103 protein-coding genes, 6 tRNA genes, 1 other RNA gene, 1 pseudogene and 1 riboswitch (1 of these 112 cut by a window edge) are annotated in these 113,114 nt (G+C 63.8%); of the genes and pseudogenes, 64 read left to right on the forward strand and 47 right to left on the reverse strand.

The window, feature by feature from the left end; all coding sequences use genetic code 11:
* Positions 1-449, forward strand: the 3' portion of a protein-coding gene (locus tag ACSVHC_RS19365) for an oxidoreductase (protein WP_437770573.1). Its footprint begins 385 nt before the window's first position; 449 of the gene's 834 nt are visible here — the last part of the coding sequence; the start codon falls outside the window, past its left edge; its stop codon occupies positions 447-449.
* On the opposite strand, the gene epsC is transcribed toward ACSVHC_RS19365, so the two are convergent.
* From epsC to msrA, 3 genes are all read right to left on the reverse strand, one after another.
* Positions 446-1,030: a serine O-acetyltransferase EpsC gene (gene epsC / locus ACSVHC_RS19370; RefSeq protein WP_059387763.1), complete on the reverse strand. Its 585-nt coding sequence runs from the start codon at positions 1,028-1,030 to the stop codon at positions 446-448. The two genes, ACSVHC_RS19365 and epsC, sit on opposite strands and share 4 nt — an antisense overlap.
* Positions 1,031-1,080: 50 nt before the next feature.
* Complete coding sequence (gene cysK / locus ACSVHC_RS19375; protein WP_234749924.1) at positions 1,081-2,016, reverse strand: cysteine synthase A; 936 nt, start codon at positions 2,014-2,016, stop codon at positions 1,081-1,083.
* Between the two features lie 75 nt (positions 2,017-2,091).
* Positions 2,092-2,616, reverse strand: coding sequence for a peptide-methionine (S)-S-oxide reductase MsrA (gene msrA / locus ACSVHC_RS19380; RefSeq protein ID WP_437770572.1), 525 nt, complete (start codon positions 2,614-2,616; stop codon positions 2,092-2,094).
* A gap of 146 nt (positions 2,617-2,762) precedes the next feature.
* Here msrA and ACSVHC_RS19385 point away from each other — a divergent pair, with 146 nt between their 5' ends.
* Positions 2,763-3,680, forward strand: coding sequence for a Nif3-like dinuclear metal center hexameric protein (locus ACSVHC_RS19385; protein WP_437770571.1), 918 nt, complete (start codon positions 2,763-2,765; stop codon positions 3,678-3,680).
* A 123-nt stretch (positions 3,681-3,803) separates the two neighbouring features.
* On the forward strand, positions 3,804-4,541 hold the full coding sequence (locus ACSVHC_RS19390) for a zinc ribbon domain-containing protein (protein ID WP_437770570.1): 738 nt from the start codon (positions 3,804-3,806) through the stop codon (positions 4,539-4,541).
* Positions 4,542-4,612: 71 nt separating this feature from the next.
* Here ACSVHC_RS19390 and ACSVHC_RS19395 read toward each other — a convergent pair whose 3' ends face one another.
* Entirely contained in the window at positions 4,613-5,377 is a 765-nt protein-coding gene (locus ACSVHC_RS19395) for a YaaA family protein (RefSeq protein WP_437770569.1), read from the reverse strand.
* A gap of 105 nt (positions 5,378-5,482) precedes the next feature.
* Between ACSVHC_RS19395 and rnpB the strand changes: the two genes are divergently transcribed.
* The 4 genes from rnpB (at position 5,483) to ACSVHC_RS19415 (ending at position 8,842) form a co-directional block, all read left to right on the forward strand.
* Positions 5,483-5,874: RNase P RNA component class A (gene rnpB / locus ACSVHC_RS19400), an RNA gene on the forward strand.
* A 245-nt stretch (positions 5,875-6,119) separates the two neighbouring features.
* Positions 6,120-7,616, forward strand: coding sequence for a glyceraldehyde-3-phosphate dehydrogenase (locus ACSVHC_RS19405; protein ID WP_439181224.1), 1,497 nt, complete (start codon positions 6,120-6,122; stop codon positions 7,614-7,616).
* A gap of 86 nt (positions 7,617-7,702) precedes the next feature.
* Entirely contained in the window at positions 7,703-7,912 is a 210-nt protein-coding gene (locus tag ACSVHC_RS19410) for a hypothetical protein (protein WP_236811458.1), read from the forward strand.
* A gap of 132 nt (positions 7,913-8,044) precedes the next feature.
* On the forward strand, positions 8,045-8,842 hold the full coding sequence (locus ACSVHC_RS19415) for an HNH endonuclease family protein (protein ID WP_437770568.1): 798 nt from the start codon (positions 8,045-8,047) through the stop codon (positions 8,840-8,842).
* Positions 8,843-8,867: 25 nt separating this feature from the next.
* Here ACSVHC_RS19415 and ACSVHC_RS19420 read toward each other — a convergent pair whose 3' ends face one another.
* The 4 genes from ACSVHC_RS19420 to orn all read right to left on the reverse strand — a co-directional run bounded on the left by ACSVHC_RS19420 (position 8,868) and on the right by orn (position 11,249).
* Positions 8,868-9,719, reverse strand: coding sequence for an acyltransferase domain-containing protein (locus ACSVHC_RS19420; RefSeq protein ID WP_437770567.1), 852 nt, complete (start codon positions 9,717-9,719; stop codon positions 8,868-8,870).
* Between the two features lie 3 nt (positions 9,720-9,722).
* On the reverse strand, positions 9,723-10,295 hold the full coding sequence (gene def, locus ACSVHC_RS19425; protein ID WP_437770566.1) for a peptide deformylase: 573 nt from the start codon (positions 10,293-10,295) through the stop codon (positions 9,723-9,725).
* Positions 10,296-10,419: 124 nt separating this feature from the next.
* Positions 10,420-10,492: transfer RNA gene (locus ACSVHC_RS19430), tRNA-His, on the reverse strand.
* 130 nt (positions 10,493-10,622) lie between these two features.
* Positions 10,623-11,249, reverse strand: a complete 627-nt coding sequence (gene orn, locus ACSVHC_RS19435; protein WP_345450388.1) for an oligoribonuclease — start codon at positions 11,247-11,249, stop codon at positions 10,623-10,625.
* A 151-nt stretch (positions 11,250-11,400) separates the two neighbouring features.
* Here orn and mptB (ACSVHC_RS19440) point away from each other — a divergent pair, with 151 nt between their 5' ends.
* Positions 11,401-13,026 carry a polyprenol phosphomannose-dependent alpha 1,6 mannosyltransferase MptB gene (gene mptB, locus ACSVHC_RS19440; RefSeq protein WP_437774043.1) on the forward strand — a complete coding sequence of 542 codons (1,626 nt, stop codon included), beginning with the start codon at positions 11,401-11,403 and terminating at the stop codon, positions 13,024-13,026.
* Here the strand turns inward: mptB (ACSVHC_RS19440) and ACSVHC_RS19445 are convergent.
* Positions 13,010-14,263 (reverse strand): glycosyltransferase 87 family protein, encoded by a 1,254-nt coding sequence (locus tag ACSVHC_RS19445; RefSeq protein WP_437770565.1) that lies wholly within the window; start codon positions 14,261-14,263, stop codon positions 13,010-13,012. The genes mptB (ACSVHC_RS19440) and ACSVHC_RS19445 overlap by 17 nt on opposite strands.
* 34 nt (positions 14,264-14,297) lie before the next feature.
* Positions 14,298-15,611, reverse strand: coding sequence for a glycosyltransferase 87 family protein (locus tag ACSVHC_RS19450; RefSeq protein ID WP_439181403.1), 1,314 nt, complete (start codon positions 15,609-15,611; stop codon positions 14,298-14,300).
* 291 nt (positions 15,612-15,902) lie between these two features.
* Between ACSVHC_RS19450 and mptB (ACSVHC_RS19455) the strand changes: the two genes are divergently transcribed.
* The gene (gene mptB / locus ACSVHC_RS19455) at positions 15,903-17,525 is read left to right on the forward strand and encodes a polyprenol phosphomannose-dependent alpha 1,6 mannosyltransferase MptB (protein ID WP_437770564.1); all 1,623 of its coding nucleotides are present in this window, start codon (positions 15,903-15,905) and stop codon (positions 17,523-17,525) included.
* A gap of 5 nt (positions 17,526-17,530) precedes the next feature.
* Here the strand turns inward: mptB (ACSVHC_RS19455) and ACSVHC_RS19460 are convergent, their stop codons facing one another.
* Complete coding sequence (locus ACSVHC_RS19460; protein WP_437770563.1) at positions 17,531-18,208, reverse strand: DNA alkylation repair protein; 678 nt, start codon at positions 18,206-18,208, stop codon at positions 17,531-17,533.
* A 138-nt stretch (positions 18,209-18,346) separates the two neighbouring features.
* Here ACSVHC_RS19460 and map point away from each other — a divergent pair, with 138 nt between their 5' ends.
* A complete protein-coding gene (map, locus tag ACSVHC_RS19465; protein WP_437770562.1) occupies positions 18,347-19,114 on the forward strand; it encodes a type I methionyl aminopeptidase in 768 nt (255 codons plus the stop codon).
* Between the two features lie 32 nt (positions 19,115-19,146).
* Here the strand turns inward: map and ACSVHC_RS19470 are convergent, their stop codons facing one another.
* Together ACSVHC_RS19470 and ACSVHC_RS19475 are read right to left on the reverse strand one after the other, a co-directional pair.
* The gene (locus ACSVHC_RS19470) at positions 19,147-19,740 is read right to left on the reverse strand and encodes a GNAT family N-acetyltransferase (RefSeq protein WP_437770561.1); all 594 of its coding nucleotides are present in this window, start codon (positions 19,738-19,740) and stop codon (positions 19,147-19,149) included.
* 131 nt (positions 19,741-19,871) lie between these two features.
* Positions 19,872-19,944: transfer RNA gene (locus ACSVHC_RS19475), tRNA-Arg, on the reverse strand.
* A 218-nt stretch (positions 19,945-20,162) separates the two neighbouring features.
* Between ACSVHC_RS19475 and ACSVHC_RS19480 the strand changes: the two genes are divergently transcribed.
* Positions 20,163-20,729 carry a single-stranded DNA-binding protein gene (locus ACSVHC_RS19480; protein ID WP_437770560.1) on the forward strand — a complete coding sequence of 189 codons (567 nt, stop codon included), beginning with the start codon at positions 20,163-20,165 and terminating at the stop codon, positions 20,727-20,729.
* Here ACSVHC_RS19480 and ACSVHC_RS19485 read toward each other — a convergent pair.
* A complete protein-coding gene (locus ACSVHC_RS19485; protein ID WP_439181225.1) occupies positions 20,696-21,127 on the reverse strand; it encodes a hypothetical protein in 432 nt (143 codons plus the stop codon). The genes ACSVHC_RS19480 and ACSVHC_RS19485 overlap by 34 nt on opposite strands.
* A 19-nt stretch (positions 21,128-21,146) precedes the next feature.
* On the opposite strand from ACSVHC_RS19485, the gene ACSVHC_RS19490 reads away from it, so the two are divergent.
* Positions 21,147-21,416: a DUF6993 domain-containing protein gene (locus ACSVHC_RS19490; protein ID WP_437770558.1), complete on the forward strand. Its 270-nt coding sequence runs from the start codon at positions 21,147-21,149 to the stop codon at positions 21,414-21,416.
* 47 nt (positions 21,417-21,463) lie between these two features.
* Entirely contained in the window at positions 21,464-23,146 is a 1,683-nt protein-coding gene (gene ettA, locus ACSVHC_RS19495; RefSeq protein ID WP_344787633.1) for an energy-dependent translational throttle protein EttA, read from the forward strand.
* Positions 23,147-23,249: 103 nt separating this feature from the next.
* Here ettA and ACSVHC_RS19500 read toward each other — a convergent pair whose 3' ends face one another.
* Positions 23,250-24,158, reverse strand: a complete 909-nt coding sequence (locus ACSVHC_RS19500) for an acyl-CoA thioesterase (protein ID WP_437770557.1) — start codon at positions 24,156-24,158, stop codon at positions 23,250-23,252.
* Between the two features lie 63 nt (positions 24,159-24,221).
* On the opposite strand from ACSVHC_RS19500, the gene ACSVHC_RS19505 reads away from it, so the two are divergent.
* Positions 24,222-24,896: a hypothetical protein gene (locus tag ACSVHC_RS19505; protein ID WP_437770556.1), complete on the forward strand. Its 675-nt coding sequence runs from the start codon at positions 24,222-24,224 to the stop codon at positions 24,894-24,896.
* 88 nt (positions 24,897-24,984) lie between these two features.
* Here the strand turns inward: ACSVHC_RS19505 and ACSVHC_RS19510 are convergent, their stop codons facing one another.
* The 4 genes from ACSVHC_RS19510 to pepN form a co-directional block, all read right to left on the reverse strand.
* Complete coding sequence (locus tag ACSVHC_RS19510) at positions 24,985-25,458, reverse strand: globin (protein WP_437770555.1); 474 nt, start codon at positions 25,456-25,458, stop codon at positions 24,985-24,987.
* Position 25,459: 1 nt separating this feature from the next.
* Positions 25,460-26,185, reverse strand: a complete 726-nt coding sequence (locus ACSVHC_RS19515) for a mechanosensitive ion channel family protein (protein ID WP_437770554.1) — start codon at positions 26,183-26,185, stop codon at positions 25,460-25,462.
* A 147-nt stretch (positions 26,186-26,332) separates the two neighbouring features.
* A complete protein-coding gene (locus ACSVHC_RS19520; protein ID WP_437770553.1) occupies positions 26,333-26,812 on the reverse strand; it encodes an OsmC family protein in 480 nt (159 codons plus the stop codon).
* Positions 26,813-26,911: 99 nt separating this feature from the next.
* Entirely contained in the window at positions 26,912-29,473 is a 2,562-nt protein-coding gene (pepN, locus tag ACSVHC_RS19525) for an aminopeptidase N (RefSeq protein WP_439181226.1), read from the reverse strand.
* 137 nt (positions 29,474-29,610) lie between these two features.
* Here pepN and ACSVHC_RS19530 point away from each other — a divergent pair, with 137 nt between their 5' ends.
* From ACSVHC_RS19530 to ACSVHC_RS19540, 3 genes are all read left to right on the forward strand, one after another.
* On the forward strand, positions 29,611-30,612 hold the full coding sequence (locus ACSVHC_RS19530; RefSeq protein ID WP_437770551.1) for a hypothetical protein: 1,002 nt from the start codon (positions 29,611-29,613) through the stop codon (positions 30,610-30,612).
* Positions 30,613-30,748: 136 nt separating this feature from the next.
* On the forward strand, positions 30,749-31,231 hold the full coding sequence (locus tag ACSVHC_RS19535; protein WP_439181227.1) for a ribose-5-phosphate isomerase: 483 nt from the start codon (positions 30,749-30,751) through the stop codon (positions 31,229-31,231).
* Positions 31,231-32,133 (forward strand): Fpg/Nei family DNA glycosylase, encoded by a 903-nt coding sequence (locus ACSVHC_RS19540; protein ID WP_437770550.1) that lies wholly within the window; start codon positions 31,231-31,233, stop codon positions 32,131-32,133. Before ACSVHC_RS19535 ends, ACSVHC_RS19540 begins: the two co-directional genes overlap by 1 nt.
* A 69-nt stretch (positions 32,134-32,202) precedes the next feature.
* Here the strand turns inward: ACSVHC_RS19540 and ACSVHC_RS19545 are convergent.
* Positions 32,203-32,276: transfer RNA gene (locus ACSVHC_RS19545), tRNA-Gly, on the reverse strand.
* Positions 32,277-32,430: 154 nt separating this feature from the next.
* Between ACSVHC_RS19545 and ACSVHC_RS19550 the strand changes: the two genes are divergently transcribed.
* The 6 genes from ACSVHC_RS19550 (at position 32,431) to ACSVHC_RS19575 (ending at position 37,676) form a co-directional block, all read left to right on the forward strand.
* A tRNA-Pro gene (locus ACSVHC_RS19550) sits at positions 32,431-32,505 on the forward strand.
* 68 nt (positions 32,506-32,573) lie between these two features.
* Positions 32,574-33,956 carry a trigger factor gene (gene tig / locus ACSVHC_RS19555; protein WP_437770549.1) on the forward strand — a complete coding sequence of 461 codons (1,383 nt, stop codon included), beginning with the start codon at positions 32,574-32,576 and terminating at the stop codon, positions 33,954-33,956.
* 242 nt (positions 33,957-34,198) lie between these two features.
* A complete protein-coding gene (locus tag ACSVHC_RS19560) occupies positions 34,199-34,813 on the forward strand; it encodes an ATP-dependent Clp protease proteolytic subunit (RefSeq protein WP_345450506.1) in 615 nt (204 codons plus the stop codon).
* A gap of 37 nt (positions 34,814-34,850) precedes the next feature.
* Positions 34,851-35,510, forward strand: a complete 660-nt coding sequence (locus ACSVHC_RS19565; protein WP_234749864.1) for an ATP-dependent Clp protease proteolytic subunit — start codon at positions 34,851-34,853, stop codon at positions 35,508-35,510.
* Between the two features lie 184 nt (positions 35,511-35,694).
* Positions 35,695-36,981, forward strand: a complete 1,287-nt coding sequence (gene clpX, locus ACSVHC_RS19570; RefSeq protein WP_437770548.1) for an ATP-dependent Clp protease ATP-binding subunit ClpX — start codon at positions 35,695-35,697, stop codon at positions 36,979-36,981.
* 125 nt (positions 36,982-37,106) lie between these two features.
* Positions 37,107-37,676 carry a mycothiol-dependent nitroreductase Rv2466c family protein gene (locus ACSVHC_RS19575; RefSeq protein WP_437774040.1) on the forward strand — a complete coding sequence of 190 codons (570 nt, stop codon included), beginning with the start codon at positions 37,107-37,109 and terminating at the stop codon, positions 37,674-37,676.
* Positions 37,677-37,742: 66 nt separating this feature from the next.
* Here ACSVHC_RS19575 and ACSVHC_RS19580 read toward each other — a convergent pair whose 3' ends face one another.
* Both ACSVHC_RS19580 and valS read right to left on the reverse strand, forming a co-directional pair.
* A complete protein-coding gene (locus ACSVHC_RS19580) occupies positions 37,743-38,618 on the reverse strand; it encodes a DNA-formamidopyrimidine glycosylase family protein (protein WP_437770547.1) in 876 nt (291 codons plus the stop codon).
* 367 nt (positions 38,619-38,985) lie between these two features.
* Complete coding sequence (gene valS / locus ACSVHC_RS19585) at positions 38,986-41,664, reverse strand: valine--tRNA ligase (RefSeq protein WP_437770546.1); 2,679 nt, start codon at positions 41,662-41,664, stop codon at positions 38,986-38,988.
* Between the two features lie 63 nt (positions 41,665-41,727).
* Here valS and ACSVHC_RS19590 point away from each other — a divergent pair, with 63 nt between their 5' ends.
* The 7 genes from ACSVHC_RS19590 to ndk all read left to right on the forward strand — a co-directional run bounded on the left by ACSVHC_RS19590 (position 41,728) and on the right by ndk (position 49,492).
* Positions 41,728-42,105, forward strand: a complete 378-nt coding sequence (locus ACSVHC_RS19590) for a DUF488 domain-containing protein (protein WP_437770545.1) — start codon at positions 41,728-41,730, stop codon at positions 42,103-42,105.
* Positions 42,102-42,743, forward strand: coding sequence for a class I SAM-dependent methyltransferase (locus ACSVHC_RS19595; RefSeq protein WP_437770544.1), 642 nt, complete (start codon positions 42,102-42,104; stop codon positions 42,741-42,743). Before ACSVHC_RS19590 ends, ACSVHC_RS19595 begins: the two co-directional genes overlap by 4 nt.
* 9 nt (positions 42,744-42,752) lie before the next feature.
* Positions 42,753-43,511 carry an SDR family oxidoreductase gene (locus tag ACSVHC_RS19600; RefSeq protein ID WP_437770543.1) on the forward strand — a complete coding sequence of 253 codons (759 nt, stop codon included), beginning with the start codon at positions 42,753-42,755 and terminating at the stop codon, positions 43,509-43,511.
* Positions 43,512-43,842: 331 nt separating this feature from the next.
* Positions 43,843-47,199, forward strand: coding sequence for an isoleucine--tRNA ligase (ileS, locus tag ACSVHC_RS19605; RefSeq protein ID WP_437770542.1), 3,357 nt, complete (start codon positions 43,843-43,845; stop codon positions 47,197-47,199).
* A 3-nt stretch (positions 47,200-47,202) separates the two neighbouring features.
* Positions 47,203-48,564: a bifunctional folylpolyglutamate synthase/dihydrofolate synthase gene (locus tag ACSVHC_RS19610; protein WP_439181229.1), complete on the forward strand. Its 1,362-nt coding sequence runs from the start codon at positions 47,203-47,205 to the stop codon at positions 48,562-48,564.
* 2 nt (positions 48,565-48,566) lie between these two features.
* Positions 48,567-49,019: a DUF4233 domain-containing protein gene (locus ACSVHC_RS19615; protein WP_437770540.1), complete on the forward strand. Its 453-nt coding sequence runs from the start codon at positions 48,567-48,569 to the stop codon at positions 49,017-49,019.
* Positions 49,020-49,072: 53 nt separating this feature from the next.
* The gene (gene ndk / locus ACSVHC_RS19620; protein ID WP_345450441.1) at positions 49,073-49,492 is read left to right on the forward strand and encodes a nucleoside-diphosphate kinase; all 420 of its coding nucleotides are present in this window, start codon (positions 49,073-49,075) and stop codon (positions 49,490-49,492) included.
* A 77-nt stretch (positions 49,493-49,569) separates the two neighbouring features.
* Here ndk and ACSVHC_RS19625 read toward each other — a convergent pair whose 3' ends face one another.
* On the reverse strand, positions 49,570-50,250 hold the full coding sequence (locus tag ACSVHC_RS19625) for a vitamin K epoxide reductase family protein (RefSeq protein WP_437770539.1): 681 nt from the start codon (positions 50,248-50,250) through the stop codon (positions 49,570-49,572).
* A 469-nt stretch (positions 50,251-50,719) separates the two neighbouring features.
* Here ACSVHC_RS19625 and ACSVHC_RS19630 point away from each other — a divergent pair, with 469 nt between their 5' ends.
* The 14 genes from ACSVHC_RS19630 (at position 50,720) to glgP (ending at position 68,396) form a co-directional block, all read left to right on the forward strand.
* Complete coding sequence (locus tag ACSVHC_RS19630) at positions 50,720-53,851, forward strand: Rne/Rng family ribonuclease (RefSeq protein WP_437770538.1); 3,132 nt, start codon at positions 50,720-50,722, stop codon at positions 53,849-53,851.
* A gap of 146 nt (positions 53,852-53,997) precedes the next feature.
* Positions 53,998-54,094: riboswitch (TPP riboswitch) on the forward strand.
* Positions 54,086-55,606: a bifunctional hydroxymethylpyrimidine kinase/phosphomethylpyrimidine kinase gene (thiD, locus tag ACSVHC_RS19635; RefSeq protein ID WP_437770537.1), complete on the forward strand. Its 1,521-nt coding sequence runs from the start codon at positions 54,086-54,088 to the stop codon at positions 55,604-55,606. It overlaps the preceding riboswitch by 9 nt.
* Positions 55,607-56,027: 421 nt before the next feature.
* Complete coding sequence (gene rplU, locus ACSVHC_RS19640) at positions 56,028-56,336, forward strand: 50S ribosomal protein L21 (protein WP_028267456.1); 309 nt, start codon at positions 56,028-56,030, stop codon at positions 56,334-56,336.
* Positions 56,337-56,396: 60 nt separating this feature from the next.
* A complete protein-coding gene (rpmA, locus tag ACSVHC_RS19645) occupies positions 56,397-56,660 on the forward strand; it encodes a 50S ribosomal protein L27 (protein WP_003803426.1) in 264 nt (87 codons plus the stop codon).
* A 144-nt stretch (positions 56,661-56,804) separates the two neighbouring features.
* Positions 56,805-58,394 (forward strand): GTPase ObgE, encoded by a 1,590-nt coding sequence (gene obgE / locus ACSVHC_RS19650; RefSeq protein WP_437770536.1) that lies wholly within the window; start codon positions 56,805-56,807, stop codon positions 58,392-58,394.
* Positions 58,384-59,574 (forward strand): glutamate 5-kinase, encoded by a 1,191-nt coding sequence (proB, locus tag ACSVHC_RS19655; RefSeq protein ID WP_437770535.1) that lies wholly within the window; start codon positions 58,384-58,386, stop codon positions 59,572-59,574. The genes obgE and proB overlap by 11 nt, the downstream gene beginning before the upstream one ends.
* Complete coding sequence (locus ACSVHC_RS19660; RefSeq protein WP_437770534.1) at positions 59,571-60,941, forward strand: glutamate-5-semialdehyde dehydrogenase; 1,371 nt, start codon at positions 59,571-59,573, stop codon at positions 60,939-60,941. The genes proB and ACSVHC_RS19660 overlap by 4 nt, the downstream gene beginning before the upstream one ends.
* A 79-nt stretch (positions 60,942-61,020) precedes the next feature.
* Complete coding sequence (locus tag ACSVHC_RS19665) at positions 61,021-61,254, forward strand: hypothetical protein (RefSeq protein WP_437770533.1); 234 nt, start codon at positions 61,021-61,023, stop codon at positions 61,252-61,254.
* Between the two features lie 46 nt (positions 61,255-61,300).
* A complete protein-coding gene (nadD, locus tag ACSVHC_RS19670; protein WP_439181230.1) occupies positions 61,301-61,930 on the forward strand; it encodes a nicotinate-nucleotide adenylyltransferase in 630 nt (209 codons plus the stop codon).
* A 7-nt stretch (positions 61,931-61,937) separates the two neighbouring features.
* Positions 61,938-63,182: a hypothetical protein gene (locus tag ACSVHC_RS19675; protein WP_439181231.1), complete on the forward strand. Its 1,245-nt coding sequence runs from the start codon at positions 61,938-61,940 to the stop codon at positions 63,180-63,182.
* A 63-nt stretch (positions 63,183-63,245) separates the two neighbouring features.
* Positions 63,246-63,644 (forward strand): ribosome silencing factor, encoded by a 399-nt coding sequence (gene rsfS, locus ACSVHC_RS19680; protein WP_059389355.1) that lies wholly within the window; start codon positions 63,246-63,248, stop codon positions 63,642-63,644.
* A 142-nt stretch (positions 63,645-63,786) separates the two neighbouring features.
* Positions 63,787-63,862, forward strand: a tRNA-Ala gene (locus ACSVHC_RS19685).
* A 289-nt stretch (positions 63,863-64,151) separates the two neighbouring features.
* Positions 64,152-65,168, forward strand: coding sequence for a LacI family DNA-binding transcriptional regulator (locus ACSVHC_RS19690; protein WP_437770531.1), 1,017 nt, complete (start codon positions 64,152-64,154; stop codon positions 65,166-65,168).
* A gap of 621 nt (positions 65,169-65,789) precedes the next feature.
* Complete coding sequence (gene glgP, locus ACSVHC_RS19695) at positions 65,790-68,396, forward strand: alpha-glucan family phosphorylase (protein ID WP_439181232.1); 2,607 nt, start codon at positions 65,790-65,792, stop codon at positions 68,394-68,396.
* An 85-nt stretch (positions 68,397-68,481) separates the two neighbouring features.
* Here the strand turns inward: glgP and ACSVHC_RS19700 are convergent, their stop codons facing one another.
* Positions 68,482-69,267 (reverse strand): LacI family DNA-binding transcriptional regulator, encoded by a 786-nt coding sequence (locus ACSVHC_RS19700; protein ID WP_439181233.1) that lies wholly within the window; start codon positions 69,265-69,267, stop codon positions 68,482-68,484.
* Positions 69,268-69,512: 245 nt separating this feature from the next.
* Positions 69,513-69,665 (reverse strand): annotated as a pseudogene (locus ACSVHC_RS19705) (hypothetical protein); the annotation flags it as partial.
* Between the two features lie 116 nt (positions 69,666-69,781).
* Between ACSVHC_RS19705 and ACSVHC_RS19710 the strand changes: the two are divergent.
* Entirely contained in the window at positions 69,782-70,885 is a 1,104-nt protein-coding gene (locus tag ACSVHC_RS19710; RefSeq protein WP_437770528.1) for a Gfo/Idh/MocA family protein, read from the forward strand.
* Complete coding sequence (locus ACSVHC_RS19715; RefSeq protein WP_437770527.1) at positions 70,885-71,634, forward strand: ThuA domain-containing protein; 750 nt, start codon at positions 70,885-70,887, stop codon at positions 71,632-71,634. Before ACSVHC_RS19710 ends, ACSVHC_RS19715 begins: the two co-directional genes overlap by 1 nt.
* On the opposite strand, the gene ACSVHC_RS19720 is transcribed toward ACSVHC_RS19715, so the two are convergent.
* From ACSVHC_RS19720 to ACSVHC_RS19750, 7 genes are read right to left on the reverse strand one after another with little or no spacing between them, the layout of a single operon-like run.
* On the reverse strand, positions 71,627-75,058 hold the full coding sequence (locus ACSVHC_RS19720) for an error-prone DNA polymerase (protein WP_439181234.1): 3,432 nt from the start codon (positions 75,056-75,058) through the stop codon (positions 71,627-71,629). The genes ACSVHC_RS19715 and ACSVHC_RS19720 overlap by 8 nt on opposite strands.
* A gap of 35 nt (positions 75,059-75,093) precedes the next feature.
* A complete protein-coding gene (locus tag ACSVHC_RS19725) occupies positions 75,094-76,716 on the reverse strand; it encodes a DNA polymerase Y family protein (RefSeq protein ID WP_437770525.1) in 1,623 nt (540 codons plus the stop codon).
* The gene (locus ACSVHC_RS19730) at positions 76,713-77,369 is read right to left on the reverse strand and encodes a hypothetical protein (RefSeq protein ID WP_437770524.1); all 657 of its coding nucleotides are present in this window, start codon (positions 77,367-77,369) and stop codon (positions 76,713-76,715) included. The genes ACSVHC_RS19725 and ACSVHC_RS19730 overlap by 4 nt, the downstream gene beginning before the upstream one ends.
* Positions 77,370-77,400: 31 nt before the next feature.
* A complete protein-coding gene (locus ACSVHC_RS19735) occupies positions 77,401-79,143 on the reverse strand; it encodes an ABC transporter permease subunit (RefSeq protein ID WP_439181236.1) in 1,743 nt (580 codons plus the stop codon).
* Positions 79,143-80,669: an ABC transporter substrate-binding protein gene (locus ACSVHC_RS19740; protein WP_437770522.1), complete on the reverse strand. Its 1,527-nt coding sequence runs from the start codon at positions 80,667-80,669 to the stop codon at positions 79,143-79,145. The genes ACSVHC_RS19735 and ACSVHC_RS19740 overlap by 1 nt, the downstream gene beginning before the upstream one ends.
* A 34-nt stretch (positions 80,670-80,703) precedes the next feature.
* Positions 80,704-81,534: an ABC transporter ATP-binding protein gene (locus ACSVHC_RS19745; RefSeq protein WP_439181237.1), complete on the reverse strand. Its 831-nt coding sequence runs from the start codon at positions 81,532-81,534 to the stop codon at positions 80,704-80,706.
* Positions 81,531-82,358: an ATP-binding cassette domain-containing protein gene (locus ACSVHC_RS19750; RefSeq protein ID WP_437770520.1), complete on the reverse strand. Its 828-nt coding sequence runs from the start codon at positions 82,356-82,358 to the stop codon at positions 81,531-81,533. The genes ACSVHC_RS19745 and ACSVHC_RS19750 overlap by 4 nt, the downstream gene beginning before the upstream one ends.
* Before the next feature lie 134 nt (positions 82,359-82,492).
* Here ACSVHC_RS19750 and ACSVHC_RS19755 point away from each other — a divergent pair, with 134 nt between their 5' ends.
* Positions 82,493-83,284, forward strand: a complete 792-nt coding sequence (locus ACSVHC_RS19755; RefSeq protein ID WP_437770519.1) for an alpha/beta fold hydrolase — start codon at positions 82,493-82,495, stop codon at positions 83,282-83,284.
* A gap of 7 nt (positions 83,285-83,291) precedes the next feature.
* Here ACSVHC_RS19755 and ACSVHC_RS19760 read toward each other — a convergent pair whose 3' ends face one another.
* On the reverse strand, positions 83,292-84,137 hold the full coding sequence (locus tag ACSVHC_RS19760) for a phosphotransferase (RefSeq protein WP_437770518.1): 846 nt from the start codon (positions 84,135-84,137) through the stop codon (positions 83,292-83,294).
* A gap of 86 nt (positions 84,138-84,223) precedes the next feature.
* Here ACSVHC_RS19760 and ACSVHC_RS19765 point away from each other — a divergent pair, with 86 nt between their 5' ends.
* The 3 genes from ACSVHC_RS19765 to ACSVHC_RS19775 all read left to right on the forward strand — a co-directional run bounded on the left by ACSVHC_RS19765 (position 84,224) and on the right by ACSVHC_RS19775 (position 85,888).
* The gene (locus tag ACSVHC_RS19765; protein ID WP_439181238.1) at positions 84,224-84,826 is read left to right on the forward strand and encodes a cadmium resistance transporter; all 603 of its coding nucleotides are present in this window, start codon (positions 84,224-84,226) and stop codon (positions 84,824-84,826) included.
* Between the two features lie 121 nt (positions 84,827-84,947).
* Positions 84,948-85,469: a hypothetical protein gene (locus ACSVHC_RS19770; protein ID WP_437770516.1), complete on the forward strand. Its 522-nt coding sequence runs from the start codon at positions 84,948-84,950 to the stop codon at positions 85,467-85,469.
* Positions 85,470-85,516: 47 nt separating this feature from the next.
* Positions 85,517-85,888, forward strand: a complete 372-nt coding sequence (locus ACSVHC_RS19775; RefSeq protein WP_437770515.1) for a sec-independent translocase — start codon at positions 85,517-85,519, stop codon at positions 85,886-85,888.
* A 4-nt stretch (positions 85,889-85,892) separates the two neighbouring features.
* Here ACSVHC_RS19775 and ACSVHC_RS19780 read toward each other — a convergent pair whose 3' ends face one another.
* Complete coding sequence (locus ACSVHC_RS19780; protein WP_437770514.1) at positions 85,893-87,614, reverse strand: amidase; 1,722 nt, start codon at positions 87,612-87,614, stop codon at positions 85,893-85,895.
* Positions 87,611-88,657 (reverse strand): agmatine deiminase family protein, encoded by a 1,047-nt coding sequence (locus ACSVHC_RS19785; protein WP_437770513.1) that lies wholly within the window; start codon positions 88,655-88,657, stop codon positions 87,611-87,613. Before ACSVHC_RS19785 ends, ACSVHC_RS19780 begins: the two co-directional genes overlap by 4 nt.
* A gap of 83 nt (positions 88,658-88,740) precedes the next feature.
* On the opposite strand from ACSVHC_RS19785, the gene ACSVHC_RS19790 reads away from it, so the two are divergent.
* A complete protein-coding gene (locus tag ACSVHC_RS19790) occupies positions 88,741-89,406 on the forward strand; it encodes a TetR/AcrR family transcriptional regulator (RefSeq protein ID WP_439181239.1) in 666 nt (221 codons plus the stop codon).
* Here the strand turns inward: ACSVHC_RS19790 and ACSVHC_RS19795 are convergent.
* The 4 genes from ACSVHC_RS19795 to ACSVHC_RS19810 are packed head-to-tail and all read right to left on the reverse strand — an operon-like array spanning position 89,403 to position 93,243.
* Positions 89,403-90,242, reverse strand: a complete 840-nt coding sequence (locus tag ACSVHC_RS19795) for a ribokinase (protein WP_437770511.1) — start codon at positions 90,240-90,242, stop codon at positions 89,403-89,405. The two genes, ACSVHC_RS19790 and ACSVHC_RS19795, sit on opposite strands and share 4 nt — an antisense overlap.
* Positions 90,243-90,288: 46 nt before the next feature.
* Entirely contained in the window at positions 90,289-90,783 is a 495-nt protein-coding gene (locus tag ACSVHC_RS19800) for a nucleoside deaminase (protein ID WP_437770510.1), read from the reverse strand.
* Positions 90,784-90,794: 11 nt separating this feature from the next.
* Positions 90,795-91,772, reverse strand: a complete 978-nt coding sequence (locus tag ACSVHC_RS19805; protein WP_437770509.1) for a nucleoside hydrolase — start codon at positions 91,770-91,772, stop codon at positions 90,795-90,797.
* 37 nt (positions 91,773-91,809) lie between these two features.
* Entirely contained in the window at positions 91,810-93,243 is a 1,434-nt protein-coding gene (locus tag ACSVHC_RS19810) for an MFS transporter (RefSeq protein WP_439181240.1), read from the reverse strand.
* A 158-nt stretch (positions 93,244-93,401) separates the two neighbouring features.
* On the opposite strand from ACSVHC_RS19810, the gene ACSVHC_RS19815 reads away from it, so the two are divergent.
* Entirely contained in the window at positions 93,402-94,187 is a 786-nt protein-coding gene (locus ACSVHC_RS19815; protein ID WP_437770507.1) for a GntR family transcriptional regulator, read from the forward strand.
* A gap of 123 nt (positions 94,188-94,310) precedes the next feature.
* Here ACSVHC_RS19815 and ACSVHC_RS19820 read toward each other — a convergent pair whose 3' ends face one another.
* Both ACSVHC_RS19820 and ACSVHC_RS19825 read right to left on the reverse strand, forming a co-directional pair.
* The gene (locus tag ACSVHC_RS19820; RefSeq protein ID WP_437770506.1) at positions 94,311-95,090 is read right to left on the reverse strand and encodes an SDR family NAD(P)-dependent oxidoreductase; all 780 of its coding nucleotides are present in this window, start codon (positions 95,088-95,090) and stop codon (positions 94,311-94,313) included.
* Positions 95,091-95,180: 90 nt separating this feature from the next.
* The gene (locus ACSVHC_RS19825; RefSeq protein ID WP_437770505.1) at positions 95,181-95,798 is read right to left on the reverse strand and encodes a TetR family transcriptional regulator; all 618 of its coding nucleotides are present in this window, start codon (positions 95,796-95,798) and stop codon (positions 95,181-95,183) included.
* Positions 95,799-95,958: 160 nt separating this feature from the next.
* Between ACSVHC_RS19825 and ACSVHC_RS19830 the strand changes: the two genes are divergently transcribed.
* Positions 95,959-96,846 carry a ScbA/BarX family gamma-butyrolactone biosynthesis protein gene (locus ACSVHC_RS19830; RefSeq protein WP_439181404.1) on the forward strand — a complete coding sequence of 296 codons (888 nt, stop codon included), beginning with the start codon at positions 95,959-95,961 and terminating at the stop codon, positions 96,844-96,846.
* Position 96,847: 1 nt separating this feature from the next.
* Here the strand turns inward: ACSVHC_RS19830 and ACSVHC_RS19835 are convergent, their stop codons facing one another.
* Entirely contained in the window at positions 96,848-97,546 is a 699-nt protein-coding gene (locus ACSVHC_RS19835; RefSeq protein WP_437770503.1) for a ScbR family autoregulator-binding transcription factor, read from the reverse strand.
* Here ACSVHC_RS19835 and ACSVHC_RS19840 point away from each other — a divergent pair.
* Together ACSVHC_RS19840 and ACSVHC_RS19845 are read left to right on the forward strand one after the other, a co-directional pair.
* A complete protein-coding gene (locus tag ACSVHC_RS19840) occupies positions 97,537-98,487 on the forward strand; it encodes an NAD-dependent epimerase/dehydratase family protein (RefSeq protein ID WP_437770502.1) in 951 nt (316 codons plus the stop codon). The two genes, ACSVHC_RS19835 and ACSVHC_RS19840, sit on opposite strands and share 10 nt — an antisense overlap.
* Positions 98,488-98,720: 233 nt before the next feature.
* Positions 98,721-98,796, forward strand: a tRNA-Ala gene (locus ACSVHC_RS19845).
* 137 nt (positions 98,797-98,933) lie between these two features.
* On the opposite strand, the gene ACSVHC_RS19850 is transcribed toward ACSVHC_RS19845, so the two are convergent.
* On the reverse strand, positions 98,934-99,446 hold the full coding sequence (locus ACSVHC_RS19850) for a cupin domain-containing protein (protein ID WP_437770357.1): 513 nt from the start codon (positions 99,444-99,446) through the stop codon (positions 98,934-98,936).
* A 64-nt stretch (positions 99,447-99,510) separates the two neighbouring features.
* On the opposite strand from ACSVHC_RS19850, the gene ACSVHC_RS19855 reads away from it, so the two are divergent.
* Positions 99,511-100,656: a class I SAM-dependent methyltransferase gene (locus ACSVHC_RS19855; protein WP_439181241.1), complete on the forward strand. Its 1,146-nt coding sequence runs from the start codon at positions 99,511-99,513 to the stop codon at positions 100,654-100,656.
* A gap of 3 nt (positions 100,657-100,659) precedes the next feature.
* On the opposite strand, the gene ACSVHC_RS19860 is transcribed toward ACSVHC_RS19855, so the two are convergent.
* Entirely contained in the window at positions 100,660-101,547 is an 888-nt protein-coding gene (locus ACSVHC_RS19860) for an aminoglycoside phosphotransferase family protein (RefSeq protein WP_437770355.1), read from the reverse strand.
* A gap of 129 nt (positions 101,548-101,676) precedes the next feature.
* Between ACSVHC_RS19860 and ACSVHC_RS19865 the strand changes: the two genes are divergently transcribed.
* The 4 genes from ACSVHC_RS19865 to ACSVHC_RS19880 all read left to right on the forward strand — a co-directional run bounded on the left by ACSVHC_RS19865 (position 101,677) and on the right by ACSVHC_RS19880 (position 106,194).
* Positions 101,677-102,930, forward strand: a complete 1,254-nt coding sequence (locus ACSVHC_RS19865) for an ROK family protein (protein ID WP_437770354.1) — start codon at positions 101,677-101,679, stop codon at positions 102,928-102,930.
* 103 nt (positions 102,931-103,033) lie between these two features.
* Positions 103,034-104,389, forward strand: a complete 1,356-nt coding sequence (locus ACSVHC_RS19870) for an extracellular solute-binding protein (protein WP_437770353.1) — start codon at positions 103,034-103,036, stop codon at positions 104,387-104,389.
* A 3-nt stretch (positions 104,390-104,392) separates the two neighbouring features.
* Positions 104,393-105,319: a carbohydrate ABC transporter permease gene (locus tag ACSVHC_RS19875; protein ID WP_439181242.1), complete on the forward strand. Its 927-nt coding sequence runs from the start codon at positions 104,393-104,395 to the stop codon at positions 105,317-105,319.
* 47 nt (positions 105,320-105,366) lie between these two features.
* Entirely contained in the window at positions 105,367-106,194 is an 828-nt protein-coding gene (locus tag ACSVHC_RS19880) for a carbohydrate ABC transporter permease (RefSeq protein WP_437774033.1), read from the forward strand.
* A 32-nt stretch (positions 106,195-106,226) separates the two neighbouring features.
* Here ACSVHC_RS19880 and ACSVHC_RS19885 read toward each other — a convergent pair whose 3' ends face one another.
* Positions 106,227-106,430 carry a hypothetical protein gene (locus ACSVHC_RS19885; protein ID WP_113990700.1) on the reverse strand — a complete coding sequence of 68 codons (204 nt, stop codon included), beginning with the start codon at positions 106,428-106,430 and terminating at the stop codon, positions 106,227-106,229.
* A 449-nt stretch (positions 106,431-106,879) separates the two neighbouring features.
* Between ACSVHC_RS19885 and ACSVHC_RS19890 the strand changes: the two genes are divergently transcribed.
* Together ACSVHC_RS19890 and metE are read left to right on the forward strand one after the other, a co-directional pair.
* A complete protein-coding gene (locus ACSVHC_RS19890) occupies positions 106,880-107,848 on the forward strand; it encodes a methylenetetrahydrofolate reductase (RefSeq protein ID WP_345452188.1) in 969 nt (322 codons plus the stop codon).
* Between the two features lie 66 nt (positions 107,849-107,914).
* Positions 107,915-110,248: a 5-methyltetrahydropteroyltriglutamate--homocysteine S-methyltransferase gene (gene metE / locus ACSVHC_RS19895; protein ID WP_437770351.1), complete on the forward strand. Its 2,334-nt coding sequence runs from the start codon at positions 107,915-107,917 to the stop codon at positions 110,246-110,248.
* A 72-nt stretch (positions 110,249-110,320) separates the two neighbouring features.
* Here metE and ACSVHC_RS19900 read toward each other — a convergent pair whose 3' ends face one another.
* Together ACSVHC_RS19900 and ACSVHC_RS19905 are read right to left on the reverse strand one after the other, a co-directional pair.
* Positions 110,321-110,827: a DUF2004 domain-containing protein gene (locus ACSVHC_RS19900; RefSeq protein WP_236811282.1), complete on the reverse strand. Its 507-nt coding sequence runs from the start codon at positions 110,825-110,827 to the stop codon at positions 110,321-110,323.
* Positions 110,828-110,878: 51 nt separating this feature from the next.
* Positions 110,879-111,856 (reverse strand): LysR family transcriptional regulator, encoded by a 978-nt coding sequence (locus tag ACSVHC_RS19905; RefSeq protein WP_437770350.1) that lies wholly within the window; start codon positions 111,854-111,856, stop codon positions 110,879-110,881.
* 489 nt (positions 111,857-112,345) lie between these two features.
* Here ACSVHC_RS19905 and nrdH point away from each other — a divergent pair, with 489 nt between their 5' ends.
* Together nrdH and nrdI are read left to right on the forward strand one after the other, a co-directional pair.
* Positions 112,346-112,588, forward strand: a complete 243-nt coding sequence (gene nrdH / locus ACSVHC_RS19910) for a glutaredoxin-like protein NrdH (RefSeq protein WP_028267421.1) — start codon at positions 112,346-112,348, stop codon at positions 112,586-112,588.
* Between the two features lie 55 nt (positions 112,589-112,643).
* Positions 112,644-113,114 carry a class Ib ribonucleoside-diphosphate reductase assembly flavoprotein NrdI gene (nrdI, locus tag ACSVHC_RS19915; protein WP_437770349.1) on the forward strand — a complete coding sequence of 157 codons (471 nt, stop codon included), beginning with the start codon at positions 112,644-112,646 and terminating at the stop codon, positions 113,112-113,114.

A 113,114-nucleotide genomic window follows, 5' to 3' on the forward strand; every position in this document is an offset into this window, starting at 1 on the left:
TCAACGTGTCCTCGATAGGCGGCAAAATGTATGAGCCCTTGGGCGCTTGGTACCACGCGACAAAATTCGCCGTCGAGGGCCTCAGTGACTCCCTCCGCCTGGAACTGAAGCCCCATGGCATCGATGTGGCAATCATCGAGCCCGCGGGCACGGACACGGAATGGGGAACCATCGCGGGGGAGAGCCTGCTGACGGTCTCAGGACATGGACCGTATCGCGAGCAGGCCGGGATCGTGGCGGCCGCCCTGGCATCGACGTCGGGAACCGCTCTTTCGACGCACCCCCGTACCGTGGCGCGCGCCATAGTCCATGCGGCGACCTCGCGAAGGCCCAGGACCCGATACCCGGTGGGCAGGGGAGCCTGGACCATTCTGGCCATGCGGAGGGTGCTTCCCGACCGGGTCTTCGACACAGTTTTCTGGAACGCCTACAAACGCTTTTCCGGCTAGATCCGGTACTCGATGTAGTACTCGGCGGGATCGACAGCGGGTTTCGTTTCGCTCTTGGCATCACGGTGCCGCCACGTTGCCGGAACGCCGGTGATGATCGACTCAGGCGGTGCGTCCTTGACCACGACGGCGTTCGCGCCTATTGCGCTGTCGGCGCCTATGGTGATGGGACCAAGGACCTTGGCCCCGGCTCCGATGGTGACCCGATCTCCGATGGTGGGGTGGCGCTTGACCTTTGCCAAGGAACGGCCGCCCAACGTCACGCCGTGGTAGATCATCACGTCCTCGCCGATCTCGGCTGTCTCACCGATGACCACACCCATGCCGTGGTCAATGAAGAACCTGCGGCCGATGGTCGCGCCGGGGTGGATCTCGATGCCGGTCAGGAAGCGGGCAAGCTGCGAAATGAGCCGTGCGGGGAACCGCAGCTCGGGGTTTTGCCACAATTTGTGCGTCAGGCGATGCGCCCAGATGGCATGCAGGCCGGAGTAGGCAAAAAAGTTCTCAAAGGAGCCTCGGGCCGCCGGGTCGTGTGACCGGGCGGCCTCGAGGTCCTCCATAAGTCTTGCGAAGAAGCTCACAAAGACCTTTCTACAGGAAATGAAAGAAAGCGGTTGCGCGGGGTCCGCAATCAGCCGCGAATGTCGTCAAAAAGCACCGTGGAGATGTAACGTTCGCCGAAGTCGGGAACGATTGCCACGATGAGCTTGTCCTTGTTCTCCGGACGCTTCGCGAGCTCCAGCGCACCCCAGACGGCCGCGCCGGCCGAGATGCCGCCCAGGATGCCTTCCTTGGTGCCGAGGGCGCGTGCGGTGGCAACGGAGTCCTCGAGGGTTGCGTCGAGAACCTCGTCGTAGACGTTGGTGTCCAGGATTTCCGGGATGAAGTTCGCGCCAAGGCCCTGGATCTTGTGCGGGCCGGGGGCGCCGCCGTTCAGGATGGGGGAGTCCTTGGGCTCAACGGCCACGATCTGGATTTCGGGCTTGCGCTCCTTCAGGACCTGCCCAACGCCGGTGATGGTGCCGCCCGTGCCGACGCCGCCGACGAAGATGTCCACGCCACCGTCGGTGTCTGCCCAGATTTCCTCGGCCGTGGTGGTGCGGTGGATCTCCGGGTTTGCCTCGTTGGCGAACTGCTGGGCCCAGACAGAGTTCTCCGTGTTGGCCACGATTTCCTGGGCCTTCTCGACGGCGCCCCGCATGCCTTCCGAGCCGGGGGTCAGGACAATCTCAGCACCGTAGGCGCGCAGCATAACACGGCGCTCGGTGGACATGGTTTCCGGCATGGTCAGAATGACTTTGTAACCACGCGCTGCGCCGACCAAAGCCAGCGCGATGCCGGTGTTGCCGGAGGTTCCCTCGACGATGGTGCCGCCCGGCTTCAGCGCACCGGACTTCTCGGCGGCGTCGACGATCGCGACGCCGATACGGTCCTTGACGCTATTGGCGGGGTTGTAGAACTCGAGCTTCACGGCAACCGTGGCGTCCAAGCCTTCGGTGAGCCTGTTCAAGCGGACCAGGGGGGTTCCGCCGATCAGCTGGGTGACGTCGTCGTAGATCCGTGCCATGTAATCATGCCTATTCTCTGAATTCGCTGAAATAGCTACTGCTGAGGTCAGCCTAACGAGCGGTGCTACACGCTGCTACGCGCGGAGCCACGAAGAGTAATATTTCCGGGCCTTGGCGAGCTTCGGGTTAATGATCACCTGGCAATAGCCTTGTTCCGGGAACTTGGCGTAGTAGTCCTGGTGGATGGACTCCGCTTCGTAGAATTCCGGCAGCCTGCTGACCTCGGTCACAATCGGTTTGGACCACAGTTCCTGGTTCCGCAGGATGGCTTCCTCGAAGAGGATCTTTTCTTCCGTGGTGGTGTAGAACATCGAGGAACGGTACTGGGTTCCGACGTCGTAGCCCTGGCGGTTGAGCGTGGTGGGATCATGCAGAGCAAAGAACATGTCAAGGATGATGTCCGCCGGGACGATGTCCTCGTCGAAAGTCACGGCGACGACCTCCGCGTGGCCCGTCATTCCGGAGCAGACATCGTAATAGTCAGGGTTGCGGATGTGCCCGCCCGTGTAGCCGGAAACCACGGAACTGACGCCCTTGGTCTTCTGATAGACGGCGTCGAGGCACCAGAAGCAGCCTCCACCAAGTACAAAAGTTTTCATGATCTCTTCAATGGCTGGGAGTCCCGGATGATTCCCGCACAACCTTACGGGACTGTGACGGCGCAGACCCGGCCAGTGGCAACAATCTCGAACAGCCCGGTACCCGCAGGCGCGACTTGGCCGCCGGATGCGCAAGAATGTAATGCATGGAAGCTGTGAACACCGCGGTTGCAGATACAGGATCCGGCGAAGAACCGGAGAATGGTGCAGCCGGAACTCCAAGAGCCAGCACCCCTACGCTCGGTCAGGTCCTCTTGGCAGTGGAGGAGCTCTGGCCGGAATCGCTCGCCGAGGAATGGGACGAGGTAGGGCTCGTAGTCGGACGGCCCACCGCCACCGTCACCAAGGTCATGTTCGCTGTGGATCCGACCCTCGCCGCCATTGAAGAAGCCATCGAATGGGGCGCCGAGCTCCTCGTCACGCATCATCCTTTGCTGCTCAAGGGCGTCACCTCCGTTGCTGCAACCACCGCCAAAGGCCTCGCTGTCCACCGGCTCATTGAGTCAGGTACCGGGCTGCTGACCGTACACACGAACGGGGACTCCGCCGTCGGAGGCGTTTCCGATGTCCTGGCCGACGCGTTCGGGCTGGACAACGTTGTCCCGCTGGCTCCTGCGGCACACGGCTTGCCTGAAGAGGGGATCGGCCGGGTCGGCGACCTGCCCGAACTCATGACCTTGGGAGACTTCGCCGCGCGGGTATTCGAGATCCTGCCCTCAGTGGCTGGCGGCGTGCGGGTCGCCGGAGACAAGGATGGACTCGTGCGGCGTGTGGCCGTTTGCGGCGGAGCCGGAGACAGTCTCTTCGACGCCGTCCGCGCCAGCCAGGCGGACATCTACGTCACCGCGGATATGCGGCACCACCCTGCATCCGAGGCCCGCGAAGCTGCCGTTGATGGCAGGCCGTACCTCGTTGACGTGTCGCACTTCGCGAGCGAGTGGCTGTGGCTGCCCGCCGCGGCCGAAGCGCTCGGCAACGTGCTCGCGGACCAGGGTCACGACGTCGAGATCCGGGTGGCTTCCACCAACAGCGATCCGTGGGACTTCATTCTGACTCCCGGCTAAGCCTGGCGTGCAAGGGAGCGTAGCGAGGCAGGCGAGCACGCTAGGCGATAGAGTCGAGACAAACAGGCCCAAGGCCTGGCTTGGGCTGAATATCATCCCCGGCACGATCAAGCGGAGGTAAGCGTGGCCAAGGCAGCACCGGCGGAACAGTTGAAATTGCTCGAACTGCAGGGGTTGGATGCGAAGCTCAAATCCTTGGCGAACCGCCGTCGCACTTTGGAGACCGACCCCCGCATCACCGATCTCCAGGACGCCCTCAGCGTGGCCAACGGTGCGCTCGGAACCGCGAAACTTGCTGTCCACGACGCCGAAACAGAGCTACGCAGGTCAGAGGCAGACGTCGAGCAAGTGGCTAGCCGCATTGAGCGGGACGAAGCCAGGTTGAACAGCGGCACCGGACTTTCCAAGGATCTCGTTGCGCTGCAGAGCGATATCGCCTCGCTTAACAAGCGACGTTCGGACCTTGAAGACGTTGAGCTGGAAATCCTGGAACGCCTGGACGGACTCAGGGAGCGTCAAGCCGCGCAACAGCAGATCGTCGATGATATCCAGGGTTCCTTCTCCGGGATCCGTGCCGAGCTGGACACCGCGATCGCCGAGATTGTTGCCGAAGAGACGGATGTGCGCGCCCAGCGGGCCGGCTTCGCCGAAGGTCTCGACGCCGGGATGCTGGCTATCTACGAAAAGACCCTTGCCAAGCGCGGGGTGGGAGCCGCCAGGCTTTTCCACGGGAAGTCCGAAGGCTCGGGAATGACGCTCAGCCCCGGCGACCTTGCCGAGGTCAAAGCCGCGGCCGAAGACGAGATCGTGTTCTGCCCCGATTCCGGCTGCATCCTGGTGCGCTCCGCCGAGTGGAACTAACCATCTGTTCCCCACCCAACTGACTAGCAATTGTTGTCGTTTTCGCGGCTGAAAACGACAACAACTGCGAGTTAGTTGGGGAGGATGATGCTGAGGGTGTGCGGCTTGCGCTCCGTGGCTTCCGTCAACTCCGCAGTCCACAATTCCGAGGCTGCCTTGAGCAGCTGTTCGGGCGTGCCGGGCGCCTTGCCTCGACGGCTCAGCAGGTGCCGGGCCAATTCGCCGCGGGTGTGCTTGGCGAAGTGGCTGACGACGGTGCGTTTGCCATTGGACTCGGAAAAGACGTTGACGGCGACAGTCTGCGCCGGGGGCGGTGCCCAAGCCGCGGCGTAGGTGCTGGAGCGGCAGTCCACGAGCAGCTGGCCCTCCACCCGCGCGGCGAGGGCCTGCGTAAGCTGCGGCTTCCAGAACGACGCGAGGCGCCCGACGTCGGGCAGTGCCGTTCCCATGGACAAGCGGTAGGCCGGCACTTGGTCGCCGAAGCCGATGGCGCCCCACAGGGCGGACACCACGAGGACCGACTCCACCGCCTTGCGGCGCTGCGCCGGTGTGAGGGTCTTGAAGCCAAGCGCGTCGTAGAGAACACCGGAATACACCTGGTGGGCCGGGGCTGCGGGTTCTGCGTGGAGCCGCGTATTGCGTTCGACGTCGTCCTTCAAGGATGCGCCCACCCCCAGGAGTGCGAGGGCGTCCTCGTGCGCGCTGACCAGGCCGAGCGCGTCGAGCACTTTGGCCCGGTAGCTGTTGAGTTCCGGAAAGCTCAGGGACTCCCATTCGACGGCGGAGCCTTCGGCAGCGGGGGTCTTGCCTTCGGAAGGTGGCAACAGAATCAGCACCTGTCGATATTAGCGGTATTGCCGTCGCTGGTTGTCCAGGCAGATCGATTCGGCAGTGCTGTCTGAAAATGCGGGGGGCCCGACGCCGGTAGACTATAGGGCGGATGGGTTGACTAGGCGGCCGCGCGCCACGTGAGTGGCTCGAGGAACGTCCGGGCTCCACAGGGCAGGGTGGTGGGTAACGCCCACTCGGGGTAACCCGCAGGCCAGTGCCACAGAGAACAGACCGCCTGCGTCTGCTTGTGCCAGCACAGGCAGGCAGCAGGTAAGGGTGAAACGGTGGTGTAAGAGACCACCAGCTCCTTGGGTGACCAGGGAGGCTAGGTAAACCCCACCCGGAGCAAGGCCAGACAGGGCACGATCGAGGGCTGCTCGCCCGAGTGTCCGGGTAGGCCGCTGGAGGGCGTCGGCAACGGCGTTCGTAGATGGATGGTCGCCACTCCTTCGCCGGCAACGGCGGGGGAGGACAGAACCCGGCGTATCGGTCAACCCATCCCACAGCCTTGTGTGAGTGATTTCACGCATTCCGGGGGCCAAGGCGCCCCGTGCCAGACCTTAGAATGGACAGCGAACGTAGAAGTTCCACCGCCGGTTCTGCGTTCGCAGCCGGCGGTTTTTCTTTGCAACGTTCGAGGTGTCCGGGCAGACCGAAGTCCCGCCGATGCCAGTGCCGCAGGATTACTCCGGGCGGCCACCATCTACGTACGAGGACGTATGTAGCTGACCCTAGGAAGGTAGTTCTGTGAGCCAGTCATCAGATTCTTGTCTTGATACGTGGATGGGCCGCGAAGCGCTGGCCGAGGCCATGATTCCGGTGATCGGCCGGCTGTACCGTGAGAACAACGTGGTGACCAGCATCCACGGGCGCAGCCTCATCAACAAGTCGTCGATGAACATCCTGAAAGCCCACCGTTTTGCGCGCCGGATGAGCAAGGACGAACTCCTGCTCGAAGAAACCGCGCCGCTACTGAACACACTGGCCGAACTTGAACTCGGGGCCGCTGCGATCGACATCGCCCGCCTGAACGAGAAGTACAAGGCCGAAGCCCCCGGAACGCCCCTGGAAGACTTCCTCCGCGCCGAGCTTGCCGAGGTTGTCGGGCGCCGCGGCGCGGACGACCGGACCAGCACCGACGTCGTGCTCTACGGTTTCGGCCGCATCGGCCGCCTGCTGGCGCGCCTCCTGATCGAAAAGGCCGGCGGGGGCCACGGCCTGCGCCTGCGCGCGATCGTGGTCCGCAAGGGTGCCGAGAACGACCTTGTCAAGCGCGCAAGCCTGCTGCGGCGTGACTCGGTGCATGGTTCCTTCGAGGGCACCATCCGCGTGGACGAGGCCGCCAACACAATTACGGCCAACGGTGTCCAGGTCCAGGTCATCTACTCGGACAACCCCTCCACCGTGGACTACACGGCCTACGGGATCAAGGATGCCCTGGTGGTCGACAACACGGGCCGCTGGCGCGACGCCGAGGGCCTGTCCCAGCACCTGCAGAGCAAGGGTGTCGCGCGGGTGCTGCTCACGGCTCCGGGCAAGGGTGATCTGAAGAACATCGTCCACGGCATCAACCACTCCTCCATCGAGGACACGGACAAGATCGTAACCGCGGCTTCGTGCACCACGAACGCCATCACCCCGGTGCTCAAGGCACTCAACGACAAGTTCGGCGTCATCCACGGGCACGTGGAAACCGTGCACTCGTTCACGAACGACCAGAACCTGATCGACAACTTCCACAAGGGTGACCGCCGCGGCCGCTCGGCTGCCCTGAACATGGTCATCACCGAAACAGGTGCGGCCAAGGCCGTGGCGAAGGCTCTTCCGGAACTGCAGGGCAAGCTGACCGGCAACGCGATCCGCGTTCCCACCCCGGACGTGTCGATGGCCATCCTGAACCTGAACCTTGAAAAGGGAACCACGAAGGAGGAAGTCAACAACTACCTTCGCGAAATGTCCCTGCACTCGGAGCTGCGGAAGCAGATCGACTTCATCGACTCACCCGAGGTCGTCTCCACGGACTTCGTCGGCTCCCGCCGTGCGGGCATCGTGGACGGCCTGGCCACCATCGCCACCGACAAGCACCTCGTGGTCTACGTCTGGTACGACAACGAATTCGGTTACTCCTGCCAGGTAGTGCGCGTCATGGAAGAAATGGCCGGTGTGAACCCGCCATCGTTCCCGGCACGCGGCGTCGCTGTGAACCTTGAACCTAAGGCAACCTTGGAGCCAGCCGGCGTCTAGCCGGCTCCGGCCAACGCGAGGAAAGACACAGGGTATTCCCGGCTGATGCGCTGGTATCAGCCGGGAAACCTGACCAGAATGGACGCATGGAAAGCGAAAAGATTCTGGATCACGAAACAACCCTTGAACACGCACTGGACGTAGCGCGGGCCAACCTCAAGGAAGCCCAACGGCTGCTCGACGAAGCCAAGGCCGCACACGCGGCGGGGGATATCTCCGAGGACAGGGTCATCCAATTGGGGTCCCTTCTCGAGCTGGCGGCCGAAGACCTGAAACGCGTCACCAAGGAGCAGTAGGCCGCCCCTGCACCATGCGCTGTGATTGTTCCGACATTCTGACCTGTCCTCCACACTGTGGATATCAGCGTCGGCGAACAGCGCCTCGACTAGTCTCAAGGGACGTATTCCTGCCCGAAAGGACGCAATCCCTTGAGCGCCACCTGGGCCGCCTATCGACGCGCCCGCCGCCAGTCCCGGCAGGCCTGGGTGCTGCTGATTCTCATCCTCACCGGTGGACTCACGGGCATCGGGTGGTTCTTCACCAACGGCCAGTTCGCAGTTGGCCAGGACCCGATCAATGGACCAACGGAAGCTCCTGTCTTCGACGCGAACTGGATGAAGCCGGTGGAAGCTGTTCAGCCGGTACCGGCTGGTTCGGCCGCTGATGCCTTGGAGGCGCTTCCTGTGAAGGGGCGCGCAGCCAAGGACAACTACGACCGCAACGAATTCGGACAGGCCTGGCTCGACGTCGACCGGAACGGCTGCGATACCAGGAACGACATCCTGAGGCGGGATCTCTCGGCGGCGGAGTTCACGGCAGGCTCCAAATGCAGGATCGCGTCCGGGGAGCTGCGCGAGCCGTACACCGGCCAGGACATCCATTTCCGCAGGGGCTCCGAAAGCAGCTCGGCCGTCCAAATCGATCATGTGGTGGCTCTCGGGGATGCCTGGCAGAAGGGTGCCCCGCAGCTCACTGCCAAACAGCGCCAAAGCCTCGCCAACGACCCCCTCAACCTCATTGCCGTTGACGGTCCGGCCAACGTGAAGAAAGGCGCGGGCGACGCCGCGAGTTGGCTCCCTGCCAACAAGGGCTTTCGCTGCCATTACGTAGCCCGGCAGGTTTCGGTCAAAGCCGCGTACCGGCTCTGGGTCACGCAGGCGGAGAAAGACGCCATGAGGCGCGTCCTGGACTCGTGCCCCGGTCAGCGGACCATCAGGGCGTTGTAGCCGCCTGAGGGCGCGGGAGGCCGCGTCAGGCGTGGTTGCTCCCGGCCGGGGGAAGCACTAGGTGGCCGTGGCCGAGTTGCCAGGCCCCGCCGTCGTCGATCCTTTCCAACACCACCCGCTGAAGCGACGTCTCGCGGGGGAGCCGATCAAGGTTTTCCATGCCCCGCTGCCGGAAGGTGAAGTAGACAGCGTCGTCCGGAGCGTCTGAGCAGTGGTCAAGGGTGAATCGGCGGGCAAAAGCGGCGATGTTGCTGTGCGGCAGCTTCCGGACCAAGTAGGGATCCAGCATCCAGGAGTCGCAGCTCGCCACGGAGACCGCCTTGTCCGGGAAGTATCGGTCAAAGAACTCGCTGGCCTGGCTGAAGCTCGCGTCCACGAGGGTGGGTGAGAGGCCGCCATCCTCGGGGATGTGCACGCCCAGCACCCAGGAGTCGCCAGCGGCGGAAGGGCCTCCCGCATCACTGCGCACAAGGTGAAATTGCAAGCGGCCGATCCGGAAGATGTTTCCGGCCATGTGGAGGGTCAGCCATGCCCACGTGTCCAGGCCGAAGCGACCGTGGACCCGTCGGTTGATCCGAAGGTTCAGTCCTACATCGGCCAGGATCGCGGCGGAGGATTCCGGCGGGATGCCAAGGGAAAGATGATGGCGGTGGACTACCGGCGCGAAACGCAGGAGCGCCTCGATCCAGTCCGTTTCCGTGCAGTCATCCATGGTGGCAGATTTGCTTGGGAAGACCCCCAGACGGGCGTCAAGGCTGGCAAGGGCCCGTCGAGTGCCGTCTCCAGGAGGTGACTCCAGCAGCGAGGCACACCCAAAAGCGTCCTCGCCGTGGATGTCGAGAAGCTTGAACAATTCGTCTTGCGCTATGCCGGTCATCGGTCAGTGTCCGAAGGGATCCGGGTCAACACCCGGCATCCAACTCAGACCGGGAACTCCCCAGCCGTTCTTTTTAGCCTGCTTCATGGCCTTCTTGGCGTAGCGGTCAGCCAGCCGGTCCACATAGAGCTTGCCGTCGAGGTGGTCGAATTCGTGCTGCATGACCCTCGCGAACCAGCCCGTCGCCACGAAATCCACCGGGTTGCCGTAGCCGTCGAAGCCCTGGACACGGGCCCATTCGGCCCTCTGCAGGGGGTAGTGCTCCCCGGGGAATGACAGGCAGCCTTCGACGTCTTCCTCGGGATCGGGAAGGGCGCCGGGGATCTTGGAGAGGGTGAGGACAGGGTTCACCAGGACGCCCTCGTCCGGGGCGTCGTCCTCGTTCGCGTATTTGAAGATGAAGATCCGTTTGCCGACCCCCACCTGGGGTGCGGCCAGCCCGACGCCGTTGGCGGCTTCGTTGGTCTCGAACATGTCGGCAATCAAGGTGCGCAGCTCGTCATCGAACTTTTCCACCTCGCTCGCCCGGCGATGAAGCACGGGCTCGCCCCAGATGGTGACTGGCAGGACGGTCATGTCAGATGTTCCTCTGGTTCTCGGGCCTGGAATGGCCGAAATCGGCCGGGACAAAGCAAAGGCCGCACTGGATAACCAGTACGGCCTTTGGCTGCGATCGATAGACAACTACCGATCCCTTGAGGGTGAGCGACGGGGGTTGAACCCGCGACCTCCTGGACCACAACCAGGCGCTCTGCCAACTGAGCTACGCCCACCATGCGCCTTTTATGCTTTCGGAATGACCCGTTAGCTGCGAAGGCAACGACAAAAACTATACCCCGTCTTAGGGGGTGGTTTTGCCACTTTTGACCGTTTGGCTGAAATTTCCCGAAAAGGTGCCCCAGATCACGTGCTTGCCGGGGTCTCGGGTCCGGCGGCGATCTGCTTGGAAATCTTCTGCGCAGTGGCTGTATCGGGACCGGGAGCCGGAACGAACACGGCCTCGCGGTAGTAGCGCAGTTCGTCGATGGAGTCCTTGATGTCTCCGAGCGCGCGGTGGCCGCCATGTTTGGCGGGCGACTGGAAATACGCGCGGGGGAACCATCGGCGCGAGAGCTCCTTGATGGTGCTCACGTCGATGACCCGGTAGTGGAGGTGTTCAACGATGTTGGGCATGTCCCGGGCGAGGAACATCCGGTCGGTTCCGACTGAGTTGCCGCCCAGCGGTGCCTTTTTCGGATCGGGTACCCACTTCTCGATGTACTCCAGAACGATCGCTTCGGCTTCGTCCATGGTCTTGCCGTGCGGGAGCTCGTCCAGGAGTTTGGAGCGCGTATGCATGTCGCGGACGAAGTCATTCATCTGTTCAAGCGCGGCGTCTTCGGGTTTGATAACGACGTCGACGCCATCGCCCAGGATGTTCAGCTCCGAATCGGTGACCAAGGCCGCGACCTCGATCAGGGCGTCGTTTACCAGGTCGAGACCGGTCATCTCACAGTCGATCCAGACGATGCGTTCATTAGTAATAGGCACCCGTCCAGCCTACCGTTCGGTCGCGTGGGAAGGGTGGCGGGGCGCTTCATTCCGCTCCTAGGGCTTACCGTGGCTGGTAAACTGGGCCGTTGTCGAGCGGTTGTTGCCTGCATCGATGAGCTGGACCAATGTACGTAGGGACTGGAATATCATGACGGCAGGCGGAACGGGCGTGGGCACCTCAAATAGCCGGGATGAGGCAAAGGAACCCGCCGCGCCGTCGGAGAAGGCCGCCGCGAGTCTCTATTCCCCGGATGCCGCGCACATCGGCGCCGGCACCCCCGGCCAGATCAAGGCCTATGTGGCAATCTGGCAAGGGTTTTTTGGATCCCTGATGATCTTCGTCGGGTCGATCGGTGCCGGCTGGATCGCCAACGGATCGCCCATGTTCAGGCACCCTCTTGTCATCGCCCTGCGCACGGAGGGCTGGGGCGTGACGACCTCCACCATCTTGCTGACGGCAGGGGCCATGCTTTTGGTCAGGTCATGGTTGAGGCTCGGGCAAAGGCTCAAGGACTGGGGCCCCGGATCGCTCAGATCCGTGGTTGTCGCTGTTGCGGCGTGGGCGGCGCCCCTGATGTTTGCCGTTCCCATCTATTCGCGCGACGTGTACGCCTACACCGGCCAGGGCAGGCTGGTGCTGGAAGGCCAGAACCCCTACACTGCAGGCATTTCCTCGCTCAGCAACTGGTTTTCCCTGGGCGCCGATCCTGCCTGGGCTGAAGCCAAGACGCCGTACGGGCCCTATTTCCTGTGGCTTGCCAGATGGGTTGTGGGCATCACCGACGCCCAGCCCGATTTTTCCGTGTTGCTCTTCCGCGTGCTTGCGACAGTGGGAGTGCTGCTCTGCGTGGTGTATGTTCCCAGGCTCGCCGAACTGCACGGGATCAATCCCGGCCGAGCACTGTGGATCGCCGTCGCCAACCCCCTCTTTCTCATCAGCTTCGTCGCCAGCGCCCACAACGATGCCCTCATGGTGGGCCTGGCGGTCGCCGGAATGTACTTTGCGGCCACCGGGCGCCACATCACCGGGCTTCTGCTGGTCACGGCTTCCATCGGCATCAAGCCGATCACAGTACTTCTCTTGCCTTTCATAGGCCTCATGTGGGCGGGTCCGGCAGCGAGTTGGGCCCGCAAGTTCCTGTTCTGGGGCGCGACGGCGGGTATCAGCTTTGCCGTCCTGGCGGTGAGCGGAATTCCTTACAACCTTGGCTTTGGATGGGTCTGGGCTATCCTCGATCCGACGCCCGGCTACACGGGATACTCGCCTTCGGGCTTCCTGGGCCAGCAGGTCGAGGTGATCGCCAATCTCCTTGGCATGCCCGGATCCACGGTTGCCACGGGGCTCCGGACCCTCATGAAGTGGGCCGGAATCGGGCTGGTGGTGGTGCTGATGTTCCGCGGTGACTATTCACGGCTGGTGCGACGCGCGGCCCTGGCGTTTGCCGCCGTCGTCATGCTTTCTCCGATTATCCAGCCGTGGTACATCCTGTGGTTCATCCCGCTGCTCGCGGTCACGGGCATCAGGGACGACTGGCAGATCAAGTCGCTCTATGTCGCCGTCACGTTCTTCGTGGCCTTCGGCGCGCAGGACCAGATTTCGGTCCTGTCCTTCGTGGAACTGAACGTCAAGGTGTCCTCCCTCGCCTTCTTGGTGGCCGTGGGATTCACCGTCTACCTGATGGTGTTGGACGTTCACACGCGCAAACTGCTGATCCGCTCCAGCCCTGCGCAACTGCTCCGCAGGCTTGAGCAGCGGCTCAGGCGCTCCGGATAGCGGTTCTTGCGCCGGACTTGCGGCCCAGTTCCAAGGTCCGCTGCACGGACCACCAAAGCAGGACAACTAGAAGCACGTTCCGCGTGGTCAGCACTGTTGCCATCACGGGGTTGGCATGGATCAGCGGCGTGTAGAACAACGGGTAAATCACAAAAGTCGTCATGGCGATCCCCATCAGGAGGGCTGCAGGAACCCGCCAACGATTCCAATGGTGGGTCAGCCCGGCGATAATCACCGGCGCAAGCCAAATGATGAACTGCGGCGAACCCACCTTGTTGAACACGATGAACGCGGTGGTCATCATGAGGGCGCCCTCGAGAAACAACTCTTCAGGCTCGGCACCCCGCCGAAGCGCCCAAAGCAAAAGGGCAGAGCCTGCGACGGCGGCAAGAACCAAGAGCGGCTGCATCATGAACGCCGCCACATTGGCACCCGGTCCGTACACCTCGGTGGAATTGATGGCAACGTTGTCGGCGATTTTGGAACCGCCGACGTTGAGCACGCTCAACCAGACCCAAGGGGTTGAGAACGTGGCTTCGAGTTGCATGCCGCGCTCACCCTGGTTTGTCAGGAAGTCGAGGATATGCGGGAGGCCGCCCGAAAGATAGGCGCCCAGTGCGACGGCGGCAGTTACTACGGCGCCGCATGCGATGATCCGCAGCCTGCGGTGGCTCGCGATGATGATCGGTACCAAAACGGCGGCCGGCCAGACTTTGATCCACGTGGCGATGCTGAGGAGGATGCCCGCCGCCACGGGCCGCGTGGCGGCGTACAGCAACGCGACCAACACGATGGGTGCCGTGATGCCTTCCACGCGGGCAAAGCTGAGGTAGCCCATGAAAGCGGTGAAAAACAGCCACCACCAGGCAGGGGCAATCCCCGTTGTCCTGCGCGGGCCGCGGGTCAAGATGAACAAGCCGGCGGCATTGAGCGCAGTGATGATCAACGTCCACACCAGCAGGTAAGGACCCGGGCCCGCGATGTTGGCCAGGAAGATCGGAATCTGGGCGAGCACCGGGTAGACCCACGGGCTGATGGCTCCATGGAGATCCGCAGGGTTGTAGCCGGCCGTCGCCCACTGGCGGTACTGCTCAGTGTCGCTGAACGTGTTTCCGGACAGGAAGAAACTTGCCATCCAGCCGAGGAAGTACACATGTACGGCGGCGAAACCCCACCAAACGCTGGACGGACGGCCGAACCAGGCGACGGCGGCAGGCGGCAGGACGGCGTCGCGCACGCGGGCGAGCCGGTCAAAGAATCGAACGGAAATCTCAAGACTCCTTGGCAGCGGCGGCCGGTTCGTCGGCCGGGATCTTCTTGCCCAAAAGGTACAGGCGGCGTACAGACCAGCAGAGCAGAATCACCAGCAGGACATTGCGCAAGGTCAACACCAGTGCCATCCAAGGGTTGTTGTGGCTCAGTGCGTCATAGAAGAGGGGGTAGATGAAGTACGTGGCCACCCCAATGGCGATGAGCATCGCCGCGGGCACCCGCCATTCCTTCCAGCTGTGGGCAAGCCCGACGGCGACGGCAGGCGCGAGCCACACCATGAACTGGGGCGACCCGACCTTGTTGAACACGACGAAAGCAGTGGCCATGGTCAGGGAGCCAGCCAACAACAGTTCGGTGCGGTCCGCCCCGCCGGTTCGCTTGCCGTTGTGGAGTGCCCAGAAGGTCAGGGCAGCCACCAGGATCGCGGCCAGGGCGAGAAGGGGCTGCATAAGGAATGACATGAAGGCCGTGCCCGGTCCATCCACCTGCATCGAATTGATGTCGGCGTTCATGTACATCCTCGAGTCGCCAACATGGAGGACCGAGAGCCACAACCAAGGAGTAGTGAAGGTGGCTTCCAGCTGCATGCCGCGATCGCCTTGCTGGGTCAGGAAGTTGAGGAGCTTCGGCAGTTGACCTACGGCGGCCGTGAGGGCGATGACCAATACGCTGGTGAGAATTCCGGCGGCCACCACTTTGGTTCTCTGCTTGACCACAGTGAACAACGACAGCATGACAGCGGCGGGCCAAACCTTCATCCAGGTGGCAACGCTCAGGAGGGTCGAGGCAATGAAAGGGTGTGACACCCCGTACGCCAAGGCGATCAGCACGATCGGCGCGGTCAACCCATCCACGCGGGCGAATCCCAGGCAACCCATGATGAGGACGAAGACCAGCCACCACCATGCTGCCGGGATGGCTTCGCGGCGACGACCCCACGCTGTGAGCTTGCCGACAGCCAGGCCGTCGAGCACGGTGATCATGAGTACCCACAAAAAGAAGAATGGACCGGGACCTGCGATGCCTGCGATGGCCATTGGCACCAAGGCGAGAACGGGGTAGACCCAAGGACTTGGGCCGCCGCTGAGGTTCTCATCCCGGAACCCAGCAGACGTCCAGTCCCGGTAGATGAAAGTGTCACTGTAGGCCTCGCCGCGCAGGGAAATGACCAGCGCGAACACGAGGAAGATCAAGTGCACAACCCCGAAGAGCGCCAGCAGACCCTTGGGCGAGTTGAGCTTCGCTTCCCATGAAGAGGGAAGAACGCTAAGCCGGTACCGTGTGAGCGCGCTGAAGAATGAGTCCGTGGAAATGGGAGGATCCTTGTCAGGTAGTTATCGTCACAGGGTGCCGTAGGCCGCAGCGGCCGGAGCCGCCATACAATATTGGTTCCATTGAATTTCATGCGGAACCAGCGTGGCTGTGGTCTTCGGCATCAAACCAGAGCCCCGCCCATCTTATCTCAGGCCACTTTCTCGGGCAGACCCACGGTCTGCTTGGCCCCGGGAAGCCAAGGGCGGCGATGCTACAGTTGCAATAATCCATGGCAGCCGGCAGTGCCACTTTGGCCCGGATGCGGCAGGGAACCGGACAGGATTTTGTTGATGGTGACGTCGAAGTTTCGTGAGCGTGAGGTGGGGAGTTCGTTGGCTCATCCAGAGGCGCTTGGCGATTCCAACGCCCCGGTACACGGCACCCGGATAGCCAAAGCGGCGAGGACGGCGATCCTCCAAGGGTTCATCGGTTCGTTGCTCATGGTGGCAGGCTCGATCGGTGTCGGCTGGATGGCGACAACCAGCGGCTCCCTTATCCGTACGCCCCTCTTCATCATGGCCAGGACATCTCCGGTTGGAGTGATCTTCTGCACCGTGATGCTCTGCCTCGGCGCACTCCTGCTCCTGCGTTCTTGGCTGCGCATTGCCCAGCGGATCGGCGGATGGAACCCGTCCTCGCGTCCTGTGCTCCGGCGCGCATTGTGGATGTGGGCCATCCCGATGATGTTCAGTTTGCCGTTGTTCAGCAGGGACGCCTATGCCTACATCGGCCAGGGCCGGCTCATGGAGCAGGGACTGAACCCATATACCAACGGCATCTCGGCCCTGAGCAACTACTTTTCACTCGGACCAGACAAATTGTGGACGGAAGCGCCTACGCCTTACGGCCCGCTATGGCTCTGGATCGAACAGGGTGCCGTGTGGGTGAGCGCCGGTGTCCCCGAGCTTGCGCTGATTCCCTTCCGCCTGGCTGCCCTCGCCGGGGTGGTCCTGCTCGCTGTCTACGTTCCCCGTTTGGCTGCGCTCCACGGCGTGAACCCGGACCGGGCGCTCTGGCTTGGGGTCCTCAACCCGGTTCTCTTGATCAACTTCATCGCCAGCGCGCACAACGACTCGTTGATGTTGGGACTGGTTGTTGCCGGACTGTACTTCGCCTCGGTCAAACGACCCGTGCTTGGAATCGTGCTGATCACGGCCTCGATCGCCATCAAGCCGATTACTTTGATTGCCTTGCCTTTTGCGGGGCTGCTGTGGGCGGGTGCCCGTGCCGGCTGGGGCCGCAGAATGCTCTGCTGGACGGCGACCTTGGGCTTGTCCTTAGTCCTACTGGCCGCCGCAGGACTGGTGAACGGCCTGGGATTTGGCTGGCTCGGCGCCCTCCAGACTCCCGGCGCCGTCTGGATCTGGTATGCGCCAGTGGGTTTGCTGGCACATACGGCGGGATTCGTCGTCGGACTGTTCGGGGGGCCGGGCGTTCCCGTGACGGATATCATCCAAACCGTCGGAACGGCGGTCTCGGCGCTTGCTATCGTCTGGCTCGCCGTACGGACGCCCGGCCGCGGGATCGGTATGCCTGCGCCGATCGACGCCGAACCCGAGTTCAACAAGACCGTGCTTCGCCGGATGGCCTGGGCTTTCGCCGCCGTCGTCGTCTTGGCGCCCGTCATCCAGCCTTGGTACATGGTGTGGCTGCTCGTGTTCTTCACCGTGACGGGGATCGCGGACGGCGCCCAGCTCCGCACGGTCTTCTATTTGACGGCGTTCTTCACCCTTATCGCCCTGACAGACCAATTGAGCGTCTTCCAGTGGATCCCCATCGAGGTGGTGCGCGGAGTGGCCATCGCCATCGCGGTCTCCTTCATCGCCTACTTGGTGTTCTTTGACAAGAAGACCCACGTGCTGTTCCGCCCGCGTCGCGGGATTTTGAAGCTCAAGCTCAAACCGAAGTCCTGAGCCTTTCACCCAAGGTGTTTCATCGCTTCACGCAGGGATAACCGGCTCAGCATGGGCCGTCGGGTTTCCACGTAGCTCAGTACCCACTCAGGATCGGTCTTGGCGTACTCCCGCAGGGTCCAGCCGATTGCTTTCCTGATGAAGAACTCCTTGTCAGCCAGATTGGCGTCAAGCACCGTGGCGAGAAGCTCTTGGTCCGTGGCCGTCTTTGCCTTGAGCTGGGAGGTGATGGCTGCGCGGCGGATCCAGAAGTCCGGGTCGCTTGCCCATGTCCTCAAGAGCGGAGTCAGCGTGCTCCGGTGGTGTTGTAGAAGGGCGCAAATGCGGTCGGAAACGCCGTCAACGAAGTCCCACCATGCGCCGGTCCGGATGATTTCTTCATATAGGGGCAACATCTCCAGATCCGTGGCCACGGACTTGAGCGAGGTCAGATCGATGGCCGCGTAGCGTTCTTCCCGCCATGTAGCTTCCCGCCACATCAGCCGGACATCGTCACGAAGTTCGGCGGGGGACTCGAAGGGGAGTTCTTTCGCGGTCGCGAGGACGATCCGGCGGACTGCGGGGACCTTGACCCCGAGCGAAGGCATGGATGATTTCATGTACGACTGTGCCGCTTTCGCACGGTCCGGGTCTGCCTCTGCCTGGAGGCGTTCACGAATGATGGCGAGTCTTCGGTGTTCCATATCGCGACTTTAGGACACTCGTGGGCGGGTTCGGACACGCCTCCCCGGTTGACTGCGATGAAGAGGCCCCTAGAGTGGGTTGAAGAGTTCGTCCGGCGGCCGGTCCGGCCCCCTGTTCTTGATGCTTGGAGGCCTCTGATGTCCATGGTGAAGACGCCAGAAGAGATTGCGCTCATGCGCGAAGCCGGAAGGGTGGTTGCCAACACGCTTTCGGCAGTTCGCTCGCACGCCGGGGTTGGTGTGTCGCTCAAGGAACTGGACGAGGTTGCGGCCGCTTTCATGGAGGCCGCCGGAGCCAAGCCGGCGTTCCTGAATTACCGCCCGCGGTGGGCGTCCACGCCTTTTTCAGGGGTCATCTGCACGAGCGTCAACGATGCCGTGGTGCATGGCATCCCGGACGGATATGTGTTGCAGGACGGGGATCTGTTGAGCGTCGATTGCGGGGCATTCGTGGAGGGTTGGTGCGGGGACGCGGCAGTCAGCTTCATCGTGGGCACCGCGGATCCGGTGGACCAGGAGTTGATCGATGCCACGGACGCCGCCCTCGCCCGCGGAATCGACGCCGCCCGGATTGGAAACAAGATGGGCGACCTTGCGTACGCCATCGGCGGAGAAGCCAAGCGCAGCGGCTACGGGATCCTTGCCGATCACGGTGGGCACGGCATTGGCCGGACCATGCACGCCGAGCCGAGTGTGCCGAACATCGGACGGCCGGGCCGCGGGGTGAAGCTCGTGGAGGGCTTGGTGATTGCCATCGAGCCGATGTTGATCCTCGGTGGTAGTGACGACTACTACCACGACGACGACCAGTGGACCCTGCGCTCCGCCACCGGCCGCCGTGCGGCGCATAGCGAACACACCGTGGCGATCACCGCTGATGGACCGCTTGTCTTGACACTGCCTTAGCCGGGTTGCTTCTGAATGCGGAACCCCGGAAATCAGCGCCGCAGGCGCATGACCGCCCTACCGGGGACCGCCGTGGAAACTGTAGAGAAGCCAGCCGCACCGAACAACTTCACAGTTCCCTGGTAGAGATCGGCCGAACCGGCCTTGGGCCGTAGCAAGGGATCCACGGGGTATCCTTCGATGATTTCGGCACCATGCGCGAAGGCATGCCCGACGGCGGCGTCCAGCAATGCGGCCGCCACCCCGCTCCGGCGGTGGCCGGGAGAAACCACGAAACAACTCACCGACCAAACTCCCGGGCCTTCAGCGGCACTTGCTCCCGCGGCCTTGAGGATCTGGGATCGCTCGATGCGCGGATAGCACTGGCGCGGTTCCACGGCGCACCAGCCCACTGCTTCGCCGCCCCGGAACGCCAGGACGCCTGGTTCGGGGCCGTTGTCGAATTTGGCTTTAAGCTGTTCCTTCCGAACCTCGGGTGGAGTGGTCTTCCAATCCTGCCCGGGGAGGGCGAACCACCGGCACCAACAGCGCGAAGGCTCGCCGCGGACGCCGAATAGCCTTTCAACATCGGGCCAGCTTGCAGGGCCCGTCGTGATGGCTGCGGAGCCGGCGAGGTTCAGGACCATAGGAACAGCGTAGAACGCTGCGAGGGCGGACGACCCAGGCTGTCTTGGCCTCTGGCCGCGGGTCTTCACGGCTGACGAAAACCAAGAGCGGCTCTGAACTACGTTTCCGCAGCTCAGAGCCGCTCTTTGCGTGCCCCGGGAGGGAATCGAACCCCCGACCAAGAGATTAGAAGGCTCCTGCTCTATCCTCTGAGCTACCGAGGCAGGCGACGCACGCACAGCACGTGGCTGAGGCGCCATCAAGAGTTTACATTGCGGCGGCTGCCTGTGAAGTCGGCTCGGTTTCGACCGTGACTCTTCCCCCACAGGTGGCCGTTGCGTCGGGCTATCCACATACGTGAACTAGGTACTGCCGCGGAAGTTCGCCGCACGTGAAGCTGAAGGAGCCAGGCAGGCAGCTCAACTCACGTTAGGACAAGACCATGAATGACATCATCACAGTCCGGGGATTCGTTGCCACGGAACCCAAGAGTTCGACGACACCCGGCGGGACGGGGACGGCTTCGTTCCGGCTGGGCTCCACGGCGCGCAGGTTCGACCGCGCGAACGATGTCTGGGTGGATGGCAACACCAATTGGTTCAGCGTCCAGGCGTTCAGGCATCTCGCGGGAAACATCGGATGCAGCGTCAAGAAGGGCCAGCGGGTCATCGTGGTCGGAAAACTCAAGTTGAGGCAATGGGAACACGACGGCAAGATCTACCACGTTGCCGAAATCGTCGCCGAAACGGTGGGGCATGACCTCATGTGGGGCTCGGCGAACTTCATCCGGACCAGCGGTGGCACCGGCCCGCAAAGCACGCCCGCGGCCGCTGAGGCGGAGGCGGAGAACCCATGGCCCTCGGCTGATGAAGAGGGTGAAGACGGCCCGCATGACGACGAGGACGGTAGTGCCGCAACCGAGCGGGAAGTTATCTTTTCGGCCAGAGAAGGCGATGAGTCGGTTCTCGTTGATACTCACACGGGAGAACTTGTCGACGCCCGGGCTTGAAATGACGTGGCGCTTGAAATGACGTGGCGCCTGAAATGACGCGAGGCCTGAGATGACGCGGCGCCTGAAACAGTGGATGCCGCGGACGTCTGCGATGCCATGCGGCGCGGCGGGTAGTACGCCGCATGGCAGAATAGCCGGGTGATGAGCAGGGGAATGCCGCAAAAACCATTAGGACGCCGCCACGCGGCCGGAAGCCCGGGTTTGCTGCTTGCGGTGCCGTTACTCGTGGCCTGGCTGGTGGCCGGCTGCACGGCGCCTGCTCCAGTGGTGTCAGGAAACACGGCGGTTTCATCGCCTGCTTCGTCGCCTTCCCCATCCAGCACGGCCAGTGCCGGTCCCGCTGTCACACCCGGTGCCGGAAGCCCGTCGGCATCGGCTTCGCTCAGCCCTGGCACTGCCTCCCTGAAGCAGACCATGGAGTCCGTACTCAAAACCATTGCCGCCGCAACCCCCAAACCGGCACAAGATGCATTGCGATCGCAACTCGTTTCGGCCGGGATCTCCGCGTCTGCTGTGGAGGTATCCGCGAGCAAGACACCGACGGGACTGGACGTCGACGCTATCGAGGCCGCCGCCAGGCTGGATAAGGACTGCGTCATGGGCGAGATCAGGGACGGCCAGGTTTCGGTGTCGGTCCTACCCGTGTTGGCCAGCGGCAAATGCTTCGTCGGGGATTCCCGCTAGCAGGGCCGAATGTGAGTTATGCCGTGCCACCCATTAGATTTAACGGCATGGCGGAATTCATTTATACGATGACCAAGGCTCGCAAGGCCGTTGGCGAAAAACTAATCCTGGACGATGTCAGCATGTCGTTCTTCCCTGGCGCGAAGATCGGCGTCGTTGGCCCGAACGGAGCCGGCAAATCCACGATCCTGAAGATCATGGCTGGTATCGACACCCCGTCGAACGGCGAAGCCCGCCTCAGCCCCGGCTACTCCGTGGGCATCCTCCTGCAGGAGCCGCCCCTGAACGAGGAAAAGACGGTCCTGGGCAACGTCCAGGAAGGCGTGGGCGAGATCTACTCGAAGATCCAGCGCTTTAACGCGATCTCCGAGGAAATGGCCAACCCGGACGCCGACTACGACACCCTGCTGGAGGAAATGGGCCACCTTCAGGAAGCCATAGACGCTGCGGATGCCTGGGACATCGATTCCCAGCTCGAGCAGGCCATGGACGCACTCCGCTGCCCGCCGGGCGACTCCGACGTGACGGTCCTGTCCGGTGGTGAGCGCCGCCGTGTAGCGCTCTGCAAGCTCCTGCTGCAGAAGCCCGACCTCCTGCTCCTTGACGAACCCACCAACCACCTGGACGCCGAAAGCGTCCTGTGGCTGGAGCAGCACCTCTCTTCCTACCCTGGTGCCGTCCTCGCCATCACTCACGACCGCTACTTCCTGGACCACGTCGCCGAGTGGATCTGTGAAGTGGACCGTGGGCGCCTTTACCCCTATGAAGGCAACTACTCCACGTACTTGGAGAAGAAGCGCGCCCGCCTCGAAATCCAGGGCAAGAAGGACGCCAAGCAGGCTAAGCGACTCACCGAGGAACTTGAATGGGTCCGCTCCAACGCCAAGGGCCGCCAGACCAAGTCGAAGGCTCGTTTGGCCCGGTACGAGGAAATGGCGGCCGAGGCTGACCGCACCAGGAAGCTCGACTTCGAGGAAATCCAGATTCCGCCGGGACCGCGTCTGGGTGGCCTGGTCCTGGAAGCCAAGAACCTGCAGAAGGGCTTCGAGGACCGGACCCTGATCGACGGGCTTTCGTTCACGCTGCCCCGTAACGGCATCGTCGGAGTCATCGGTCCTAACGGTGTCGGCAAGACCACGCTGTTCAAGACCATCGTCGGGCTGGAGCCGCTCGACGGCGGCGACCTCAAGATCGGCGACTCGGTCAAGATTTCTTACGCCGACCAGAGCCGTGGCGGCATCGACCCCAACAAGACCCTGTGGGAGGTCGTCTCAGACGGCCTGGACTTCATCCAGGTCGGCCATGTCGAAATGCCGTCCCGCGCCTACGTCGCCGCCTTCGGCTTCAAGGGACCGGACCAGCAGAAGAAGGCCGGGGTGCTCTCCGGTGGTGAGCGAAACCGCCTGAACCTGGCACTGACCCTCAAGCAGGGTGGAAACCTTCTCCTTCTTGACGAACCCACCAACGACCTCGACGTCGAAACCCTCAGCAGCCTTGAGAACGCCTTGCTTGAGTTCCCCGGCTGCGCCGTGGTGGTCTCGCACGACCGGTGGTTCCTCGACAGGGTTGCCACCCACATCCTCGCGTACGAAGGCGACGAGGAGAACCCGTCGAAGTGGTACTGGTTCGAGGGTAACTTCGAGTCCTACGAGGAGAACAAGGTGGAGCGCCTCGGTCCGGACGCTGCCAAGCCGCACCGTGTCACCCACCGCAAGCTGACCCGCGACTAAGCGAATTGCGCCACAGAAGGCCGGCACCCTGGACATTTCTCCCGGGGCGCCGGCCTTTTTTGCTTCGACGATCCTGGCGGCGTTGTGGCAGCGACGCGGGTAGCTACGACGGGATCCGCAGCATCCCCTCTTGCGCCACTGTGGCGACATGCTCGCCGTCGCGGCTGAAGATCTTGCCGGTGGCAAGTCCGCGGGCGCCTTGGGCGCTGGGGGACTCCTGCACGTAGAGCAGCCACTCGTCCACGCGCACGGGGCGATGCCACCACATGGCGTGGTCAAGGCTCGCGACGCTCATGCCGGGCGTCATCCAACTCAATCCGTTCTTGCGCAGCACTGATTCCAGGATGGTGTAGTCGCTTGCGTAGGCCAGGGCGGCCAGATGAAGGTTGGGATCGTCCGGCATTGGGCCAAAGGTCTTCATCCAGACGGCATTGCTGGCGACCCGGTCCATCGGTGCTTCCACATAGATTGCGGGGTCGACGTGGCGGACGTCGAAGGGGCGCTCGAATGACATGTGGCGGGCGAGAGGATGGTCGTACTTCTGCAGGAGGTCCGCGGTGCTCGGCAGGGTTTCGGGATCCGGGATACCGACCGGCATGGAGGACCGGTGTTCCACGCCCTCCGCTTCCGTCTGGAAGGAAGCGATCATCGACAGGATCGGTTTACCTTCCTGGTAGGCGTGCACCCGACGAGCGGAGAACGAGCGTCCGTCGCGAAGCCGTTCAACGCTGAAAGTAATGGGCTGGTTGGCGTCCCCGGGACGAAGAAAGTAGCCATGCATGGAATGGACGGTTCGGTCCTCTTCCACCGTTCGCATACCGGCGACGAGCGACTGGGCGAGCACCTGCCCGCCGAACACCCGGTGGCGCGGCTGCTTCTGGGAGGGCCCAAGGAAGATGTCCTCGGCTGTCCTCGCGCCGTCGAAGTCGGCCAGGGACAACAGTTCGATGAGGGTGGATGTGGGGTCCTCCAGGGCAACCTGGTGTTCCAGGCCGGCGTGCGCGTCAGTCATGGTTCGACTCTAGACGCCCCCCTGACCCCTCTCAACCGCGGACATGCCGGTAGAGTCAATGATGTGTCCGATGTACTGACCCAGTCCTTCCATTTCGTCGATCCCCGTGATCTGGCGGATCTCCGCACTTATGTCACGCGTGCCAAGAGCATCGACGATGGCGCCATCCGGCTGCAGGCCTCCGGACGCGTCCTGGCTGCATATGTGTGCGTCCTGAGGCCGCGCCTCCTGGGCGAGTCGACGCCGACCATTCTCGGCCTCCGGACCATCGCCCTCGCCGATGACGCGCATGCGGACATCACCGTGACCCTGTCTTCGATCCTGGACCGCTTGGCGCGTTCTGGTGCCGACGACGTCGAGCTTCCGATCCCGCCGTCGACGGTTTCCGAATCGTGGGCGGGAGTCGGGGCACCCCGCAGTGGCTGGGAGCCTCTGGGGTCAGTGCCCGACGCCGAACTCAGGTCAGTCGCGAATGCCGGAATTGCCGAGGTGGCCGGGATTGTTCCCGATCAGCCCGGCGCATTGATCGTCAACAACGCCAGGGCCGCGGTGTGGGGCCGGGAGATTCCGGGACTCGACGGCGTGCCCGCCGGCGCGGCGTTCGCGGCCCTTGCGCTCGGTTTCCTTGGCGACGGCGAACACCGGCTCTTCCGCAACGGCCGTTGGTTCCGGCTCAGCGGCAGCCGGGGCCACATCCTCGCACGATCCGGATCAGGCCTGGGCTTCCAAGCCCGCTGAACCCGAGCCAGGCCCGGCCCAATCCCGAGCCAGGCCCGGCCCAATCCCGGGCCAATCCCATGGCTACGCAGCCCGCTCGCCTAGAAGCTCAGGGCTGCTGGACCGACGGGCTGTTGACCATCGTGAGCGCTGCCCGCTCCATGTAGTCCCACAGGGTACCTTCGTGAAGCGGCGACAAATCGAGCGAATCCACTGCCGCGCGCATGTGGAAGAGCCAGCGGTCCTTGGCTTCGGGTGTCACCTGGAACGGCATGTGCCGCATCCGCAGCCTGGGGTGCCCTCGTTCCTCGCTGTAGGTGCCCGGGCCGCCCCAATACTGCTCGAGAAACATGAGGAACCGCCGCTTTGCCGGGGCGAGGTCTTGTTCCGGGTACATAGGCCTGAGCAAAGGATCTCCGGCGACGCCGTCGTAGAAGACGTCGATGAGTTTCACGAAGGTCTCGTGGCCACCGATGGCCTCATAGAAGCTGTCGGTGTAGGCAGGCTGGCTGAACGGATCGTTTTGCATCAACTGCCGCCGTTCGGCTGGCTGCGGCGTTGCTGATTCCGGCTGGCTGGCCATGTCACTCGCCTGCTTTCTGCTCTTGAATCTTGAGGGATTCCTTTGAAGATTGAGGCGCACCGGATGCCGCGGTTTCGGCAGGCGCAGTGCCCGGGGGTGCCGGCGGAACGTCCGGCGCGGCTGGTTCTTCCGGTACGTAGTCGCCTTGCGAGCGGTTGCCCACCCGCAGGATTTCTCCGTTGCGCAGATACCAGATGGCGCCGTCTTCAGCCTTGAGGCGGGTGATCCGGAGGCCTACCGATTCAACGGTGCCAATCACTTCGGTGGTCACAATCACATCGCCGATCCCGAACTGGTCCTCGATGGTGATGAAGATGCCGGACAGGAAATCGCGGATGAGCTGCTGGGCGCCGAAGCCGATGGCCACACCCAGAATACCGACGCTCGTGAGCAGCGGTGCGATATCCACATTCAGGTATTTGAGGACGTAGATGATGACGATGACCACCACCACCACGCTCAGCACGCTTGTCAGCAGCGAGCCGATGGTGTGGGCGCGTTGGGCGCGCCGTTCATGGTCGAGTGCCCGGAAGGCCGGCTGGACCCACCTGAAATGCGGTTTCTTGAAGAAGCTGCTGCCCTCTGCCACTCGGCGGGTAATGCGCAGAATGATGAACCGGGCCACAACCCAGACCACCAGCCCAATGCCCAGCGTCACGAAGATGGACGCGTAATCGATCTTGGCTGCATCGGCCACGATGTTGTCGGTCGACGAGGCGACGTTCATATGCGGGAATGCTCCTCACGGGATCCAATTGTTCGCCGGGCCCTTGATTGCCGGGCGCTGAACACTTTGTCCACGGTCAACCCTATCGCCGTAGCGTGGCCGGATCCGCATCGTGATTCTTGGCGGAACAGCTTTCTTGTCATCTGGCTAGACCGTGGCCGCCATCGTGCTCGGCTCATGCTGAACGGGAAAATTGACGCTCCGGGCGATGAAGCACACCTGGTTGGCCTCATGGTGCAACTCGTCCACGAGGGAAATATGCGCAGGGTCGGCAACCGTGACCTGCGGCTTCAAAGTGACGTTCTCGAACTGGCCGCTGCCATCGCGATTGAGTCTCATCAAGCCCTCGGCGTGGTCCACGTAATCGGTGACCACCACCCCGTGCTTGACCGCGACATGCAGGAAAGACAGCATGTGGCACTGGGAGAGGGCGGTGAGGAGCAGTTGTTCGGGGTTGTACCGGCTCCGGTCGCCATGGAAGGTGGGGTCCGAGGATCCTTTCAGGACGGGCAGGCCGGGGATCTCAACGTCGTGGTCCCTCGTGTAGCCGCGGTAGGTGGAAGTCCCGGTGCCCAGATTTCCGGTCCAGCGCACGGTCAGGGAGTAGCGGTGTTCGTCCAGGCTCATGCGGAAAGTCTAGCGGCGGTGCTTTCGCGGGCGGGACACTGAACGGCCCCGGTTCCATTGAAGCGGAACCGGGGCCGGACGGTGATTTATCCGACGGCTTTAGATGTCTGCCGCGCGGGCTTTCAGGGCCCGGGCAACGCCGTCGCGGTTTTCCAGCATCATCCGCCGCAGGGCGTTGCTGTCCGCTGGCAGCTCAGCGAGGAACTTGTCCGTGCGGTCAACCGTGGCCTGCGTGGTCAGTTGCGAGGGGTAGAGCCCGACGACGATTTGCTGGGCCAGCGCAAAGGTGCGGTTGGCGTCAATGCCAGGTACGGCCTCAAAGTACTCCTCGGCGTACGGCTCCAACAGGGAGGTGTCCGGAACCCGCATGAAGCCCGTGACGGCGGAGCTTTGAATGGCGTTGGAGAGCTCGCCCGTGACCACGATCTTCTTCCAGGCGGCGGCCTTGGCCTCGGGAGTGGGAAGGGCCGCCGTCGCCAAGGCGGCGGCGTTCTGGCCACTGGCCGTGTTGTCGCGCCCAAGTTCGGCGTCGATCCGGTCCTGGTCTTCGCGCCCGCCCACCACCAGCGCGGTGAGGAGTTCCCAGCGCAAATCCTGGTCAACCGTCAGGCCATCCAGGACGGTGCTGCCGTCCAGGACCGCCTGGACTGTGTCCAGTTGGGAGCTGCTCGCGGCAAGCAGCGCGAAGGACTTCACGAATTGGAGCTGGGCGTCCGATCCGGCGGCCGCGGTACTCGAGAGCTCCCACAGTGTGTCAGCGGCGGCCTCCGTGGCCGCATCCTTGTGCTCCGCTGCGACGTAGTACGTCAGGGTGGTGGCCAGCTGGCGGAGCTGGGTCAGGATCACAGAGGAATCGGTCTCGGATGCGATGTTCGCCAGGATCAGCTCGACGTAGCCGCGGGCCGGGGTTTCGCCGTCGCGGGCTGCATCCCAGGCCGAGCCCCATACGAGGGTGCGCGGCAGGCTGCCGGCGAAGTCCTTCAGGTGGGCCTTCGCAGTGGCCAAGGACGCGGGGTCGAGGCGGACCTTGGCGTATGCGAGGTCGTCGTCATTGAGCAGGACCAGGTCCGGACGCGCCATTCCGGCAAGGGCGGGAATATGGGTCCGGGGTCCGTCGACATCGAGCTCCTCCCTGTGGGTCCGCTCAAGTTTGCCTTCGGCGGAGAGGTCATAGAACCCGACGGCGAGGCGGTGCGGCCGCAGCGTGGGCTGCTCGTCGATAGCCGTCTGCACGATCGCAAAGGACGTGATGGTGCCGTCCGCGTCGACCTCGAGCTCGGGGGAGAGGGTGTTGACGCCGGCGGTCTCGAGCCAGAGCTTGCCCCACTGGTCCAAGTCGCGGCCGCTGGCAGCTTCGAGTTCTTTCATGAGGTCCACCAGTTCGGTGTTCTGCCAGGCGTGCTTTTGGAAGTATTCGCGGACGCCGGCCATGAAATGTTCCGGACCCACCCAGGCAACCAACTGCCTGAGCACGGAAGCTCCCTTGGCATAGGTGATGCCATCGAAGTTGACCTCGACGTCCTGGAGATCGTTGATCTCGGCGAAAATCGGGTGCGTCGTGGGCAACTGGTCCTGCCGGTACGCCCAGGATTTCTCCACCGAGGCAAAGGTGGTCCAGGCCCGGTCGAATTCGGTGTTTTCGACGGCGGCCAGGTGTGACATGTACTCGGCGAAGGATTCGTTGAGCCACAGGTCGTTCCACCAGCGCATCGTGACGAGGTCCCCGAACCACATGTGGGCAAGTTCATGCAGCACGGTGATGGCGCGGCGCTCGATCTGGGCGTCGGTGACCTTGCCGCGGAAGACGTAGCCCTCAAGGATGGTCACCGCGCCGGCGTTTTCCATGGCGCCGGCATTGAACTCGGGAACGAACAACTGATCGTACTTCTCGAAGGGATAAGGGAAGCCGAACTGGGCCTCGAAGAACTCAAAACCCTGGCGGGTCAGTTCGAAGATGTTGTCGGCGTCCAGGTACTGCATGAGGGACTTGCGGGCGAACACCCCGAGCGGGATGACTCGGCCATCCGAGCTGGTGACCTTGCTGCGTACCGATTGGTACGGTCCGGCGATCAAGGCGGTGACGTACGAAGAGATGCGTGGAGTGGGGGCGAATTGCCAGATGGCGCGCGCGCCGCCGTCGTCACCGGGAGTGGTTTCCACCGGTACCGGAGTGGGTGAGTTGGAGATCAGGTCCCAGTGCGAGGGCGCAGTGACTGTGAACGTGAACGCGGCCTTCAGGTCCGGCTGCTCGAACACAGCGAACATGCGGCGGGAATCGGGCACCTCGAACTGCGTGTACAGGTAGGCCTCGCTGTCCACGGGGTCCACGAAACGGTGCAGGCCCTCACCAGTGTTCATGTAGGGGGCATCGGCGACTACCCTGAGTTCGTTCTCCGCGGCGAGCCCGGGCAACTGGATGCGCACGCCGTCGGACACCACAGCCGGATCGAGTTCGGTGCCGTTCAACGTCACGCTGTGCACGGTCTCCGTGATCGCGTCGATAAAGCTCGAGGAGCCCTCGACGGCGGAGAACTTCACCACCGTGGTGGAGCCGAAGACCGTGGCGCCCTTCGTCAAGTCGAGGGTGACGTCGTACGAGGTCACGGTGAGCAATTCTGCGCGCTGTCCGGCTTCGGCGCGCGTCAGGTTCAGGCCTGGCAAGGGTTGCCTCCAAGAATGGTTTCGAGAAGCCGGTTGGTTTCAGCCAGCGCCGGCGCTGTGAAGTCATTCTTTCACTTGATTCCGGCATGGCAAGGAAGCTCGATCACAGTGTCGCCGGCGCGGGGTAGCGTTGGAATATGGGAAAGATGCGCGACTCGTTGGACCTCCGGGCACTCCGCTTTGCGGTGGCATTTCCATTGCTGCTGGCCGGCGCGTTTGCTGTGTGCGCACTCATGTTGCGCAACAACCTTCCCGATCCTGTCGCCATCGCGTGGAACGCCGACGGCGGCATCAGCTTCGCGCCGTTCCTCGCCTACGTTTTCGGCGGAGGAGGATTCCTGGTCGTCGCGGGTTGGCTGGTGTTCATCCAGGCTGTTCCCCTTGCCCGGCCCGTGATCATGCGCCGGGTCATGATGGGCATGGGCCTGATGGTGACCCTCTTCATCACCTCCGTGCTGGCCGCGGGGCTCGTGGGGCAAACGGGCCTCGCCGACGCCCGCAGCTCGCACGTTGATGCCACGGTCCTCGCGCTGGGCGCGGGTGCGGCTCTGCCCCTTGGCGTGGTCATGATGATGGCTTTCAAGCCCGACCCGCATTGGACGCCCGAAGACGATGCCGCCCTCGAAGCCGAAAGGATCCGGACGGAAGACCCGGGCCTGGCGGAGGATTCCATGTTGCTGTGGGTCCACGCACGGAGTTCGGTGTTCGTGATGATCTGCGTGGCCACCTTGTTCCCCGCGATGTTGATCGCGATCGCGCTCCCTTGGTTGGGCGCATTGTTGGCGGCGGTCGCCGTCATCGGAGCGTGTTTCCTCTTCGTCCGCGTCCGGGCGGACCGGGGTGGAGTCCAGGTCTTTGTGGCGGGCATCCTGAGGGTCCTCACAGTGCCCGCTGTCGATATCGCAGGCGCGGCCGCGCAGGAAGTCAGGGCCGCCGACTTTGGCGGCTGGGGACTCCGGCGCCACGGAGGAGCCACGGCCATGCTCGTAAGCAGCGGTCCCGCCGTCGTCGTCCGCCAGGTCAGCGGCCGCAGGGTGGCGTTCAGCGCAGGGACATCGGCCACGGCGGACCGGCTCGCAGGAATCCTTAACCGCGTCGCGGCGCGCGCCCAGCGCGGCGAGCAGCCTCCGGCTCCCTGAGCGCCGGAACGCGCCCGGCCTGTTGGCTTCGTCTTAAGAGGTGAGCCGGGGCCCGATCCTAGTAACCTAGGAACCGCATCCCTCACCGCCGCGCCCGGCTTTGCCGCGTTCGCGCGCCAGACTGAATGGACTTCCTGTGACCACACCCCGCGTCCACATTGCCACGGACCACGCCGGCATGGAGCTCAGCGCCCACCTGGTAAGCCACCTGACGGCCAAAGGCTACGACGTCGTAGACCACGGCCCCAAGGTGTACGACGCCCTCGACGACTACCCCTCGTTCTGCATCAACGCGGCCGCTGCGGTAGTCGCCGACCAAGAGGCCGGCGTTCACGCATTGGGCATCGTCCTGGGCGGATCCGGCAACGGTGAACAGATTGCCGCGAACAAGGTCAGGGGTGTCCGCGCCGCACTCGCCTGGAACCTCTCTACGGCGAAACTGGCCCGCGAGCACAACGACGCCAACGTGGTTGCCGTAGGCGGCCGCCAGCACACCGTCGAGGAAGCCACCGAGCTGATCGAGGCCTTCCTGGAAGAACCGTTCAGCAACGACGAACGCCACGTGCGCCGCATCGGAAAAATCGCCACCTATGAGAACACCGGCGAAATCGTTGCATAGTGCCTGAAGGGCATTCCATCCATCGCCTGGCACGCCAGTTCCAGGATGTTTTCGCCGGCCACGTGCTGGAGGTCTCCAGCCCCCAAGGCCGTTTCACCGCGGGCGCAGCGCTTTTGGACCGCCATGAACTGCTCGAAGCGACCGCGCACGGCAAACAACTTTTCCTCCGTTTTGACCATGGGGTGCTCCTGCACGTCCATCTGGGTCTCTACGGTGCGTGGAGTTTCGGTGGCGATGAGTCCTTCGCGGGTGCCTCGAGCATCGGGGCGCCGCGGCGGATCGGCGAACGCGAGACCTTCCCACAAGACGGCAGCGCAGGGAGCCCCGGAAGCAGCTACGCGGGTCCGCCCGAGCCCGTGGGTGCCGTGCGCGTGCGCCTTGTTTCAGCGAACGGCTGGGCGGACCTGAGGGGCGCTACCACCTGCGCGGCGATCACCGAGGCGGAGGCCGCGGCCGTCCTGGCGCGCCTGGGTCCCGATCCCCTCCACAACCGCCCCGGCGACCGCGAGGAGTTCATCCGCCGCTTGCTGCGGCGCAAGACCGCCGTCGGGCTCCTCCTCATGGACCAGTCGGTCGTGGCCGGGATCGGCAACATCTATCGCGCGGAGGTGCTGTTCCGCCAGCGCGTCGGTCCGTGGACTCCTGGCAGCTCGCTGAACGTCGAAACCGCCGGACGATTGTGGGATGACACCGTGGCGGCGATGTCCGACGGCGTCCGCGACGGGCGGATTGTTACGACCCCATCGGCTTTGTGGAGCGGCGGGAACGCCGGACCGCTCGACGGCGAGGCGCACTTTGTCTACAAGCGGCAAGGACAGCCGTGCCGGCGATGCGGCGACGTAGTGGGGATGGCCGAGATCGGTGCGCGCAAGCTCTATTGGTGCCCCGGCTGCCAGAACTAGAGTCCGGCGCCAGCAGGTGAAAACCGGTGAAAACACGAAGGGCCCCTCGATGAGGGGCCCTTCGTTCCATGGAGGGGACGACGGGAATCGAACCCGCGTAATCAGTTTGGAAGACTGAGGCTTTACCATTAAGCTACGTCCCCGGGCAAGACTGCATGGATCTCTATGAACCTTTCAGAGTGTTCCGCGCATCTTTCCGGCGGCTGTTGAAGCCGGATATAACTAAACCTAATTCAGGGGCCAAGTGTCAAATGTGCATTCTCCGCCGAGATGCCCGTAGACTGTCCTGTGCATTCACGGGGTGTAGCTCAGCTTGGCTAGAGCGCCTGCTTTGGGAGCAGGAAGTCGCAGGTTCAAATCCTGTCACCCCGACTCTGTGTGCCTGTTCCGATCCGGAACGCGGCAGAACCCCATCCCACAAAACCAGGAGTACTTAGACTGTGAAGAGCGCTGTCGAGAACCTCACCGCCACGCGGGTCAAGCTCAACGTTGAGGTTCCCTTTGAGGAACTGAAGCCGAGCATCGATGCCGCTTACAAGACCGTTGCTTCGCAGATCCAGGTTCCCGGGTTCCGCAAGGGCAAGGTTCCCTCCAAGCTGGTTGACCAGCGCGTTGGCCGCGGCTACGTCCTGGAGACCGCCATCAACGATGGCCTCAACGGCTGGTACCAGGCTGCCGTCCAGGAAGCCGGCCTCCGCCCGCTGAGCCGTCCCGAGGTTGAGATCACCGAAGTTCCGGACCCGTCCTCGACCGACGGCGAACTGAAGTTCCAGGTTGAGATCGACGTCCGTCCCGAGGTTGAGCTCCCCGACTACGCCGGCATCAAGGTAGAGGTTGCTGCAGCCGATTCCTCAGACGCCGACGTCGACAAGGCCCTGGACGAGCTCCGCGGCCGCTTCGGCACGCTGAAGTCCATTGACCGCCCGGCCGCCGATGGTGACTTCCTGACCATCGACATCACCGCCACGATCGACGGGGCTGAAATCGACTCCGCCACCGGCCTGTCCTACCAGGTTGGCGCAGGCACCATGCTTGAGGGCCTCGACGAGGCCGTCACCGGCCTTTCTGCCGAAGAAGAAGCAATCTTCGACACCACGCTGGTTGGCGGCGAGCACGCCGGCGAAGCAGCCCAGGTCAAGGTAGTTGTCAAGACCGTCAAGGAGCGCGAGCTTCCTGAGGCCAACGACGACTTCGCCCAGTTGGCGTCCGAGTTCGACACCCTCGCCGAACTTCGTGAAGACCTTGCCAAGCAGGCCGCTGAGTCCAAGGTCGTCGGCCAGGGCGTCGAAGCGCGCGACAAGGTCCTGGACAAGCTCGTTGAGCTCATCGAGGTTCCGGTTCCGGACTCGGTGGTCGAAGAGCAGCTCGAAGCACACTTCAACGCCGAGAACGCCCACGGTGAAGGCGAGCACGACACCGAGGAACACCGCGCGGAGGTCAAGGCCAACACCGCCCGCGCCTTCCAGAACGAGATCATCCTTGACGCCATCGCCGACAAGGAAGAAGTGAGCGTCAGCCAGAACGAGCTGATCGACTACATCGTCAGCACGGCAAGCCAGTACGGCATGGACCCGAACCAGTTCGCCCAGATCATCGATCAGAGCGGCCAGGTTCCCATGATGGTTTCCGAGGTCCGTCGCCGTAAGGCCCTCGCAGTTGTCCTCGGCCAGGCCGAGGTTGTCGACTCCGAAGGCAACAAGGTGGACCTCAGCGACTTCGTGCGCCCCGCCGGCGAAGAGCTCCCTGCAGGGGAAGGCGCTGTCGAGGAAGCCGAAGAAGCAGCTGTTGTTCCGAGCGACGACCCCGCTGCAGTGAAGTTCTAGTTTCACCTCCCGCCGCCCCCGGATCTTAGATCCGGGGGCGGCTTGGTTTAAGCCCCTGGAGCGTGGAAAGTGCCCCCTTCCGCAATCGTGCGCCGTCAGCGAACAGCGCGATTTGGGAGAACAAATCGCCGTGGAAAACGGTTAGTGTCCAAGTAGTGAAGATCAGGGATGGCAAGTTCAGCAATGGCCCTGTCACCAGCGAGAGGTAAGTACTTATGTCACAGCACGCAGAGGCCCCCAGGATGGCAACCGTCGATCCAGCGGCCCAGGACAACTACATCTACAACCGCCTGCTGAAAGAGCGCATCATCTGGCTCGGATCCGAAGTCCGTGACGAAAACGCCAACGCGATCTGCTCCCAGCTCCTCCTCCTCTCGGCTGAAGACCCGGAGAAGGACATCTACCTGTACATCAACTCTCCTGGCGGCTCCGTGACCGCCGGCATGGCCATTTACGACACCATGCAGTTCATCCCGAACGACGTCGTGACGGTTGCCACCGGGCTCGCGGCCTCCATGGGCCAGTTCCTCCTCTCCTCGGGCACCAAGGGCAAGCGCTACGCCACGCCTAACGCCCGCATCCTGATGCACCAGCCTTCCGGCGGCATCGGTGGCACGGCGTCGGACATCAAGATCCAGGCGGAGCTGATCCTTCACATGAAGAAGGTCATGGCCGAGCTGACTGCCGAACAGACCGGACAGACCGTGGAGACCATCCTCAAGGACAACGACCGCGACAAGTGGTTCACCGCCCCCGAAGCGCTCGAGTACGGCTTCTTCGACAAGATCTCCGCCCACGCAGGCTCTGTGGCCGGTGGCGGCGGCACGGCAAACTCGTCGTCGAATTCCGAGAAGTAACCGGCAGCAAGAAACATTCAGATCAGGAGCAATAAAAATGAACTACAACTTTGGATGGTCTGCCGGTAATCTCCCGTCCAGCCGCTACGTCCTCCCGCAATTCGAGGAGCGCACGCCTTACGGCTTCAAGCGCCAGGACCCGTACACGAAGCTCTTCGAGGACCGCATCATCTTCCTCGGTGTGCAGGTTGACGACGCTTCCGCCGACGACATCATGGCCCAGCTGCTGGTGCTCGAGTCCACGGACCCGGACCGCGACATCACGTTGTACATCAACTCCCCGGGCGGCTCGTTCACGGCCATGACGGCGATCTACGACACGATGACGTACATCCGTCCGGAGATCCAGACCGTTTGCCTGGGCCAGGCGGCCAGCGCCGCGGCCGTGCTGCTCGCGGCGGGTACGGCGGGCAAGCGCCTCGCCCTGCCCAACGCCCGGGTCCTGATCCACCAGCCGTCGCTGTCCGGCGGCCAAGGGGGCCAGGCCTCCGACCTCGAGATCCAGGCCGCAGAAGTCATGCGCATGCGCTCATGGCTTGAGGACACGCTGGCCAAGCACTCCGGGCGGACGCCGGAACAGGTCAACAACGATATCGAGCGCGACAAGATCCTTACCGCCGCCGAGGCAATGAACTACGGATTGATCGACCAGGTGCTCGATTCCCGCAAGATCAAGCCCCAGGCGATCGCCAGGTAACTGGCCAAAACTCGACGCCGGTGCGGTTCAGGAAATATGGACCGCATCGGCGTTCTGTTTCAACCCAAGCAGCCCATTGTGTCCTACAGTGGAAGTTGTCATGGTGGCGCCCCCGCTGCGATCGGCGCGAAATCGCGGATAGGTACGGGGCTGCACCACCCGCATGAAACGAAGGGAATCCCACATGGCTCGGATTGGCGAGAGCACGGATCTGCTGAAGTGTTCTTTCTGCGGAAAGAGCCAGAAGCAGGTTCGGAAGCTGATTGCCGGGCCCGGCGTGTACATCTGCGACGAGTGCATCGAACTCTGCAACGAGATCATCGAAGAGGAACTCGCAGAAGTATCGGATCTTGGCAGCTTCGAGTTGCCCAAGCCGCGGGAAATCTTCGACTTCCTCCAGGAATACGTCATTGGCCAGGAGCCCGCGAAACGCTCCCTCGCCGTCGCGGTCTACAACCACTACAAGCGCATCCAGGCCGGCCACGCGCCGAAGACCGGCCTCGGTGAGGGCGGACACCATGAAGACGTGGAGATCGCCAAGTCCAACATCCTGTTGATCGGCCCCACTGGCTGCGGCAAGACCTACCTGGCACAGACCCTGGCCCGTCGCCTGAACGTACCCTTCGCCGTCGCCGACGCCACGGCCCTGACAGAGGCCGGATACGTCGGCGAAGACGTCGAAAACATCCTGCTCAAGCTCATCCAGGCCGCAGACTACGACGTCAAGAAGGCCGAACAGGGCATCATCTACATCGACGAGATCGACAAGATTTCACGCAAGAGCGAGAACCCGTCCATCACGCGCGACGTGTCCGGCGAAGGCGTGCAGCAGGCGCTCCTGAAGATCCTCGAAGGCACCGTGGCCTCGGTTCCGCCGCAGGGCGGACGTAAACACCCGCACCAGGAATTCATCCAGATCGATACCACCAACGTGCTGTTCATTGTGGCCGGTGCCTTCGCCGGGCTCGATGACATCATCGGATCGCGGTCCGGCCGGAAGGGCATCGGCTTCGGGGCCCCGCTCAACGAGGTCAAGGACAACGCGGACAGCTACGGCGAGGTGATGCCGGAGGATTTGCTCAAGTTCGGGCTCATTCCCGAATTCATCGGACGCCTTCCTGTGATCACCACCGTGTCCAACCTTGACCGCTCCGCGCTCATCCAGATCCTTTCCAAGCCCAAGAACGCCCTGATCAAGCAGTACCAGAAGATGTTCCAGCTGGACGGCGTGGAGCTTTTGTTCGACGACGACGCCCTTGACTCGATTGCCGACCAAGCCCTTGAACGTGGCACGGGAGCCCGCGGCCTGCGTGCCATCATGGAGGAAGTGCTGCTGCCGGTCATGTTCGACCTGCCCAGCAGGGACGACATCGCCAGCGTAGTCATCACTGCCGACGCCGTGAACAAGAAGGGCCAGCCCACCATGATCGCGCACGAGGTCATTGCGAAGCGTCGGAATAAGTCCGCCTAGCCCGAGGTTGGAATCATTGGTGCCGGACACCGTTTCGTCCGGCGAGCCGCGCCCCCTTACGCCTATCGAAGGAGTTCCCTGTGCCCGAGCAGACCGCCAACAAGGTTGATTTCTGGTTCGATCCCATGTGCCCATTTGCCTGGGTGACATCCCGCTGGATCGGTGAAGTGGAAGACGTTCGGGGGATCGAGACCAACTGGAACGTCATGAGTCTCTCTGTCCTCAACGAAGGCCGCGAGCTGCCTGCCGAATACACCGAGAAGATGAAGCTGGGCTGGGGACCTGTCCGCGTCATCATTGCCGCCCGCGAGCTGCACGGAGACGAGTACATCAAGCCGCTGTACGACGCGATGGGTTCCCTCATCCATCACGAAGGCATCAAGGATTTCGCCGAGGTCATCTCCAAGGCACTCGCTGAAACCGGCCTGCCGGCCGAGTTGGCCCGCTTCGCCGATTCCGAGGAATACGACGTCCAGTTGCGTGCCAGCCACGAATCGGGGATCTCCCTGGTGGGCCAGGACGTCGGCACCCCCGTGGTCGCCGTCAACGGCACGGCCTTCTTCGGCCCTGTCCTGACCCGCATCCCCCGTGGCGAGGAAGCCGGCCGGATCTGGGACGCGACCGTCACCTTGGCCGGTTACCCGCACTTCTTCGAGCTCAAGCGCAGCCGCTCGGAAAGCCCGGAATTCAACTAGCCTGAATTCAACCGGCCGGAATCCAACGAGCCCGGGCCGCGGCGGTCGTTTGAGCCGCAGGCGCGGCTATTTCAGGAAACGCGACGTTCTACGGTCCGCCAGGATCTTTCCGTTTGTCTGGCAGCCAGGGCAATACTGCAACGCAGTGTCGGCAAAGGACACCTCGCGGATGGTGGTCCCGCACACGGGGCAAGGCTGACCCGCCCTGCCGTGGACGCGCATCGTGTTCCGCTTCGTGTCTTTAAGTTCACTTGAGGCTTTCCCGACGGCGGCGGCCACAGCCGCACCCAGGACGCATTCGATGGACTCATAGAGGACATGGGTGGTTTGCTTGTCCAGCGACTTGGCGATCGCGAACGGTGAAATCCTGGCTGCGTGAAGGATCTCGTCACTGTAGGCGTTCCCGATTCCTGCGATGACACTTTGGCTCCGAAGGAGTCCCTTGATCTGATGCGCGCTTGTGGAAAGGATTCCGGCCAGGGTTTCTTCGGTGAACGCAGGGCTCAGGGGGTCCGGACCGAGTGTCGCGATCCCGGGAACATCCACGGGGTTGCGCACCACGTACACAGCCAGGCTCTTTTTGGTTCCGGCCTCCGTGAGGTCCACTCCGACGTGGGTTGAGCCGTCGCTCTTGGTGAAGCCGAGCCTCGCGGCAATGTTGCTCCCGCCCATCCGTAGCTGGGTCTGCGATGGCTGCTCCGTGTAGCGGAGCCATCCGGCCTTGGCGAGGTGGAAGATGAAATGGATGCCCTCGGCGTCGAGACTGACGAACTTTCCGAAGCGTTCCACCCTGACGATTTTGCGACCCTCGAGGGCCGAGTAAGGGGGATCGGCTGTCTTCAGTACGGCAAAAGAGGTGATCTGGATCTTCGTCAATTCGGCACCGAGAAGATTCCTGCCCAGGAAGGCAGTCAGCCCGGCCACTTCGGGAAGTTCTGGCATAGCAACACTGTGCCACAAAGCACCCAGCCCCAGAACCCCGGGGGCCCACCACGGGGCGCCCGAATTACATGCCAGTAGTTCCTGAAGGGGGCTTGTGCTGGCTGGGGAGCGGGTCAAGAATAGAACTTACCCACTTCGAAAGAAGAGGGACACGGAAACCAGAGATTCAGTGATATGCATCTGACGCAGCCTTCGGCAAAGTTGGATGCAAGCTACCAGTGACGAGGTAGGAAGACCTGAAAGTCCGAGGATTCCGCCAGACTGCCAAGACGTCACCGGGCAGCCGAAAAGTCGAAGCCCCACCAACGGCTAAACGCTGATGGGGCTTCCCCTTTGCCCGGAAACTCCCCGGCTCTCTTACCCGGAACTACGCTTGAGCGGGCTCCTCGGCAGGTGCCAGGACCACGTCGCTCACCGTGAGTTCGCCGTCGCCGGATACCAGTGAGATCTCCTGCGCGTTGGCCGCGGCCTTCAGGTCTCCCAGTCCGGCTTCCAGCTGTGCAACGAACGATTCGGTAGCGGTGATGGTGGCCGAGAGGACTTCGGTACGCTGCTTGACCTTGGCTTCGGACTTGGCTTTGCGGATGCCGCTCAGCGCGATGCCGACGGTGCCCAGCATGGTGGTGTCGCCGTCGACGATTTCCACGGCTGCCGGCCACGCCGCGCGGTGGACTGAACCCGTGCGCCACCAGCTCCAGACCTCTTCGGTGGCGAAGGGCAGGAACGGCGCGAACAGGCGCAACAGCGAATCCAGCGTGGTGGCAAGGGCAGCAAGGACGGATGCCTGCTCAGTCTCGCCGGCAGCACCGTAGGCGCGGTCCTTGATGAGCTCCACGTAGTCGTCCGTGAACTGCCAGAAGAACGATTCGGTGATCTGCAGGGCGCGGGCGTAGTCGTAGTTGTCGAACGCCTTGGTGGACTGGGCCACGACGTCGGCAAGCTGCGCGAGCAAAGCGCGGTCCAAGGGGTTGGTCAGGGGTCCCCACGCGGGGGTTTTTTCCGCGTGGGGGAGACCAACCCCGGGGTTGGTCAGGACGGACAGGTCCGCGCCGACAACCGAGTTCTCCGTAGCGCCCAGGTTCAAGACGAACTTCGAAGCGTTGAGCAGCTTGATGGCCAGGCGGCGGCCGATCTTCATCTGGGCGATCTCATAGGCGGTGTCAGCACCGAGCTTGGCCGAGGCGGCCCAGTAACGGACGGCGTCGGAGCCGAATTCGTTCAGGACGTCGGTGGGAACAACCACGTTGCCCTTGGACTTGGACATCTTCTTGCGGTCCGGGTCCAGGATCCAGCCCGAGATGGCGGCGTGCTTCCACGGCGCGCTGTTCTGTAGGGCATCTGCCCGGACAGCCGAGGAGAAGAGCCACGTGCGGATGATGTCGTGGCCCTGCGGGCGGAGGTCGAAGGGGTAGACCTTGCCGAACAGATCCTCGTCACGGCTCCAGCCGCCCACGATCTGCGGGGTCAGCGACGACGTGGCCCAGGTATCCAGGACATCCGCGTCACCGATGAAGCCGTTGGGCTGCTCGCGCTGGGACTCGTCGAAGCCGGGGGCCGCGTCCGCCGCAGGGTCCACGGGCAGGGACTCGTCGGACGGCAGGATGGGGTTTTCGTAGTCCGGGTTGCCCTGGCCGTCGAGCGGGTACCAGACGGGGATCGGCACGCCGAAGAAGCGCTGGCGCGAAACGAGCCAGTCGCCGTTCAGCCCGGAGATCCAGTTCTCGTAGCGGGAGCGCATGAAGGACGGGTGGAACTCGATCTCGTGTCCGCGCGCGATCAGCCGTTCGCGGCGGTCCTCGTCCCGCCCGCCATTGCGGATGTACCACTGGCGCGACGTGACAACTTCGAGGGGCTTGTCCCCCTTCTCGAAGAAGTTCACGGGGTGCGTGATCTTCTTGGGCTCGCCGTCCAGCAGCTCGGCGGCAACGAGAAGCTCAACCACCGTCTCCTTGGCAGAGAACGCGGTCTTGCCGGCGATTGCCGCGTAGGCTTCCTTGCCGGCGTCGGTGGTGATCCACTCAGGTGTCTCGGCGATGATGCGGCCGTCGCGGCCCATGATGGCACGGGTGGGCAACTGCAGCTCGCGCCACCAAGTCACGTCAGTGAGGTCGCCGAAGGTACAGACCATGGCGATGCCGGAGCCCTTGTCCGCCTTGGCGAGCGGGTGGGCTTTGACCTCGAGCTCGACGTCGAACAGGGGCGACCTGACGGTCTTGCCGAACAGCGGCTGGTAGCGCTCGTCGTCGGGGTTTGCCACCAATGCTGCGCACGCGGCGAGCAGTTCCGGACGCGTTGTTTCGATGTAGATCTTCTCGCCGTCGGCGGTGAAGAAGGGGTAGCGGTAGTACGCGCCGGCAACTTCGCGGTCCTCCAGCTCGGCCTGCGCGACGGCAGTGCGGAACGTCACGTCCCACAGGGTGGGGGCCTCGGCCATGTAGGCGTCCCCGGCGTTCAGGTTGGCGAGGAAGGCGCGCTGGGACACCGCACGGGAGGTGTCGTCGATCGTTCGGTACGTCAGGTCCCAGTCAACGGACAGGCCAAGGGTCTGGAACAGGTTCTCGAAGACCTTCTCGTCCTCGACGGCGAGTTCTTCGCAGAGTTCGATGAAGTTCTGGCGCGAGACGACGTCGAAGTCGCGCTGGTTCTTCGCCGGCTGTGCCGGCGGGCGGTAGTCGGCGTTGTAGGGGATGGCGGGATCGCAGCGGACGCCGTAGTAGTTCTGGACGCGGCGCTCGGTGGGCAGCCCGTTGTCGTCCCAACCCATCGGGTAGAAGACGTTCTTGCCGGTCATGCGCATGTAGCGGGCCTGGACATCCGTGTGCGTGAACGAGAACATGTGGCCCACGTGGAGCGAACCGGATGCGGTAGGCGGGGGAGTGTCGATCGAGTAGACCTGCTCCCGGGTGGTGTCCGGGTTGAACTTGTAGGTTCCTTCGTCCAGCCAGCGCTGCGTCAGCGCATCCTCAAGGCCTTCAAGGGCCGGCTTGTCGGGAACGTTGATGGGGGCGGTGGCGGGCGTGTCTGTACCCTGCGTTGATTCAGCCATGGGCCAATTGTTTCATGGCGCCCTTTGTTCCGTGGCACGCGGACGTGCAGTAGCATGCGGGCCATGACCGAACTCAAGGATGTTTTGGCTATCAAGCGCATCTATGACGAAGCAGCCGACGACGACGGCTACCGGGTTCTGGTGGACCGGCTCTGGCCGCGAGGGGTATCCAAAGAACGCGCGCGGCTGGATCTCTGGCTCAAGGAGATCGCGCCCTCGCCGCCGCTGCGCACGGAGTTTGCCCATATGCAGGAGCGATTCGAGGACTTCCGCCGCTCTTACGAGGCCGAACTGGAGCAGAATCCTGCGGTGGAGCAGATGCTGGAGCTGGCCGCCGGGAAGAAGCGTGTGACGCTGCTCTACGGCGCCAGGGATCCTGAAGTAAACCATGCCCGCGTGCTGCTGGAGTTCCTGCTGGGAGCCGGGGTGGCGGACAAATGACGACGCCGCAGCATCCGCGCTTTGCGCGGGCCTACGCCCGGGCCGTTCCGGCCATAAACCTCCGCGGCGGAACTGAACACCGGCGCAGCTTGCTGGCCGGCCTGCGGGGCCACATCATCGAGGTCGGCGCCGGCGAGGGCTCGTCGTTCGGCCTGTACCCGGCCTCCGTCGAAAGCGTCCTCGCGGTTGAACCTGATGACCATCTCAGGGAGCTTGCTGGAGCCAAGGCACAGGCTGCTCCGGTGCCGGTCACGGTTGTTTCCGGAACCGCCGAAAACATTCCAGCAGCCGACGGCGGGGCGGACGCCGTCGTGGTCAGTCTTGTCCTCTGCAGCGTCGCCGACCAGGCGGCGGCGTTGGCGGAAATCCGCCGCGTGCTGCGTCCCGGCGGAACCCTGGCCTTCTACGAGCACGTGCGCTCGGACAAGCGGTTTCTCGCAGCAGTCGAAGATCTGCTCACTCCGGCCTGGCAGCACATAGCTGGAGGCTGCCATCCCAACCGCAACACGCTCCAGGCGATCGGCGCCGCAGGCTTCCAGGTGGTGCACAACGAGCGGTTCGGCTTCTCTGCCGGCCCGCTGTCCCCGCCGATCGCCCACATCCTTGGCCGTGCCATTTCTCCAGCTGAACCGCGTTAGGGTGGTGCCATGACTGAGGAAGCACAGACGAAGACTGCAGTAGTGACGGGTGCCAGCACGGGAATCGGCGAAGCCACAGTGCGGGCCCTCACCGCCGATGGATGGAAAGTATTCGCCGTCGCCCGCCGTGCGGAGCGGCTCGAAGCACTCGGCGCCGAAAGCGGCGCAGTGCCGTTCGCAGCGGATATCACCAACGATGACGACGTCGCGGCCTTGCTCTCCGCCGTCACCGAGGCAGGGGGAGCGGACACGCTCATCAACATTGCCGGCGGCGCACGGGGCGCGGACACCCTTGCCAATGCGCAGACCGAAGACTGGGACTGGATGTACCAAGTCAACGTTCTCGGCACCCTGAAGCTGACCCGGGCCTTCCTCCCCATGCTGCGGGCCAACGGCGAGGGTACAGTTTTGAACCTCACGTCGACTGCGGGATTCACGGCCTATGAGGGCGGCGGCGGGTACAACGCGGCCAAGTTCGCCCAGCACGCCATGACCGGCGCCCTGCGCCTCGAGGAAGCCGAGAACAACATCCGCGTCATTGAGGTGGCGCCGGGCCTCGTCCACACTGAGGAATTCGCGCTCAACCGCCTCGGCGACGCAACTGCGGCAGCCAAGGTGTACGCCGGCGTCGAGAAGCCGCTCACGCCCGAGGACGTCGCCGACGTCGTCAAGTACGCGGTCTCAGTGCCGCACCACATCAACCTGGACGAGATCATCGTCCGCCCGGTGGCGCAGGCCGCTACCCACAAGTTGATCCGCAAGGGCTAAGTTTCCGGCGGCGCGCGCCCCATGCCCTCAAGTGGAGCTCGCGGCGCCGCTGCCGCTAGACTTGTGGCACAAGCTTTGACCCGGATATCACCGGTGAGCTTCCGGAAGAACGCCCCCGCCACCATGGGGGTCAGTAGAACCGGACGGGTAAGCCCGTCACAGCAGCAATGAGCGGCCGACGCCGGAACAGCTCCTCTTCGCAAGGGGCAGTGCCAGCGGCGGTAAGTGAGGTGGTACCGCGGTACCGGCGCTGTTGGAAACAACGCAGCTGGCGCCGTCCTCGCATCCTGAATGAAACTTTGTGTTCACCGGCTCAACCCAGGATGAAGAGATGACGTATTACCCCAAGGCCTCCGCGGCACTTTCAGGCACGGCTCCGTCCGGCACTTCCACAGGGGTGTCCCCCTCCGTGAAGTTCCCTGAGATCGAAGAGCGCATCCTCAAATACTGGGATGAAGACGGCACCTTCCAAGCCAGCATCGACCAGCGCGACGCTGATCTGCCCGGTGGGCACCCCGGCAGCAACGAGTTCGTCTTCTACGACGGTCCTCCCTTCGCCAACGGACTGCCCCACTACGGCCACCTCCTGACCGGCTATGCCAAGGACCTCGTAGGCCGCTACCAGACCCAGCGCGGCAAGCGCGTCGAACGGCGCTTCGGCTGGGATACCCACGGCCTGCCCGCCGAACTCGAAGCCATGAAGCAACTGGGCATGACGGACAAGACCCAGATCGAAGCGATGGGCATCGACAAGTTCAACGACGCCTGCCGTGCCTCGGTCATGAAGTACGCGGACGAATGGAAGAGCTACGTCACGCGCCAGGCACGCTGGGTGGACTTCGACAACGACTACAAGACCCTCAACGTCGAGTACATGGAGTCTGTTCTTTGGGCCTTCAAGCAGCTCCACGAGAAGGGCCTCACCTACAACGGGTACCGCGTCCTGCCGTACTGCTGGAAGGACGAGACGCCGCTGTCCAACCATGAGCTGCGCATGGATGACGATGTCTACAAGAACCGCCAGGACCAGACCGTCACGGTGACCTTCCCCATCAAAGCGGGGGAGTCGGAACTCTCGAAGGCCCTTGAAGGTGTGCAGGCGCTCGCCTGGACCACGACCCCCTGGACGCTGCCCACCAACCTGGCGCTCGCCGTCGGGCCTGATATCTCCTATGCGGTGGTTCCGGCCGGTCCCAACGGCATCAAGGCAGCCTCCGCGGTGGCTCCGGTAACGGGCAGCTTCCTGCTGGCCGCCGATCTGCTCGGCACCTACGCGAAGGATCTTGGGTACGGTGATGGTGCCGATGGCGCAGCTGCCGCCACCGCCGCCGTCACGGCCAGTTTCACCGGCACCGAATTGGCCGGCCTGGAGTACGAGCCCCTGTGGGACTACTTCTCCGACACCGAGAAATACGGCACGCAGAACGGCTGGCGTTTCCTCGTCGCGGACTATGTCACCACCACCGACGGTACGGGCATCGTCCACCAGGCTCCGGCCTACGGTGAAGACGACCAGAAAGTCTGCGAGGACGCGGGTATCCCCGTGGTCCTTTCGGTCGACGAAGGCGCCAAGTTCCTCCACCTGTTCGCGCACGGACCCCTCGCTGAAATCTCAGGGCTGCAGGTGTTCGATGCCAACAAGCCGATCACGCAGGCACTGCGTTCCGGCGGTCGTTTGGTACGCCAGGCGAGCTACGAACACAGCTACCCGCACTGCTGGCGCTGCCGCAACCCCTTGATCTACCGTGCCGTGTCCTCTTGGTATGTGGAGGTCACCAAGTTCAAGGACCGGATGTCCGAACTGAACCAGGAGATCAACTGGATCCCGGGCAACGTGAAGGACGGACAGTTCGGCAAGTGGCTGGCCAACGCCCGCGACTGGTCCATCAGCCGTAACCGCTACTGGGGCTCACCCATCCCGGTGTGGCAGTCCGATGACCCCGAGTACCCGCGCACGGACGTTTACGGCTCCCTCGCCGAAATGCAGGCCGATTTCGGCCGCCTTCCGGTGAACAACGACGGCCAGGTTGACCTGCACCGCCCGTTCATCGATGAACTCACCCGGCCCAACCCGGACGACCCACGCTCCCCTGAAGAGGGCCAGTCCACCATGCGCCGAGTCGAGGACGTCCTGGACGTCTGGTTCGACTCGGGCTCCATGCCCTACGGCCAGGTGCACTATCCGTTCCAGAACGAGGAATGGTTCGACACCCACAACCCTGCCGACTTCATCGTCGAGTATATCGGGCAGACCCGCGGCTGGTTCTACATGCTGCACATCCTGTCCACGGCCCTCTTCGACCGGCCCGCCTTCCGCAATGTGATCAGCCATGGCATCGTCCTGGGCTCCGACGGGCAGAAGATGTCCAAGAGCCTGCGCAACTATCCGGATGTCTCCGAGGTCCTGGACCGCGACGGCTCCGACGCCATGCGCTGGTTCCTGATGTCCAGTCCGATCCTGCGCGGCGGCAACCTCGTGGTCACCGAACAGGGAATCCGCGACGGCGTCCGCCAAGTCATCCTGCCGCTGTGGAACGTCTACAGCTTCTTCACGCTGTACACGAACGCTTCCCACACAGTGGATGGGACAGCCGCCGGCTATGACGCCAAGCTGCGCTATGACGGCTACACGGACACCCTGGACCAGTACTTGCTGGCAAACACCGGCGACCTGGTCCGCAACATCACCGCCAGCTTGGACGAGTACGACATTTCCGGAGCCTGCGATGAACTACGCAGCTACCTGGACATGCTCACCAACTGGTACGTGCGCCGCAGCCGGCAGCGGTTCTTCGACGAGAACACCGACGCCTTCGACGCCCTTTACACGGCGCTCGAAGCGGTCTGCCGAGTCTCGGCGTCGCTGCTTCCCCTCGTTTCCGAGGAGATCTGGCGCGGCCTGACCGGCGGGCGCTCGGTGCACCTGGCCGACTGGCCGGAGGCCTCGCTGTTCCCGGCAAATCCGGCACTCGTCGAGGCGATGGACCGGGTCCAGCAGATCTGCTCCACGGGTTCCAGCCTTCGCAAGGCCGCCAACCTTCGCGTCCGCCTGCCGCTGCAGGAGCTCACGGTAGTGGCACCCGGCGCGGATGCGCTGGAAGGCTTCGCCGCCGTCGTCGCGGATGAATTGAACCTGCGGTCCGTCCGACTCCTCGACGCCGCCACGGCGTCGCCGGAGGAATTCGGCATCGAGCAGAAACTCGTGGTCAACGCCCGCGCGGCAGGTCCACGACTGGGCAAGAACGTCCAGCAGGCCATCAAGGGTTCCAAGTCCGGCGACTGGTCGGTTTCCGACGCAGGAGTGGTCACGGCTGGCGGCCTCGAGCTTGAACCGCAGGAGTACACCCTCGAGACCGTCGTCGCTGAATCGGCTGACGGTTCGTCCGCGGCCGTCGCTGTCCTTCCGGGCGGTGGCTTTGTTGTCCTGAACACCGAAGTCACTCCGGAACTGGCCGCCGAAGGCCTGGCGCGCGACATGGTCCGCGCCATCCAGCAGGCCCGCAAGGACGCCGGACTCAACGTGAGCGACCGCATCCACACCACGGTCCTGGCTGTCCCCGACGTTGTTGACGCCTTGCGCGCCAATGAAGAGCTGGTCAAGACCGAAACCCTGTCCCTCAAGCTCGACCCCGTCGTTTCCGGCGACGCGGCCGAGCCGCAGATCACCGTTACCAAGATCGAGGCCTAGTACATGAGCGACGAATTCTCCGTAGAAAGCGTCTACGCCGAACTCCTGGGCCGCGCCCCGGAAAACAAAATGGAGCCGCGGCTGGCGCCCCTGTACCGGGCGATGGATGTGCTGGGCGAGCCCAACAAGGCATTCCCGATCATCCACATCACGGGCACCAACGGCAAAACATCCACTGCGCGCATGATCGAGGCGGGGCTTCGCGCCCACGGCTTGAGCACGGGCCGTTACACGAGTCCGCACTTGTCAAAGGTCACCGAGCGCATCAGCATCGACGGCGAGCCAGTGTCGGATGAGACTTTTGTCCGGATCTGGGACGAGATCCGTCCGTACCTCGAGATGGTGGACAAGGAACTCGAGGCCGATGGCCAGCCCAGGCTCACGTACTTTGAGTGCCTGACCATTCTTGGCTTCGCGATCTTCGCGGACCAGCCTGTCAACGTTGCCGTGATTGAGGTGGGGCTCGGCGGCATTACCGATGCCACGAATGTGGGCGACGGGCAGGTGTCCGTGGTGACGCCGATTTCGCTGGACCACACGGATCTCCTGGGCGACACCACCGAGGACATCGCCCGCGAGAAGGCCGGAATCATCAAGCCCGGCGGCTTCCTGGTCAGCGCGGCCCAGCCCGTGGACGCCGCGCAGGTGCTCCTGGAGAAGGCTCGCGAGGTGGGTGTGCCATTCCGCTTCGAAGGTGTCGAATTCGGCGTCGAGTCCCGCAGCGTTGCCGTCGGGGGCCAAGTGCTGACCATCCAGGGGCTCGCGGGACGCTATGAGGACCTGCTTCTGCCCTTGCACGGCGCCCATCAGGCCGAGAACGCGGCAGTCGCTGTCGCCGCTCTGGAGGCGTTCTTCGGTGGCGGAGAGAAGGAGCTTGACGGCGAACTCCTGCGCGAGGCTTTCGGCAACGTCACGTCGCCTGGCCGCCTTGAAGTGGTGCGCACTGCTCCCACGATCATCGTGGACGCCGCCCACAACCCTGATGGCATCCGCGTCTCGGCTGAGGCAATCGAAGAGGCCTTCAGCTTCAGCAAGCTGGTGGTGGTCCTGGGGGTCCTGAAGGAAAAGGACGCGGAAGAAATCCTGCGGCAGCTCAAGGAATCCCTTGGCGGACAGGCCGAGGAGTTCTGCTTCACGCAATCCAGCTCGCCGCGGGCCATCCCGGCCGCGCAATTGGCCGATCTCGCCGTCGACCTTGGCTTCGGTGCGGACAACGTCCACATTGCCGAGAAGCTGGACGACGCGATCGAGTGGGCCGTGGAACGTGCCGAAGCCAACGATGACCTGGCAGGCGGGGTACTCGTCACGGGTTCCATCACCGTGGTGGCCGAAGCCCGCATGCTCCTCGGGAAGGTTGGTTCCTGAGCATGGCCAAACTGACCAAAGCCCAGCGCGAATGGCGGCCTGGGATGCCAAAGAAGCGCCGCTCCACCAAGGTGATGTTCGCATCGACCGTGCTGCTTCTGGAGGCCTTCGTCGCGTTCTTCGCCACCTTGGCTGTCTTCGGACTGAAGCGTGGAGAAGTGCAGCCGGCGCTGATCCTGACATTCGGCATCGCCCTGAGCCTTGTGCTGATCCTGGCCTGTGCCGTGCTCAGCAAGCCGTGGGGCATCGGTGTCGGCTGGGTATTGCAGCTGGTCCTGATTTCCTCCGGCTTCGTCGAGCCCACGATGTTCGTGGTGGGAGTCCTCTTCGCGGCCTGCTGGTGGTACGGCATCCGTGCCGGCATTCGGATCGACCGCGAGAACGCCCAGCGTGATCGTGAGCAGGCTCAATGGAACGCTTCGCACGGGGAAGATTCCGCCGGGCAGTCCGCCTGAGCGAAACCCCGTAAACTGGCTGGGAAACCCACACACTCAACATTGGAGCAACCGTGAGCATTGAGCGCACCCTTGTACTGATCAAGCCCGACGGCGTCGCCCGCAACTTGAGCGGCAGCATCCTCGCCCGCATCGAGTCCAAGGGATACTCCTTGGTCGAATTGAAGAAGGTCAACGCCACCCGCGATCTGCTCGAGCAGCACTACGAAGAGCACCTGGGCAAGCCGTTCTACGAGCCGCTGGTTGAGTTCATGCTCAGCGGCCCGGTTGTCGCTGCCATCTTCGAGGGCCACCGCGTGATCGAAGGCTTCCGTTGCCTTGCGGGAACCACGGACCCGACGACGGCGGCGCCCGGCACCATCCGCGGTGACTTCGGCCGTGACTGGGGCCTGGCTGTGCAGCAGAACCTGGTCCACGGTTCCGACTCGGTGGATTCCGCCGAGCGCGAGATCAAGATCTGGTTCGGCGCGTAGCTTCCCGCCAAGACCAACATGGAAGGGCCCTTGTTCAAGTGAACAAGGGCCCTTCCGCTGTTAATGGGATAAGTACTTCAGTAACCGGACGTACCGATGAAGACATTGATGAAGGCAAAGAAAATGCTCGCGATCACGCCAACGTAGAGCAGCGCGGAAATGATCCAACCGGATTCGCTCAGGATCTTGGCCAGGCCTGCGGGGGCTGGAATGACCCCCTGCGCCACGTTCCGGATGGTGACGAAAACGAAGAGCGGGATCATGCATGCCCACACCACCATGCAGAACGGGCACAGGATGTGAATGACATACAGTGCCTGGGACCATAGCCAAACGATGAAGATGAAGCCGAGTGTGACGCCCGTCTGCAGCCCGATCCAGTACCAGCGGGCGAACTTGGCCCCGGCAAAGATAGCCATGGCGGTGGTGATGATCACGGCGAAGGCGACAATGCCGATGAACATGTTGGGGAAACCGAAAACCGAACTCTGCGGTGTCTTCATGACGCTGCCACAGGAGACCCACGGATTGAGGTCGCAGGCCGTGATGTGGTTGGGGTCCTGGAGAACCTGCAGCTTTTCCAGCACAAGAGCCCCGGATGCCAGCCACGCAATGGCGCCGGTGGCGAGGAGAAGCCATGCAAAGGGGCGGTCGCGGACCATGCGTGGCATGGCCCCGTCGGGGCTCCTCCCGGTTATCTCGTGCCGGAGGGAGCGGGCATCGTTATTGGCCAGGTTCGGGCTGGCGGGGCTCGGCATGGTTGGCTGTCCTTTTCTGGATGGCCCGGCGCGGGACCGGGGACTGCTCTTGGGAGGATTCTAGCCGCGGAGGCTGGAGGACGCGTCCAGCGAACGCGGCGGCACGGAAGCTTTCAGGGCGTGCTTCCTGCCGGGAGTGCGGGCGTGTGAGAGAATGAACATGGCCGGAAGCCGATCCACATGCGGAATCCGGTCCGGTATCTTGTTCCCAAGACCGCCAGCCATATGCAGGGCATGCCCAGGATCCAATGATCCCCGGTAGCGCCGCAGTGACAATGGACGGCACCTGGTTGTGGCATTAGAACAACGGGTTTGGAGCGAAGCCGGCTTTCCGTGGATGCCGCACCCCCATGCTGGTGCGAACCGGAAAGACTACTACTGACTTCTGTCAACGCCTGCGGGTTTTGACAATATTGCCTCTCTGGGCACCGGATGTGGCGGTTGCGCAAGGGCAGGAGTGTTGCCACATATGGATAACGAGCAAGTTGTAGCCGCCGCCGAAGATGCGGCGTCCACCGAGACCACTGAAGCACCCAAAAAGGTCACCCGCACCCGCCGCAAGGCTGCACCGAAGACGGTTACCGCGGATGAAGCCCCCGACGCCGGAGCTGCCGCAGCCGCCGCTGAGCCGCTCACCGAAGCGACGGACGCCGAAGCGCCCAAGGCTCCCGTCCGGCGCACAAGGGCTCGAAAGAAGGTCGAAACTTCCGAGCCGCTGCCAGGTTTCGCCGAAGAAGCTTCCACGGAAGGTGGCGAGGCTCCGAAGGCTGCCGCCGCCGTCGAGCCTGAAGTAGCGGCAGAAGCCGAAGCTGCCTCCGAGAAGCCGGTCCGCCGCCGTCGTGCGACGAGGGCGAAGAGCCCCGAACCCGTCGCCGAGGAAGCCCCGGTTGAATCACCGCCTGCCGAGGTTGCGCCGGGCGAAGAAAACGCTGTGGTCGCGGAAATCGCGCTCGAGGAAACCACCGGGGAACCGTCCGTCGAGGCGGAAGCCGCAAGCCCGATCGCTTCGTTGTTCATGGAACCTGGCTCCGTCACGTCCATGATCTTCCAGGCGCCGGACTTGAGCGCCGTTGCCCGGCCGGCCGTCGTCGAAGAGGAACCGCAGGCTGACGCCGAAGAAGTTTCCGAGGACAACGAACTGGACGAAGCCGGCAGCCGCCGTCGCCGTCGCAGCCGTGGGCGTCGTGGACGCCGGGGCAACGAGCGCGATGAAGCCACGGGAGAAGAAACGTCCGCGGAATCCGAGGACGAGACAGAAGCCGGCACCGAGGAAATCCTCGAAGAGGGCGTAACCTCCCGCCGGCGTCGGCGCCGTCGTCGTGGCGATCAGGACCTGGAGCTGACGGGTGGCGGAGACGACGATCCCCCCAACACTGTCACGCGTGTCCGTGCCCCCCGCGCACACGTTGAGTCCACCAGCAGCTCCGACCGCGTCACGAGCGTCAAGGGCTCCACTCGCCTTGAAGCCAAGAAGCAGCGCCGCCGCGAGTCCCGCGAGACCGGCCGCCGCCGCCAGGTCATCACCGAGGCCGAATTCCTGGCCCGCCGTGAGTCCGTCGACCGCCAGATGATCGTTCGGCAGCGCGACGACAGGATCCAGATCGGTGTCCTGGAAGACGGCGTGCTCGCAGAGCACTTCGTGTCCAAGACACAGCAGGATTCCCTGATCGGCAACGTCTACCTGGGCAAGGTCCAGAACGTGCTGCCGTCGATGGAAGCCGCGTTCGTCGACATTGGACGCGGCCGCAATGCCGTGCTGTACGCCGGTGAAGTCAACTGGGATGCCGTCACCTTGGAAGGCAAGCCGCGCCGGATCGAAAACGCCCTGAAATCAGGCGATTCCGTGTTGGTCCAGGTCACCAAGGACCCCGTGGGTCACAAGGGCGCACGCCTGACGAGCCAGATTTCGCTCCCAGGCCGCTACCTTGTGTACGTACCGGGCGGGTCAATGACCGGTATCTCCCGCAAGCTGCCCGACGTCGAGCGCAACCGCCTGAAGAAGATCCTCAAGGACCGCCTCCCGGAGAACGCGGGCGTCATTGTTCGCACCGCCGCGGAGGGTGCTTCCGAGGAAGAGCTGACGCACGACATCAACCGCCTGCGGGCCCAGTGGGAAGGCATCGAAAGCCAGTCCACGTCCACCAAGATCTTGGCGCCGGAACTGCTGTACGGCGAACCGGACCTGACCATCAAGGTGGTCCGCGACGTCTTCAACGAGGACTTCTCCAAGCTCATCGTCTCCGGCGACGAAGCCTGGGACACCATCGAAGCCTACGTCACCTACGTGGCGCCGGACCTGGTGGGACGCCTCGAAAAGTGGACCTCGGATCAGGACATCTTCTCGGCATGGCGCGTTGACGAACAGATCCACAAGGCATTGGAGCGCAAGGTCTTCCTGCCCTCCGGTGGTTCGCTCGTCATCGACCGCACCGAGGCCATGACGGTTGTTGACGTCAACACCGGGAAGTTCACCGGCAGCGGTGGCAACCTCGAGGAAACCGTCACCAAGAACAACCTTGAGGCTGCCGAGGAAGTGGTCCGTCAGCTGCGCTTGCGCGACATCGGCGGAATCATCGTCATCGACTTCATCGACATGGTCCTGGAATCCAACCGCGATCTCGTATTGCGCCGCTTGGTCGAGTGCCTCGGCCGGGACCGCACCAAGCACCAGGTCGCCGAAGTGACGTCCCTTGGCTTGGTCCAGATGACGCGCAAGCGCATGGGCACGGGCCTGCTGGAAGTCTTCGGCGAGCAGTGCGAAACCTGCGCCGGTCGGGGAATCGTCACGCACGACGAGCCTGTGGAGCACCGTCGGGCCAACGTGGTGGCAGCTGAACACCACCACCCACGCACGGAGTCACAGCCGACCGTCCGCCCCGAGCAGCGCAAGCGTCGCCGCGGCAGGGGCACCGGTCAGGGAACTGCCGAACTCCCGATCACCCCACCTGTGCCGGTCCACAGCGTGGAATCCACCGATCCGAACCGCCAGGCGGCCACCCGCGCAGCCCTTGCCACCATCGCGGCGGCAGCCCACGCAGCCCACCTGCACGACGACGAGCTCCACCACACGGCGGAATTGCTCGCCGACGGGCACGTAGCAGAAGCAACCCCGGTCCAGGCACCCCCGGCCCAGGCTCCTGCTGCTGCTTCGAGTAGCGAGGAACGTTCGAAGCCTGTGCTGCGATTCGGCGGCGAGGAAGTTGCGTTGCCCTTCGTCCACCACGAAGAGGAGCCAGCGAGTGGTGCACCTGCCATGAGCCTGGACCTCTTGGCACAGGCATTCGCGGGCCTCGGAGAAGCTCCCGACACTGCGACGACGGCAACTGAGGCCGAGGAAGCGCCCGCGGGGACCCCCGCGGCCGTTGCAAGCGGAGAATCCCCGGAAGCGGGTTCGCGCGGACGCCGAGGCCGTCGCAACCGCAGCGCCAGCCGGGCCCAGGGTGCCGCCAACGCCACCAACGTTGAGCACCACGAGGTTGCCGCGGCCGCCTCCGGTGGGGCAGCGCACGAGGCCAAGGCGACGGACGCTGCTCCAGCCAAGTCGACGGCGGCAGCGGAACCGATCATCCTCGGGGTCGGCGTGCCCAAGTCCGAACTCTAACCGCAGTTTCCTGCCCGAAGCCCCGGCCGTTTCCGCTCCTGTGGAAACCACCGGGGCTTCGGCGTTGCCGGCCAATTCACCGGACTCCGAGAATCCGGTTGCAAAGGGCGATTTCAGCGGGCGAGGCGTGATCCGGGTTAAGCTAGGGGACTGACACGGGGTGCCGCGCACCAAGCCGGCTGAGACCAGACCCGTTGAACCTGTCCGGTTAGCACCGGCGAAGGGATGTCTTGCATGACTGTTTCAGCGCAATCAGCCGTCTACCCGCTCAAGGCCATCCAGCGAGCTATCCCGAGGGTCCTCAGCATTGCCGGCTCGGATCCTTCGGGTGGTGCCGGGATCCAGGCAGACCTCAAGAGCATTGCGGCCAACGGAGGCTATGGCATGGCCGTGATCACGGCGCTCACGGTACAAAATACGCAGGGCGTCACGGCCGTCCATGTGCCTCCCGTGGAATTCCTGCGCCAGCAATTGGATGCGATTAGCGACGACATCACCGTCGATGCGGTCAAAATCGGCATGCTCGGGGACGCGGCCGTCATCCACGAAGTCCGTCGCTGGCTCGGCGAGGCGCGCCCCGCCGTCGTCGTGCTGGATCCGGTGATGATCGCGACCAGTGGCGACCGGCTCCTGGCGGAGTCCGCTGAAACCGCGCTGCGGGAACTTCTGCCCCTCGCTGACCTGGTGACCCCCAACCTTCCTGAATTGGCCATGCTGCTTGGCGAGCCTGTTGCCATTGACTGGGCATCAGCGTTGGAGCAAGGCAAACGCCTGGCTGCAGCCTGCGGAAACACCGTCCTGGTGAAGGGCGGCCATCTGCAGGGAGAGGGCTGCCCCGACGCCCTGGTCAACACCGAAGGAGTCCTGAGCCAGGACGTGGTGGAATTCGCCGGTCAACGCGTGGAGACCCGCAACAGCCATGGCACGGGATGTTCCCTGTCGTCGGCCATGGCGACGGCCAAGGCACGGCTCGGCGATTGGGAGTCTGCCTTGCGCGTAGTCAAGCCCTGGCTTCAGGGGGCGCTGACCCAGTCCGAGGTGCTGGAAGTGGGGAAGGGCAATGGGCCGATCCATCATTTCCACGCGCTCCAGCAGGACCTTCATCCGGGGGACTTTGCCGTCCGGATGTGGGACGCCGCCCAAACGGAACTCGCGGCCATTTATGGCCTGGACTTCATCCGGCATTTGCAAACCGGCGGCCTCAGCGAAGCGCAGTTCAGCTATTACCTCTCGCAGGATGCGATCTACCTCAACGGCTATTCCCGGGTCCTGGCGCGGGCAAGCGCCCTCGCGCCCAGCGAAACCGAACAGCTGTTCTGGGCCCGCGGTTCGCAGATGTGCCTTGAAGTCGAGTCCGAGCTGCACCGGAATTGGCTCAGCGGACGCCAGGTAAGCGGAGAACTGGGTCCAGTCACCAAGGCCTACGTGGACCACTTGCTGGCCGCGTCGGCGTCGGGCAGCTATGCAGTCCTGCTGGCCGCCGTGCTTCCCTGCTACTGGTTGTACGCCGAAGTGGGACAGCAGCTCCACCTTGGCTATATTCAGGCGGGAGCGTCGGACGAGCACCCTTACGCGGACTGGCTGCGCACGTACGCCGACGAAGCATTCGCCGAGGCCACCCGCAAGGCGATCGACATCACGGATGCCGCTGCGCAGGCCGCGTCGCCAGGGGAGCGCACGGCAATGATGGAGGCTTTCACCCAATCCTGCCGGTATGAAACGGCGTTCTTCGATGCTCCAAGGTTGCACGGCTGATCCCGGTTCCTGGCGCGGAAGCGCCGGATGAAGCGCCTGTTCCGGCGGGCGCTGCTGCGTGTCGGCGTCAGGATCCGAGCTTTTCCCCGCAGGCAGGGTAAGGTGGACGGGCACGGTACCGGATGGCGACATAGCCAGTCTGTGGCAGCCATCACGTGGCAGCCTCCGGACCTGGCCTCATTTGCAGCCGAAGGCGAAACTAGCGTAATCTAGATCTTCGGTGCTTACGCCAACACTTGGGTTATGCCCCTAGAAACCGTTCATTTGGAACTTACCTTCCATTTGGAACTATTCGAGGGATGACTCATGGATTCCGTACCGGAGTCCACGGCGTTGAGGCACAGCGTGAACCAGGCCCGTTTTCGGATCGGGGTTCCGCACGCAAATTTAGTAATAAACGTCGAGAGAAGTGAGTGCCCAAGTGGTGTACGCGATTGTCCGCGCAGGCGGCCGCCAAGAAAAGGTTTCCGTTGGAGACTACGTAACCCTGAACCGCGTCCCCGGTGGAGCCGGCAGCACCCTTGAGCTGCCCGCACTGCTCCTGGTGGACGGTGACAAGGTCACCTCCGCTGCTGCGGATCTGGCCAAGGTCAAGGTTACGGCTGAGATCCTCGAAGACCTCCGTGGTCCGAAGATCGTCATCCAGAAGTTCAAGAACAAGACCGGCTACAAGAAGCGCCAGGGTCACCGTCAAGAACTCACCAAGATCAAGATCACCGGTATCAAGTAACCACTGGTTGCTGTTCAGGTTTTCAACAGATTCCCCAGAATTTAAAGGCAGGCATTTCAAATGGCACATAAAAAAGGCGCGAGCTCCACTCGCAACGGTCGTGACTCCAACGCCCAGTACCTCGGCGTAAAGCGCTTCGGTGGCCAGGTCGTTTCCGCAGGCGAGATCATCGTCCGCCAGCGCGGCACCCACTTCCACCCGGGCGCCGGTGTCGGCCGCGGTGGCGACGACACCCTGTTCGCCCTGCAGGCAGGTGCGGTTGAGTTCGGAACTCGCCGCGGCCGTCGCGTAGTGAACATCGTTGCTGCTGCAGCTGCAGAGTAATAACACGTTCTGAACGGGTGGAGCGGGCCGTATGGCCCGCTCCACCTGTCTTTTTAACCGCACTAGAATTTACTAGTGCGGGCGGCGGCGCGTCAGCCCGCAACACGCACTTCAAGCAGTAATTTCCAGTTAGAGGAGAAACACGTGGCGACCTTCGTAGACCGGGTAGTACTTCACGTATCCGGCGGAACAGGCGGCCACGGCTGTGTCTCTGTTAAGCGCGAGAAGTTCAAGCCCCTGGGCGGACCCGACGGCGGCAACGGCGGTAACGGCGGCGACGTCATCTTGCGCGTTGATGCCCAGACCACCACTTTGCTTGATTACCACCACGCACCGCACCGCCACGCAACCAACGGTGGCCCCGGCATGGGTGACTGGCGCGGCGGCAAGAACGGTGAAACCCTCGTGCTTCCCGTCCCGGACGGCACTGTGGTCAAGACCAAGGACGGCGTTGTCCTTGCTGACCTTGTAGGTGAAGGCACCGAGTTCATCGCCGCTGCAGGTGGCCTGGGCGGCCTTGGTAATTCTTCGTTGTCTTCGCAGAAGCGCAGGGCTCCCGGTTTTGCCCTCCTCGGCACTGAAGGCGACTCCAGCGACATCGTCCTGGAATTGAAGTCCATCGCGGACATCGCGCTGGTTGGCTTCCCCTCTGCGGGCAAGTCCAGCCTTGTCGCGGCGATGTCAGCTGCGCGGCCCAAGATCGCCGACTACCCGTTCACTACCCTGATCCCCAACCTTGGCGTGGTCCAGGCCGGTGAGGTCCGGTTCACCATTGCAGACGTTCCCGGATTGATCGAAGGGGCGAGCGAGGGCAAGGGCCTGGGCCACAACTTCCTGCGCCACGTGGAGCGTTGTGCCGCGCTGGTGCACGTCCTGGACTGCGGAACCTTGGAAGCGGACCGGGACCCGCTCTCGGATCTTGCGATCATCGAGCAAGAGCTGGACAAGTACGCGGTGGACATGAGCTACGCCGGCGTTGACGGCGAAGTTGTCCCCCTGAACGAACGCCCCAAACTTGTTGTCCTGAACAAGGTCGACCTGCCAGACGGTCGGGACATGGCCGAGTTCGTCCGTCCCGAACTGGAACAGCGCGGCTACCGCGTCTTCGAAGTCTCCGCTACGAGCCACGAAGGCCTGCGCCAACTGAGCTTCGCCATGGGCGAGATCGTCATGGCCGCGCGCAAAGCCGTTGCCACCGCGCCTCCCAAGGTCGCGGCGCCCGTCCTGCGCCCCCGCGCCGTCAACGAGTCCGGCTTCAAGATCCGCCGCGAGGAAAAGAACCTCGAGCCGCTCTTCCGCGTGCTGGGGGAGAAGCCGGTCCGTTGGGTCAAGCAGACCGACTTCACCAACGAGGAAGCCATTGGCTACCTGGCCGATCGCCTGGCCAAGCTCGGCATCGAAAACGAGTTGTTCAAGATGGGTGCCGTTCCGGGTGACACCGTGGTGATCGGCGAAGAGGACGGCGTCGTCTTCGACTGGGAGCCCACCATGATGGCGGGCGCCGAACTCCTGGCGACGCCTCGAGGCACGGACATCCGTGTTGCCGACATCGGCGACCGCCCCACCCGTTCGCAGAAGCGCGACGAGCAGCTCGAACGACGCGAAGCCAAGGCTGCAGCACGCGCCGAGCTCGAAGCCGAGCGGAAGGCGGGCATCTGGACTGAGTCCGTCAGCGGACGTCGTCTACCCAAGCCCCTGAAGGAAAGCGGCCTGGTAGCCGAAAATGACGACTAGCACGGCCCGCATCGCTGAAGTCACCGAAGGCGACGACTCCGCCGAACGCCAGGCACTGGCCGGCGCCAAGCGGATCGTCGTCAAAGTGGGTTCGTCTTCGCTGACCAGCATCAAAGGCGGCATCTCGGAGAAAGCGCTGACGGCACTCGTCCACGCCCTGGCTGAGAAGCGCAATTCCGGGACGGAGATCATCCTGGTCTCTTCCGGTGCCATCGCGGCGGGTCTCGCGCCGCTCGGCCTCGCCAAGCGTCCCAAGGACCTCGCCACACAGCAGGCTGCGGCCAGTGTCGGCCAAGGGCTCTTGATGGCGCGCTATTCGCAGGCTTTTGCCGCTCACGGGGTCACCGTCAGCCAGGTCCTCTTGACGGCGGATGACTTGATGCGGCGCACCCAGCACAGCAACGCATACCGGGCGCTGGACCGTTTGCTGAACCTCGGCGTCGTGCCCGTCGTGAACGAAAACGACACCGTGGCAACGCACGAAATCCGTTTTGGCGACAACGATCGTCTGGCCGCTTTGGTGGCCCACCTTGTCCGGGCGGATGCACTGGTCCTGCTTTCCGACGTCGACGCTTTGTACGATGGTCCGCCGTCATTGGGTGCCAAGCGCATTCCGCTCGTCACCGGTCCCGCTGACCTCGTCGACGTGACCATCGGTAAGGCCGGTAAAGCCGGCGTCGGAACCGGAGGCATGACCACCAAGGTGGAGGCTGCGTCGATCGCCGCAGGCTCCGGCATCCACGCCCTCGTCACCTCCACGGCCAATGCCGCCGCCGCACTGGCAGGCGAGGACGTCGGCACGTGGTTCGCCATCAACGGCAACCGCAAACCCGTCCGGCTGCTCTGGCTGGCCCACCTCGCTTCGGTCCGGGGCCGTTTGGTGCTCGACGACGGCGCCGTCAAGGCCGTGCGCGACCGCCACACCTCGCTGTTGCCCGCCGGAATATCGTCGGTGCAGGGAGACTTCGAGCCTGGCGATCCCGTGGAGATGGTTTCTGTCGAAGGGACTGTGATTGCCAGGGGATTGGTGAACTACTCCGCGGAAGAGCTTCCCCGCATGCTTGGCCGTTCCACCAAGGAACTCGCCAAGGACCTTGGACGCGGATATGACCGCGTAGTTGTTCATGTTGACGACCTCGTGCTGGTCCAGCAGGCCCGCTCCACTAAACTTGGAGAATGACTGAGGCCCTTACCCCTGATTCTCCTGTGATGACTGACGCACTGGCTGCCGGCAATGCCGCCCAGGTGCCGGAAACTCCGGAGACGGGAAACGCGCCGCTCACCCCCGAGCAAGTGGAGGCGGCCGTGCATTCGATCGCGGACCGCTCACGGCAGGCCGCGCGGCACATGGCCCAGGCGAACCGCGCCTGGAAGGACCGCGCCCTGCACGCTATTGGCGCAGCGCTCCGGGAAAAGCAGGGGTCCATCCTCGCGGCCAACGCGAAGGATGTTGAGTCCGGCCGCAACAACGGAACCTCCGCTGCCATGCTGGACCGCCTGACCCTGACACCTCCCCGCATCGACGGCCTTGTGGCGGCCCTTGAAAACCTGGCGGGCCTGCCGGATCCCGTGGGAAACGTCGTCCGGGGCCAGACCCTCCCCAACGGACTGCGCTTGCGCCAAGTCAATGTGCCCATGGGAGTCGTCGCAGCGATCTATGAGGCCCGCCCCAACGTCACGGTCGATATCGCCGGACTTGGCTTGAAGAGCGGCAATGCAGTGATCCTGCGCGGTGGATCTGCCGCTGCCCACACCAACGCAGCCTTGGTGACCATCCTCCGCGATGCGCTGGAATCCGTCGGGCTGCCGGCCGACGCCGTCCAGAGCGTGGACCAATTCGGCCGCGAAGGCGCGAACGTCCTGATGCGTGCGCGCGGCCGGGTGGACGTGCTGATTCCCCGCGGTGGACGCGACCTGATTCAGACTGTGGTGAACAACTCATCCGTGCCGGTCATTGAGACCGGCGAAGGCAATGTGCACATCTTCATCGACGAGTCCGCCAGCGAAGAGATGGCTGTCGATATTCTGCTCAACGCCAAGACCCAGCGCCCCAGCGTTTGCAATACCGTGGAGACTCTCCTGGTGCACTCGAAGTCCACAGTGCTGCCCGCCGTCGCCGCTGCCTTGCGCTCGGCCGGGGTCACGCTGCACGTCGACTCCCGGATTCAAGCGGCGCTGTCCGGCTCCGTGGACACAGTCCCCGCCGACGACGTCGATTGGGCCACGGAATACATGGACCTCGACCTCGCAGTTGCCATGGTGGACAACCTCGACGAGGCAGTCGCGCACATCCGCAAATGGTCGACCGGCCACACTGAGGCCATCCTGACGAACAATCTGGCGAACGCGGAGAAGTTCATTGCGGACATCGATTCTGCGGCGGTCATCGTGAACGCTTCCACGCGTTTCACCGACGGGGGCGAGCTCGGCCTTGGTGCCGAGGTGGGAATTTCCACCCAGAAGCTGCACGCACGCGGTCCCATGGGCCTCACTGAGCTGACCACCACGAAGTGGATTGTCCAGGGTGAAGGCCAGGTCCGCGGCTAGCGACGCTGTAACATAGAACAGAAGTCTTGAACGGTGGGAGGATCCGCCGTCGAAATCCTTTGAACCGCTAGGGGAGAAAATGCAGTTTCAGCAGATCGCCATTTCCATTCTCGCTCAAGGGGGCGAGAGCGAGGCGCCGGCGCCGTTGTGGGCTCCTCCTATCGTCTTCGGCATCACCATCTTCTCCATCCTCCTGGTCCTGATGTTCGTGGCGGTCTCCTACACGAACCTTGGCAACCGTCACGACGCCGTCGAAGAGCACTCGGATCCGCACCGCCAGCACCCGGCCAAGCACCCAGGGCTGGGTCACTAACATTTCCGCCGCAAAACCCTTCGAGGAAACGGGGCGCCGACTTCGCTTGGGCGTGATGGGTGGAACCTTCGATCCCATTCACCACGGCCACTTGGTTGCTGCCAGTGAGGTTGCCGCCAAGTTCCGCTTGGACGAGGTGGTATTCGTGCCCACCGGCGAGCCGTGGCAGAAATCGCACAAGCAGGTCAGTCAAGCCGAGCACCGATACTTGATGACGGTCATTGCCACGGCTTCCAACCCCAATTTCACGGTGAGCCGCGTGGATGTGGACCGCCCCGGTCCCACGTTCACCATCGATACCCTGCGGGATCTCCGGACCCAGCGGCCGGACGCGGACTTGTTCTTCATCACGGGCGCTGACGCCCTCGCGCAGATCCTGTCCTGGAAAGATGTCGACGAGCTTTGGACCCTGGCGCACTTTGTCGGTGTCACCCGGCCCGGTCATGTTCTTGACGGCATGGGCAGGGAGGACGTCAGTCTGTTGGAAGTGCCTGCCATGGCGATTTCCTCGACGGACTGCCGCGCCCGCGTGGGTGCAGGCAATCCGGTCTGGTACCTCGTGCCTGATGGAGTAGTGCAGTACATCGCCAAATACAAGCTGTACTCGGGCAAACCCGGCATGGGGGAGCCCCTGCATGCTATGACCGGATCAGACCACCAAGCCCGTACCGAGTGAGTTTTGAATGAGCCAGGAACAGCCCCCCATCCCTAGCCGGCGCGAGCTTCGACGAGCCCGGGACGCACGCGTGGAAGAAACCGGCGCACGTCCCGCGGTAGCCGAGGCCGTTACCTCCGACGACGCCGACCACGCGTCCGGTGGCGCTTCGGTCAATCGGGTGCGCCGGGTGGCCGATGCTCCGCTGGACGCCAAACCCGCCTCGGAACGTTCTTCGCAGGCCCGTGCACGCGACCGCGCCGCACTCCGCGCCATCAAGGAACTCGCGGATAAGGAGCAGCAGCTTTCCCGCGGCGGTCCGCCCACGCGCCGCCAGTTGCGCCTGCAGCAATTGCAGGAAGAAGTTGCCCCGGGCACCTCGGCGATCCCCGTTGTTCCTGCACCCGGATCCGGGCCGAGGACGTCCAGTGTCCCCGTCCAGGCTCCCGGCAGGCAGCAGTCCGGCCCTGATCGCCCGGGCGTATCGCCTGGCGGCGGTGTCCGGGTCACGGCAGGCCCACCCCCCGGTGCGCCCGAGATGACCGTGGAGCAGGCCTTGATGGCCCGCGAGCTCTTGGCCGCCCAAGCGAACAATCAGTCCAACAAGCTTGAGCACATCGCGGCAATGGAATCAGCGGTGCAGAAAGTCCCGGCCGCTGAACCCGGGGTTCCCGGTACCGACGTCGATCCAGCGGACCCAGAGGCGCTGGCCGAACAAATCGCCCAGGCTGAACGCGAGGCTATCCTCAACAAGAGGGCCATGGCGAAGCAGAAACTTGCCGAGCAGAACAGCCGTCCTTCAGGTCCGGTCCGCGTTGAACCTTCCGTGGCCAGCAACCTGGCCATGGTGACGCCCCTGGAATTCGTGAAGGTTCCGGGACTCGAGCGTCCCGTCATGAAGCCGCCCGGCACCACCTTTGTTCCTCTCGTGACCTCACCTGCGCCGAAACTGAAGCCCGGGCAGTCGGCGTCGGCCAAGTCCCGCAGCATGCGCGGCCGCGCAGGAGTGCTGGCGCGGGCGGAGGCCGCTGCGAAAGCGGCGGGTCGACGCCCGGCGTCGGACTCAGCATCGGATGGCGAGGCATTTGCGGAAGCGGCCGAACATCCGCCCATTTCAGCAAGTTCGGCTTACGGACTTGAACCGCTCGACGCCGCGACGGCGGGACTCGGGCGCGCCCAGCGTACCCGGCTACTGGTCCTCGGACTCGTCGGCATCGGAGTCATCGCCCTGATTGCGGGCATCATCATGATCACCAGCGGACTTTCCCGCTGACAACAACGGCTTTTGCCACCAAACAGGCTTCGTTCATTCTTGAAGCCGCATACAAGGAGTCCCGTGACTGCACATGAACAATCCGTCCTCTTGGCCCGCCACGCCGCCCGCGCGGCAGCGGACAAGCTGGCCGAGGACATCATCGCCTTGGACGTCAGCGAACGTCTGGCCCTGACCGACGTCTTCCTGATCGCCTCGGCTCCAACCGAGCGCCAGGTCAACGCCATCGTGGACGGCATCGAGGAGGAGCTGCTCAAGCAGGATCTGCGCCCGGTCCGCCGCGAAGGACGTTCCGAAGGCCGCTGGGTCCTGTTGGACTACGCCGACATCGTGGTGCACGTCCAGCACTCCGAGGACAGGGTCTTCTACGCCCTGGAACGCCTGTGGAAAGACTGCCCGGTAGTGGATCTGGAACTCGGTGACGACGCCTCGGCGAAGGCTCCCGCCGTCGAGGAATCCTAGGCGTTAAGGCACCAACCAACTGAATATGCCCGATTTGGAATTTTCGGAAATGCTGTTCTAAGATATTTGAGTTGCTTCGGAGGAATCCGAAAACTGGAGGAGATTTCCAGCCAGTTCACGGCTCGTGAAGCAGCAAGGATATGGGGCTGTGGCGCAGCTGGTAGCGCACCTGCATGGCATGCAGGGGGTCAGGGGTTCGAGTCCCCTCAGCTCCACCATGGAGGCCTTGCTTGGAACGTGGACTAGGTTCATGTTCCGGGCAGGGCCTCATTTTTGTGAGAAGGGGTCCACCCAGCGGGTGATTCCCCTTTTTGTGGTGTGAGGCATCCCCTTGCCGCACCCTCGCTTAGCTGGTGAGTGTATGAAACAGTGGGCTCAGCATGCCTTCACCACTTTGCCAACCGATTACGGTTTACTATGAGGCATTACCGTCCGGCGGATTGCGGTCAATCGCGATCCCACCGCCGAGCAGCCACCGACAATGCAGGGGGATACTCCTTGGTAACTATGGCCGATGTTGCGCGGGTAGCCGGCGTTTCCAGGAGCACTGTGTCCTATGCGCTCAGTGGTGTCCGGCCGATTGCGCCCGAAACGCGGGAGCGCATCCTGCAGGCCATGTCCGACCTTGGCTATACGCCGAACCTGCTCGCCCAGGGTTTGGCCGGCAAACGGACCGGCATCGTCTCCTTGATTTTTCCGGTCGGGGAGCAAGGCATGAACACCACGGAATTCGAGTACGTCCAAGGTGCCGCGGAGCAAGCGCGCGCTGACGGATACCATCTCCTTCTGTGGCCAATGGACCCCGACGACCTGGGCGAGATGCAGCGGATCGTGGCCCAAGGCCTCGTAGATGGAATCCTCCTCATGGAAGTCAGGTCATTCGACGAACGGATTCCAGTCCTTTTGGAAACGGGTGTTCCATTCGTCACGATCGGACGGCCAACGGATGCTGATGGCCTGACGTTCGTGGACGCAGATTTCGAAGCCATGGGGGAGCTGGCAGTGTCGCACCTCGTCAGCTTGGGGCACAGGGAAATCGGCCTTGTCACGCACTCGCGTGAGTCCCTGGACACCGGATACGGCCCGATGGTCCGGTCCTGGGACGCCGTGGCAGCTGCCGCGTCGCGGCACGGGATCACTGCGCGGCTTTTCCCAACCGCGAGCTCGCTTGCCGGTGGTCGCGAGGTGTTCGGTCAGATCCTGGAAGAATCTCCGGAAACAACCGGACTCGTGATGATCAATGAAGCGGCTACCGCAGGGCTTCTGGGTGCCGCTGCGGCCCACGGTTGGCAAGTCCCGGAGTACCTCTCCGTTGTCGCGATCAACACCAGTGCCGGCTCAGCGGAGCGCTTCATGCCGGCCCTTACGACGGCGTCCGCCGAACCGAGCGTCATGGGTCGTGAGGCAGCACAATTCCTTACCCGGCGCCTCAAGAGTGACGGCGCGGATGCCGTGCAGTGGCTCGCTGAACCGGTGCTGACGCTGCGCGGAAGCACCGCTGTGGCACGGACCACCCAGCCGTAGAATCGCCTCGCCGTTCTGGTGCAGTCCGTCAATTCGAGGCATTCATTACGCGCTCCTATCGCACGTGATTGTGACATTTGACACACCGTCGCGCCGCCAACTACTGTCGAGCCATCGACCCGCGTCGACAAGGCGCGTCGACGAACGGCGATGAAATTCCTCCGGATACAACTTGGGGGATGGTCACCGATCAGTGTTCCCGGAGACTAAGGAAGTAAGTCGTGCTTGGAATCATTCGGTACCAATCCTCCGAATTGACGATGCGGTCGATGTCACGCAAACCGGAACGGGAATTCGCCGGCTTCCTGCGCGGATCCACGAGTAGCCGCGTCGACTTGTTCCCGGATCGTAAAGCCCCGGGAATAGTGCATGGACGGAACCTGGAGACCGCTGCCTGCTTCTGAGTTCCGGGACCGGGCGCAGGAGGGGCCAATGATGCCCGTCCCAAGCATGTAAGCGCTTGCCCTGTGCCGGTTGTGCCCGCAAAGGCCTCCCCACCTGGCCCCGCGGTGGTCCCACCCCTAGCCAACATCTCCCCAATCATCACAACAACCTCTTGGAGGTACACCGCATGAAAACGTCGACCAAACCGGCGCTGTCCGCGTTCGAAGGTGGCCGGAAGTGAAAGCGATTCGACGGTTCACGGTACGAACGGTTCTGCCGGAAGCTATAGCCCCGCTCGCCCGATTGGCGAAGAACTTGCGTTGGTCATGGCATTTGCCGACGCGTGAACTGTTCTCCGCGCTGAACGCCGAAGCCTGGGAACAAAGCGAGCATGACCCTATGACTTTCCTGGGCCTGGTCAGCCGCGAGGAACTGCAGGACCTTGCCGCGGATGGCGCCGTCGTCGAGCGCGTGCAGCAGGCGGCGGTGGATCTGGACCGGTATCTGAGTGAGCCGCGCTGGTACCAGGGCCTGGGTCCGGATGCTCCGGCGTGCATCGCGTATTTCTCGCCCGAGTTCGGGATCACCGAGGTGCTTCCGCAGTATTCCGGCGGCCTGGGGATCCTGGCCGGGGACCACCTGAAGGCCGCTTCGGACCTGGGCGTGCCGCTGATCGGCGTCGGGCTGCTGTATCAGGCGGGCTACTTCAAGCAGTCCCTCTCCCGGGACGCCTGGCAGCAGGAGACCTACCCGGTCCTGGACCCGGACGGGCTGCCCCTGACACTGCTGCGTGAGGAAGACGGTTCGCCGGCTCTGGTCACGCTTCCGCTGCCGGGTGACCGGACGCTGCGGGCGCACATCTGGCGTGCCGACGTCGGGCGGGTTCCGCTGCTGCTGCTGGACTCGAACGTCCCGGCCAACGACGATGCCGCGCGCGGGATCACGGACCGGCTCTACGGCGGCGGCGGTGACCACCGCCTGCAGCAGGAACTGCTGCTGGGCATGGGCGGGGTGAAGGCCCTGCGCGTCTACCAGCGCCTCACCGGCACCCCGGCCCCGGAAGTGTTCCACACCAACGAAGGCCACGCCGGGTTCCTGGGCATCGAACGCATCCAGGAACTCATGTCCGCCGAAGCCCCGCTGAGCTGGTCCGAGGCCCTCGCCGCCGGACGCGCGTCCACGGTGTTCACCACCCACACCCCCGTCCCGGCCGGCATCGACCGTTTCGAGGCCGTGCAGATCAGGCACTTCTTCGACGCCGGCCTGGCCCCGGACGTCCCGGTGGAGAAAGTCCTGGACCTGGGCCGGGAAAACTACGACGGCGGCAACCCCGCGGTCTTCAACATGGCCGTCATGGGCCTGCGCCTGGCGCAGCGGGCCAACGGCGTGGCCAAACTCCACGGCGTGGTCTCCCGCGAGATGTTCTCCGGGCTCTGGCCGGGCTTCGACCACTCCGAAATCCCCATCACCTCCGTCACCAACGGCGTCCACGTACCCACCTGGATCGATCCCAAGATGAGCCGGCTCGCCGCAAAGTACTTCGGCAGCACCGACGTGGATGCCACGGGCTGGGACAAGATCTACGACGTAAGCGATGCCGAGCTTTGGGCCCTGCGAGGCGAGTTGCGTTCCGCCTTGGTTGATGACGTGCGCAAGCGCCTGCGATCTTCATGGAAGAAGCGCGGGGCGGCCGATGCGGAGCTGGGCTGGACGGACACCGTGCTGGACCCGGACGTGCTCACGATCGGTTTCGCCCGGCGCGTGCCCACCTACAAGCGCCTGACCCTCATGCTCCGGGACCCGGCCCGCCTCAAGGCGCTGCTGCTGCACCCGAAGCACCCCATCCAGCTGGTCATCGCCGGCAAGTCCCACCCGGCCGATGACGCCGGCAAGAAGATGATCCAGGACCTGGTGAAGTTCACCGACGACCCCGCCGTGAGGCACCGGATCGTGTTCCTGCCCAACTACGACATCGCCATGGCCCGGACCCTGTTCCCGGGCTGCGACGTGTGGCTGAACAACCCGCTGCGGCCCCTGGAGGCCTGCGGCACGTCCGGGATGAAGGCGGCGATCAACGGCTCCCTGAACCTCTCGGTGCTGGACGGCTGGTGGGATGAGATGTACGACGGCGAGAACGGCTGGGCGATCCCGACCGCGAACAACGACGCGTCACCGACCGAACGCGATGACATCGAAGCCGCCGCGCTCTACGAGCTCCTGGAGACCCAGGTGGCGCCGCGCTTCTACGGCTCCACGGTCTCCGCGGACGCCGGCGCGGCCGGGCCCTCGCAGTCGGGCCCGGAAGCCGTGCCGACGCACTGGGTGTCCATGATCAAGCACACCCTGGCCCACCTCGGCCCGGCAGTCTCGGCGGACCGGATGCTGCAGGACTACGTCAACACCCTCTACCGCCCGGCAGCTGTGGCCGGCAGGCAAGCGGGAACGGCGTCGTTCAAGGAAGCGAAGGAACTCGCGGCGTGGACCACCAAGGTCCGCAACGCCTGGCCGCAGCTGATCGTGGAACACGTCGATTCCATCGGCGTCTCCGAAGAACCCCAGATCGGCGACACCCTCCAGGTCAACGCCTACATCGCCCTCCACGAACTCACGCCCGAGGACGTGTCGGTTGAAGTGGCGTATGGCAGGGCTCAGGACGGGGACGAGCTGGAGGATGTTGCTCTGGTCGAGCTGACCGAAACGGAGGACCTCGGCAACGGGCGCCACCTGTTCACCGGGTCCATCCTGATCAACCGCTCCGGATCGTTCGGCTACACCGTCCGGGTCTTCCCGAAGCACCCCTCCCTGGCCTCGAAGGCCGAACTGGGACTGATCGCGAACGCCTAAGAAATGCGCCCCCGCTGCGGTTCGAGCAGCGGGGGCGCGTTCCGTTAAAGGGGGCGTCGCCCAGCGGCAACGTTGCTTTCGTAGTTCAGCCGCAGCCGCAGCTTTCCCGCACTACAAGCTCCACGGGTAGCTCTTTGGACACCGGCTCGGATCCGGGATTGGCGATCTGGTGGATGAGGATGCTGGCGGCGGCACGCCCCAGGGCGATCATGGGCTGTCGGACGGTGGTGAGCGTGGGGCGATTGACCCGGCCCGCCGCCAATCCATCGAAACCCGTGACCGCAATCTGTCCCGGCACTTCCACTCCGGCCCGTTCCAGGGCATCCAGATACAGGAGTGCCTCGGCATCGACGGAACAGACAAGTGCTTCAGGAAGTGCGGCGCCCGATAACAGCCCATGGATAGTCGCGTCCGAGTCCGCAGCCAGGTCCACCCCGGCGCCCAACGTGCCGTTCGCGTCCCGCCCCGGTGCCGGCAGCGTTTGGGTGTCCAACCCCGCCTCTGCCATGGCCAGGAGGTATCCGGCGAAGCGCTGTTCACGGTCCGGAGAGCCGGACGGGCCCACAAAAGTGATGGCGCGGTGTCCGTGGTGCTGGATCAAATGGTTCGTGAGGACCCGCATGCCTTCGGTGTTCTCCACCGAGACGCGGTTCAGCCCGGTCTCCTCCGGTGGATCGGCAAGCTCCACTACCGGAATCCGTTCCGCGATCCGCCGCAGGACCTCGACCGGAAAAGTATTGGGGAACACCGCAAGGCCGTCCACACGGCCGGCAATGTCGTTGATGTCCGCCTCGGATCTGCCGCCACCACCCTCTCCGACCATGAGAACGAAGCCCCGCCTGCGGCATTCCATTTCGACGCCCCGCTGCACCTCGTCGTGATACAGCGGGAAGAGCCGAAACTCCCCGTTGGCGTCGTCGGAGAACAGATCACGGGGCAGGAGAGCGTCCGCATCGCCGGGGACGCGGGCCGCGCCAGCGCCGGACCGGTTGAAGTAGTCGTAGGAGAAAAGGCCGATTGCTCCCGTTTTCCCCGGGCCAGGCCCCTCGCGCTGGCACTTGGAAGGTAACCGAGTTCGTGCGCAGCCTCCATCACCAATGTCCTGGTGGATTCGCGCACCCGGTGCGGCTGGGTGAAGGAGAGCGATACCGTTGCAATCGAGACGGCGGCGCGCTCGGCGACGTCGTAGATTGTCGGTTTCTTGGCCATGGCGACTCCTTTTCCGCCCCTCAGTCTAGGCGCATGCCCAGCCATGGAGGCTCGTAGCATGCCCCAATCCGGAAACGGCGAAAAGTCGAAGCGCTTAACTGATTGACGCTGTTCGGAGGCCCATGAAAGCGTATTTATTGGCCCCAACCCGGAATACGCGAAAAGACAGGAATACCGTGGGCATTCAGCAACAAGCAACGTCAGCACGCCTCAAAGTGGGCGTTGTGGGCATCGGATGGGCTGGCCAACAGCACCTTAAGGCTTACAGCGCCATCGAAGGCGTGGATATCGTCGCCGTCGCCGGGATGGAAGAAGACCTCCTAGCCCAGATGAAGCAGGAATACGGCATTCCGCATGCTTTCGCACGCTGGGAAGACATGATCGGGCTGGAAGGTTTGGATGCGATCAGCGTGGCCGTTCCGACCTTCCTGCACGCTCCGATTTCCATAGCGGCCCTGGAGCGTGGACTGCACGTACTGAGCGAAAAGCCACTGGCACGCAACGGCGACGAAGGACGCGCCATGGTCGAGGCGGCCCGGAAGGCCGGCCGGGTCCTGGACGTTGCGTTCAACCACCGCCGCCGTGGCGACATTCAAAAACTCAAGAGCATCATCGACGACGGCGGACTCGGACGTCCGTACTACGCCAAGGGCTCCTGGCTGCGCCGCGCCGGCATCCCGACCCTGGGCAGCTGGTTCACCAATCCGGAACTGGCCGGCGGCGGTCCACTGGCTGACATCGGAGTCCACGTGTTGGACTACTCGCTCCACCTTTTGGGCGAGCCCAAGGTCCTGTCCGTCTCGGCGCAGACCCACTCGGAGCTAGGGCCGCGGGGCCGCGGCGGCAACTCCCGGTACACCGCAGGGCCCGCGAGCCACAAGTTCGAAGTAGAGGACTTCGCCACTGCCTTCATCCGGCTCGAAGGCGGCGGTACCCTGATCCTCGAAGCGGGTTGGGCGAGCTACCGCGAGGTGGACGACCTGCTCGACTTCACGGTCTACGGGACCGACGGCGGTGCCGAACTACGCGCCGCCGGGGCGCCGCTGCAGCCCGTCGGCAGCTTGAAGATCTTCACGGAGAAGGACGGCGAGAACGCCGACTACGAGCCCGAAGCGATTCCAGGCCTTGCCCATCAGGCCGTCGTCGACGACTTCATCGCCGCCGTCCGCGGCGGGGAGACCGTCTGGGGACAACACGACGGATCGCTCGCCCTGAGCCGCGCCCTCATCCTTGATGCCTGCTACAAGTCCGCCCTCGAACAACGCGAAGTGGTGCTCTGATGACCGACAAGAAACTGAAGATCGTCGTCTGGAACGAAGCCGTCCACGAGGCCCGCAACCAACCGGACTCCATGGCGGAAATGTACCCGGACGGCATCCACGGTGCCATCGCGGCGGGTCTGCGGGGCTACTACCCGGATGCTGAAATCACGACGGCGACCCTCGCCGATCCCGAACACGGGCTGGACGAGGAAACCCTTGCCGCCACCGACGTCCTGCTCTGGTGGGGGCACATCGCCCACAACGAGGTCAGCGATGAGGCAGTGGAACGCGTCCAGCGGCATGTCCTGGGCGGGATGGGACTCGTGGTGCTGCACTCAGGGCATTTCGCGAAGATCTTCACCCGGCTGTTGGGCACCACGTGTTCGCTCAAGTGGCGCAACGACGGCGAACGCGAGCTCGTGTGGACGGTCAAGCCATCGCATCCGATCGCGGCCGGCGTCGAGAGCCCCATCCTGATCCCCAAGCAGGAGATGTACGGCGAACTCTTCGACATTCCGGAGCCGGACGACCTGATCTTCATCAGCTCCTTCGAAGGCGGCGAGGTGTTCCGCTCCGGCGTGACGTTCTCCCGCGGCAAGGGGCGGATCTTCTACTTCAGCCCCGGCGACCAGGAGTACCCCGTTTACCACCAGCCGCAGATCCAGAGGGTCATCGCGAACGGCGTGGGCTGGGCAGCGCAGCCCGAACAGTTCCGGGATGCTCCGGGAGTGACCAACCCCGCCCGGGCCTGGTTTTTGGCTACCTGAAATCGCGGGAGTTGGACTTCACTGTCAGGACCAGGGGTTCGAGCTTGTCCGCCACGAGATTGGTGACTCCTTCCGGCGATCGTTCAAGGAACCCCCTGACGATCAGCGCGGATGATTCCCGGGCGACGCGGCGATGCCTCTTCCAGAGGCCAACGCTGCAGATGACGTTGAGGATGCCGCTCTCGTCCTCCAGATTGACGAAGGTGATCCCTTGCGCGGTCTGGGGGCGTTGGCGGTGGGTCACGACGCCGGCCACTTCAACACGCGTGCCGGACTCGACCTGGGAGAGCCGGTCCACCCGCAGCACCCCTCTGGAATCCAGGGCTCCGCGGGCATGGCGCATCGGATGGTCATCGGTACTGATTCCTGTGGCCCACATGTCGTAGGCAACATTTTCCAGGGGGGAGAGCTCGGGCAGCAGCGGCGGCTGGACGGCGACGCGGGTCCCCGGCAATTGTCCTTCCCGCTCGAGCGCGGCATCTCCGGCCTGCCACAACGCTTCGCGGCGGTTCATCCCCAGCGAATCCAGTGCGCCGGCTGAAGCGAGTGCCTCCAGCTGGTCCGCGCTGAGATTCGCACGGCGGGACAAATCCGCCATATCCCCGTAGGCACCATGCTCCTCACGCTCGGTGACGATCCGCTTCGCCACCTCGGCACCGATGGACGTCACGCCGTCGAGCCCCAACCGCACAGCGTGCGAGCCATCCCGCCGGTGCAGGTGGTCCTCACGTGGTCGATCCTGCTGGAAGAGGCCGATCTCCGGCTGGTGGAAGTCCAGGCAGGAAGCCATGCCGCCTGCCTGGCCCGCTTCGGTACTTGTAGCCTCGTCGAGCACTTCGAGGGTCGCCTCGGCAAGGGAATGCAGTACATCAGGACGCAACACCTGGACCCCGTGCCTGCGGGCATCCGCCACGAGGGTTTGCGGGGAGTAGAAGCCCATGGGTTGTGCCCGGAGCAGGGACGCGAGGAACGCGCCGGGGTAGTGCAGCTTCAGCCACGAGCTTGCGTAGACCAACACCGCGAAGCTCAAGGAGTGGGATTCCGCGAAACCGAAGTTGGCAAAGGCCTGGATCTTGCCGTAGATGGCGTCGGCGTCGTCCTTGCTGATTCCGTTGGCCGCCATCCCCGCATAGAGCTTGGCCTCGAGGGACTCGATCTTCTCCCGGCCCCGCTTGGAGCCCATCGCGCGGCGGAGCAGGTCCGCATCCTCGGCAGTGCAGCCACCCACGGCAACTGCCATCTGCATCAGCTGCTCCTGGAACAAGGGCACACCCAAGGTCCGCTTCAGCACGGGCTCCAGCAATGGATGAAGATACGTGACTTTTTCCGTGCCTGCACGGCGTCGGATGTACGGGTGGACGGCGCCGCCTTGGACGGGACCCGGGCGGATCAGCGCGATTTCGACCACCAGATCGTAGAATTCCCTCGGTTTCAGCCGGGGCAGAGTGCTGATCTGGGCCCGTGATTCCACTTGGAAGACCCCGATCGAGTCGGCCCGGCAGAGCATGTCGTAGACGGCCGGTTCTTCCCGCGGGATGGTCTCGATTGTCCAACGCTCCCCGAAATGCTTGTCGATCAAATCGAAGGAGTACTGCAGTGCGGCGAGCATGCCCAGGCCGAGAAGGTCGAACTTGACCAGGCCCATCCATTCGCAATCGTCCTTGTCCCATTGCAGGACCGTGCGGTTTTCCATCCGGGCACGTTCGATGGGTACCACCTCGCCGACAGGCCGTTCGGTGAGGACCATACCGCCGGAGTGGATGCCCAGGTGCCGGGGGAAGCCCAGTATCTGGTCAGCAAGTTCCAGGACCGGGGCCGGGATGTTGTTGGTCTTGCCTTCGCTGAGATCGCCCCAGTGATCGAGCCGCTTGGACCACGCGTCCTGCTGGCCCTGGCTGTAGCCGAGCGCCTTGGCGATGTCCCTGACGGCGTTCTTCGGCCTGTAACTGATGACATTCGCTACTTGGGCCGCGTTGAACCGTCCGTATTTGCGGTAGACGTACTGGATGACTTCTTCCCGCCGGTCCGAGTCGAAATCGACGTCGATGTCCGGTTCTTCCTCGCGGAGGCTGGAGAGGAAACGCTCGAACGGAAGGTTGTAGAAGATACTGTCGACGGCGGTGATCCCCAGCGCGTAGCAGACAGCCGAGTTCGCCGCGGAACCCCGGCCTTGGCAGAGGATGCCGCTGGAACGCGCGAACTGCACGATGTCGTGCACAATCAGGAAATAGCCGGGGAAGTTCTTCGCCTCGATCACTGCGAGTTCCTGCTCGATCCGGCTATGGACCCGTTCGTCGGCATACGGGTATTTGTCCCTGACACCTTCTTCAACAAGTTGCCGGAGCCAGGTGATAAGACTGTGCCCGGCAGGAACATCAAGCTTGGGGAGCTTCGGGCGGGCTGCCCGTAACTGGAACGCAAGCTCGTCGGCGATTTCGACAGTCCGCTCGACCGCGCCGGGGTAGCGGGCGAACCGTGCTGCCATCTCGGAACCGCTCCGCAGATGGGCGCCGCTGTTTGCGGGCAGCCACCCGTCGAGTTCCTCCAGGCTGCGGCGTGCCCGGACAGCCGCCATGGCCGTTGCCAGCGGGTATCCCTCGGGGGACGCATAATGTACGGCGTTGCTGGCGATGAAAGGTATCCCCGCCCGCTCGGCAATACGGACAAGGGCGTCGTTGTGGCTGCTGTCGAGGGGATTCCCGTGATCGAACAGCTCCACCACCACGTTTTCCCGCCCGAATCTCTCGATCAACGCATCCACCTCAAAGGCAGCGGCTTGCTCGCCGTCGCTCATGAGGGCCCTCCGGACTGAGCCTTTACGGCATCCGGTCAGCACCAGGCAGTGGTCCCTCAGGGTATGCGCCAGCTCATCGAGGTCGTAGATGGGATGGCCCTTCTCCGCATCGGCTGCCAGATGGGCGGACGTCATCGCCCCTGCCAATCGGTGGTAGCCCTCTTCCTTCCGGGCGAGGACGAGCAAATGGTCACCTTCGGGGTCGGCTTCCCCTTGCTGGGGTTTGCTGAGCCCGAGCGACAGCTCAGCGCCGAACACGGTCTTTAGCTCATAGGCTTCTGCGGCCTCCGCCATTCGCACGATCCCGTAGAAGCCGTCGTGATCGGTCAGTGCGAGGGCATGGATACCCAGCCGGACCGCCTCCTCAACCAGTTTCTCGGGTGAGGAGGCGCCGTCCAGGAAGCTGTAGTGCGAATGCGCGTGCAGTTCGGCATAAGGCACGACGGCGGCATCCGCCCTCGATGCGACCCCTGCGGGATCGAGGGGGACAGGACGGTAAGGCCCGCGTTTCCTCGACCAGGCCGGGCTGTCACCGCCGTCTCCTTTGGCCTTGCCGATCTCCGGCACTCGCCGGTCCGAGAGGGTGCGTTCGAACTCCGACCATGGGATTGACGGGTTGTTCCAAGCCATCTTTGTCTTCCTGACTAGAGTTCAGCGTCTGGTGTTCAGTCGTAGCGGGCCTCTGCCCACCAGTTCTGCTCGTCCAGGAGAAGGAGCCAGGCCTCTCCATTCCCGTCCACAAGCTGGAACCGGTCCGCTTCAAGGCGATGGTCGGCGTCCCACCATCTCTGCCGCAGCGGCCAAGGGCCGGCCCACTGAGCTACCAGTCGTCGTCGTGCGGGGTCTCCGCCGGGACAGAACCACATAGGCGGGGCAATCAACCCGCCACGGTGGTCTGTACGGACTTTTTCCTTGTTCGCATCAAGCAGCAGGACAGGGATAAGGGAGGCGAACACCGTGGCGGGCTGCGGGTCTGGAATCCTTCCGGGCCACGGCCTGCTGGCCAGGGCTGCCGATCCCGCGGGCAAGGCATCTCCCCAAGGAACCAAACGGCGCCGCTCGGCCAGCAAGCGGCCTCCGGAGACCGCAGGCACGACCACAGCTTCATGCCCCAACATGCTTTGGATCCGGCTGAGTCCATGATGAATCTGTTCCTCGGCTCCGTCTCCAAAGAGCGCCCGCCCATGATGGGCGATGGAGTCCACCCGGACGGGGACGAACTCGACCCGCGTGACCGGCGACGACAGTCCGCCGCGAGCCATGCCGCCGTCGTGCATTCCGCCGTCGACTGTTTTATCGGTGGCGCGGGCGGGGGGCTGTGACTGAAGCTGCCAGCGCACCCTGTCCACGACGTCGCTGGCCGTGAAATGGCGGGGGTGGCCCCACGTCCGCTCCGAGCGGCTCCCTGCATCGTCAGTGATCAGAACCCTTAGCTCGGTGCAGACCAAGCCTTCAGTCTGCACCTCGGCTACGAAGGCGTCTGCCGTGGCGCGGAGCTGAAAGGCGAGTTGGTCAACCCGGTCCAGGCCGGGTTCGAAGTCCGCCCGTTGTTCAAGTTTCCGCGGGGGAGTCCGGGGGATCACCTTGCGGGGATCCTGGCCGCTCGCCAGGGCGTGCGCAGTGACTCCGGCCGCCCCGAAACGGGCGCGGATATCGGCAGCGGGAAGATTGGCGAAATTCCCCAAAGTGAGGATGCCAAGGCGTTTGAGCAAGGAAGCTAGTTTCGGTTGCCCTAGTACTTCCACTGGAAATGGAGCCAGGAAATCCCGGGAAGAACCCGCCGGGAGCACAAGAACGGCAGAGAGTTCGCTGGTGCTCCGGGCTGCTTGCTCGGCGGCAAACACGGAATCCGCAATCCCCACACGGGCCTCCACACCAAGGCTGTCCGCCGATTCAAGCACAGCACCTGCGGCCGCTTCCTCTCCGCCGTAATATCGGGTGGCACCCTTGGCCCGGATAGCGCATAGTCCGGGGCGAAGCACTTCCACGCCAGGAGTCCGTTCCTCGAGTGACGAGACCACGGGCTCGAATTCCCTCGCATCCCGCACCGGATCAACAGCACACACCACTAACTCAGGGCAGCGGGTCTGCGCTTCCCTTAGCCGCAAGCCCCGGACTACTCCCTCTGCCCGGGCTTCCGCGGAGCAGGCAGCTATGACACCTTTGGCTACGACTGCCGCGGGTACATCAGGCGGCAGGGCATCTGCCAAGCGGGCGGCGACAAGGGGCCAATCCGGGAACCATGTCACCAACGCGCGCACCGGGGTTTCAAGTTGAAACAGCATCATGCTCCCATCCGGTGGCGGGACAGATCTACCGGGCCACTGTCCGCAAGATCCACGGAGGCCCTGCGGGAACTGCCCCTCAAAGCGACTTGGAGCTCGAGCTCCTGCTTGGCGAGATGTCCGTGGCCCTGTCCGAGCCCCGCCCACTCATATCCATTCACTTGTAAGACGGCTTCACTCTGCGGCCAGGGTCCCATGACAAGGAGGACGGAACTCCGTTCCCGGAGCCTGGCTCCCAAGCGTGCAGCCTCGGCTGGTGCGACTCTTTCCGGAGCGCGTGCAAGGACCACCGAGAGCACGTCCGCCATGGCAGCGATCACCTGCGTCCAGCTGGTCCCGGGGTCAGGCACCAGCACCAGCCGGTCGAGCGCAATGCCGAAACCTGCTGCCGCCTCGACCCCGAAGTCAGGCAGCCCAGCTACCCCGCACCAGGAGCCATTGAGGGACGGTCCGGCCAACAATGCCATGGCCAGGGACATGGATCCCTGTATGGAGTACGCCGCTCCCGGGCGCAGTCCCCCCGGAAGGAGCCTGCTGAGTGAGGGGAGCACTGGAAGCGAACGTTCGCTTCCGCGCTTGCCCTGCATGAGGTGGATCTGCGCCTGCAAGTCATCGCGCAGCGAAGCCGGCGAAGCGGAAGACAGGCGGGATGACATACTTCAATTTTCGAACATATATTCGAATGAGTCAATTGGAGGCCGGAGCCCCCTGCGAGCGCGACCACGTCACGCTCGACAGCGAAACGGCCAGGATCGAAGCGAGGATCAACGCCGAGGCCGGGGCGGCAACGGCCCAAGGGGCACGCTCCACGTAGTTGATACCCTCGGCGAGGATCAGGCCCCACTCGGGCGACGGCTGGTGGGGGCCGAGGCCGAGGAATCCCAAAGCAGCCAAGGCGAGCGCGATTCCCGGTACCCGGAGCATCGAATGCCTGAACACCGGGCCAAGGATGGCCGGGAGGATATAGCGCCAGAGGATGCGGACCCGCCCCACACCCAGGACCGGAAGGATCTTCACGTGGGGCTGGGCCCTGGCCTCCTGCGCCAAGGCCGCTGTGTGGGCGGCGAGGGGTGCCCAACTGACCAGGGTGACGGCTATCGCCGCACCTTCGGCAGACGGCCCGGTCACCACGGCAACGATCAGGCCGGCCAGGATGGGCGGAGCGGCGTTGGCTACTTCAAGGGGACCAGTCGCCGCGAGCGGGAAGAGCCCGACGACGATCCCGATCACAAGGCAAGCCAGCACCACGAGCAGAGCCGTTCCCAGCGTGGACACGGCACCGTGCCCCACCCTGGCAAGGAGGTCCCGTCCGCTCGCGTCGGCCCCGAAGGGCAGCTCGAAGCCCGGGCCGGCAAGCCGCGCATGGCTCGAGGTGAATGGGTCGCGAAGCAATCCCGCGACGACGATGAGCAGCAACGCTCCTGCCGCAACGAGCGGAACCGCGGCATCCCGCCGTCGTGATCTTCCCGGCGAGTCCGGGACCGGAACTGTCCCAGAGCGCAGCGCCGCTCCCATGAGAAGGTATCGGGCCGCGGCGCTGAGGGAACCGGCTGCGATGGCCAGCATGAGAAGGGCCAGTACTCCGGCCTGCAACGCGGGTATGTCCTGGGCGCTCGCCGCGCCCAGGACCGCGCGGCCCAAACCGGGAATCGCGAAGACCTTCTCCACGGCAACCGCCCCGCCGGTGAGGCCAATCAGGACAAGCCCGATCTGGCTCATCACCGATGGCAGGGCCCGGCGGAGTACCGCACCGGTGAGCCTCGCGCGGCTGGCTCCGGCCATGGCCCACGTGGCCACCCATTTTTCGGCGAACGCCAGGCTGATGGCGTCGGAAAGCAACCGCCCGATGAGCCCGCCGGCGGGCAGACCGAGGGCGAGGGCCGGCAACACCGCGTGGTCCAGGCCCTGCCAGCCATACGGCGGGAACCAGCCCAGCCACACCGCACCGACGACAAGGAGCATCGCCGCGAGGAGGAACTCGGGGAGGGCGGTCATGGCTGCCGCCACGACGCCGGAACCTCGGCCCGGGTTCCCGGCCAGTCCGCGAATCACGGAAGGAACGCACAGTGTGGTGGCCACCACCGTCGCAACGGCCACCGCGCAGGCCATCAGCGTAACGGAGACTCCGAGAGTTTCCAGGGTGCCGGGACCAACAGGGGTGTTGGTGATCCAGGAATTCCCCATGTCCCCGCGCAAAAGGCCCCCGGCCCAGTCGAGGAAGATGCGCACCGGTCCTCGATCGAGTCCGAGCTCCGCGCGGATCATGCCCAGCGTTTCATCAATCGCTTCCCGGTCGGCGTAACGGGCCCTCAGGATGGTGTATTCCGGGCTTTGTCCCGATAGCCACGGCAAGATCCCGATCAGCACAACTATGGCGAAGAGTGCCACGGCCCGGGAAGCCGCGGTTTTGATGAACGCCGGGCTCCGCATCAGCCGGCGATTCCTGTCTTGCTCGTGATCAGGGCGCGCTCGCGGGGATCACGTTCGACGTTGTGGATCCTGGCTGATTCGCCTTGGATGACGCGTTCGTGCAGCAGCGGCACGGCCGCATCCTTCGCGAGGATCAGTGCTTCGGCGGCGGCAATTGCCGCCCGGCGCTCCGGGCCTGCCGGGATGGCGGCGGCCTTGCTCAGTGCTGCGTCCACCTCCGGATCGCAGAACTGGGAGATGTTGAAGGAGCCTTTGCAGGAGAAGTCGCTGAACATGTAGGCGACGGGGTCGCCGGAGTCGAGGACCGTGGCCCGGGACAGGATGAAGGCATCGAACTTGCCGGCCAGGGCGTCTGCCTCGATGTGCTGGTACTCGCGGACTTCCTGCTCCACGATGAAGCCGGCGGCTTCGAGCTGCTGCTCAAGCTGCACGGCGACCTCGGGCAGTTCGGCCCGATCGGTGAACGTGCCGAGTTTGATGTGGCGGCCATTGGCGGGTGCCGCTTCCCCCCGCTTCTTCAGGGTTTCAATGTATGTGGTGTTTTGCCGCTCCTTGGCCGCCCAGGGGAGAGCTGGGCCCAAGAGGCCTTCGGCGATGTCCGCACGTCCTTCGTAGACCCGGTCAACAATGGTGGCCCGTTGGACCGAGGTGCGTGCCGCTGCCCGGACCGACGGATCCGCGAAGGGACCCGCCTTGGTGTTCAAGTAGAGGGTATTGGTGCGGGGCATGGGGACTTCGTGAACCAAGTCCGCCTTGATCTGGGCGACCTGGCCTACGGGAATGGCCTCCACGACGTCGGCAGTTCCAGTCCTCAGCGCGGCCGCGCGCGCCGTGCCGTCGGGAACGTATTGGACGTCGACCCCGCTGCTTGCCGCTTTTTCGCCCCAGTAGTCGGCGAAGCGGTTGAGTGTTGCCGAGCTGGTGCCGTCCGCGGAAGCAAGGACGTAGGGGCCGGTTCCTGCGTTGATGGGGCTGACGACCCCGACGGGCTTGTAGGCGGACGCGGCGAGGATGGAAAGCTGCGGGCTGGAAAGCCGCTGCGGAACCAGCGGGTCGTCCGTTTGGGTGGTGACGACGACGGCGTTCCCGCCGTCCGTCCGGACGCTCAGCTGGACGCCGTCGAGGATCCGTGGCTTGGGCTTTGCGTTGGCCGCCGCCGTCAGCGATGCCGTCACTTGCTCGGCCGTCAGAGGCGTTCCGTCATGGAATTTCACGCCTGCGCGGAGTTCGAAGCGCCAGTTCCTGCTGTCCAGTTGCTTCCAGGCTGTTGAAAGCGATGGCTGGGCGTCGCCAAGGGCATCCAGGACAACCAGCGTCTCGGCGGTCTTCCACCGTGAGAGTTTGAAGGCATCGTCGCTCAGTGGGGTGAGCCCTGAACGGGGTGGCTGCAACATGGCTACTTTGATTCGGGAGTCGTTGCTGGTGACCGATGATGTGTTGCCTTGGGCGAAGCAAGCACTGAGTGCTGCGGCCATTGCGAAGGAGAGGAGTATCGCGGCAACTGCTTTTGGACGTGGAATAGCCATGGATGGATGCCTTCTTTCGTGGGTGCGAGTGGATTTAGGCGGGGCGGACTTGTTGCGGGTACGGCCCGGGGAGGGCGGCCGGAAGGCAACGGTGCATGAGTGCCGCGGAGGTTACGAGCTCCTTGGCCTCCCGGGTCTGTGGATTGGCATACACGGCTGCGGTCGGCCCGCGCTCCACGATGCGTCCCCCGGAGAGAACCAGGGTCTCGGAGCACAGGCGGGCGATCGCGGACAGGTCGTGCGAGACGAAAAGGAGCCCCAGTCCGTCCCCCTGGACCAGCTGTTCCATGAGGTCCAAGACCGTGTTCCTGAGGGGAAGATCGAGCCCGCTGACCGGCTCGTCTGCCAGGAGGATGCTCGGCGCGGGGACCAGGGCCCGTGCAATGGCCACGCGCTGGTTTTGGCCGCCGGAGAGTTCCCGGGGCAGTCGGTTGAGCATGCCCGGATCGAGATCTACCCGTTGCAGGGCATTCAGGATCATCCCCCGGTGGTCGCCGTCAATGCGCAGTTGCCTCAGAGGTTCCAGGAGAAGGCGCTCCACGTTCATGCCCGGGTCGAGGCTCGCCGCGGGATTCTGCGGGATGTATTGCACTGCACGGCGATACCACCTCAAGGACGAAGCCGGGCCCGGCGCAACCGGGGTGTCATTGAACGTCACGGTTCCGGCATTCGGCTTGTCCAAAGCGAGCAAGATCCGCAGGAGCGTCGATTTTCCTGCGCCCGAGCCGCCAACCAGGCCGATGCTGCCGCCGGCGGCAATGCTGAGGGAAACGTCCTGCAGAGCCGGCCGGGATGACCGTTTCTTCAGGAGCCCCCTGCCGGGGTAGGTGAGGCCCAGATTGTCGGCGCTCAATACCGCATTCATGCTGAGGCCTCCCGGCGAAGGGAATCGAAACCGACATGCGCGGCTTCCACCAGCTGCTTCGTGTACCGGTGCTTGGGCCGCTCCACTAGCGACTCCATCGATCCCTCCTCGACGATCCGGCCGGAACTTAAGACAAGGCCCTGGTGGCAAAAGGCCGCAGCCACAGCAAGGTCATGAGTGATGAACAACATCGCTCCGGTGGACGTGGAATGCGCAGACGCGGAATGCGCGGATTCGGAATGGGTCGATTCCGAATACAAGGACAAGGCATCGAGGACATTGGCCTGGCTGACCATGTCCAGTGCGGTAGTCGGTTCATCCGCCACCAGGACGGCGCTACGGCAGGCCAGGGCGAGGGCGATGCAGACCCGTTGCAGCTGACCGCCCGACAATTCGCCGCTGAAACTCTCCATGGTCCGTTCGGCTTCTTCTATCCCCACCGACGCGAGCAGCTCAAGTGCCTGTTGCCGTGCGATGGAGGCCGAATGGCCGGCATGCAGTAGCGGGATCTCCAGCTGTCTGCCCAGGCGTACCAAGGGATTGAGCGCTGACATAGGGTCCTGATGGATTGCGGTGATCCCGGCGCGGCGCCTTCGCCTGTTGGACAACGGCACGTCCACTCCGTTGATCTGCAACCGTCCTGAAGCACTCATCGCAGCTGGAAGCTGTCCGAGGAGGGCTGCCGCGGTCAGTGACTTGCCCGAACCCGAGGCTCCGAGAAGTGCCAGTCTTTGACCCGGGTCAATAGCGAAGCTGACTCCGTCAATCAGGGCGCGTCCCCGGAGGGACACCCTCAAATCTCGAACCAGGAGGGCAGGGTGCATGGGGGACTTTCATGTTAGAAGCGATGAGAGTACTGATGCTATCAATACTCATTCTCATTAGGTGAAAATGTTAAGGCGCTTTGAGTTCCCCACGCTCTTGCCAAGTAGCAACAGCCGGCGGCTAGGGTGGGGGCGTGGACTTTGAACATGGCTACGCGCACAACGGCTCCCTGCGGATGTATTACGAGGTTCATGGCCTACCTCGGCCGGACCGGGCTCCCCTGGTATTGATCCATGGCGGCGGATCCACGATCGAGTCGAACTTCCGGGAGCTCATCCCGCTGCTGATCGGGACGCGGCAAGTCATCGCCGTCGAAGAAGAAGGTCACGGCCACACGGCGCCGATCGATCGACCCCTCACTGCCGAAAACTCAGCCGCGGACGTCGCGGCGGTTCTTCGTCAGCTGGACGTTCCGCTGGCGGATGTGCTCGGCTTCAGTGCCGGCGGCCACACCGCGCTCGCCTTGGCCATGGAACATCCTGCGGTGGTGCGCAAGTTGATCATCGCGTCGTCCATGGCCGCGCGCGATGCCATGGTGGAAGGATTCTGGGACGGACTCCAGAACGCCACTTCCGCTGACATGCCCGAGGTCTACCGGGAGGCAGACCTCAAGCTCAATCCGGACCCGCAGCACCTTGAGAAACTCTTTATCCTGGACAGCCAACGAATGCTGACATTTCCGGGATGGACCGACGAACAATTGGGCTCCATCACGGCTTCGACTCTCGTATTGCTTGGCGACCGTGATGTGATCAAGCCCGAGCACGGGGTGCAGGTGGTCCGGGCTATCCCGGGGAGCCGCCTGATGATCGTGCCGGGGAACCATGGAGACTACCTTGGGGAGAAAGCAGCCAGCGACGGCGATCTCCGGACCATGCGCGCGACGCTTCCTTTTCTCCTACGCCATCTCGACGAAGAATTCTAAGCGCCGGTCACGTTATCGCGGCGTGGAGAACTCCGGCGTTTTCGGCCAGCCACGCTTGGCGGCGAAGGATCTTGTCGCCGACGCCCCCATCCCACATCCTCTTCCAGCCGCCGCCTATGGTGAGGGCCCTGCGCCTCATCAAATGCAAGGAGCGGTCGGCGCCGTTCCTGGCCACATCAACTACCTCGGCGCGATCAACTGGACCCAGGCCATAGGCGTCCACGAGCAAAGCAGCCCGGGAGCCGGCATCGACGTCGCGCATGACGGGATCACGGTCCGTGACGGGCATCCAGGCGCCCCACCAGAGGAGCAAGTTCGCAACTTCTTCCGCGCGTGTTGCGGGGCGCACTAAATCGAAGTCGATCAGGGCTACGGCGGTACCGTCCTGGAAGACGACATTCTCCGGGGTGATGTCCATGTGGGCGAGGAATGTTGCCGGTCCCGCGATCGAGCTAGGGCACCCCTGCGGATCGTCATCGTCGCCCGCGCGTGCCCAAGTGGGTACGCCCAGCGGCTGCACGGCGTCATCGTAGCTCCGGACCAGGCGCGCGACGCTGATTGCGCTCGATTCGTCGGCGACCCAGCGTGGCCAGGGGCGGCCGGCGGTGTCCCCGGGAACGAAACTCAGGGTGTCCCTGCCGCCTTCGTCGATGCCCAGAAAGCGGGGCGCTCCCTGGAATCCGGCCGATTGCAGGAAATCCAGGAGACGGCGGACCCGCTGCGAAGCGTCGCTTACAGGCCGCCGCACTGTGTCGCCGACCCGGACGAGCCCCTCCGTCACGTCTCCGCCGAGTAGCGGAACGGCAAGGTCCGGCTGCTCGGGCTCGACGTACGGACGGGTATCTGCAGTCATCGTCCGATGCTGCCATGGCCCGGTCGCTGGCGCCAGCCGGTGTGGTCCGGGCAAGCTCGAGTCTCCAAGCGGTAGTGTCATCAACGATGGAAGATCTGGGCGGCACCGTACTGACAGCGGCCGGAGCCTTTGCGGCGACAAATCTTGATGACCTTCTGGTCTTGTCCGTTCTTTTCTTGTCAGCCAGGACGCGCCCGGTGCCAAGACTCTGGCGAATTTGGGTAGGCCAATACATCGGCATCGGAATACTGACCGGGGTTGCGGCCGCAGCGGCATTGGCGCTCAACCCCGTCCCGGTGGAGTGGGTGGGTTTCCTCGGTCTGGTCCCGCTTGCTTTGGGCTGTTACGCCTTGCTCAGGATTGCCCGCGCGTCCGGAGATCCACCGAAGCCCCGGTCGCTGACCGTGCCCGTGGTTGTCGCCGTGACAGTCGCCAACGGTGGAGACAACATTTCCGTCTACATTCCGCTGTTCCGCTCGCTGGCACCGGCTGCTTCGGTGGCGACGGGTCTGACTTTTGGGGTGATGGTGGCAGTGTGGTGCGCCGCCGGCTACTGGCTGACAGCGCACCCGACCGTAGCTGCGCTCTGCCGCCGGGCTGGAAACTGGGTAATTCCTGTGGTCTACGTCGCGCTAGGGGCCACCATCATTGTCCGCTCCGGCGTCATTGCCCAGTTGTTCCAGCGCTGATCTGCGCAGCATGCAGGGTTCTCCCATCCGGAACTGATATGACTGCGGGTGGGTTTCATCCGGAAGCGCTCAGGAGGATTGGCAGGATATGTTCCGAGGTTCGTTTGTTGTAGGCGCTCTGGTGCTGCTGTTCGGGGCAGCGGCCGTGTTGGGGTTCGGAGCCATCTTCCGGGCCAAGAGTGTCACGGCCCGGATTGACGCCGCCGCAGCCGGGATATTGGCCGCCGCAATGGCGGCGGTAGGGCTCGGATGGGCTCCGCTCGGTGTGGTCCCGCTAGGCGCGGCGATTGGCCTTGTCTTCCTCTTGTCCGTCGTGAGGATCGTGTACAAAAGCCCGGGGACAGCCGGGACAGCGCGATGGTCGGCGATCTATGGCGCAGCGGTGGCGGCCCTTTCAGGCTGGGTGCTGCTCTCCGCGTCGAGTGGAGCTGGATCGGTGTGGGATCATCCAGGACACCAACTGGGCATCATCCTTGCCGACATCATGAGCGCGATCCTCATGCTCTTCGCCGCCACGGGTTGGCTGTTGGGCACGTTCGCGATGCCAGCCGAGAGCAAATCGCACGCCGTGCCCCGATTGAAGGGTGTCCGCGAGGCGCTGATGGCAGCTGGACTTGCCGTAGCGTTGTACGCGATCTCCTAAGCCCGGTGCCGTCCGGAGCGACCGGGTGGTGGATTTAGAATGGAGCCATGATCGATATTTCGATCGAGAAGGTAGTCCTTCTCCTGATTATTGCCGTTTTGGTCCTTGGACCGACCAAGCTTCCGGAGTATGCGAGGAAGCTGGGGCGGCTTATCCGCGAACTGCGGCGCATGGCCTCCGGCGCGCAGGAAAAGCTTCGCCAGGAGCTCGGCCCGGAATTCGAGGACATCGATTGGCAGAAAATGGACCCACGCCAATACGATCCTCGCCGCATTATCCGCGAAGCCCTCCTGGAGGACGAGCCGCTCACTGAGCCGGTCGTCCCAACCCAGGCGCAGCCTCCTGTCCAGCCTCCTGCCCGCCCGGTTGTGCGGTTGGCGGCCGGGCAGAAGGCCCCTTTCGACGACGAGTCCACCTGATTCGTTAGTCGAGGCGCGGTGTGCGCGGGGGAGCGGTGCGGCGCTCGCCTGTTGCTTCAAAGGCCGCGGCCAGTGCGAGCAGTGCGGTGTCGTCGTAGGCGCGGCCGGCGAATGTGAGTCCGACGGGCATGCCGATATCGCCCATGGTTCCCATCGGTACGGTGACCGTCGGGATCCCCAGGTGCCGGGGGACGAGGTTGCCGTTGGCTACCCAGACGCCGTTGCGCCAGCCGAGGTCGGCTGAGGATTCGTTGACGTCCATGTCGGCTGGTCCGACGTCGGCGGCGGCGGGGAAGATGACCGCATCCAGGCCGAGTTCGTCCATCCATTCCTCAAGGTCCACCCGCCGGGTCGCTTCGAGTCCGTGCAGGCCTTCTTCGAGGTGCGGGATGTCGGTGAGGGAGGCAACCGCGTGTGCACGGATGTGCGCCGGGTAGTCGGCGATGTGGTCGTCGAACCCGTCATAGCGGTCCGGGAGGGTGCCTTCCGGGTGCGGGAAGATCGCCGTGCCGTCGACGTCGGCCAGGCTGTTGAGCGCCGGATCCCCGTTGGCTGCGAGGAAGTCGTCCCAGGCCCAGGCGGAGAGATCGACGATTTCCCGTTTCAGGAACTCCGGGCTGACCAGTCCGCGGGTGGAGATGGTGGGCGCGCCCGGGCGGTCGCCTTCGTAGTTGGAGACCACGGGGAAATCCACCAAGACGACGTCGCCTCCGGCGGCTTCGAGGTCGCGCCGGGCAGCTTCCCACAGTTCGATCACGGAATCGCGGGTCTGGATTCGTTGACCCGTGGGTCCGCCGACGCCGGGAGTTTCGCTGGTGCCGGCGTCGGGGTCCGCGTTGATGTACATGCGCGGTATCCCGAAGCGTTTGCCCTTCAAAGCCGAGCGCGCGCCGTCGACGTCGGATGGTGCGAGCGCCGGGTAGCAAGCAGGACGCACCCGGGACGCGGCCGGGATCCGGACCCACGGCTGCGCGCGCCAGAAGTCGCCGCGGGTTTCGGCGTCGTCGGCAACGATGACATCGAGCAGTTCCAAGAGGTCTGCCATGGACCGGGTGTGGGGCACCACGACGTCCATGGTGGGTACCAGCGGCCAGTTGCCGCGCACAGAGATGACCCCGCGCGACGGTGTGTACGCGCACAGGGCATTGTTCGACGCCGGTGCGCGGCCACTGGACCAGGTCTCCTCGCCCAGGCCGAAGGCTCCGAAGCTCGCCGCGGTCGCGGTTCCCGAGCCGTTCGAGGATCCGGAACCGAAAGCCGCAGTGAGGAAATCGGCGTTGTAGGGGCTTTCGGCGCGTCCATAGACGCCGCGTTGCATGCCGCCGTTGGCCATGGGCGGCATATTGGTCAGGCCGATGAGCACGGCGCCTGCCGCGCGGAGGCGTTCGATGGTGAAGGCGTCGCGTTGGGCGATGAGGTTTTCGAACGCGGGGGAGCCCGCGGCGGCCGTGAGCCCTTTGGCCAGGTAGCTGTCCTTGGCGGTGTACGGAATGCCGTCGAGGGGCCCGAAGGTGGTGCCGTGTGCCCGGCGCTCGTCGGAGGCCCGGGCATCTGCGAGCGCTTCGGGGTTCATCACCACCATCGCGTTCAGCATGATGCCGGTGCGGTCGTAGGCGTCGATGCGGTCCAGGTACACCTGGGTGAGTTCCTCGCTGGTCACTTCGCCGGACTCCAGCGCCGCCCGCAACTGCGCGATGGAGGCCTCGACGACGTCGAAGCGGCTCATCGTGCGGCCTGGCTGGTGAGTTTGGGCTGCTGCTGCGTGATGCAGTGGATTCCTCCGCCCCGGGCGAGGATCGGCCGGGCATCCACGGTCACGACGCGGCGGCCCGGGTAGGCCTCCGCCAGGATTTCCGCGGCCAAGGCGTCGGCCCGCTCCTCGCCATAGCCGCACGCAATCACGCCGCCGTTGACCACGAGGTGGTTGACGTAGCTCCAATCGACGAAGCCTTCCGCGTCCCGCAGGGTCTCGGGTGCGGGAAGCAGGGTGATTTCGAACGGTTTGCCTGCAGCGTCCTGCTGGGTTTCGAAGAACCGTTGAAGGGTGCGGCTGACCTCGAAATCGGGGTGCTCGGGATTTGTCTGCGAGTGCAGCAGGACCCGGCCGGGGGAGGGAAGGGTGGCCACCATGTCGATGTGGCCGCGCGTGCCGAGGTCCTCGTAGTCACGAGTGAGGCCTCTGGGTACCCACACGGTGTGAGTAGTGCCCAGCGTGCGCGACAGTTCCGCTTCGACGCGTGCCTTGTCTGCGTGCGGGTTTCGGCCTGGATCCAGCTGGACGGTTTCGGTGACAAGGACTGTGCCTTCACCATCGACGTGGATGGCGCCGCCTTCGTTGACCAGCAGCGAAGTGACCAGTTCCGCGCCGGACTCTTCGGCGACAAAGCGGGCCATGCCGGCGCTCTTCTGCCATTCGGACCAGGCCGGCGCGCCCCAGCCGTTGAAGATCCAGTCGACTGCGCCGAGCACGCCGGGACGCTCGTCGTCGACGACGAAGGTGGGTCCGACGTCGCGCATCCAGAATTCGTCGAGGGGAGCCTCAAGCTGTTCGATTCCGGCGCCGAGCATGCGGCTGGCCCGGTCCCGTTCGCTGGGGTCGACCACCATAGTGACGGGCTCGAATTCGGATACTGCATGCGCGACGGCGGTCCAGGCCAAGTACGCTTCTTCCGCCGAAGCGGCGTCGTCGCCCAAGGTCAGGCCAGGGCGGGGGAACGCCATCCAGGTGCGCTCGTGGGGTGCGGTTTCGGCTGGCATTCTCCAGGCCATGGAAGTCTCCTCTGTGTTGTGAGGTGAAATTTCTTATTGATCGCATGATCAACAACAAGAAAACTACTTTAGACTGTTACGTGATGTCAAGCACGATACAGAAACGCGCTGCGCGGAAGACGCCGGCCGAACGCGCGGCCGAAATAGCCGAGGCTGCCAAGGAAATAGCGCTTGAGCAGGGGCTTTCCGCCGTTACGCTGCGCAACGTGGCAGCGCGGGTAGGAGTGGCCTCAGGCCTCGTCGCGCATTACCAGCCCAATGCGGAGGCCTTGGTGGCGGGCATCTTTTCGACCATCGTCGCGGCGGAGACCGAGGAGGTTGCGGGCCTTCTGGAGAAGCAGCCGACTCCCTTGGAACAGCTCGGGATGCTCCTCGAAACGCTCATGGACGTCAGCCGGCTCGATGTCACTGCAATCTGGGTGGAGGCGTGGACCCTGGGGCGTCGGAACGAGGCGCTCGCAGCCTGCGTCCGTGAGCAGATGGATGCATGGCAGGCCGTGGTGCAGCGCGTGGTCGAAGCGGGGATCGACGCGGGTGAGTTCGATACCTTCGATGCTCCGTCTGTCGCCTGGCAGATCCTGGGCATGGTGGACGGACTGAATGCCCAGGCTCTGGTGCGCTGGGACGGCGTCAGCGACCGCGGTACGCACCTCGCCCGCGCCGTGGAAGGCATGGTAGGTGCAGCCCGCGGTTCGCTGGTGCCGGGCGGTATCCAGCACCTCGGGCGGATCTCAAGCTCGGATTCTTAGATCCCCAGGTAGTGTTCCAGCCGCTCGAACTCCGGTTGGGAAAGCTCGCTCGCGACGGCGGCGGCCCCCACCGCGCAGGCGGCCGCGAGGCTGCTTTCCTCATCCAGGCCCGACGCGAGTGCCAACACGAGCGCCGCACAGAAGGCGTCACCGGCCCCCACGCTGTTGACGACGCTCGTCTTGGCTGCGGGGGCATGGGCGGTCCTGACGCCTTGCGTGTACATCGACGCTCCGCCTGCGCCGTATGTGACGGCCACGCGTTCGGCGCTCCGGAGCTCGGGGATGAGCTCGTACTCGGACTCGTTGACGATCACCAGGTCACAGCGTTCCAGAAGCTCGGCCGGGAGTGCCTGTGCCGGGGCGGCGTTGAGGGCGAAGAACCCGATGGTGCGGCGCGCGGCTTCCAGGACGGCGTCTACGGCGATTTCAAGCTGCGCGAGCACCGGCCCGCCATCGGCGAAATCGGCACGTTCCAGCGAAACCGCGGCATTGGCTCCAGGAGCCACGGCGATTTGGTTTTCGCCCTCGCTGTCGATCACGATCAACGCCGTCCCCGTCGGCGCGGGAACCTGCTCCACTGCCGAAGTATCAACCCCTGCCCGGTCCAGGGCCTCCATCAGAAGCCGCCCATCCGGATCCGCGCCGACGGCGCCCACCATCCGGGCGGCCCCGGCCAGCCGCGCAGCAGCCGCGGCCTGGTTGCCTCCCTTTCCGCCGGGCTGACGGGTAAGGGTGCCGCCGCCGATGGTTTCGCCGGGGGAGGGCAGGCGGTGGACGCGGCACGTGAGATCGACGTTGAGGCTGCCGACAACAGTGAGCGTGCTGGGGATGGGCATGAGCTGTCCTTTTGGTGGTGCTGGATTGCGGTGTCGGGTTTCCGGACTAGTGCCAGAAGCCAAGATGGACCTCTGTTGCCTCGGGAAGCGGAACGGGACCCGTCACGGAGACGCTACTCCCGCCATGGGCAAGGACTTCGCGGCAGGGCAGGTCAAGAGTGGGCACGCCGGACTGCTCGGTGACAATCGAGGCAAGGTCCTTTTCGGACAAGGCATAGACCACGCGTCCGATTCCCGCCCAATAGATCGCCCCGGTGCACATGGCACACGGTTCGGTGCTTGTGTACAGCGTGCTGGCGGCCAATGTGCCGGCGTCGAGCTTCCTGGCGCTCAGGCGGACCAGATTGGTCTCGGCATGACCGGTGGGATCGTGTTCCGTGTTGACGGTGTTCACGGCTTCCACGATTGTTCCGTCCGGTGCCAATAGAAGTGCGCCGAACGGGTGGTCGCCGCGGTCCCGGGCCGCCCTCGCGAGGGAAATGGCGCGGTTCAGCATCTCGAGGTCGGCCTGGCTGGCCTCGGTGGGTGAAGAAGTGTTCATCAAAAGCCCCTTCAGTTCGCCGCAGGCAAAGACAGGATCCGCTCCAGGAGGTGCGCCGCGGCGTCGCCCTTGACGGACAGCACAACCCGGGACGCCCGACCCGGCATCGGGCCAGCGTAGGCGGCTCCGGCGTCGATCCGCTCACAGCGGGTCTTGCCGTGAGTCTCACCCGTACTCGTGTCCACGGAAATTCCAACGTACGGGGCGTCGTCGAGCTCGAGGGCACCCACGGCGATGGCTGCCGCCAGCGGATCGTGGAGGGCGGCGCAATGCTCACCGAAAATCGTGTTGTAAAACGCGAAGTACTGGACGAGCATCCCGGAGAGCGCACTGGCCACCGGGTGTCCGGCTGTCGTAAGCGCGGAACGATGGGTCTCATCGAAGCGGTGGTTCATCGTCACGTCCAAGGGAACCATCGTGACCGGCCAATCGGCTTCCATCACCACGGCGGCTGCTTCGGCGTCATTGAAAATGTTGGCCTCTGCGACTGGGCTGATGTTACCGGGCACAAACGCGGCTCCGCCCATGACCGTGACATCGCGGACGAGCGACGGGAGCTTCGGGTCCAGTTGCAGCGCGAGGGCCAGATTGGTGAGCGGGCCGACGGCGATGACGCGCAATTCACCCGGGTGCTCGTTGGCGAGCCGCACCAGCATCTCCGCGGCCGTCTCTGATTCCGACGTCAGTCCCGAGTCTTCCAAGGCGACCCCGCCGATGCCGTTCTCGCCGTGAACGTGCGGCGCCCCGCCGTCGAACGTGCCCACGAGGGGATCGTGGGCGCCCACGGCCACGGGGATCCCGGACCTGCCGGCGGCATGGAGCAGGTTTAATGTGTTGACGGCCCCGGTTGCTGCACTGACGTTGCCGCTGACGGTTCCGATCCCGGCCAGCTCCACCTCGGGGCTCGCCAGGAGATAGGCGATTGCCAGGGAATCGTCGATGCCGGTATCGCAATCGAGGTAGAACGGCTGCGGTGTGGTGGTGGTCATGGTGCTCCTTCGTAGGTTTGGTGACTCTGGTTCGGGCTTAGGCATGGGCGACGACGACGGCGGGCGCCGCAGATGCGCTCGCAGCGACAGGGCGCAGGATCAGGGAAGCGGCAAAGGCCGCGAGGGCGAAGCCCGCCGAGATCCACAAGGCAGTTTGGTAGCCGGCGATGGTTCCGGCGGCGACGGCGGGTGCGACGACGGCGATTCCCACACTGGCTCCGATTCCAAAGCATGCTCCATTCAGGCCGGGCACGGAACCCGGCGCCGATTTGGGTGAGTTCAGCACCGCGATGCCGCTCACCGTGCTCTGGAACTGGCCGAGATACAGGACTCCCATAATGATCAGCAAGGCGAACACCATCCAACGGTCCGCGGCAAAGATCGCGACCGCAACCGCAGCGACAACGATCAGGCCGCTGCTGATCCTCAGGGCCTTGAACCAGCCGATGCGCTGCGCGAACCAGCCGGAGAACACCGCCGTGAGTACACCCACGAACGCCGTGGGCGTCAGGTACAGGAGGGCTGACATGGAAGCGGATAGCCCGTATCCGGCTTTTGCGTCCTGGCTCAGGAGGATCACTGTGAAGTTCAATGCCGAGAAGATGCCGGCAAGCGTCAGCACCGTGCTCGCCAAAACCGGCCACACCTGGCGGGACCGCAATTGCTCGATGGCGATCAGCGGACGGGCAACACGCTTTTCCACGGCGACGAACGCCAGCCCGGCAACCACTGCGCCGGCGAGATACCCAAGGGTCCAGGCGTCGCCCCATCCGGACGTGGAAGCCTGTCCGATCAGGTTGCTCAAGAGAACCAGGAACGTGCCCAAGGTGCCTGCGCCCCACCAGTCCATGCGTCCCTCGCGTGTCCGGCCGGGCCTCTTCGGGACCACGACGGCGACCAGCACGATCGCCAGCACGCCCACGCCGAGGACCAGGACAAAGAGGAACTGCCAGCCGATGGTGTCGGTGATGAAACCGCCCAGGAAGCCGTCGAGCCCGCCAATGCCGCCATTGACCGCCGAAATAACGCCCACGGAGATGCCGAAGAGGCGTTTGCTGAAACGCTCGGACAGGAGCAGGAAGGAAATGGTGAACGTGGCGCTCGTTGCACTTTGCAGGACCCGGCCCACGAGTAGGGCGGTCAGGTTCGGAGCCAGCAGGCACAGGACCGTGCCGCCCAACATCATGGAGAGGACGATCAGCAGGGTGCGGCGGCGTCCCAGGAAGTCGCTCCATCGGGAAAATGCCATACCCAGGACCGCGCCGGTCAGGAAGAAAAGCGATTGGACTTTGGCCACGTTTTCCGTGGATTCCTGGAAATGGGCGGCCATGGCGGGCAGTGCCGCCGAGAACAGGCTGGCGTTGAGCTGGTAGCTAAGGATCGAAAGGATGAGCGTGGCAATGAGGACGGGCACTCGGGCTGCTTTTCGCCGTAGGGGGAGCCCTGCGGTGCTGGTGGCTTGGGTAGTCATGGACAAACTTCCTTGTTTGAGACAAAACGGCTTCGGGGGCGGCTCGATGCATGTGTGGCGCAGAGCACAAGATGGCTTATATGTGCATCATACACGCTTGTTATACAAGCTCGGAATACCCATCGCGTAAACTCTCAATATCGACGAAGGGAGCCATTTTGGACCGCAGTGCTGAGGCCGTTCTTTCGGAGCCGTTGGATGCCACCGCCAACATCCCGCTCCGGGTTGCCGTGTACTCGCGCATCATGAATGCGATCCGGGCGGGGCACTTCCCCGTTTCGTCGCTGTTGCCCTCGGAGACGGACCTTGGTTCGGCAATGAAGGTCAGCCGGACGGTGGTCCGCGAGGCTCTCATGCTCCTCGAGGAAGACGGATACGTACGCTCGCGTCGAGGGATTGGGCGCTTTGTGGCCACCCGCCTGCCGCGGGTTGGCCTCGAACGGATCAGGCCCATGGAGGAGATCCTGGCCGAGGCCGGATCCGCCATCCAGGTCAGCCGGACACAGCATCTGCTGCACCCGTCGTCGTCGGTGTTCACTGCAGAGCCGCTCGGAATCCGCGAGGAGGAGCCCTCCTGGTTCTTCGAGAGCGTCCTCAAACGGGACGGCTCACCCATTGCCCTGATCCAGGAACACGTGGCAAGTAAGGGGGGTCTCATTGATCGTGACCCTGAAGCGGCACGCGCCATTGTGGACGACGTCGAGAGAGGGGCCACGCTGCTGGCTAACCTAATTGCGGCTGTCGGCCCGGCCTTTGGTCCCGGCGAGACCGATATCGCGGCAGGCACACCGGGCGTCGCGCGCGGCGAGCTGCTTGAGCTGGACGCCAAGGACCCTGTACTGATCCTGACCCAGACCGTGGAGCATTCCGGCCAGGTCGTCTATTTGGCCAAGACGCTGGTCAACACGGGAGTGGTCCAGATCGGAATCATCCAGGGAACCTAACGGGCGGGCACCGAACTGACTCGCAGTAGGTGTCGTTTTGGGCGCCCAAAACGACACCTACTGCTGGGCCCACGCCGCCGGGGTTCCCTGGCCGAGCTTGCGAGGCGAGGGTGGCGGCGGGGATTAGTTGGCAGGGCGCACGGCCCGTCCCGCGGCCGCGATCACCAGCTTCTCCGGAAGCAGCTTCACCGCCACCCGGGCAACAAAGGAGTTGAGACGGCCATCGACGACGCTCGGCTTGTTCCCGCGGATCGCGGACATAGCGGTGTCCACCACCTGCTCCGGGGTCCGCATCGATCCGGCGGCTGCAGCCTCGCCGGCGATTTCAAAGAATGGCGTGTCCGTAGCGCCCGGGCAAACTGCAAGGACTTTCACGCCTGTGCCTTGTGTCTCGGCCCATAGCGCCTGGGTGAACGAGAGTACGAAGGACTTTGTCGCGCCGTAGACGGCCATGTGGGGTATCGGCTGGAATGCGGCCGTACTCGCGATGTTGATGATGGCCCCCGAGCCGCGCTCAACCATGCCGGGCAGGTATCGCGTGCTGGTGCCGACCAAGGTGGAGCAGTTCAATTGGATCTGTTCGACATAGCGATCGGCGTCTGCGTGGAGAACTTGTCCATGTGTTCCGAATCCCGCGTTGTTGACCAGGATGTCCACTGTGAGTCCCAGGGATTCGGTGGCGAGGTGGAGCTCCTTTGCGGAGTCCGGCAGGCTCAAGTCCATTGCGAGGACAGTCACTTCGGTGCCCTGCTCGCGGAGTTCACCCGCAAGCGCTTCCAGCTTGCCCTGGCTGCGGGCAACCAGAATCAAGCGTGCGCCCTCGGCAGCGAGCCTTCGGGCAAAGACCGAACCAATGCCGGTGGACGCTCCAGTGATGAGGGCTGTTTTGGCTGAAATATTCATTTCTACTCCTAGTAAACTTAGTGCTAATAAACTGACTGTGCGGTTTGTTTTTTGGCCAGTGTTGAAGTCTTTGACTCGAGGGTTGCTGCGTTACTGGCTGGAGATGAACTGCTGTTCGAGGAGTTGCAACAGTAGCGTCGCGCGTCGTTCGAAGGCATCGAGATCTTTGGGGTCAAGGGCGTCGGTGACCGACTTCAGGCCATCGAATGCGGCCACAATAACCGTTGCCGCGTCGCCGGGATCCCCTGGAAACGTCAAGTCGCCGCTTGCGCGGCCCCGCTGAAGGATGCCGGACACGAGGTCCACCCATGCGGCCAGTGGAGAGGAGCCGCCGGGGTGCTCATTCGCAGAGGCGAGCTGATTGGCCAAGTGCACGACGCCCCACGCGGAAGAGTCGCTCAGGACTGTCCTGACCATGAACTCTCCGAGACTGCGCAACTCCTCAAGCGGATTGTTCTTGCTGAGAATTTCCTCTTGCACGCGACGCAGCCAACGTGCCTTTTGCTCGTCGACGACGGCCTGGGCCAATGTTGCTTTCGAGGAGAAATGGAAGTAGATGGCGCCTTTCGTGAGCCCGACTTCCCGGATGATGTCGTCCATTCGGGTCTGCTCGAAACCCTTGCGTGCAAAAACGTCCGCGGCAACCCGAAGGATCTCATTCCGTGTGGCCGCACCCTTGGGCGTACTGCCTGTGTCGCCAAATTCCATATCGTTAAACTACAAACCGACCAGTAGGTATGTCAATCCGGACAGTTCGCCGACCTCGATATCCGATGGGCACAGCTTGCCGATAAGATTTGGTCGTTTAATGGGGACGCAACAGCAGCGCTGGCTGGTGTGGCAGATCCTGGGAGGAGTGGGGGACCCAATGCGCGATGAAGCGCTCTTCGAGGCTTCCGTCAAGCGGGAGCTCGTCCATAAGCGCTCGGTTTCGGAAGTCTTCTTGACTGGCTTCGTTCAATCAGGTTCCAGGCGGTTCATTGCGGGAGCGCAATGGCCGCGATGGCACGTTTTTTATGGGTCGCCGGACGGTTCGCCGGATTCGGCGATCATGGCTGAGACGTTGCGGCAGGCGGTGATCTTCTTGTCCCATTTGTGCGGAGTGCCCTTGACCCATAAATTCCTCATGCCGCATATGAGCATCTCGGTAGAAGCCGCAATCTTGGATCCGCTGGTACCCGCGCAAGTGGCGGTCGAACTCGATGTCAAGGACATGAAGCTCAGTGGAGGGCACTTGTCGGCACTGGCTGTGTCTGCGAGGTTCGTTGTCGACGGTGCCCCCGTAGGGGAAGGGGTGGCGGCGGCCCGCATTGTGAATCCGGCGACGTACGAGCGATTGCGTGGGGCGGTCCCTGCCGGGTTGCCCGCCGCCGGCGAAGACTTACTGGCGTGTGCCGACGTCGGGCATGCCACCCAGCGGAACGTGATGCTCGGGCAAAGTTCACGCCGGTTCGTCTGGCCGCTGAGGGTTGATCCAACCCACCCGATCTTCTTTGATCATCCCCTTGACCACGTACCGGGAATGCTTTTGGTGGAGGCTGCGAGGCAGGCTGTGCGCGCAGCGTGTTCCCGACCGGATGCAGATTTTGCCTTGTTTGAGGCGGAATTCATGAAGTTGGTCGAGTTCAGTTATCACGTGGACGTTGCTGTGACGCAACTCGATTCACATAGCCCCCACGGTGTGATGAGGGTCCGGTTGCTGCACGAAGAAGAGACCCTGATGTCCTTGTTGGCTCGGGTCAAAACGCCGCGTTGATTCAGGGAGTCCCTGGGCCTTGCGGGTGAATCGGCGCGATGGCCGGCATCATGAAACCCCACATGTCGTCAATCCGTTTGAGAACGTCGCGCCGCTCGGTCAGCACGTTGGAAACCATCTGGACGCCCGTGAATGACGCAACTAGATAGCGTGCGAAGTCTGCGGCATCGACTTCGGGCCGCACGTCACCCTCCAGTTGAGCTTGGCGCGTCAGCATCTCCATGGTCGTGACCCAGTCCTGGTAGGGACCCTTGACGTCTCCGTTGAACGCCGAAGCTTCAAATGTCAGCCGGATGCCGGCCCTGACGATTGGCTCGTCAAGTAGCTGTTGCCCGAATGTCCGGCACATGGCGATCATGGTCTCCAGCGCGGGCAGTCCGGCGGCGGCGATCTTCTCCCCGGCAACACGCACAATGTTGTGCTGTTCGGCGATGACCGCCAGCGCCAGGTCTTCCTTCGACTTGAAATGGAAATAGAGCGCGCCTTTAGTGACCGAAGCGCGGTCAGTGACGTCGCTTAGGCTTGCATTCCCATAGCCGACCTCTTCAAAGATCGACGCTGCACCCTCAATGACTGCCGTCCGGGTGGCTTTGGCACGTTGCTGCATGATCCGCGTGGAGACCTCTCCGGTTTCTGCGTCCGGGATACTTGAGTACATGAAGCCTACGGACCCGAGGATCGGCGGGGGCCATGTCGACATGTGTTGACCATGTGCCCCGGGTCCTGGTCCTGGGTTCGTCAGGTTTCATTGGAAGCCGGGTTGTAGCCTCGCTCGCCGGATCCGGAGGGGCGCACGTTGTGGCACTCTCACGAAAACCGCCTGCAAGACTACGAAACAATAACGCTACCATTGCGACCGCCGACATTTCCGTCCCGGGGAGCCTGATTCCCTTCCTGGCCGGTACGGATGTTGTCATCCACGCCGCATCCTATGTGGGCTCCGAGCCTCGCCTTGCCCAAGAGATCAACGAGGCGGGCACCGGTCACGTCGTTGAGCAATGCCGGCAGGCCGGAGTTGCCCGGCTGATCTATGTCAGTACTTGCAGTGTTTATGGGAGCGGCCCTCACCGCGGCATCCTTGAATCCGAAGCCGGCTATCACCCGGCCTCGGTGGCCAGCGCCAGCCGCGCCGTCGCCGAACAATTGATTCTCGGCTACGGCGGCGAAGTTGTTCGTCCCAACCTCGTGTTCGGCGCGGGAGACCGCTGGTTTGTACCGGGCCTGCTCAAATTGATGAAAGTGGCTGGAGGGTGGCCGGGTGATGGTTCGGCGCTGCTTTCGCTTATCGGGGTGGAGGCCCTGGGAGGGCTGCTTTCCGGGCTTGCGCTGGCGCCCGGACAACCCGGGCACGCTTTCCATGCCGCATACCCGGAACCTGTCCGGGTGTCATTCCTTTTGCAGAGCGTTGCCCGGGCATTCGGTGTGGAGTACCCGAAGTTCCTGGGAGATGACGAACGTGCAGGCCCGGCCTTGCGCGCAGCAGGATTCAGTGGCCATCAGATTGACTTGGTGACGAAGGATCACTGGTATTCCTCTGAAGGCCTTTGGCGGGTTTCCGGGCGCGAACCGGAGAGGTTCAACAATGCTCTTGGTGAATTTTCTTCTGCCTACCAGGTTCCGTGGGAGTCCGCCCGGTCATAAACCGGTTGAACGGTTTGTTTAATGCCCGGTCAGTCTCTACACTTCAGTGCAGTGGCTCGTTGTGTTTTTGCGGCAACAGCTGAAGGGCAGTAATGGGGGGAGGTGCGGCCGAGCAATCGACCGCACCTCATCTGTCCTGAAGCCAGCAGCGTCCGATTTCCTATCTCACATTGTTGTGGTTTAGTATTGACGAGTTGCTCCGGCGGGGATGTAAGTCCCTGCGGGCAAAGTTCGGGGCTGTGGCGCAGCTGGTAGCGCACCTGCATGGCATGCAGGGGGTCAGGGGTTCGAGTCCCCTCAGCTCCACCAAGGAAAGGGAACCACCCGCGCGGGTGGTTCCCTTTTTCGTCTCTCCGTGGGACGCGCTGGATGCACCCAACTGACTCACAGTTAATGTCGTTTACAGGCTTCTAAACGACATTAACTGCGAGCTAGTTGGGTAGGTGCTACTCGGGCTTGACTCCATATTCTGCCGCGCTGACAAACTCGATGGCCGAGTAGGTCTCGTCGCCCACGACCCAGGCGTTGTGTCCCGGCGGAATGGTGTATGAATCTCCTTTGGAGATGCTGATTTTCTTGCCGTCGCTGGTCTCGACTTCCAGTGCACCGGCAATGCAGTAACCCACGTGGTTGAGCTGGCAGGAATCCGTTTGGACCACCGGTTTGATGCAATCTGCCCAACTCCAGCCCGGCTCGAAACTGAGGCGGCCGATGGTGTAGTCACCGACGGTGACGTTTTCCACCACGGTCTTCTCCGGGCGCCGGATTTCATCCGGGGAATTGTGCGACTTTACTTCAAGCTGAGTGACGAGGTTGACAGTCATGGTCTGCTCACAAGGGGGAGTGGGAGCCTGGTCTTCCAGGTCCGCAACGTGGCTCGCCCTTCGCAGCGGACCCTGATGTCCGGGCTGCTTGCGGCGCGTGCCGTAAGCAGCGGTCAGACGGTCGATAACTTGCAATCTCTACCTTCCTCCGCCACCCCCATGTTGTCGAGGGTTCCCGAGGGGGATAGATTGGTGCACCGTGACCTTGACCGAGCTGGATGCAAACCTTGAGACGCTGTTCGGCACCCTCCGCCGCTTCCCCGACGTCGAGGCGGAGAACCTGCAGGCGCACGACGCCACTGACCGGCTCCTCCTTGAGACCGCTGCAGGCTACATCGTTAGTCCGGAGACCCGTGTTGCGGTGGTCGGTGACCGCTACGGAGCCCTGACCCTGGGCGCTTTGGCGGCCCTCGGCGTCGGGCACGTCCGCGTGACCCAAGACCTCTACGTCAGCAGGCTCGCGCTGCAACGGAACGCCGACGCGTCCGGGTTTGCCGGCCGCTTTGATCAGTTCGAGCTGGGCGCCGGGCTGCTCGACGGCGCCGAACTGGTGATCATGCAACTCCCCAAGGCCCTCGCGGAACTGGAAGAAATCGTCGACGCCGTTGCGCGCTTTGCGGCGCCGGGAGCCGTCCTGCTGGCCGGAGGACGCGTCAAGCATATGACCCTGGGGATGAACGCCGTCCTTGAACGCAGCTTCGAATCGGTGCAGCCGCAGCTTGCGCAGCGGAAGTCGCGGATCCTGCTTGCCACCGCTCCCAAACAGCCGGGCAACCCCGAGCCCTTCCCGGTCTCAGAGCAGAACACCGAGCTGGGGATCACGGTCTGCGCCCACGGGGGTGCGTTTTCAGGCACGAAGCTGGATATCGGCACGCGCTTCCTCTTGGGCTTCCTGGAGAGGATCCCCGAAGCCCGCCACGCCGTGGACCTTGGCTGCGGGACCGGGATCCTCGCCTCGATGTACGCCCGGAACCGTCCCAAGGCCCGGGTTACCGCGACGGACCAATCGGCCGCAGCAGTGGCGTCGGCCCGGGAAACCGCGGCAGCCAACGGACTGTCAGATCGAATCACGGTTGTCCAGGACGATGCCATGTCCACCTTCGAACCTGGCAGCGCCGACCTCATCCTGCTGAACCCGCCGTTCCACCTCGGCGCGAGCGTCCATGCCGGCGCGGCCATGAAGATGTTTGATGCGGCGGCACGCGTCCTGGCTTCCGGCGGCGAACTCTGGACTGTCTACAACAGCCACTTGCAGTATCGCGCGGCGCTTGAAAGGCTGATCGGCCCCACCACCGAAATCGGCCGGAACCCGAAATTCACGGTGACACGCAGCATTAGGCGTTAAGGGTCAGCGCTCCAACAGCACCTGCTCCACCCCGAAATGCCCGATTCCACCCATCCCGGGATTGTCATCCGAGAAACTGACCATCGCTGTCGCGAGGACCACTGCCCAGCCCATGGCCCGGGCCCACGTAGCAGCGTCCACGGCGCGTCCGAAAGCCGCCATGAAACGGTGCCGCGCGCCGTCGTCGAACATCAACCACGCGACGGCGAGGTCGACGGCGGGGTCCCCGGCCCCGAGGTCTCCGAAGTCGACGACGGCGGCGAGACGGCCGTCGGGCCGCAGGAGGACGTTCGCCGGGTGCAGATCGCCATGCAGCCACAACCCGGGTCCGTCCCACGGCGGGGCCAGGCAAGCCTCGGACCAGATCATCCGCAACTGCGCCGCCTGGGGATAACGGCCGGAATCGTCGAGCCGGTCCATGACCGCGTCAGACCTCGCTTCCAAAGGCACCCCGCGGACGGGATTGACGGGCGCGCCCGGCGCGGCAGGAACATGGATGGCGAGGAGGAAGGCGGCAAGGTCCTCGGCCGCCGCGTTCCGTGATTCCTGGGACGCCAGCACCGCGGAGAGTCCCTCCAGCCAGGGAGTCACGCTCCACGGCCATGGATAGTCGGCGGATGGCCGGCCCGAGTGGAGGGGGCTGGGGAGGGGCACTGGGGAACGCCTGGCATACCCGGCGAGATATTGCTGTTCATGCAGGATCAACTGCGCTGCTGCTTCCCGCCGGGGCAAGCGGACAGCCCACTCCTTGCCAAGCCGGTACATGACGTTGTCCCAGCCGTTTGCCACCAGCTCCAATGGAAGGTGGGAGAGCCCCGGTAGTTGTTCTTCGAGCAGATTCCTCACCAACCCCGCGGTGACGTCCAGCTCGGCCTGCGGCATGAGTGCCATTTTCCAATGCCTCCCATCAGGAATATCCGGGACCGTTACACCCGGGCAGCGTGTGGGCATACCGGGACAAGCACACGTGCCGTACGATGCAAATGCAACAGCATTATTCGAATGATTTTAGGGGTATCCGTGACTGAGATCCGCCAGCCGACTCCGAGGCGCGGAACCAATCTGCCCCGCATGGGGGACTTCAACCTGACTGTCATCCTCGACGCGATCAGGCGCTCGTCGGGCGGACTGAGCCGGGTGGAACTCGCCCAAATCGTCGGCCTTTCACCGCAGACTATTTCGAACATCTCCCGCCGCCTCCTGGACCAACAGCTCATTATCGAGGCAGGCAAGGAAGGCAGCGGTCCAGGTAAGCCCCGCACCATCCTGCGCCTGAACCCTTCCGGAATGTACGCGCTTGGCGTACACCTTGACCCCGCGGTCATCACCACAGTGGTCCTTGACCTGGTGGGCGACGTTGTGAGGCACTCAAGGATTCCCACGCCCACCGGAAGCGATCCACAGCGCGTCATTGCCGCCATAGCGGAGGAAATCAAGGCGCTGATCGAAGATTCCGGTGTTGATACGGGAAAGATCGCGGGACTTGGCGTCGCGGCGCCGGGGCCAATTGACCTTGACGAGGGTACGGTCGTGGATCCGCCCCTCATGACGGGTTGGGACCGGGTGCACCTGAGGGACGCCCTCGCCGAAGCTACCGGGCTCGAGACCCTTGTCGACAAGGACGTCACCAGCGCGGCCGTCGCCGAAACCTGGGCCGGCGGGGCGAGTGGCACCGGAAGTTTCATCTTCATGTATATGGGTACCGGCATCGGTTGCGGCATCGTGTTGAACGACGAAGTTGTCCGCGGAACATCCGGCAACGCCGGTGAAATCGGCCACATCATTGTCGATCCGGACGGGCCCCCATGCGATTGCGGCCTGCGCGGTTGCGTCAAGTCTTCCTGCATCCCGCAGGTCCTCGTGGCAGAAGCCGAAGAGCAAGGTGTCCTGAACGGTGGCCGCAAAGGCACCGAAGGCCCGGAGGTCCAGGAAGGCTTCGCCCGGCTCTGCGATGCCGCGGACGCGGGTGACGAACGCGCCATCGCGATCATAGACAAGTCAGCGGTACTGGTTGCGCGGGCGGTTGCGGTGGTGACCAACACCCTCGACGTCGAACGCGTCGTCTTCGGCGGTCCGTTCTGGGGCCGCATGTCCGAACGTTACCTGGATCGCATTCCTCCCCTGCTCGCTGCCAACAGTGCCGCCAACAGCATCCATGGCATCGAGGTTGTGGGGACCGGAGTGGGCGAGGATGTCGGCGCCATCGGGGCGGCCTGCCTGGTGCTGGAACATACGCTTGCGCCGCGCGCCCAGCGGCTCCTGTTGGAAGGCTGAGGCCTTCACCACGTCCTGCGTCGCAGGGCTGCATTATCAATATCGGCAACAGGCTGGGCCAGCTGAAGTGTGGGGGCTGCAGCCGCTTGAAGATCGGAGCGTCATGCGTCGCCCAGTCCGGATCGGAGCAGCACTGCTCGGCGTCGTAGGCCTTTTGGCCTCGGCCGCCTGCTCTGCCCAACCGCAAGCTGTTAACAAACAAACCATCAAGATCGTCTATCAAAAGACGGACTCCTTCACCGCCCTGGACAAGGTCTTCCAGGACGCGAAGCAGGAATTCGAGGCGGCAAACGCCGGCGTCACCGTGGATTTGGAGCCCATCCAAGCCAACGACGACGACTATGGCACCAAGCTCGCTCTCGCCCAGCGTTCCCCGGACACGGCTCCGGACGTCTTCTACGAGGACACCTTCAAGGTCCGCGCGGACGTCGACGCCGGGTACCTGCTGAAACTCGATTCGCAACTGGCCACGTGGGACGAGTGGTCCAAGTTCAACGAGGGTGCCAAGGCCGCGGGACGCGGTGACGACGGCAGTGTCTATGCCGTCCCGCTCGGCACCGACACGAGGGCCATCTGGTACAACAAGACAGTCCTCCAGAAAGCCGGCATCCCGGTGCCCTGGCAGCCGAAAACCTGGGACGACATCCTGGCTGCGGCCCGCAAGATGAAGGCCGCGGATCCGAGCGTGATTCCCTTCAGCATGTACGCCGGTAAAGGCACTGGTGAGGGTACGGTCATGCAGAGCTTCTATGAATTGCTCTATGGAACGGGAAGCTCCCTGTATTCGGAAAGCGACAAGAAGTGGGTGGTGGGATCCAAGGGATTCACCGATTCACTCCAGTTCCTGAAGACCCTCTACGATGAGAAACTTTCCGTGACCCCCGCGGACGCCCTCGATTCGAACGTGTGGAAGAAAGTCTTTGGACAGTGGCTGCCGCAAGGCAAAATGGGCGCCACCGTGGAAGGCTCCTACGCGCCGTCGTTCTGGCAGAAAGGCGGTTCGTACGAATGGGCCGGCTACGCGCAGGATATGGGAGTAGCCAAGTTCCCCACCCAGCTCGGACAGGATCCCGGCGGCGTGAGCATGTCCGGTGGCTGGACCCTCGCCGTTGGGGCGAAGACCAAAAGCCCGGACCTGGCCTTCAAGTTCCTGACCACTGCCGTGAACAAGAAGAACGCCTTGGCCTTCGACGTCAACAATTCCCAGATCGCCGTCCGCACGGATGTCGCTTCCGATCCCGGTTACCAAGCGGCCAACCCGTTCGTGAAGGATGTTTCCGATCTGGTGGGCGTCACGCACTATCGCCCGGCAACCGCCGACTACCCGAAGATTTCCCTCGCCGTCCAACAGGCCACGGAGGCGGTCATCACTGGCAAACAAAGCCCAGCGGAGGCCGCGGCCGAATACGACGCGTCGGTCAAGAAACTCGTCGGCGACACCAAGGTCATGCAGAAATGACGCATGGCAGTCCCTGATTCCCTCAGCCGCGGTTCCCTGCGGCGCAGACCCCCGATCGGAAGGTCTCTGCGTCGCGGGCTCCGCTTGCTGCCGGTAGTGCCGTCAATCCTGCTATTGGCCCTCTTCATGTTGGCGCCCGTGGCGTGGTCCTTCTACTCCTCCTTCACCAACGCCGCATTGTCCGGCAAGGCTGCGCTGAACCCCGAATGGGTCGGCCTGGACAACTATGCCCGGATGCTGACGGATTCCGTCTTCCCGCTCTCGGCATGGCTGACGGTTGTCTTCGTGGCCGTCTCGGCGATCCTCGGACAGAACGCCCTCGGCTTGGTCATTGCCTTGTTGATGACCAGGTCCGGGGGAGCGACGGCGTCGCTGGTGGGCACGGTGGTGGTCGCCTCGTGGATACTGCCGGAGATCGTCGCGGCCTTCGCGGCCTACGCGTACTTCAGCCAGGACGGCACGCTCAACCAGCTCTTGGGAATGTTCGGTGTCCAGGGCACCAACTGGCTCTATGCCTTTCCGATGGCCGCCATCATCCTGGCAAATGTCTGGCGCGGCACCGCGTTCTCGATGCTGGTCTACAGGGCGGCGCTCTCCCAGGTCCCGCGCGACGTTTCCGAAGCCGCCCTCATGGACGGGGCAAGGGGTTGGCAACGTCTGGCCTTGATCACCCTTCCGATCATCCGCGGTAGCATCGCCACCAACCTCATGCTGATCACCCTCCAGACGCTCGCGGTATTCACCCTGATCTGGGTGATGACGGCGGGTGGTCCCTCGAACGAGAGCACCACCTTGCCCGTGCTCGCGTACCAGGAAGCCTTCAAGCTCGGAGACATCGGCTACGGCACCGCGATCGCTTCAGTATTGATCCTGATCGGCATGGTCTTCGGTGCCGTGTACGTCAGGTTGATCCGCGGAGCGAAAACGTGACCTCCCTGCCCCGTGCGCCTTTGCTCGCCGGGAAGCGCCCGACGGCGGTGGCCGGGGGACGGCTCCGGATCCGCCTGGCTGCCAATGCGGCTTTGGCCGTGATCGGGCTGTGTTTTGTGCTACCCCTTGCGTGGTTGCTTCTTGCTTCCGTTGATCCGCACGCCGGCTACGAGACGCGGTGGCCGCAATCGGCGTCGCTCGCTAATTTTGCAGCCGTACTGACGCCAGGGCTGCTCTTCCAGCCACTCATGAACAGCTTCGTGCTCTCCGCCGGAACCGCCGTCGTGAATCTGGCGGTCGCAGTGCTCGCTGCCTATCCGCTGTCCCGCTACCAATCGCGATTCAACAAGCCGTTCCTGTACGCGATCCTGTTCGGCACGTCGCTCCCGGTCACGGCGATCATGGTGCCGGTCTATGGTCTGTTCGTGCAGCTGCAATTGCTGGACTCGATGCCGGCAACCATCTTCTTCATGGCAACCACCACGTTGCCCATGGCCATTTGGATGACAAAGAACTTCATGGACTCCGTCCCGCTTGAGCTCGAGGAAGCTGCCTGGATGGACGGCGCCTCGGGACTGGCCACACTGCGGAGAATCGTGGTGCCCCTGATGAGGCAAGGGCTGGGCGTGGTGTTCATCTTCGTCTTCATCCAGGCATGGGGGAACTTCTTCGTCCCGTTCATCCTGTTGTTGTCTACCTCAAAGCAGCCAGCCGCGGTGTCCGTCTTCAGCTTCTTTGGCCAGCACGGAGCCATTGCTTACGGAGAACTTGCGGCGTTCTCCATCTTGTATTCGGTCCCGGTGCTTATCCTCTACACCCTGGTTGCCAGGGGCTCCGGCAGCGCGTTTGCGCTTTCCGGCGCGATGAAGGGCTGATCAGCCGACGGCCGGCACTCAGCAGCCGGGACTCAGTCGATGTCCTCCACGATGGTGCCGTACGGGATGGAATCATCCAGATGCGCTTGATGGCCTGTAAGGCCACGGTTGTAAAGTACGCGCACACCGTGAAGCTTGTCCGCGGCCGATTGCATCAAGATGGGGCGGACGGTTTGGATGAACCGCTCGTCCTTGCCGTCGAGGTATTCCTGATAACTGGCTGGAAGCTGGATCATGGCAAAAGAATAGTCCTGCAGGACCGTCATGGGGAGGGCTCGCGACGGGGTTCTCCGTGGCGTACTGTTTGCGGCTCAACCCTGCCAGATGCGAAAACGAACAATCTTCAGAAATCAGTCGAAACGTAGCGTAAAAGTGCGTCTTAATTCGGTGGGGGATTTGTGGCGCCCGGGGCCTCGATCTAGAGTCGTATTCAAGTTACCGCGGTAACGTGTCAGCGATCCTCCGCCGGATCTGCCTCTTGAAGGCAGGCAGGAGGGTGTGGGTGCCCCCATGTGGGCCTGACATTTGCACACGGACAACTTCATTCCAGGCGTAACAGTCGCGGCTGCGCCCTGCTGGAGTTCGTTGCGTGTATCCCCAAACTCAATTCACCGATTCTGCAGTCCACGGACCTGGTTTTCAAGTCCGTGAACGCAGGCCCGCTGACACACAGCCAAGGACGCAAATGTCACCACCAAGCCTCATCGACACTCATCCGAACTTGACCGGCGCGGCTCCCGTTGCCCTGTCCTACGAACTTTTCCCTCCCCGCTCTCCAGCGGCCGCGGAGTCCCTCTGGACGACCATCGGCGAGCTCGAGGCCACTGACCCCGACTTCGTCTCCGTGACCTACGGCGCCAGTGGATCCAACCGGGACACCGCCGTCGAGCTCATCAACCGGCTCCTGCTCGAAACGACCCTGCGGCCATTGGCCCACCTGACCTGCGTCGGAAACACCCCGGAGGAATTGGCCGAGATCATCGGCGAGCTTCTGGACAACGGCGTGCGCGGCATCCTTGCGCTGCGTGGCGACCTCCCTAAGGACAGCGGACAGCCGGTCAACGGTTCGCTGCGCTACGCCCAGGACCTGATCGAACTGATCCGCCGCGTGGAACAGCGACGTTCGGCCCTCCTGTGCGCTGGCAAGATCGCCGTCGGCGTGGCCGCCTATCCCACCCGCCACCCTGAGTCCCCGAGCGTGGAGCACGACGTCGAGGTGCTGCTCGCGAAGCAGCGCTCGGGCGCCGACTTCGCCATCACACAGGTCTTCTTCCACACCGAGCAATATGCGGACCTGATCTCCCGTGCCCGACGTGCGGGCGTCACGATCCCGATTATTCCGGGCGTCATGCCGCTGACGAGCCTTCGCCGGCTCAAGCGACTCGGCGAGCTCACCGGCGTCGAACCGGCACCGGAGCTGATCGACCGCCTTGCCGCGGCGGACAGCGACGCCGAACGGCGCAAGATCGGAGTCCGCGCCACCGTGGATCTGGCCAATGCCGCCCTCCAAGCCGGTGCTCCGGGCATCCACCTGTACACCTTCAACGAGCACGCCTGCGCCCTGGACGTGCTGGACAAGCTTGCCTTGCCCCGGCCGGCCCGGCCTGCCAGCAGGCTCAGCGCCATTGCCCGCCGGCAAGAACTCGTCAGCTGATCAGCCAACGCTGCTCCGCAAACCCCTAGACACATCGATTTGCACCTACTGCCCCAAGGAAATCCCATGACTGAACAGAACACCACCCAGTTCCCCGCAGCATCCCTGCTCGGCTACCCGCGCATCGGCCGCCGTCGCGAACTCAAGAAGGCCGTCGAAGCCTACTGGGCCGGCAAGATCGACGCCGCCGCCCTTGACGCCGCCGCCAAGGACATCCAGCTGACCACCGCGAAGCGGCTCCAGGAACTCGGCCTCAACGAAGCCGCCGCCGTTCCGGGCACCTTCTCCTTCTACGACCAGGTACTTGACGCAACGGCTCACTTGGGCGCCGTCCCGGCCCGTTTCGGCCAGCTGCTCAACGCCGAAGGCCAGCTCGACATCGATGGCTACTTCACCTTGGCGCGCGGCAACAAGGAACAGCAGCCGCTGGAAATGACCAAGTGGTTCGACACCAACTACCACTACCTCGTGCCGGAAATCGGCCCGGAGACCGACTTCAAGCTCGCCTCCAACCGCATCGTCGAGGAATTCGAGTTCGCCTTGGCCAACGGCATCGAGACCCGCCCGTACATCGTCGGACCGGTCACCTACTTGCTGCTTTCCAAGGCTTCCGACGACGCCCCTGCGGGCTTCGCTCCGCTGTCCCGCCTCGAGGACATCCTCCCGGTCTACGTCGAACTTCTCGGCAAGCTCGCCGCTGCAGGCGCCAGCTGGATCCAGTTGGACGAGCCCGCCCTCGTTGTCGACCAGGACACCCCGGCCGCGGAAATCCAGGCCGCCACCGCCCGTGCGTACGAAGTGCTCGCAGGTGCCTCAGCGCGCCCGCAGCTCTTCGTCTCCACCCCGTACGGTTCACTCGACGGCCAGCTCGGCACCCTTGCCGCGACCAACATCGACGCCCTGCACGTCGACGTCTTCAAGGGCGCGGTTCCGTCTGCAGCGGCCCTGGCGGGCCTGGGCAACAAGACCCTTGTTGCCGGCGTCGTCGACGGCCACAACATCTGGCGCAACGACCTCGCCGTCTCGGCCGCCAAGCTGGACGAATTGAAGGCCGCTGCCGGCAAGCTTGCCGTCAGCACCTCCACTTCCACCCAGCACGTTCCGCACGACACTGCCGAGGAGACCCAGCTCTCCGCGCAGCTCCGCAGCTGGCTCGCATTCGCTGACCAGAAGGCCGTCGAGGTAAAGGTCCTCGCGGACTACCTGGCCAACCCGGCTTCCGCGAAGGCCGCCATCGACGAAGCTTCCGCTGTGATCGCCTCCCGCGCCACCGCCGAAGGCGTCCAGCGCGCCGACGTGCGTGCCCGCACCGCTGCCCTCACCGAGGCCGACTTCAACCGCTCCGAATACTCGGTCCGCGAAGCCGCCCAGGAAGCAGCGCTGCACCTGCCGCCGCTGCCCACCACCACCATCGGTTCCTTCCCGCAGACCTCGGAAATCCGCTCCGCCCGCGCCCGCAACAACAAGGGCGAGCTGAGCAACGAGCAGTACGAGCAGCTCATGAAGGACGAGATCAAGCGCGTCGTCGAGCTGCAGGAAGAGCTCGGCTACGACGTCCTGGTGCACGGCGAGCCCGAGCGCAACGATATGGTCCAGTACTTCGCCGAGAACCTCGAAGGCTTCGACGTGACGGTTCACGGCTGGGTCCAGTCTTACGGCTCCCGCTGCACCCGTCCGTCCATCCTCTGGGGCGATGTCACCCGTTCGGCTCCCATCACGGTTGCGTGGGCCGAATACGCGCAGTCCCTCACCAGCAAGCCGATGAAGGGCATGCTCACCGGTCCGGTCACCATCCTGGCCTGGTCCTTCGTCCGCGACGACCAGCCGCTCGGCGAGACCGCCAACCAGGTCGGACTGGCGCTGCGTGACGAAATCGCCGATCTCGAAGCTGCCGGCATCAAGGTCATCCAGGTGGACGAGCCCGCACTGCGCGAACTCCTGCCGCTGCGCAAGGCTGACCACGCCGCTTACTTGAAGTGGTCGGTTGACTCCTTCCGCCTGGCTACCGCCGGTGCCGCCGATGCCACCCAGATCCACACCCACCTCTGCTACTCGGAGTTCGGTGTGATCATTGACGCGATCGACGGCCTCGACGCCGACGTCACGTCCATCGAAGCAGCACGTTCACGCATGGAGGTTGTCCACGACCTCGAGGCGCACCACTTCGGCCGTGGCGTTGGTCCTGGCGTTTACGACATCCACTCGCCGCGTGTTCCGGGCGAGGCAGAAGTCACCGAGCTCCTGTCCACCGCCGTCAAGCACGTTCCGTCCCGCCAGCTCTGGGTCAACCCGGACTGCGGCCTGAAGACCCGTGGCTACGCCGAGACCGAAGAGTCCCTGCGCAACCTGGTCAAGGCCACCAAGACGGTCCGCGCCGGACTGCTGGAAGCAGCCAAGTAGGCATCACGTAGTACAAAGGGCGTCGGCCGGTCACCTCGAAAGGTGACCGGCCGACGTCGTTTTAACTCTGCGTCAGGACTCCCAGAGGATCTCGTCGTCCACAACGCCGTCCTCATCTGCCGCGACCACCAGGAGCTCGTCGGTGAAGTGCGAGCCCAAGGTGAAGTCAAGCACGAAATAGCGCTCCGGCTGGCCGGGGTAGATCGCTACATGACCTAGTTTGAGGGCCCTGAGGAAGACGTCCTTGGTGAGCTGCGTCTTGTCGCGGACGCCGAACACCGCCTCCAGTTGCTCTTCCTTGAGCTGGTTGGAGTGGAAGTGGAGGAACTGCTGGGAGTTGGTGCCGTCCTGGTCCAGCTCCTCGGCGATCATGTCCCGGACCTGGTCCACCAACTCGGGGAGGTAGCCCAGGCGGTAGTCCACCTTGTGGAGTGCCTTCTCGTCGAAGTGGTCATGCGCCGTGACGTTCAGGTCCAGTTCGAGGGGATTTCCGGCGAGCTCGTGCGAAGCCACGTAACAGTGCTCCCGCCCGTGGTTGAGCTCGATCTCCCCAAAATGTTTGCTCGCTACCTTGCTCATGTCTTCAAGATAGTCCCAAACAAGCGGCCTGTTCCAGCATCCTGGAAGATTTCAGGTACGGGGTTTAGGCGTTGACTTTTGAGTCGTTTTGGGCATCGTCGCGGCGCTGCGCGCCCGGACCGTTGCGGTGCTCCCGCGAAGCGTGTCGGCCAGCAATTCCGTGAACAGCTGCACCTGCGCCGTGCGCTTCTCGTTGAGGAGCAGTGCGAACACGTTGCGGGCGAGCCGGATGTCCGGAACATCGAGAACCACGACGCCGGGCGGCCGGTGCCGCAGCGCGAGTTCCGGCACCAGCGCGGCGCCGAGCCCCGCTGCCGCCATCTCGAGGCTGGCGTGGAAGTCATCGCTGTAGGCCACGACGCGCGGGTGCAGATTGCAACTGGCGAAGAGGCGCTCGATCACCACGGCGTCGCTGGTGCCCGGATGGTGCATGATCCAAGGCATGTCCGAGAGTTGCGATGCCTGCATTTCGGCGTCCTCCCGGATGCCCCACGACCCGGGGAGCACCACCCTGAAATCGTCGTCGCCGATCCATTGCCGGTCCAAGGTGTGGGGCCACGCGAGCCCGGACTGGCCCACTTGGTACACCAGCGCCAGGTCCAGTTCGCCGCCGGTGCGCAGCCCCTGGATGGTCTGCGAAGGTTCGGCCACCCATACGCGGAGTTCAATGCCAAGATTCTTCCAGCGCGGGTTCCGGAGGATGTCCGGGAGGATGTAGGTTGCCAGGCTGGGGAAAATGCCAAGCCGAAGTTCCTGGACGGGGGAGTCCGTGCTCCGTGAGGCGGCCGCCAGGAGGGTCTCGACGTCGGTGAGCACCTTGGAGGCATGGCGCACCATGGTGAGGGCGGCTTCGGTGGGAACCACGCTTCGGGCGGAACGGTGGAAGAGTTCGACGCCGGTGTCCCGCTCCAGCGCTGCCATCTGTTGGGAGACGGCTGATGCGGTGTAGCCGAGCCGCGCGGCGGCTGACGCGAAGGAACCGAGCCGCGTGACTTCAAGCAGCGTCCGCAGGTGGAGAAGGTTGACCATCAGTGATCCTTAGGCTCGGTGCCGGCCGAAAGACCGTGGAAGCAAGCATAGCTGTGTGAATTCGGTCTCCGCTGTTGCTGTTGCTGGGTCGGCCCGGCGCCACGAAACCGTGTTTGCAGGATGCCGCGACACGCCGGGATCCAAGCGACACGCTGGCGATTAAATGTGGCTAAGTAGTCCACAGGGTGTGGATTACGTCTCCGGATTTGGCGGATTCCCGGACATTTTTAGCTCCCTTGCCTGTGGACTACCGGTGCGTAAAATGACATACTTGTAATACATCATCTTGGGGTTCCGCCGAGGCGCTTGCACTACATGTAGTATCGATTTACGGATTGAGCGGGAAACCAGCACAAGACATGAATGCAAGACGTGAATAGGATAGTTTGGCCGCCCAGGCGGCCAGCGGGCCAGTATCGGAGTCGGAATCAGTTCCGGTCGGGGCCTGCCGAACGAAGAGCAAAGACTTCAACAAAGGGGACAGGGACCATGACTGTTACGGTTTACACGAAGCCGGCCTGTGTTCAGTGCAACGCAACGTACCGTGCACTCGACAAAAAGGGCATCGCCTACCAGAGCGTTGACATCTCACAGGATGCCGAGGCCCTTGAGCGCCTGAAGGCCCTTGGATACATGCAGGCCCCCGTCGTGGTGACCGAGCAGGACCACTGGTCAGGATTCCGTCCGGACAAGATCGAAGAGCTGGCACTGGCTGCCGCTTCGGTGGCCTAGTTTTCAAGACTCCGCCACAACAACAAAGTATTCCAATGTAGTCGAGGTGACTCCCATGGCAGCGCTGGCAACAGCTCCTGCTCAAGAAATGGCTGAAGCTGTCAGCACGCGGAGTCACCTCATCTACTTTTCCTCCACATCTGAGAACACCAAGCGCTTCGTCCAGAAGCTCGGCGTCGACGCGGCACGCATTCCGCTCCATGCCAAGGACGCGCCGCTGCTCGCGCTGGAACCCTTCGTCCTGGTGTTGCCCACGTATGGCGGCACGAATGGCGAAGGATCGGTGCCCAAGCAAGTCATCAGGTTTCTGAACAACCCGCAGAACAGGGAACTGATCCGCGGCGTCATCGGAGCAGGAAACACCAACTTCGCGGAAAACTACTGCATGGCGGCAGACATTATCGCCGCCAAGTGCAAGGTCCCGCATCTCTACAAATTTGAACTCATGGGGACGCCTGAAGACGTCCAAAGGGTCAACGAAGGGCTGGAAAAGTTTTGGACACGACTGTCGCAGATACAGAAGTAA

The organism is Arthrobacter sp. KNU-44 (assembly GCF_051843155.1).
Classification (GTDB): Bacteria; Actinomycetota; Actinomycetes; order Actinomycetales; family Micrococcaceae; genus Arthrobacter.

Coding starts and splice junctions, on each gene's coding strand:
- ACSVHC_RS19580 (WP_437770547.1), bottom strand. CDS start 38,618: ATGCCAGAACTTCCCGAAGTGGCCGGGCTGACTGCCTTCCTGGGCAGG.
- mptB (WP_437770564.1), top strand. CDS start 15,903: ATGGTGACGTCGAAGTTTCGTGAGCGTGAGGTGGGGAGTTCGTTGGCT.
- ACSVHC_RS19715 (WP_437770527.1), top strand. CDS start 70,885: ATGACCGACAAGAAACTGAAGATCGTCGTCTGGAACGAAGCCGTCCAC.
- ACSVHC_RS19615 (WP_437770540.1), top strand. CDS start 48,567: ATGGCCAAACTGACCAAAGCCCAGCGCGAATGGCGGCCTGGGATGCCA.
- ACSVHC_RS19785 (WP_437770513.1), bottom strand. CDS start 88,657: ATGGCCTGGAGAATGCCAGCCGAAACCGCACCCCACGAGCGCACCTGG.
- ACSVHC_RS19760 (WP_437770518.1), bottom strand. CDS start 84,137: ATGACTGCAGATACCCGTCCGTACGTCGAGCCCGAGCAGCCGGACCTT.
- ACSVHC_RS19595 (WP_437770544.1), top strand. CDS start 42,102: ATGACGACGCCGCAGCATCCGCGCTTTGCGCGGGCCTACGCCCGGGCC.
- ACSVHC_RS19565 (WP_234749864.1), top strand. CDS start 34,851: ATGAACTACAACTTTGGATGGTCTGCCGGTAATCTCCCGTCCAGCCGC.
- ACSVHC_RS19410 (WP_236811458.1), top strand. CDS start 7,703: ATGGAAAGCGAAAAGATTCTGGATCACGAAACAACCCTTGAACACGCA.
- ACSVHC_RS19825 (WP_437770505.1), bottom strand. CDS start 95,798: ATGGAATTTGGCGACACAGGCAGTACGCCCAAGGGTGCGGCCACACGG.
- cysK (WP_234749924.1), bottom strand. CDS start 2,016: ATGGCACGGATCTACGACGACGTCACCCAGCTGATCGGCGGAACCCCC.
- ACSVHC_RS19765 (WP_439181238.1), top strand. CDS start 84,224: ATGGAAGATCTGGGCGGCACCGTACTGACAGCGGCCGGAGCCTTTGCG.
- ACSVHC_RS19590 (WP_437770545.1), top strand. CDS start 41,728: ATGACCGAACTCAAGGATGTTTTGGCTATCAAGCGCATCTATGACGAA.
- ACSVHC_RS19725 (WP_437770525.1), bottom strand. CDS start 76,716: ATGATGCTGTTTCAACTTGAAACCCCGGTGCGCGCGTTGGTGACATGG.
- map (WP_437770562.1), top strand. CDS start 18,347: ATGTCCATGGTGAAGACGCCAGAAGAGATTGCGCTCATGCGCGAAGCC.
- msrA (WP_437770572.1), bottom strand. CDS start 2,616: ATGAAAACTTTTGTACTTGGTGGAGGCTGCTTCTGGTGCCTCGACGCC.
- ACSVHC_RS19690 (WP_437770531.1), top strand. CDS start 64,152: ATGGCCGATGTTGCGCGGGTAGCCGGCGTTTCCAGGAGCACTGTGTCC.
- ACSVHC_RS19810 (WP_439181240.1), bottom strand. CDS start 93,243: ATGACTACCCAAGCCACCAGCACCGCAGGGCTCCCCCTACGGCGAAAA.
- ACSVHC_RS19750 (WP_437770520.1), bottom strand. CDS start 82,358: ATGCACCCTGCCCTCCTGGTTCGAGATTTGAGGGTGTCCCTCCGGGGA.
- ACSVHC_RS19775 (WP_437770515.1), top strand. CDS start 85,517: ATGATCGATATTTCGATCGAGAAGGTAGTCCTTCTCCTGATTATTGCC.
- ACSVHC_RS19530 (WP_437770551.1), top strand. CDS start 29,611: ATGGGAAAGATGCGCGACTCGTTGGACCTCCGGGCACTCCGCTTTGCG.
- ACSVHC_RS19805 (WP_437770509.1), bottom strand. CDS start 91,772: ATGACCACCACCACACCGCAGCCGTTCTACCTCGATTGCGATACCGGC.
- ACSVHC_RS19720 (WP_439181234.1), bottom strand. CDS start 75,058: ATGGCTTGGAACAACCCGTCAATCCCATGGTCGGAGTTCGAACGCACC.
- ACSVHC_RS19870 (WP_437770353.1), top strand. CDS start 103,034: ATGCGTCGCCCAGTCCGGATCGGAGCAGCACTGCTCGGCGTCGTAGGC.
- ACSVHC_RS19625 (WP_437770539.1), bottom strand. CDS start 50,250: ATGCCGAGCCCCGCCAGCCCGAACCTGGCCAATAACGATGCCCGCTCC.
- ACSVHC_RS19500 (WP_437770557.1), bottom strand. CDS start 24,158: ATGACTGACGCGCACGCCGGCCTGGAACACCAGGTTGCCCTGGAGGAC.
- valS (WP_437770546.1), bottom strand. CDS start 41,664: ATGGCTGAATCAACGCAGGGTACAGACACGCCCGCCACCGCCCCCATC.
- ACSVHC_RS19515 (WP_437770554.1), bottom strand. CDS start 26,185: ATGAACGTCGCCTCGTCGACCGACAACATCGTGGCCGATGCAGCCAAG.
- ACSVHC_RS19490 (WP_437770558.1), top strand. CDS start 21,147: ATGGAGTCCGTACTCAAAACCATTGCCGCCGCAACCCCCAAACCGGCA.
- mptB (WP_437774043.1), top strand. CDS start 11,401: ATGACGGCAGGCGGAACGGGCGTGGGCACCTCAAATAGCCGGGATGAG.
- def (WP_437770566.1), bottom strand. CDS start 10,295: ATGACCGTCCTGCCAGTCACCATCTGGGGCGAGCCCGTGCTTCATCGC.
- ACSVHC_RS19885 (WP_113990700.1), bottom strand. CDS start 106,430: ATGATCCAGCTTCCAGCCAGTTATCAGGAATACCTCGACGGCAAGGAC.
- ACSVHC_RS19740 (WP_437770522.1), bottom strand. CDS start 80,669: ATGGCTATTCCACGTCCAAAAGCAGTTGCCGCGATACTCCTCTCCTTC.
- ACSVHC_RS19480 (WP_437770560.1), top strand. CDS start 20,163: ATGAATGACATCATCACAGTCCGGGGATTCGTTGCCACGGAACCCAAG.
- ACSVHC_RS19820 (WP_437770506.1), bottom strand. CDS start 95,090: ATGAATATTTCAGCCAAAACAGCCCTCATCACTGGAGCGTCCACCGGC.
- ACSVHC_RS19735 (WP_439181236.1), bottom strand. CDS start 79,143: ATGCGGAGCCCGGCGTTCATCAAAACCGCGGCTTCCCGGGCCGTGGCA.
- ACSVHC_RS19660 (WP_437770534.1), top strand. CDS start 59,571: ATGACTGAGGCCCTTACCCCTGATTCTCCTGTGATGACTGACGCACTG.
- ACSVHC_RS19840 (WP_437770502.1), top strand. CDS start 97,537: ATGTCGACATGTGTTGACCATGTGCCCCGGGTCCTGGTCCTGGGTTCG.
- rpmA (WP_003803426.1), top strand. CDS start 56,397: ATGGCACATAAAAAAGGCGCGAGCTCCACTCGCAACGGTCGTGACTCC.
- ACSVHC_RS19795 (WP_437770511.1), bottom strand. CDS start 90,242: ATGCCCATCCCCAGCACGCTCACTGTTGTCGGCAGCCTCAACGTCGAT.
- ACSVHC_RS19510 (WP_437770555.1), bottom strand. CDS start 25,458: ATGGCCAGCCAGCCGGAATCAGCAACGCCGCAGCCAGCCGAACGGCGG.
- ACSVHC_RS19800 (WP_437770510.1), bottom strand. CDS start 90,783: ATGAACACTTCTTCACCCACCGAGGCCAGCCAGGCCGACCTCGAGATG.
- ACSVHC_RS19560 (WP_345450506.1), top strand. CDS start 34,199: ATGGCAACCGTCGATCCAGCGGCCCAGGACAACTACATCTACAACCGC.
- ACSVHC_RS19575 (WP_437774040.1), top strand. CDS start 37,107: ATGTGCCCATTTGCCTGGGTGACATCCCGCTGGATCGGTGAAGTGGAA.
- ACSVHC_RS19745 (WP_439181237.1), bottom strand. CDS start 81,534: ATGAATGCGGTATTGAGCGCCGACAATCTGGGCCTCACCTACCCCGGC.
- ileS (WP_437770542.1), top strand. CDS start 43,843: ATGACGTATTACCCCAAGGCCTCCGCGGCACTTTCAGGCACGGCTCCG.
- ACSVHC_RS19460 (WP_437770563.1), bottom strand. CDS start 18,208: ATGGAACACCGAAGACTCGCCATCATTCGTGAACGCCTCCAGGCAGAG.
- ACSVHC_RS19385 (WP_437770571.1), top strand. CDS start 2,763: ATGGAAGCTGTGAACACCGCGGTTGCAGATACAGGATCCGGCGAAGAA.
- ACSVHC_RS19520 (WP_437770553.1), bottom strand. CDS start 26,812: ATGAGCCTGGACGAACACCGCTACTCCCTGACCGTGCGCTGGACCGGA.
- ACSVHC_RS19780 (WP_437770514.1), bottom strand. CDS start 87,614: ATGAGCCGCTTCGACGTCGTCGAGGCCTCCATCGCGCAGTTGCGGGCG.
- ACSVHC_RS19860 (WP_437770355.1), bottom strand. CDS start 101,547: ATGGCACTCATGCCGCAGGCCGAGCTGGACGTCACCGCGGGGTTGGTG.
- ACSVHC_RS19890 (WP_345452188.1), top strand. CDS start 106,880: ATGTCACCACCAAGCCTCATCGACACTCATCCGAACTTGACCGGCGCG.
- clpX (WP_437770548.1), top strand. CDS start 35,695: ATGGCTCGGATTGGCGAGAGCACGGATCTGCTGAAGTGTTCTTTCTGC.
- nrdH (WP_028267421.1), top strand. CDS start 112,346: ATGACTGTTACGGTTTACACGAAGCCGGCCTGTGTTCAGTGCAACGCA.
- ACSVHC_RS19675 (WP_439181231.1), top strand. CDS start 61,938: ATGAGCCAGGAACAGCCCCCCATCCCTAGCCGGCGCGAGCTTCGACGA.
- ACSVHC_RS19830 (WP_439181404.1), top strand. CDS start 95,959: ATGCGCGATGAAGCGCTCTTCGAGGCTTCCGTCAAGCGGGAGCTCGTC.
- thiD (WP_437770537.1), top strand. CDS start 54,086: ATGACTGTTTCAGCGCAATCAGCCGTCTACCCGCTCAAGGCCATCCAG.
- ACSVHC_RS19835 (WP_437770503.1), bottom strand. CDS start 97,546: ATGTCGACATGGCCCCCGCCGATCCTCGGGTCCGTAGGCTTCATGTAC.
- ACSVHC_RS19875 (WP_439181242.1), top strand. CDS start 104,393: ATGGCAGTCCCTGATTCCCTCAGCCGCGGTTCCCTGCGGCGCAGACCC.
- ACSVHC_RS19790 (WP_439181239.1), top strand. CDS start 88,741: ATGTCAAGCACGATACAGAAACGCGCTGCGCGGAAGACGCCGGCCGAA.
- nrdI (WP_437770349.1), top strand. CDS start 112,644: ATGGCAGCGCTGGCAACAGCTCCTGCTCAAGAAATGGCTGAAGCTGTC.
- metE (WP_437770351.1), top strand. CDS start 107,915: ATGACTGAACAGAACACCACCCAGTTCCCCGCAGCATCCCTGCTCGGC.
- ettA (WP_344787633.1), top strand. CDS start 21,464: ATGGCGGAATTCATTTATACGATGACCAAGGCTCGCAAGGCCGTTGGC.
- ACSVHC_RS19420 (WP_437770567.1), bottom strand. CDS start 9,719: ATGACCGGCATAGCGCAAGACGAATTGTTCAAGCTTCTCGACATCCAC.
- ACSVHC_RS19600 (WP_437770543.1), top strand. CDS start 42,753: ATGACTGAGGAAGCACAGACGAAGACTGCAGTAGTGACGGGTGCCAGC.
- proB (WP_437770535.1), top strand. CDS start 58,384: ATGACGACTAGCACGGCCCGCATCGCTGAAGTCACCGAAGGCGACGAC.
- ACSVHC_RS19900 (WP_236811282.1), bottom strand. CDS start 110,827: ATGAGCAAGGTAGCGAGCAAACATTTTGGGGAGATCGAGCTCAACCAC.
- ACSVHC_RS19610 (WP_439181229.1), top strand. CDS start 47,203: ATGAGCGACGAATTCTCCGTAGAAAGCGTCTACGCCGAACTCCTGGGC.
- ACSVHC_RS19905 (WP_437770350.1), bottom strand. CDS start 111,856: ATGGTCAACCTTCTCCACCTGCGGACGCTGCTTGAAGTCACGCGGCTC.
- ACSVHC_RS19470 (WP_437770561.1), bottom strand. CDS start 19,740: ATGGTCCTGAACCTCGCCGGCTCCGCAGCCATCACGACGGGCCCTGCA.
- ACSVHC_RS19630 (WP_437770538.1), top strand. CDS start 50,720: ATGGATAACGAGCAAGTTGTAGCCGCCGCCGAAGATGCGGCGTCCACC.
- ACSVHC_RS19665 (WP_437770533.1), top strand. CDS start 61,021: ATGCAGTTTCAGCAGATCGCCATTTCCATTCTCGCTCAAGGGGGCGAG.
- ACSVHC_RS19730 (WP_437770524.1), bottom strand. CDS start 77,369: ATGTCATCCCGCCTGTCTTCCGCTTCGCCGGCTTCGCTGCGCGATGAC.